The following is a 115343-nucleotide window of genomic DNA, read 5'->3' as shown; positions in this document are numbered from 1 at the left end:
CAAGTATTTGAATAATCATTGTTAAAATCCAGCATAATCCTGATATATTACGAGCACGATTCACAACAAAGTACGTCATTTTTTCAGCTAGACCGGTAATTTGAAGTGCTCTTCCTAAAATAAACGAACCGATCATAAGCCAAATGACATCCGAAGCTAGCGAATCAAATAAAAGATCTTGCTTTGCTGTTCCTGAAATAATTAGAAATAATACAGAACCGAGTGCAATATAGGCCGAATTTATCGTTGTTGTTGTCCATAATATAATTGCAGAGCAAAACCCAAACAAACTCCATTTTGCTTCCATCGTTAATGATGATGGAAGCAAAAGAACTATTTCTACAATTAATATAAGTGCTACGGGCAGAACCCAGGATGACTTAACTTTCGGAGTATCATTATTATCCACATGTAATTCCACTACATTTTTTTCAATCATGATACGTACCCACTTTTATTTAAACGAGAAGCGATTTGATAGCCAACTAAAACTGTACGCATCGTACTCTCTGTACAATCACGAAGCCATTTCTCCGCATTAGAAAATGCATTTTCTAATGAAGATGGCATTGGTAATATGCTTGTATATGCATCAATTCCGTAATCGTAATTAATACGTGCCCCTTTACCAACTGTCCCTACTAACGCTATTACTGGTAATCCATATCTTTTTGCACATTTAGCCACCTCAGCTGGAATTTTCCCACGTGGTGTTTGAAAATCTATACTTCCTTCCGCGGTAAATACAAGATCACACTTTAACAATAATTTATTTAGATCCATATACTTCATAATAATGTCGTATCTCGGGTGAAGCGTTGCCCCAATTAAAGCTTGCAGTCCAGCACCAAGACCGCCAGATGCACCACCTCCTGGTGTATGATGTACATCTATCCCTATATCTTTTTTTATAATAGAAGCATAGCGTTCCAATGCTTTTTCTAGTTCTATTACTTGTGCTTCGTTAGCACCCTTTTGCGGACCAAACACTCTAGCTACTCCATGCTCACCGCATAATTGATTAAACCAATTACAAGCAACATCGATTTGGACATGTCTTAATCTAGGATCTACTTGTGACGTATCTATTTTTGAAACTTGTAATAAAGAGGTGCCACCTTGAATTTGTATTTCCTTTTCATCTTCATTTAAAAACTTTACACCTAACGCTTCAGCCATACCAGCACCTCCATCAGACGTACCTGAATCACCACATCCTATTAATATACGATCTACTCCTTTGTTTAAAGCTAATTCTATTAACTGTCCAACACCGTGAGTAGTCGTTTTCCTTGGATCACGTAAATCTCTCGGTACAAGGCGTAACCCAGCTGCCGCAGCCATTTCAATAACAGCTGTACGCTCACCGTTTCTCGTTTCAAAAACACCAAAATAAGATTGTATCTCATCTCCAACAGGTCCCGTTACTTGTACTTCATACATTTTCCCACCAGTAATATTTATAATTGCCTCTGTAAACCCTTCCCCGCCATCAACCATCGGTAAAGTCTCTACAGTAGCAAGTGGCATAACTTTTAAAATCCCCTCTTTCATTACATCGGCAGCTTCCTTCGCCCCTAAACTTTCTTTAAACCCTGATGGTACAACTAAAATACGCATGTATTATGTCTCCCTTCACCTTATATATCTTTCGTATCTACGGCTTATATTAAAGGTGAAAAAAGAGAGCACAATTAAGCTTACATTAAAATTTGATGAGAAAGTGCTGAATTTTGCGCACTAAAAAACCCGCTACACTATAAAATAGCGCAACGGATGCATTCCTTTACTCTTTATTTAATTTTATTTCTCTATTACGGGACAATACTTGTACGATTTCGCGTTTGCTATACTCAACAAGCAATTGCTTTAAATTTATATTTTGTAAGTTTTGTAGTAATAGTAAGAAAATTTTCTGTTGAAACTCGTACATAACCAACTACTTTTTCTTCCATATTGAGTCCCTTCTCGTTACAGCAATTAAAGTTCCTGTAACGTTTACCCGTTTTTTGCGGATAACGTGTGCATAACGTCCATCCGTTAAAACGTACTTTACGATGACTTCAAAACATAACACAACCCTTTATTTTTTCCTCTACTATCGTCGTATACTGTACATAGCCATTACAGTCTATAAAACAACAATAAAAATTTAACACTTAATGCACTTATAAAATTATAATGCTCTTTTAAATTTCTACGCTAAAACGCAAAAAAGCACTTGTTGCCTTTAATTGACAATCAAGTGCTTTAAGTTCATATGTTTTTAAGTAGCATAAATTTGTAAGTTTTATAGTAACAGTATGACACCTTTTATATGTCGTGACAACTACTATGTTAAAACTTACGAGTTTGTACGAGTTCGTTAATTTAATGTCCATTCCATGTCTTTATATTCGTCGCACAGTAAAATGTCTTCTCGCCTAAGCTCGTACTTCATTTTCTATTCTATCATTGCACACAGTACTCCATGATGGTACAACCATCATGGAGTATATGTTTTCAAACACCCTATTATTTTTTCTGTCTTTTAATTAGTTAAATAGGATTATTCGGAAATTCACTATGATACTTATCAATTAATGTTTTATAATTTTCATCATTTGGTACTTCACCTAAATATTTATTTTTCCATATAATCATTTGGTCACTAAAACTATATTCTGTATCGAACCAATTTGTATAATCGTAATGCATCTTAAATTTCCCACTACTTTCAAGAGACATTGTAAAAGAATACCAAAGTTCCTGCTCATTATCTTTAAAAACATTTCTTAATTCATCGCTCAATTCAAACAGCTTTCTTTTATTTTTTTTAAATTCTTCTTTATCAATAGCATAGTTAAATGGGATTTTCACACTGTAATTAAAGCATTGTCTATTTTCAGGTGTATTATAAAAAAAGTAAGTTCCCCCTCCAGTTTCCGATATCTGAGCATAAAAATAAAATTTCTCCCATTCTTCTGGAATCATTTCATTAACTGTTTCGGCTATTTCTCTATACAACTTATTCATTTCTTTTTCCACTTTAATCAACCCCCTGCGCGATTTCTAATCGTTTTCTCAAATATTCCTTTTCCTTCTATTTCATAAACTATCTCAAAATAATTTGGTCTTAGTGAAGTCCCTTGATAAACTGGTTCAATCTTTACAGATACTTTTTTCGGCGGAATTTCACTTAAAGCATTAGCCCATTCTTTCTCCATGTTATACCATTCTCCACCTGACCGATTAATCTGTTTATTTTGAGCGACTAAATTATCAATGTCACCGGATCCATGGAATTGTGTCCCTATCAAGTGACCACCATCATCATCATCAGGCAACCTATTTTCTCGTCCTGCTGCTACCTGCATTCCTGTATTTCTTTTTCCTTTTTGAAGTATTAATTCTTCTGCCTCAACATCTACTATTCTACCAAGCTCATCTGTTGTATATTTATAACCATCCTCAGTAATATAACGTACGTTTGGCGCAAGTTCTTTCCTTCCATTTTTCCCTTTAATAATTTGTTTCCCAAGATCCCCCTCTTTTATTTCAGTTATCTTAGGAGTATTACCCGTACCCTTAACAACCTTACTCTCCATATACTGATAAGCCTCTTTCAGAGAATACTGTCCTCCTCCTGAGACCTTTCCTACTCCAGCTATGGTGAAGCCTTTTCCCTCGCCTGGGATCCATTTGTATTCCAGTAATGTTTTTACTGCGTGCTGGATCTTTTCATTCCCCTGCAAGAAAGTTGTTTTTACGGTTGTGGCACCTTTGTTCCATAGATTTCCGATTTTGTCGGCAAATCCTTTTGCTGTCGAGGCTACAAAGTTTACACCCTCTTTTACTTTGTGGCTGGCTGTTTTTATGGCATCGACAGCTGCTTTTTAGTACCTATTTTTCACTTTTTATAATCTCAATCTAATATTAACTTTATCTTTATTATATATCATTTTTATACTGATACGAAAAAAGCACTTGTTGCCTTTAATTGACAAACAAGCGCTTTAAGTTCATATGTTTTTAAGTAGCATAAATTTGTAAATCCTGCAGTAAAAGTATGAAACCTTTTGTATGTCATAAAAACTACTACGTTAAAACTTACGAGTTTGTACGAGTTCATTAGTTTCATATACATTCCATGTGTTTATATTTATCGCCCGGTAAAATGTCATCTCGCCTAAGCTCATACTTTATTTTCTATTCTATCATTGCACATAACACTCTATGATGGTACAACCATCATGAGGTCTTTACTTTTTAACAGCCTATTCTTTTTCGTTCTCATGCCTTACCTGACTGTGTATACAATTTTAGTACCACATGCTTTATCACTCTAGTATATAACCTATAAGTCCTGTAATAAATACTTAGGCAGTTACTATAGCTAATTGTATTGGTTTCCTTCACTAAATCACAAACTATTCATCCCATTCCTCATATACAACTGACCCCATATAAATTAAATTTCCACTTTTAAATTTAACTTCATCTATATCTCCATCGTACTCAAAATCATATAATCTAATAACAGAATCATAGGTTTCTGGCAATTCTTCCCCATAATGTTCCACAAATTGTGATAAAATTTCCGCTTCGTAAGAGGAACCACTTAAAAGGGTAGTCAACGATGTAGTGGAGCCCTCTATCAAGATACTCTCTAATAAATCTTGGTTATAATCAATAAAATCAATATTAAAGTCTCTCATGAATTTAGATTGAATTCTGTCCCCAACTTCATCAAACTTAATTTCAACATATTCTTTTAGACTTTGCTTAGTTCTAAAATTACCTATCCATAAAGACATTACGCCCAGTTTTTCCATAATGAATCCCCCTATATATAAATTATAGTAACATCACTTATCTTAAGCCTTCAGGTAATGAATTTATTCCACCTTTCAATCTATAATGTGCCCAATTTTTTAATCTTCTTTTAAATGTACTATAATCTAAAGAACTATCAATAATTTTTAACAACTCATTATGTGTTGTAGTAGAACCTATATCACCATGTTTACCTATTGGATTAACAAATTGTCCCACTCAAATATTAGCTTATTTAATTTAAACTAAAGTAAAAAAACCTTGAAAGGCAATCAGCCACTCAAGGTTTTTAATACGCTTAATTTAACTCATATACTTTCATAAAGTTAAAAAATTACCATCTATCATCTACAGTAATTGTATATTGTGCCACACCGATAAACTTCAAATCACTATTTTTAAATTTACCTTTTGTTTTTTGAGCATCATATTCCAAATTGTAAATTAGAATAGCAGCATTAAATTCTTCACTATATCTTATAGTATCAAACTGTTCTAAAAATTGATCGGAGTAAGAAAATCCATCTAATAAATCCTTCACACTGTTTGTCGATTTACTAATCCATTTCTTTTCAATTAAATCGCGATCATAATAATCTAAGTTAAAGTCTTTTTCGAAAGTTGAAGAAATACTGTCTCCATCTTCTGTATACTCAATATTTGTATAATTCATTAACTCTTCCTCATTCTCAAAATTCCCAATCCATATTGATACATGGTCATTCATAATTTTACTACCTCCTTAATTCAATTGGTAATCCCATCTTTCCGCTTTCCAATCTATCTTCTGCCCAATTATTTAATCTTTTTACAAAGGTTTCATAATCTTTTGATGTATCTATAATTCTTAGAATTTGATTATGAGCTACTGTAGAACCTTCGCCACCATGAACACCAGGTGGATTAACAAATTTTACATCTTTTGTTAAAGTTCTCATTTCTTTTATATCATTCATTGATATTCCCCACTCTTTAAACTTTGGAGTTCTTGCCACCAAATGCCACTCATGATATCCTCCCGGTCTTCGAATTCTATCTTCAATCCTTTTTCTTAACTTAGGGTTCTCCCACATTTTATTAAACTCTTTTGAAGATAACTCGTCAAACCATTTATTGAACTCTCCATTCCTAATAGAAGGAATATTTATTTTCCCTATAGCTTCACCCGTACCCTTAACAACCTTACTCTCCATATACTGATAAGCCTCTTTCAGAGAATACTGTCCTCCTCCTGAGACATTTCCTACTCCAGCCATGGCGAAGCCTTTTCCCTCGCCTGGGATCCATTTGTACTCCATTAATGTTTTTACTGCGTGCTGGATCTTTTCATTCCCTTGCAAGAAGGTTGTTTTTACGGTTGTGGCACCTTTGTTCCATAGGCTTCCGATTTTGTCGGCAAATCCTTTTGCTGTGGAGGCTACAAAGTTTACACCCTCTTTTACTTTGTGGCTGGTTGTTTTTATACCATCGACAGCTGCTTTTCCAGCTTTTCCAGCTACCATTGTTACGCCTTCGCCTAGTTTTTTTCCTGCTTTTACAATCGTCTTCCCAAAGCTAGAAGCGACATACTTTATTCCTTTTCCAGCAAGACTTGCCACTTTTCCAACAGGAACAAAGTTTAGGAGCGTCCATCCTGCGGCGATGAGTCTTTCTTTTGATGATAATTCTTTTCCTGTAATAGGGTCTTTACCGGTAACTGCACGAATTGCATCATTTACTCCGATGAATTCAGCTGCTCCTTCTATTCCCTTTTCCCACCATGATTTTTCATGTTTCTTTTCTTTTTTATGGGCTTCTTTCAATTTTTCATTTTGTTTCTTTTGATATTCTTCATCAGCTTGACGAAACTTTTGAGCGATACGCCGTAATTCTTTTTCTGTAACTTGTAAGTTACGTATGTAAGATTCCATGAGTCTCATTGATCTCATATATTCCCCATAAAAATGTTGACTCGTTGCTCCTTGCCATTGCATTTGAATACTAAACATAGATTGATTGAGATTTTGTTGTATGGTCTGGCTGTGTGTTTGCATCTCTGATATGTTTTTGGCAATTTGTTCGAGTTGTTCAGGTTTGACCTTAATCTCCAAACCTTCTCCCACCTTCCTCTATTTTATACCAAAAATGAATAGAATTGCATCAAATTTTACTTATCCCCTTTAGAAAAAACATCAAAAATACTATTATCACAAATCGCTTCAATTTCTTCCTTTACAAATAATTTTTGAAATTTTGTTCCTGGGTTTAATATTACATTTGCCTCTAAATCTATCGTCTTTAATAATTCAACTGCATTCATAGAGACATACGGACATTCTTCTGGAATAACCATTTCTAAATGTTTCAAATCAGAATACAGTGGTAACATTAATCCTTCTTCCATTTCAAAATAATGAATTTGCAATTGTGTATTTTCAGTTGAAATCAAATTTCCTTCTTCATCTACAGTTGTATCGCCCTCTACCGAAGCAACAACGTACAAATTTGATTTCTGTAATATCTCATAAAAACGAACTCTTTTTTCTTCATTCTGTAAAGCCTCCACTAACGCCTCATCTAATGGACAAATTTCTAGTAAACTCATTGAACTTCACTCCTTATGCGAAATAATTTCGCCATCTTACTCAAAGTAAGATGGCGAATATTAAATCTAATTATTTTTTAACGTTCATAGATTTAATTGTTTCTACATTCTTTTTTGCTTGTTTCGTTATTTCTCCATTAATAGCATTTGCATATTTATCACGAGTTAAAAATTCAAAACATTTATATGCATTATTCGTATCAGTTGCGGACATATAACCTGCACCTTTATTCAACATTTTTAGAGCTACCGTATTCATCCATTCTTTAGCATCTGCTTCTGGATATCCTAATTCCATAGAACGATAAGTTAATTCAATTGCTGAAGCTAAATCTTCAATTGTATCTTTATTTCCACTTACCTTTGCAGCTTCAAATGTACTCAAATACTCAATTGTCACTTTTACTTCATCTTTAATTCCTAGCTCTTCAATTCCTGGTGTTTTATATAAAATTTGATAGTTGTTTAAAGCATCCTTATTCTCTAACTGTTTTGCTTCTTTAATTACAAGACCAGCTACATTAGAAAATCCTGTTTTGTCAACAACACCTCGGGAAGCTGCTTGACCATAATAATGTAAAGCATTATAAAGGCTCGTTTGACCTTTTTTATTTGCTTCATCACCTGCTAACTGAATAAGTTGAATTCCCTCCATTTTTTTGGATGCATTATCAATCATATTCATACCACTAATTTGGCCAATCGTTTTATCAATATCTTTTAACTGTGCAAGTAATGTGTATGATGGTAATAAGTTTTTACTTACTTCACTTTGCCATCCTGTCGTTCCATTTATTTTATTCCATTCATTTTCTGTATCTATCCATAATTTATTCGCATAATTAACCATTTCTTCTCTTGAGCGTTCCAATGGGTGCTTTGTACGAATTGCATTTGCAATATTTAATACCGCTGTATAATATTCTCCCTTATTTGCAGCATCGTTTGCTTTTCTTTCAAACATTAGCGGCATTAATAATTTATGAGATTCATCTTGAACAGATTTTTCTACTCTTGCCGTATTTGCTAATAAATTCGCTTTATTTATAGCATCTTCGACTTTGAAATTAGAATCTTTAATTTGTCCACGAAGTCCCTCTACAGCCGCACTAAATTGCTGTTCTAATTTTTCTTTTTGTTCTCCTGTTGCACCGTCAATATACTGATTTGCTAATAGTAAAGCATTTTCATATTGTGGATTCGCTGGATTTAAATATACATCAATTTGAGCAATTGCTTCTTCAGCCGGATCAGATTTCACTTTTTCTTTTTGATTACTTGAATCTACATTATTTGTTTTATTGTTATTTGTGGCACCTTCAGTTATTGATTCTTTTAGATTTTTCTCACTTGATGTAGCTGTTTCCTCATTTTCACTTACATTTTCTTCTTTAACTACTTTTCCTTCATTACTGCTAGGAACTTCTTTCACTGCTTTTCCTTCATTACTGCTAGTCTTTTCTTTTACAGGGCTTGCTTTTTCTTTTGTCTCAGTTGCAGACATCACTACTGATGTTTGGATATTAAGGTTCTGTAATTCTTCTTGTAATAGCTTGTTGAAAATATCTTCTACATCTTGATTCGCTTTTTCTACTAATGTAGGATCTACGCTTTCAAATACTGATGTAACTAAATAAAACTTACTTAATGCTTGTTCTAAAGATGCTACATCCCCTGTATTTGACCACTCTCTTTTTTCTTTTGTTGCTGTTTGATAAACTTTTTCTGCTACAGATTTAATATAATCCTTCTTATTTTCACTTAAATATCTTTGTAGCTCTTCTTGAGTGGTAACCGATTCATTTAGTACATTCATTTGATTACGTAAATAGAATAGTGCTCTCTCATTTGAATATTCACCACTTGTAAGAATTTGTTCTACATTATCTAATGCTAGCTTATGTTCAGCTATTGATTTTGATTTTGATGGTGTATTCAATTGGCTAACGAGCGTCCAGTCTTCTTTTTTGCTATAGTAGTTCGTTAAATTATTTAATGCATTTTCATCCAGTTCTTTTTGACTCGTATAAAAATCATTAAAGAAAACAGATGAGTAGTATTTTCCATTGCCAGCGTACCACTCAACTAAAATATCTCCCGTTTTTGGTGATACTGTAATTGTTGGGTGTGTTGGTTCTGGATCTGGTTTTGGTTCTGGTTCTGGATCTGGTTTTGGTTTTGGATCTGGTTTTGGTTCTGGATCTGGTTTTGGTTTTGGATCTGGTTTTGGTTCTGGATCTGGTTTTGGTTCTGGATCTGGTTTTGGTTCTGGTTTTGGTTTTGGTTCTGGATCTGGTTTTGGTTCTGGATTTGGTTTTGGTTCTGGTTCCGGTTTTGGTTCTGGGTCTAGTTTTGGTTTTTCTGTTTCAGTTCCTCCTGTTCCAGTATTAGTTTTTGGCGGTTCTACAGTGGATGTAGGTAATTGAGCATTATCATTATTTTTATTTGGCTCCGCCACAGGTCCCCCCATATTAGATGGCAAATCTAACTTTTGTGGAGTTGGTGCATCCGATAATTTGATTTGTGGATCTTTCTTTTCCACCGATACTTCATCTGGTTTATACGTCACTGGTGTAATTGGTGATTTATTATTCCCAATTAAGTCTGCTAAATTAATAGTTGGTTTTTCGCCGGGTTTTTCATCTTTTTTTGCAGGATCAGCGACTAAATTCGGGAACATAGACTGTAAATCGCCCCCTGTAATACGATCATCTTTTTTCTCTTCTGTATTACTTGCTAGTTTTACTTGTTCTTTTCCTGCTGTCTTAAAGCCTTTGTCATACACAAGATATCCTGATGTTCCTAGTAATGCTACCGACATTACTGATATAGCGACTTTTTTCCCTAAGTTATTATTGTTTTCCTCCATGTCCTTTTCCCCTTTTCCTATCTTTATTGAATCCAACCGTTTGTTTTCATTTCTGTTAGTTTTTCTTGCGCAGCTCTTACTTCAGATTCATTTTCATTTGCTTGCACTGTTTTTCTTAAGAAGCGACTTGCTTCCTCATATTTTTTCTGTTTAATTTTAAACATCCCGAATGCAAAATTCACATGCGGATTTTCATCGTTTTGTGAGTATGCTTCTGTGAAAAGCTTCTCTGCTTCATTTCCTTGTCCCACTTTATCGTATAAAATCCCTATATTTACAAGCGTATTTATATCGCGTGTTCCACTGCCGACAACTCTATTGTAAGCTTCTAACGCTTGTTGGTATGCAGCCGTACTCTTTGCGCCATCTCGCGTTTCATAAAATTGGCCCGCTTCGTAATACACAATTCCTAGTTGATTTAACAACTCAATATTTTTCATATCTTTTTGAATTGCAACTTGTAAGATGTGAGATGCTTGTTGATAATTCATTTCTTTCTTCGCACTATCAATTAGGTTTGTTTTATTCCAAAGCACATATAAATTTGAAAGTTCAATTGTATATATGGCATTCTTTGAATCTTGCATAATAGCTTCTTTAAAGAAAGATTCTGCTTTGTCTAACTGTACAGTTGCGGTTGATAGTTGACCTTTTAAATACGAAACAATTGCTTTATCTTCATTTGTTTTCGTACTCATTTTGACAATAACATCTTCTGCCTTTTCAAATTCCTTCATTTTCATATGACTTACAGCTAAATCTCGCATTGCATCTTTTTTGTATGGTTCAATTCCTTTTGCATTATTCGCTAGCGCTTGTTCAAAATTTTGCACTGCTTCTTGATATTTCCCAATGCGGAAATTCGCTGAAGCTAATAAATAAGCAGCTTCATTATTTTCTTTATCTATTTCTCTATCTTTTATTAGTTTTGTAATATAATCGATTGCAATTTTATTTTTTCCTTCAGCAACGTAAATCGTTGCTAATTGGAGATAAGCCTCGTCTTTACCCTTCACAGCAATTGCCTGTCCAACAGCTTCTTCAGCTTTTGTATATTTTTTATCATCATAAGCTTGTCGTGCTTGTTCCATAAACTTTTGATATTTAGCATTTGTTGTGTAGAAATAAAACAACGTCGAACCACCTATTACAACAACTGCAGTTGAACCAATAATCAAAATCCGTTTTTTATTCTTTTTCCACCATTTAGAAAAAGGTGACGGTTCACTTTGTTCATGCGCTACTGTAAGTGGTTGATTGGATGCTTTTGCATTTAAAATCTCATCATCTATATCATATTCCACTTGTTTTTTTGTTTGTTTTCGGCTCTGTAGAATGCTATTTGGCACTGTAATTGTAGCTGCTACTTCTTGCTGCGACTCTGTTCCTTGCTCTTCTTCTATCTCTTTAATAATGCTTTCAATTTCCTGTTTTAACGCCTGATCAATGTTTGGAAATTGTACGATTCGTGAATAGACGAAACAAGCAAATGCTGCATTGTTTTCTCGTTCCAATTCAGTAGCTAATTCCAAATAATGTTGTAGGACCATTTTATTATTTATTTCAGGCTCTTGACTCTCCATAGTTTGAATGATATATGCGAGTTCTTTTTGCAGAGCTGTTGATGAATTGAGTGAATTGAAAATTATTTTATATTCATATAATGCCGCTTGTTTAAATCCTCTCTCTTCTAATAATCTTGCAATTTCCAAACATTTTGATACAAAAAGAGAGTGTTCTTCTGCTGACTGCCTTTCCGCATCAATTTTTATTATTTCTCTCGCGCTATTAAATACATCGTACCACTGTGCAAAGCTTGGGCATTCTGCGAAAGAATTACTACTCCATGCCTGCTTAAATAATTTTGCAATTTCCCTGTTCCATTGATTATGTAATACTTGCTGAAGTAACGTATATCTTTCACATTCTGTCTGCATTTCTTCCGTTTTAAAGTAACTTGCATCCGTCCATTTTTTATTTCGAACTTCTTCACTACACCAACTTAATATTTCTCCTAATAAAATAGCACCAGCAAATCGATCGGCTTCTTTTTGCCATACTCCACTTGTCAAATACTTTGGTGCATAACCCGCTGAACCTGCTGGCAATAATGAAGGTCTTTTCGTTTTTGGGCCATACATTTGCTCAACATCAACAAGTTCGATATTGTGTTGGTCTTCAATTGCATTTTCACTTAAAAAAGGTACAAGTACGTTGCTAGACGATAAATCATTATGAGCAACTTCATTTTCTTCCATCATTTTAAGTGTTGTAAGAAATGCTTCTGCAATAAAGAAACATTGTTCTTTTGATAACATTCGTTGTTCTTGTAAAATATCAGCCCAAGTTGGACCTTCAATCCAAGGCATTACAATACTATTAGCAAGATCTTCTGATTTTTTGATAGCAGATGTATGTTCTTCTTTAGTAACGATATAGCGTGAACATACTTTCAGACCTGCTAAGGAAGAAAGTGGTTTCAGAAATGCTAGTTGATGTTTTTCCTCACGATAGCGTTCCTTAAAAACTTTTAATGCAATTCGTTCTACACCATTTTCCTGTTGTAATTGATAAACGGTTCCTTGCCTTCCCTCTTGGCCATAGGGCATTTCAATACCAATTACAGCTGGGTGTTTCTCAAAACGATAAACATCTTTATTAAGATTAATTTTTTCTCCTACTTCTGGTCGGAATCCCATTTTATCCCCTTACTCTCGTATAACAATTTTTCAAAAAAAGACCAGGAACAATAGCTCCTGGTCTTTTGCAATTGTTCTATTCTTAGTATGCGTTATCTGTGTTACGGAATTTATCAGCGATACGTTTTAAATCTGTTGAAATACCTTCTAAAATTGGAATGTATTGTTGCATTGCTTGTTTAGATTGGATAAATTCTCCACGGAACTTCGCTTGTGTTGCCCCAGCCCATTGTCCTTCTAAACTATTAATATCGCCTTCAAGTCTATTAATTTGACTTTGTGCTTCTCCTGCTGCGTTTTTAAAGTTTCCTGCGATTCTTTCAAGTTCTTCTGGTGTGATTTTAATTTCTGCCATTGTAATAATTTCCCCTTTCAAATCATAAATGATACAACAATTAGATTATAAACTATATTCATACAATTTTTAAAGAGCTAAATTACAAAAAAATTCTATTTTCTAGTAATTTAACCCTATTTTAATATTATTTCACTTTTAATTCAGCCCATTTCACACTAATTTTATCTATCATCGTGCGAAGTAAATGTAATGGTGTATATGCACATTTTATTTTTATTGGCTTTCTACGTATACAATATCCATCCCCACTTAATAATTCTTGATCCATTTCAGTATGTGGAAGTTTCATATTAAAGAAATACACATCGTTATTTTGTGTCGTTCCCAATAAATAACCAATACTTCTCTTTCTAATTTCCGCAAACCATTTTTCATGAGAATAGCTATTTAAACTAGACGTTGTAGCCGCTGTCATAAAGTGAATCCCTTTATTTTTACAGTTTTGGACTATTAGTTCCATTTTATTTTTCGCCTCATAATCAGTAGATAATACAGTTAACATTTGATCAATATCATCAATTGCAATGATTATTCTCTTATATGGAAACTCTACTGTTACGTTTGGATCTATAGAAGGCATTATTGGTTCTCTATTATTTATTAGCTCTAACAATTCATCTAACATTTCTTTTAATTGCATACCCTCTGTAACTTTCTTCTTCACATGAGGTAAATCTCCAAGAGCTAATAAGCCTGTAGGTCTTTCACCAAGGTCTACTAAGTATAGCTCAACCTTTTCAGGAGAGTATTGGTATGTAGTAGTGAATAGAAGTGTTTGTAATAACGATGTTTTTCCACCTTCTATTCTTCCCCCAATAAATATATGACTCATTTCATCTAAAGAAAAGCTTTGTAAGCGAATATCCTCTGTTTCTATACCTGCTGAAATTTGGGCTGTTTCTAATTTTTCAACCATATGCTCTACAAATATTTCTTTAGGTACCATTGGAATAGCTTTTGCTTTTTCACCATCCCATTCTCCATTCATTTTTTGAATAATTGTTTTTAATTGTTGAGAGTACTCAAGTTCACTTTCCCCAATAAACGGCAATGCTGCTTGGAATAGTTCCGGCGGTTGCCCTTTCATTAATCCACGGCCAACAGGAACTTCAATTAATGGGAATTTAGGTCTGCCTACTAAGTTATGGTATTCTGTTCCATCTTGCAATTCAAATGTAAGTGCCATCGGTATATTATTACGAACACGATCGAACATATCAATTGTTTGATTCAGAGAGAAATAGAAATAAACTCCGTATGTACTTGATTCACGCAATAATAATTCTAATACTTCATTTTCTTTCTCGAATTCATTTTTGAATCTTATATAACCATCTACCATTACTACTATAGCTGGTATTTTCTTTTCCACCATTCGGTTATACATAGAGAATGACTTTGCACCGATATTAGAAAAACTCTCTTTTCTATGCGTGATTTCCTTCTTTAAAAATCCAAATAGACGTTTCATTTTCTCATTTTCGCCTTCTTGTATAATCCCGCCTATATGAGGTAAGTCTCTAAAATCTAAGAACATTCGACCAAAATCAATAACATAGAAATTCACTTCTTCTGGTGTGTGCGATACAGCTAAGGACATAATAATTGTTTGCAACATCGTCGTTTTCCCTGTACCTGGCATACCATAAATATTTAAATGCCCTTCTTGTAAATCTAACTTCAGAGGAAATTGTGCTTGATTTGCAACATCATCAATTAATCCTACTGTTACTTGTAAATATTCTTTCGGTTTATTCCACTCAGCAATTGTCCAATTTTCCATAGCATAAAATTCTTTTAACAATAATTTTTCCGGTAATGGATCCAGCCAAGGTCCTGGTAGTGCTTTAATATTTTCTTTTTCTGATACGCTCTGTACATATTGAATAAAAGCTTGTAATTGCTTTGGACTATTTGTCATTGGTTTTGGACGCTTTTTCACTTTTATTCTTTCACCGGAAAGCTTCACTTCTGTAAAGTCAACAATATCAAGAACTTTCTCTTCATCTGGATTATAAGGTGCTCCGCTCCATGCAGATTGGAATAATTCCAATACTTCATTGCTACCAACTTGAAGATATCCTCGCCCTGGTACATTGATTTTAGATGCATCTGGAATCTTTAACATTTCACGACTATCCGCGTCATCTTGTACACGTAAACAAATTCGAAAACGTGAGTTACTCCAAATCTTGTCATTTACAACCCCTGAAGGTTTTTGAGTTGCTAATAATAAGTGAACTCCTAATGTCCTTCCTATTGCAGCGACACTAATTAGCTCGTCCATAAATTCTGGTTGTTCCTTTTTCATTTGAGCAAACTCATCAATAACAATAAATAAATGTGGTAAAGGTTCTTTTTCACGCCAGCTTGTTTCATAATATTCATCTAGATGCTGAACATTTCCAGCTTGAATGAATAATTTTTGTCTCCGTTCTAGTTCTGCCTTTAATGAAATTCTGGCACGCTCAATTAAGTTCGGGTCCTCTAAGTTCGTAATAGATGCAATAATATGCGGTAATCCCGCAAATGTGTTTGACATCCCACCACCTTTATAATCGATAAGCATAAATGCCATCTCATGAGGGTGATAGGTTGCTGCTAACGCTGCTATTATAGACTGAATTACTTCACTTTTTCCTGATCCTGTTGTGCCAGCCATTAGGCCGTGTGGACCATGCCCTTTTTTCTCTATTTTATCGTGAATATTTAGAAAAACAGGTTTACTTCCTTCTCTTACACCAATTGGAACCGGTAATGAAGTCGGATATCGATTTTCTTTCCATCTCTCTAGCACTTGTAGCTCTTCCATATTTTTAACTTGAAACAAGTCTAAAAATGTTAATACTTTCGGAATGTTGGCTGCTGTAGAACTTTTCATTCGAATTGGAGCAATGCTTCGCGCTCCTAGTTCACATCGCTCGAATGAAAGTCGATCTACTTTAAAACTAGCACGCGTTGTTCCACTATTTTCAGCTGAACTTGAAAACGTTTCTACTAACTCACCATTTTCTCCATTTAAGCTTATTACAAGATCACATTCCATCGGTAAGCGTTCCTTTTGTTCCGCAAAAATAAATGTAGAAGCTCCTACACTTTCACCTTCTCTAAGTAACATTGGAGTTAAAGGATCATCTTCTAAAAACTCTCTCGCTGATAAGAAAAATACATACATCGGAATTAAAGGAACTTTTGCATCTGCTTGCGCAGAGGAATTATAGATTCTACGCATATTAAGTGGGGTAAATAGTACTTCAGCTAATTTCTGTGCATCTTGTTGATTTTCAGATAAAAAGCGCATACTTCTCTGTTCATCCCATACATGAGGAAGCCACCTCATCCAATCCCACTGCATTTTCTCCTTCTCATGATAAAATGCTGCTATTTTCACTTCATTTGGTGCATGATGCGTCATAATTTGTGTCGTTACAATTCGAATAAAGTTTAGTCTATCTTCTTTATTTCCGACTACACCAATTACATCATTTTTTTTCAAAGAAATTGAAATATGTCCATTCGGTATCGTATTGAAATCTCTTTTCACATTTTGTGCTTCTGTAACTAATGGATTTTCTTCGTAACCTTTCTGTTCAGGCACCTTCAATTCTACAAGGAATGGTCTTTCTCCTGTACCAATACGAATATCTAAAAAGTCTGGACTTTCAGGTGTTCTCTCCCACAAATTACTTTCCCTGTTTTCAATTCTTTGTACACTTTTTAATGGGCTTGGATTTTGTGTAATTAAATATTTTGCTTGTTCAACCTTTAACGTATCTAATTCCACTCGATGCTTTTGAATTTGCTCTAAATATCTTGTTTGTAATTGTTCAACCATTTGACGATGTTCTTTCTTTTTACGGAAATGCCCCATCGTTGTAATTATATATGATCCCAACATCGGAATACTTGAAACCATCATTAATGGCATATAACTTGAATTCATCTTCATAAATTTCATCATTACAAAATATAATACCAATGTTAAAACTGTCATCATTGCAGGCAGTAACATTGTTTCAATTGAAAACTTCGGCTCCTCCGGTATATTCGGTGGATCATGAATAATAACATCCCCTGTTGGTATCTCTACTTTCACACGCGGAGAGCGTTGAAAATACGGTGATTTTTGCACAAAACATTTCTCCTTCCCCATCCAAAAACTATTACTCAATGATTTTCCATACATAATCTTCTTCACTAGAAGACATATCTTGTTTAACAGGTTCATTATAAACTTCTTCTGCTGGCATCATTTCAAAAGAAGGGATAATTGCTCCTTTTTTATGTAGCATTACATATTGTCCATCCCACACATCATTATCGCGCAACGTTTCATCATTTCGAATAGAATGCCACTCTTCTTTATCTTTTGCCACTCTAATTTCATAGATCCCGCTCAATGCTTCATCTATTTTTTCATGATGTAAAATCGCTTCAATAATTTGTACCACTTTTACGTCATTTGGAATTGCAATATCAATTTCTTCATTTGACTGTTTTATGTATGTCACAATAATCTCTTCCACGTTAATTCACCTTTTTTCCATCGTGTTTATTACCAAGAAACATCTAAAAATGAAATATCATCGCTTGTCGGAGAGTTCTGTGCCCTCTCAATTTCTTTTAACACTTCCTCAAAGTTATACTGCTTAAGCGGCACAAGTCCGTCTGAGTGAATAACTATCCGATTCGCTTCTTGCCTAGATAGTGCCTTTGAAAAAACCGCCAATTCCCCACCAATAATACCTCGCTGTGTAGACCATCTTTTCTCTATATTTCTCTTAAACTTCATTACATTCGAACAATTCTCCTTATCTTGAAACAATTGCACAAATGAATCGCCATGTGTAACTATCGTTATTTGTACTTTATCTTCATTTGGAATGAGTTCTATTTTCCCACCAATAAACATCGTTTCACTACCTTGTTTTCGCTTTTCCTCCAAGACATCGCGAAGTAACCACGGTGTTTTTTCTGGCAACCGAAATGCACTCACTTCCTCTGAAGCTTCTTCTATCCAATTATTTAACTGTTCATTTAATAATGTAGCAATATCCAGTTCACTTTCTTGACATGTTTCAAACAAGTTTACTAACTTCATACCAAGAAATTCCGCAGCAATTTCACCATGAAAAGACAGCCCTACACCGTCACATAACGCAAATATGAAACTAGTTCCATTATCTTGAAATGCTAGGAAGTCCTGTCCACACTCATTTAAATCCTGCGTTTCCTTTGCTCTTACATAGCTATATCGATAAGAAAAATGATTGGTTTTCTTATCTTGCAATACCGTTTCTTTCTTTTGCGATAGGATATATTTCACCATACTTCCCCCTCCTATCGAACCGGCGTTGCAGCCGACATTTGAAATCCAAGTGATACTAAATCCGCATTTGTCCCAGGAAACATCATCACCGCACCATCTGCAATATGAAATCCATGTTCTGTCATCATCTCACGATAGCTTTGAGGGATAGGCGATGAAAGTCTTTGCAACTTTGCACCATATTCATCTGTAATCTCTGTATTTGGCATAATGCCTTCCCACTTCTTTATATTAGTAATGTGTTCTTGCATGATTTCATCTGAAATAAAAATATTTTCAATTAGTACATTTCCATCAGGTACAGACATATTCATAATTCTTCGCACAATTAATTCTGGATCTTCACCAGTAGAAGCACCATCTGTCATATGACAAACAACAGGAGCTGGCCCGTCTTGTAAATTTGGTAATTCCTTTTGCAATAACTTCTCTACTACAGAGAAAGCTTTTGCTGTATCAGTTAAACGATGCGTTTGTATTTTTTCTAGAGGGCGAAGTCTTGCTACCTCGTCTATTGTTTTCACCCCACCCAATAAATCAAAAACATGATCGCTATAGGCTAAAATAGATAACTTATATCTCGGGAGCAAGCGACTACCTTTTGTTGAACGAAATACCATTTGGCGAATCGCTAAAGAAAGAGCATCCGTTACAATATCAATTCTTCTTTTTTCTTCTCCGCCTGCATCCATCATTTGGTTCATTGATGCGCTTACATCAAGAAGATAAATTATATAAGCTGGTGTTTGTTGTGTTGCTTGAGTTTGATATAACATGTTTCATACCCTTCCATACATTATTATATGAACTTTTTTTATATTCATATTTCATTATAACTTATGAATTTTCTTTTTCTCAATTCATTATAAAATGTTCTTAATATAATTTACATATTTTCACACAAAAAAACTATTATTCCTTTTAACATATGTTGAAATACATAAACCCCTTCTGTAATATAGAAGGGGTTTAAAATTATGGTATAAGACGAGTACAATCTCTCGGAAAAGCACTCGCTTCTCGTACATTTGTTAATTCTAATAGTTTATATACAACTCTCTCTAACCCAATTCCAAAACCACCGTGCGGAGGACAACCGTATCGAAATGTATTTAAATACGATTGAAATTTATCGGGATGTAATCCTTTTTCGTTAAACGAAGCGAGTAACATTTCATAATTATGAATTCGTTGTGCTCCTGATGTTATTTCTAATCCTTTATATAGTAAGTCGAACGAATCAGTTATAGCTGGATTCTCTTTATTCGGCATCGTATACATCGGTCTCGCTTCTTTCGGATAATGTGTAATGAAAACAAACTCACTCTTATATGTTTCCCTCACATATTTCCCTAGTAACTTCTCACCTTCTGTATCTAAATCCCCAATTGGCGATTCTTTCCGATACTTACTTTTCAAAATTTCTTGCGCTTCTAACAATGTGATTTTCGGTATTTCTGTAATGACAGGTACTTCTATTTGTAATAGTTGTAGTTCTTTCTCACAGTTTTTTGCTACTTGTTGAAACATATATCGTAATACATCCGTTTCTAATTGCATCACTTCATGAAAATCATTTATAAAGCCAATCTCTACGTCTAACGATATATATTCATTTAAATGACGGGAAGAATTGTGATGTTCCGCTCTATATACAGGTGCAATTTCAAAAACACGTTCTAATCCTCCCGCTACCATCATTTGCTTGTAAAACTGTGGTGATTGAGCTAAATACGCTTCTTTTTGGAAGTATGGAAGCTTAAAAACATTTGCTCCTCCTTCTGCCCCTTGCGAAACAATTTTTGGAGTAAATATACGTGTGAAATCGTTCTCTATAAGGAATTCACTAAAGCTCTGGACGAGCGTAGATTTCACTTTAAATATAGCAGCGGTTCGCTCATGTCTTAATGATAATACCCGTTCATTCAGTAGTTGATCTAAGCCAACTTGTAACTTCTTTTTATTTATTTCAAATGGAAGTGGTTCTGCACCGTTTATTACTTTCACTTCATGCGCAAGTAATTCAACACCCAATTCTGTTTTCGTTGTTTCGACTATCTCGCCGATTACATGGACGACACTTTCTACATCAACTTTATATCCAGCTAATTCATTTTCTAATACACATTGAATTACCCCTGTTCTGTCCCGTAATAATAAAAAACTAACATTTCCAAGATGACGAATCTTTTTTACCCACCCTTGAAGTAATACAACTTTTCCGCCTTGCTTTGTACATTCTTTTGTGAGTGAACGCTTCATTATTGACTCCATTATTTTTCCCTCCGGTAATTTTATAGTTATTTACGATATTGTTGTTGTCATCGTCATCATCCACGGTCACTCACCTCCCTTAAAAGAATACAAAAATCCGCCCCTATAAATAGGGACGGATTTTTCCGCGGTACCACCCAAATTGTCATAATGACCATCTTAGTCCTGATAACGGTAGGTACCGTTTGCTTTTACTAATTATCACGTTCAAAGCAACACTCACAGGTGTCTTTCCATCATGCGGTATCGCAATCTTCTCAGCAACCGATTGCTCTCTGTAGACCTTTGCATCATGTACTTTTCCTAATCATCACTTTTTATATTTACAGAGTATTCTATCTCTTCACACTATAAAATGCAAGCACTTTTAAATATATTTTAATTTTTCACATCCAGTTTTGTACAATTTCCTCTAAAGCCATTCCACGTGAACCTTTCAGTAAAACAACATCCTTTTTCGTTATTACTTTTAATACTTCCTCTGCTATCTCGGCTTTATTATCAAATGATTGTACTTTTCCTGCATGATAGTTCTTTCTTGCTTCTTCCGCTACAATTTCGGCTAACTCTCCATACGTAAATACATATTGAATACTCTCTTCATTTAACATTTTACCAATTTCTCTATGATATGTTTCACCGTTCTTCCCTAACTCCAACATATCCCCAATCACTATCATTTTTTTCTTATAGGCATTTAACTTCTGTAACGTTTCAATTGCAGCCTTCATGGAGGAAGGACTGGCGTTCCATGCATCGTTAATAATTGTAAAACCTGTTTTAGCGGTTAAAAACTGAAAGCGCATTTGTGTAATATTTATTTGTTGCAATGCTTCTTGTATTTTTTCTATAGGGACTTTGTAAAATTGACCTACAGCGATTCCGACAATCGTATTAAAAATATTATGTTTTCCATGTAAGGGAACATCGTACTGTATTTTTGTATGATTTAATTTAAAATGAACACCATATTCATCTAATTGTACGTTCGTTGGAAACAAATCATTTGTATACTTTCCACCAAATGACTTACTTTCTATACCTAGCGTATTAATATGTTGAGAAAGTAATGGCTCATCACCATTATATAAGAACAGTCCACCGTCATGTAATCCGTCTACAATTTCAAATTTAGCCTTCGCAATCTCTTCTCTTGATCCAAGCGTCTCTAGATGTGACTGTCCAATCATTGTAATAATCGCTACATCTGGCTGTGCGATTCGTGATAAATTTCGAATTTGTCCTTTTTCACTCATTCCCATTTCAAGTATTAAGAACTCAGTATTTCGTTCCATTTCTAAAATTGTTAACGGCAAACCGATTTGACTATTAAAATTACCTTTTGTTTTATGCACTCTATAAGTTGAACTTAAAATGCTTCCTATTATATCTTTTACCGTAGTCTTGCCATTACTACCTGTAATTCCTATTACTTTTACATTTATCTCTCTTCGATAAAATTGTGCCAATTGTTGCAAAGCAAACAAAGTGTCATCCACAAATATAATTGGAATCCCTTTTGGCGGAGTACCGTAAGACTTTTTCCATAAGGAAGCGACAGCTCCATTATCCATTGCTTCTTTCACATACTCATGCCCATCTTTCACCCTAATGATTGGAACAAATAAATTTCCTTCTTTCATGTTTTTGGAATCTATACAGACACCATGTATTTCTAAATGATGAAATGATTCGTATAACCCTTCTCCATCTATTACTTCTTCAAGTTTTTTCAAATTCATTTGAATCAAAGTATCACCTTTTTCCATTAAATTACATATTTACTGTTTTATTTACACATATTAATAAAAATTTTATAGCGAGGTGTGTATATGCAAAAAGTGATTAGTTTCTTTCTCCTATTGTTTTGCCTAATTGTAGTAAACGAAACGTACGCCTATTCACCAAAATCTTTACCTATCTCTCAAAACTCTGATCAATGGCAAGTGAATATTGCTGAACCGAAAAAAGTAAACAAAAAAAAGCTTCAAGCTAAAAAAGATGAATTCCAAACTTATCAATTTTCAGTAAAAAATGTTGGAAACAGTGAAGTATATAACGTACAAGTCGAAGTATTCCGCAACGAACCAAAAACAAAAACGAAATATGAACTCTTTTCTCTAAAGGAAAGTCGTTTAGCAAGTGGAAAAACTGGATTTGAACATGCTAATTTTCCAGTTGCTACAAAAGCGGATGAAGTTGATGTAATGATTACTTGGCAAGAACACCCTTTCCGATCGATGCGAAATGGTCAAAAAGTTGAATCTAGAAAATTTAAAGAGCATTTTGTTTTTAAAGATGAAAAAAAATAAATGGAATGCGAATAAATTCACATTATCATCTATATAGCTTACTTTACTAGTACCAGTTCTAAAGCAAATTAAAAAGTCGTGGCTTATACATGCCACGACTTTTTATATTAATTCGTACTAATTCCTCTCGCTGCCCAAATACGATCGATATCCGCAGCATGTTGTCCGCCATATAAAAGAGCATCCGCTTGCTTAATCGCTTTCGCTCCATCACTGAATTTAGAGTTTGGTGTTAACGACCAGTGCGATTGTAAAATAATTTTCGTTGCAACATCACGACCAAATGCTTGCGCCATCTCATATTGTCCTTGAGCCCAAATTTCTCCATCATCATGTACTTCATTCGTAATATCTTTCGGATACACTTTATTATTATCTAATCGGCGTAAGCACGTCGGATCTGAACTAGAATAAGCAGTCGCATCCCATTCTCCAACACATGCTTTTCCGTAGCCTGTTGTCGATACTGCATCTTCATACGTAGCACCTAAGAAATCACCAAACCCTTCTCCCATCGCTCCACCTTCTGCAGAACTACCGAAGCCAGGAACTTGGTTATCTTGAATTGAATGTCCATATTCATGTGCGATAATACCTGCATCTTCTGCATCATCTACTCCACCAGTACCAAAGGTTAAAGCTTTCGTTGTCGGAGAATAAAACGAGTTGTCCGCCGTCGTTCCATTTACATTCACTTTAATAGAGCGATTATTAATATTTTTAAAACCTAGACTTTGAATGTAACGTTGTAAAGTATCGATATGATAATACGACATCACATCTTCAAAGCTATCATTTGCACGTGTATAGTTAAATTGTAAGTTTGTAGATTTCGTTTTTGCTTTTGAGGAAATCGTTACATACTCTCCAATTAAAAATCCTGTCCCATCTAAACCTTTTAACGTAACAGTCTTTAATTGGTTCGTTAATGCTGTTGAATCTGCATCATTGTTATCTTTTAAACCTACTTTACTACCGCTAGATACGACTGGGTTAGGTAAAAATACTTTTCCTGATCCTTCTGCTTTACGGTTTATATCAACCTTTTTAATTAACTTTCCATTTTCTGCATCAACAAATGTTTCCCATGCACCAAATGGATTATTAGAATGGACTACAACTTTATATACTGGACGAGCAATTCCTTCTTCAACAATATATCCAAATTCTTTCTCTGTAGGAGCCCATAAGTTTTGTTCACTTACTTCTCCAACATACGCCATTGATTTTTGTATTGCATCTTTTTCACTAATTTTTGTAGTAGCTTCCTTCACACCTTTAACAGATTGATAATCAGAAACAGCAAGTACTCCCTTTCCCTCTCCGTTAAGAGTAACTGTAATTTGTTTTGAAAATACAGGCGCACCATTCACAATTTGTTGGAACCTAACATATGAAGCTACTGACGTTTCTGTTGTAGAAATATATTGTAAGTCTGAAAGGTCTGCTTTTAATCCATACTGCGCAGCATTTTCTTTTAAATATTCTGTTGCTTTTTTCTGCGGCGAATAAGCTTCTAGCTTTACTTGCTGTTGTTTTTCCAATGCCGAAACTGTAGAAATTGTCCCCATTACTAACGGCACAGTCATTGCCATTGCCACCATTTTTTTATTAAACATAGAACCACTCCCCCTAATAAAGTAGCTCAACCTTATCCCATTACCACTAGGCAATCATTCCCCATAAAATGGGGGGAATAAAAATTGAATCTACGAGTAATTCTCTATGAACAATTCTATTACCTTTCCATTTAGGGGGAGTGAAATTTTCTCAATATTTATGTGTAAAGCGAAAACAATACTGTAGAAATAAATTTTAACAGCATTTTAATTAGCGTGTTATGGAGAAAGAATTTTTCTAGAGGTCCTATCGAATGTATTATGCAGAAAATAGCCGGATAAATTTCCATCATACAAAAAGGAAGTTGGAATCATTCCAACTTCCTTTTCTTTAATTAACTGAGCTTAATTTAATGCGGACTTTTGTCTCACCTAAAGAAATTTCATCGTCTTTATTCGTTAAGTGACCAAATGTAAATTGTTTAACGAGTAAGTTTTCTTCCAACAACTCTTTATGATTCGTTAACGTTTGCTGTAGTTCTTCCTCTGTATCAAGAATTACATCTACTCGTAAATTAACAGGTAAATTCAACTGCTTACGATATTCTTGAACGGCGCGAATGAATTCACGTGCTACCCCTTCTTGTAGCAATTCTTCCGTTACATTCGTATCTAACATTACTGTATATTGTCCGTTAGTTGTATTAGAGAATCCAGATTTCGCAACTTTCTCTACTAATACATCTTCAGTCGTTACAACTATTTCTTCTCCTGATGCTACTTCGTAAACTGCTCTTTCTGTAGAGACAAAGTTTTGTACCTCGTCTTGTGATAATTGTTTTAGCCAGCCATTTACTGCATTCACATTTTTACCGAACTTCGGCCCAGCCGTTTTAAAATTCAGCTTTAATTGATAAGATGTGTATTTCGTTTCATCGAGTTCAACATGGAACGCCTTCACATTTAACTCATCCATAACGATATCACGGTAAGATTCCCAATCCATATCATTTTCATTATGCTCAAGTAATACAAGTTCCGCTAACGGCTGTTTTACTTTTAAAGAATGTTGATTACGATTACTTCTTCCAAGTTCAACAACTTGTAAAACTGCATCCATTTCCGCTTCTAATTTCGGCTGAAGTAGTGATTCATTTACAACTGGATAATCCTCTAAATGAACGCTACTTCCAGTTAAATTCAAATGAATATCTTCAGCGACAAACGGTGTAAATGGTGCAATTAGTTTACTAATTGTTACAAGCACTTCATGAAGTGTCTCATACGCAGCTGCTTTTTCAGCATTCATACCAGATTCCCAGAAACGATTACGTGATCGTCTTACGTACCAGTTACTTACTTCATCTACAAGCGTCGCGATTTCACGAGCTGCATTCGTAAATTGATAATCATCAAGTGCAGTTCTCACTTTTTTCGTTGTGCTATGCAATCTTGATAATACCCATTCATCCAATTTCGTCCGCTTTACGTCATACGTTTCGTTCGGATTATACTCATCTAAATTTGCATATAAAACGTAGAAGCTATACACATTGACTAATGTATCTACAAATTTAGATTTTGCTTCTAATACTGTTCTTTCAGAAAAACGCTTCGCATTCCACGGAGCACTGTCAACGAGTAAAGCCCATCTTAAAGCATCAGCACCAAACTTCTCTACTAAATCAACTGGATCTAGTGCATTCCCTTTACTTTTAGACATTTTCTGTCCTTCCTCGTCTAGAACATGCCCTAGTGATAGCACTCGTTTATACGGTACTTTTCCAGTATATAGTGCTGATACAGCTAATAAACTATAAAACCAGCCGCGTGTTTGATCAATTCCTTCTGCAATTACATCTGCTGGAAACTGTTCTTCAAATAACTCTTTATTTTCAAACGGATAATGATATTGCGCAAATGGCATCGAACCACTATCAAACCAAACATCAATTACTTCTGGTGTGCGATTCATTGTACTTCCGCATTTTTCGCAGCAAACTTGCACTTCATCTACATACGGCTTATGCAATTCTAAGTCTTCAGGTGTCTCTTTCATACTATGCTTTCTTAAATCAGCAATGCTTTTCGGTGCGAATTGATGATCGCAACTTTCACATTCCCATACGTTTAATGGTGTTCCCCAATATCTATTTCGGCTAATATTCCAGTCCACCATGTTTTCTAAAAACTTACCAAATCGTCCATGTTTCATATGATCTGGATACCAAGTAACAGTATCGTTGTTTTGTAAAAATGTATCTTTAATTGCAGTCGTTCGGATTAACCAACTTTCACCTGCATAATAAAGAAGTGGTGAATCACAGCGCCAACAATGTGGGTAACTATGCTCATACTTTTCTTTATGATAAAGTAAATCTTCCTTCGCTAAATAACGAACGATATCTACGTCACAATCTTTTACAAATTTACCTTTCAAAAATGGTACTGCTTCTGTATATTCACCTTTCTCATCTACAACATGTAAGAATGACAACCCTTCACTTTGAACGACTCTATAATCGTCCTCTCCATATGCTGGAGCAATATGAACGAGTCCTGTACCACTATCTGCCGTTACAAAATCTGCTCCGATAACGCGGTACCCATTTGTAACTTCTTTCATCGGAAACGGTGCTGTATAAGAAGTATTTAATAATTCTTCTCCTTTATGAACAGATAATACTTCATAGTTTTCTTTTAATACATCTCGTACACGTTCTTTCGCAACAATGTATACATGACCTTCTTGTTTCGCTTTCACGTATTCCATATTTGGATGTACAGCGAGTGCAACATTTGCTGGAAGTGTCCAAGGTGTTGTCGTCCAACCTAGGAAGTATTCATTGTCACTATCTTTCACTTTAAACTTAACTGTTGCACTTAAATCTTTTACTGTTTTATACCCTTGGGCAACCTCATGTGAACTTAGTGAAGTTTGACAACTTGGGCAATATGGTGAAACTCTATGCCCTTTATACAATAATCCTTTTTCATGAATCGTCCCTAAAATATGCCATACACTTTCGATATATGGATTCTCTAACGTAACGTATGGATCATCCATATCTACCCAATAACCGATACTTTCAGTGAATTCACGCCACTGCTTCTCATATGTGAATACACTCTCTTTACACTTCTTAATAAATGGTTCAATTCCATACTCTTCGATTTCATGTTTACCAGAAATACCAAGTTGTTTCTCAACACCTAATTCTACAGGTAAACCGTGTGTATCCCATCCCGCTTTTCTTAATACTTTATAACCAGACATCGTTTTATATCTTGCTACTACATCTTTAATTGTTCGTCCAAGTGCATGACCTACATGTGGTAGTCCGTTCGCCGTTGGTGGTCCTTCATAAAACACAAAAGATTGTGCGCCTTCTCGATTCTGAATTGATTGTTCGAAAATGCTCTGCTCGTTCCACTGTTTACGAATACGTGTTTCTCTCCCTACAGCTGACTCTTTTACATCTACTTTCTTCATCTACAATCACTCCTTTTGAATGTTTTAAAGCACACAAAAAACCCGTCCCTATAAAATAGGGACGGGTTTACCCGCGATACCACCCTAATTCTATTAGCTCTTCACTAATAGCACTTAGCAACGTACTATCATACGTGTTCTTTGTAACGGTAGACATCCGTCCGAGCTTACTCATTTTCAGCCTCGGCTCCTCGGAGATGATTTTCAAATAACGTCTGCACACCGGCTTTCAGCAACATACCGGCTCTCTGGGGAACAGTACACTATTTTACTCTTTCTCGTCTTCAGATTTGTATACTTTGTTAAAAGCTATTTTATGCCATTTGGTAATCAATTGTCAACTAATTCGAAATATATATTTAATTATGCCCTTTTTTCACTATTCTTATACAATTACTTTTCAAATTCTCGCAGTGCTGCTAAATTTTCATCATCCTCGATAAGTTCAGCGAAAAATCCCGACTCATCCTCACGAAGTACAATTTCAAGCTCTTCCTTCGCCTCTTCATTCCTGTTTAACTGTGCTAAATAACAAGCACGATCATATCTTGCTAACAAATCACTCGCATCCATTGTTACTACTTCATTTGTTATTTTTTCTGCCTTTATCGTTTGGCCAGCACCATGATATGAAGATGCTAAAGAAAGAAGAATTGCTGTTTCATTCGGATGATGGATAGAAGCATTTTCTAATACGTGAATTGCCTCTTCAAACCTCTCTTGACTTTGATATATTTCTCCTAAAGCAAGAAATGCTCTACTTACAAATGGTGTTTGCTCCGTTAATTGTAAAGTAATCTTTTCTGCTTTTCTTTCTTCTCCTGCTTTAAAGAATACTTGTGCCTGAAGAAGAAGAGTATCGTAATCATCTGGTAACTCTCGAACCATTTGCTTCGTTAATTCCATAGCATCTCTTAACATACCTTCTTCCTCGCACTCAACGAAAAGATTTACAAGTTGCTTCGCTACTTCATAATCCCATTTATTTTCTAGTGACGTGTGCAGAATCTCTATTGCTTCTCTATTCATCTCTACATTCTCATAAAATAGCGCAAATCGCTGCGCTGCCATACTATTTTTCGGATTTAACTGTAACGAAATTTCATATAAATCAATGATTGTAGTAATAATCGAAATTTCTTTCGCACGGTTTTTCATACGATAAAGAGCTCTCGTAAATATGGATTTCTTCGGCTGTTCATTTTGTTGACGTTCAATCCATCTTTCTGTAACTGCAGATGCAGCGTACATAAACGCCATACTTCTTTCTGCCTTTTTGACTTTTAATATGTGAAGAAAATCTCGTATGTTAGACCATTTCTTATGTTGTTCTATCGCTTTTACATATACATCAAATATACGTTCATTATTTACATCTTTTTGTATAACCTTCATTGCAATTTCAATTGCTTTTGCATTTCTATTTTTCACTAATACTTTTGCATAATGATATAAAACTTCTGTATGCTCACTATCTAATCGTAGTGCCTCTTCAATCTGTGCTTGTTCTTTATCTATTTCATCCATCGCTCCATACACATATGCAATCGCATCTAATCGCCATATTTCAGGCACTTCGTCCACTAATTGTTCTAGTTCAGTCAGCAACTCTTTCTGAAGATTCATTTCTACTGAAAGCTGCGCCAAATATTCCATATTAATATGCAGCGGCTCTTCTTTCATCGCCTGAACCATATGACTTTGTTCTTTAGAACGATTTTCTTCTTTTTCATATATTTCCGCAAGCTGTAAATGTACACCGACGAAATTCCCATCAAGCTCTAAACATGTTTCATATGCCTGTTTTGCTTCCGTCAATTGTCCTAATGCCATAAGTGTTTCACCAATTCGGTAATACGGTAATGCCGTTTCCTTTTGTTCTATCGCCCTTTTATATCTTTTCATCGCTTGGCCATACTGTCCGATAGATTCATATAAAATACCTGTATAACAACCATATTCACTTACTTCATTTCTTTCTTTTTGTAACGTTCTTAAGAATGCTATACCTCGCTGCACAAATACCGTTCCTTTAATTCGATTCACATATTCATCTAACGCGCTTGCTACATTATATTCGCTCTGCTTTATACCACTCTCTAACTTAGACAATGCTACTTTAAACCCTTCTTCACTTCCACCAAGTTCAACTTCAGCATCCCATAAAACCATTCCCGCATTCATAAGAAAATCTTGGCTCTTTTCAATTTGTTTTTCAATACCGAGAATATATTCTTTTGCTTCCTTATATTGTTCTCTTGCCATATAAACTTGCGTAAGTCCGAAGTGAGAATAAACATCATCATGATTTTCTTCTAAAGCACGAGTATACAACGATTCTGCTTCTTCCAGGCTATCATTTTGAAAATGATAGTCACCCAGTTTTACATATAGAGGTGCCTTATCATCACAATTCTCAATACCTTTTAATAAAATTTCTTTCGTACTTTCTTCATCCTTCAGACCAGATTCGTATATTTCTGCAAGTTTCGTATAAATGTAAGGTGCATTACTATCCAAATGAATCGCTACTTTAAGCCCTTTTATCGCTAAATGTAATTTCCCTAAATGATGCGCACATCTCGCTCGCTCATACCATACATGTGCCTCATTTTTATACTCTCTTAACAGGTCGTTAAAGATTTCATACGCTTCTTCATATCTTTCTAAATCTATTAATATTAACCCGTGATTCGTTAAAGTAAATCTTTCTGGACTACGTTCTAAAGCAACTTGAGAAAACTGCAATGCCTTATCAGATTGATCGATATACATATAGGATAACGCAAGGAAACTCCAAGCAATCGGCTGATCTGCGTCTAATTGTAATGAGGAACGAAAACTTGAAATCGCTTCTAAATAACTTTCCTGCTCAAAAGCATACCTTCCGTTTATGAAATGATATAAGGCACGACTATTTTTCTTCTCAACACTCGCAAGCATGTGCCCAGATTTTTCTAACTCTTCCAGGCGAATAAAGCACTGTGCACCATGTAATTTAACAAAATCTGAGTTAGGAAATTTCTCCATTAACTTTTCTATACAATATAAAATAAATTCTTTATCTACTTCAACATCTAAATGCTTAACCGTATATAACCACGTATTCGGATTATCACTCGTCCCTTTTAAAAACTGTACTAAGTCATGAATCTCCTCTTTATCTTGTTCATCCAAATGATCTGTTAAAGAAAAAATAGATTTAAAATAATGATGTTCTTCTTCATTTAAAAATGATAGTAGTTCCTTCTTTTCTTGCGGAACAAACGTAATTGCTAAACAACCTGTATAACGATATTTTTCTTGTAACTTACTATATTCCACCATAACTGGCTCTATAAAGTTCGGATCTTGAACATAAAAGGCCTGCAATGTATCATCATATCCAGCTAGTACTTGTACATGTGAAGCATGCTCAATATCTATACTTAATAAAACAGGAATTCCTTCATCAATCAGTCTCTTATAATTCTCTTCATTACCTTTAAAATAACGATATTCATAACCTAATTCTTCTAAATAAGAAACAGTATCTGAAAACTTCGATCCTGTCATATCAAAAATAAACTCTGCTATTTCATCTTGTGTACGTTTTTCTCCCCATAATTGCAACATCATTTCTAAACTTGTCGGCACACAATAATTATCCTTTTGTACAATGGGAACGATCGGCAGGTGAACCTTTTTTCCATCTGGATTTTTTTCTAAATTATGATATAAAGACCCTTTTAAACTTTTTTCTTCTTTTAATAACTGTTGTAAATCTACAAGTTTATTCATTTTGTACAGTGCTTCTGCTCGTAAATGTACGAAATAAGCTTTATACGCATGATAAGGAAGCTGTTTATTTATGTTATCTATTACTGATAACATATCTTCGTACTTCCCTAAATCTAATACATATTTTATCTTTTCAAAATGAAAATATGGTACTTGTGGGAACTTTACAATTGCATCATCAATTAGCTGCAATGCACGTTTTTGTTCTCCTTTATTCGCATATAACTGTGATAATAAATAGGTAGATAACTCTTCACAATCTTTATGCTGCATACCAGCTATCAATTGTTCTTCTGCTTTCTCCCATTCACCTGTATGCATATAGACGTATCCCCATTTATCAAACACGGCACGTTCACTGTACTCCTCTGCTTTTTGCATATAGATTAGCGCTTCTTCATTTCGTTTCATTTCCAACAAACATCGTACTAAAGTAAAATATGTTTTCGCTAAAAGATCAACTTCAATTTCTTCTTTATTTACCTCTTCTAATGAGTCTTTTAACAACTGTTCTGCTTCAAGGATTTTCCGCTCATCAATTAACTCATCACAATATAAAGAGAGCGTTCTCATATTTGGGAATTTTTTATAGGCGTAGCGAATGAGGAATGAACTGTATTGGTGCATAAGCCCTTCATCAGTAAGACGTATTAATATATCAAACTCCTTATGTGAAGGAATATTAGCAAGCCAATTCTTTACATAAGATAAAGTATTCTTTTCTTTTATATATGAAATTTCATTATTTATTTCCTGTAATCCATCTATAAATCTCTTGTCTTTCAAACAAGCATCTAACTGCTTAAAATCTAGCATGTATTCACCTCGAATATTTATTTATACTGCTACTTGCTTAGATTTTACACATCATATTGTATGTATTCAACTAAAATCTCCTATAATGGATAGTATTATTTAATATTATTCGAATTTATAACAAAATATAGTAAAAATGATTGTTTTTCTCTGTATTTTGTTTGATTATATGGAATAACGTAACATGTGGATCTTATTTTTATATAGCTGAAATCAGTACATGAAATTATATCGGCGATAATTCAAATATATCAGCGATTATATGTCGAATATCGACTTATCGACATTCAGCGACATGTTTCATCGTATTACTACCTATTAACATACTATTTCACCAAATGTAATTTTCATATTCGGAGCGTACACTAATGAAGAATGTATATGAAATGCTTTAAAAAATCGTAGTTCAGCTTCATATTGAGCTAGCGCATCATCATATGTTAATCCTCTGTCTATTAAACGTCCTATAAATTGCTGTTTATCACCTGGATTCCCCGCAATCCCCTCTTCCTTTAATGAATGATACAACTTCGCTTTACCATGATGGTGCATATTAGAATCTAAAAAGTTCACTTTATCACTTACTCTACATTCAATATTTTCCACGCCTAATTCACTTAAATATATCGGTATTTTCATACCAATATTTCCATCTTTTCCGCTTCTCTGTGTGTCATTTTCAAATAACTTCTGCAAAGTGCCTAACCTAATAAATTCCGATTGATTCTCCCCATCTAAAAAGTATGAAGACATATTTGATATCCAATGTGGTTCAAAACAGATTATTTTTCCGCCCTTTTTAACTGAATGTATCATTTTTTGTAGCATTGTTTCTGGAGTAGTCATATGTAATAAGAAAGCATGACAGATTGCTATATCGTATTTATCGTTCAGTTCAATTTCTGTAGCATCTCCTTCAAGAAATTCTGAATCATACGGAAGTAAACGAAACAACTCTCTCGCTTCCGCTATTAATGTTCCCCCGCTATCAATGCCTGTATACTTTGATCCTTTTGGAAGTAATGGCATTAATATTAAGCCTAAATAACCATATCCACAACCGTAATCAACGATATGTACTGGCTTAGTGATTCTCCAAACTGTATTTACTAAAAAGCTTACATAATCGTCATTGTAATATAAATCTCTTGTATTTTTTAAATAAGTTAGTTTACTGTTCCAATCATACGTTTCCAACGTCTAACGCCTCCTTTTATATACAAAACTAAAGTTCTCTATATAATAGTCGTATTCCTACACTTTTCTTAAAATTTCAAAGCAAAAAGCTAGTGTATTATTAAAAATACACTAGCTTTTTATTTGGAAGAAAAATTTAACAAGTACAATCACAATCAAAACAATCCGTACAATCTAAATCGCCACAATCTGCTTTTCTCTTTCTTTTGTTTCTCTTAAGATAATAATACAGTAGCCCAAACAATAGTATACAAATAGTAAAAGCTATTATTGCTTCTGTATACTTATTTTGAATCATAAAACCAATTCCACTTCCACCTGAAATAAAAATTAGAATTAAGTAAAACCAGAACATCTATGTAAATACCTCCGTTACTATATACCTTAAGATAATATCCAAATAACACTTGATGAAATAAATAACCCCATACCATTACCGCTTAATACACCAGTAGTTACTCTTAGTAAATTTGTGCTACTTCTCCATTTCCACTTTTGGGTAAATCCATCAATAAGTAACGGAATTTGAGCAGAAAATGATAGTATAATTGCAAAAAGAAATGAAAGTGTTATATAAAAATAAATTGGAAACATTAATATACCGATAAGCATGCCTGTACAACGCGCACATAAAGGTATGTATTTTTGTAGTTTAAGAAAACTTCTATCTGATCTTCTATGACAAGGAATTTGTAAAATCATATTTCGAATCAATATAAATCCTCCTCTCTAAAAAGATTTTAATTGATTTTGAAAATTAATTATATATCCAAATAAAAAACAAACCAGGTTTATATACTAAACCCAGTTTGTCAGTTTATTACTATGCTACATCTCCTCAGGTGCCTCCACCCCAAGTAAACGTAATCCCTCTTTTAATACAACCGTCACAGCATACACTAATGCCAGTCTACTGTCTTTCTCTTCACTCTCTTCTAATATACGCACATTCCCGTAATATTTATTAAACGATTGCGCTACATCTAATACGTATTTCGAAATAACTGATGGTTCATTTTTGTTGAAGGCTATTTCAATTACTTGTGGGAATTTATTAAGTAATTTTACAACGCTCCAGCTATGATCATCTTTTAATGCAAACGTACACGTTTCAAATTCTACGCTTTCTTTTCTTAAAATAGAGCAAGCACGTGCATGTGTGTATTGTACGTACGGGCCTGTTTCCCCTTCGAATTTCAGCATATTTTCTAATGAGAATTCAATATTGTGCATACGCTCATTTTTTAAATCGTGGAAGATAACTGCGCCTACACCGACTTGCTTTGCTACTTCTTCTTTTTGTTTTAAGTTTGGATTTTTCTCTTCAATATTTTGTTTTGCAAGTTCGATTGCTTCCTCAAGTACTTCTTCGAGTAAAATAACTCTTCCTTTACGTGTGGACATTTTCTTACCATCTTTTAAAATGAACCCAAACGGTACATGTTCCATTCCATCAACCCAAGTGTAGCCCAACTTTTTTAATACAGTGAAAAATTGATTGAAGTGTAAACTTTGTTCCGGGCCAACTACATATAACGCTTTATCAAAACCAAATGTGTTTTGACGATATAGTGCTGCTGTTAAGTCACGCGTTGCATAAATCGTCGCACCATCTGATTTTCTAATTAAGCAAGGCGGCATTCCCTCTTCTTCTAAATTAACGACTAATGCGCCTTCTGACTCTTCAAGCAAATCATGCTCCTCTAAAATCCCAATAAAGTCTTCCATTAAATTATTATAAAAAGCTTCTCCTTGAAAATTAGTAAATTCCACACCGAGAAGTTCATAAATACGAGAAAATTCTTTTAAGGATTCGTGGCGGAACCAATTCCAAAGCTCAACAGCTTCTTCATCACCTTCTTCTAATTTCTTAAACCAAGCGCGTCCTTCTTCTTCTAATTCTTCGTCGTCTTTTACCTCTTCATGAAATTGAACATATAACTTAAATAATTCACGTATTGGATCCTCTTTCACTACTGCTTCATTTCCCCATTTTTTATAAGCTGTAATTAACTTTCCAAACTGTGTTCCCCAGTCTCCAATATAATTAATTCCTACAACTTCATAGCCACATTTTTCAGCGATATGTTTCAATGAATTTCCTATCATTGTAGAGCGTAAATGCCCCATTGAAAATGGCTTTGCGATATTAGGAGAGGAATAATCGATAACGACCGTTTTTTCATATCCAAAATGATTGTGACCGTACTCTTCTTTCTCCGCTAAAATCGTTTTTAATACTGTATCACTTACCGTTTCACGATTAAAAAAGACATTTACGTAAGGACCAACAGCCTCTACTTTCGCAAAAAACGGATCACTTAATTTCTGTGCAACTTCCTTTGCAATAATAGCCGGTGCTTTTTTATATTGCTTCGCTAATGAAAAGCATGGGAACGCTGCATCTCCGAATTCATCTTGTTTCGGTGTTTCAATTAAATCTAAAATTTGCTGTTGCGTTAATTCATTCGTAAAAATATTAGATAAACTTTCTGCAAACTGCTTTTTATAATCCATGCTACAACCTCCTTCATTTTTAAAATACAAAAAACTCGTCTCTAAAAAAGAGACGAGTTTGAACCCGTGGTACCACCCTTGTTGTTCATTACGAACCACTTTCCCGTTTATAACGAGGACAGGGGGCCTCGGCTTACTCTACTATTCGTTCAAGAAGCATCTCCGAAGTGCGCTTCATCTTTTTCTTCCGCACTAGGCTCACACCATCCCTAGCTCGCTTTCCTTCTAAAAAAGACTACTCTCTTCATCACAGACAGTATATTTAATTAATTATTGCTTATTATACATCTTTTCAAACAATTAGCAAGGGTCAATTACACCAAAGTGAAACTTAGCACTTTTTCTTTTGTATACGTGAAAATTGTGTTTTTCAAATCTAGAACTACGGAAATGATCTTTTAATACAACACGCTTTCTCGCCACTCGCTTCGCCTCCGCAATTGTTTCATCAGTAATATCATGATACAAAGCGAAATGTTTTAATCCTTTAATTCCGTCAGATTCTATGACAGTTTCTTCAAACATCGGATCGAGATAAACGATGTCATAGCTATTATCTTCACATTGTTTTAAAAATGCGAAGTGCTCCGTTTGCTTTACATCAATTCGTTGCATTGCTTCATCAATTTCAGAAACAGATGAAGACCATGTTTTCAAACCATTTTCCATAATATAAGCCATATACTCATTGCCTTCAAGTCCTGTTACTTTTCCGCTTTCACCAACAATATAACTAGCTACAATACTATCTGATGCCATCCCGAGCGTACAATCTAACACTGTCATTCCTCTCTCTAATTGCGTGGCTTGTACAAACGGATCATGTTCTCCGCGCATTAACCTTTTCACACGAAACATCGCTGAGTTCGGATGAAAGAAAAACGATTCTTCCGTACCTTTTGGATAAATAGCTAATCGGTTCTTCCCTACGACAAGTACATCTTGTTCATACTGTTCATGCAGCTTATGTACTGGTATGTCATTACGTTTAACGAAAGAAGCATTTAATTCTGCTGCTACCCTGTTTGCATAAGCTGTCATTTCTTTGTTCGTTCTTCCTGCTGTTGTTACTATCATTTTTTCACCTCTATATAAAGAAAAGAGGGAGATTTACTCTCCCCCTTCTTTAGCAATTCTTTTCGAAAGCTTGTTCTAAATTCGTAATAATTTCGTCCATAGTTGCACCTTCAATTTCATGACGGTGAATGAAGTGAACAACTTCTTTTCCTTTTAACAATGCCATAGATGGTGAAGACGGAGGAATTTCTCCGAAGTATTCACGCATTTTTGCAGTAGCATCTTTATCTTGACCTGCGAATACAGTTACAAGATGATCAGGTTGTTTTTCAGCACGAACAACCGCTTGACCTGCTGATGGACGTGCTAAACCAGCTGCACAACCACAAACAGAGTTTACAACTACTAAAGTTGTACCTGTTACGTTTTCCATAAATTCTGTTACAGCTTCTTCTGTAGTTAACTCTTCAAACCCAGAACGCACTAACTCTTGGCGCATTGGGATTACCATTTGGCGCATGTATTCTTCATAAGCATTTGACATCTTGTAATCTCTCCTTCAACTTTCATTCCAAATTCATCATATCACGCTCTATTAATAGGTGCAAAAGAAAGATAACGATGATTTCATTTTTTTGTAGGGATTTCACAAATCCCTTCGCGGCAATGTCCAACTGGGACAAGTTTTCTATTGTTAGCGATATAATCGTATACTTTACTTCCAAAACCAAGTACGATAGATAGCTTTATAAAAGGTACGGCAAACCAATAAGATGGAACGACCTTTGCTAATACATATATGCTATGAATGCCGTCATACCACTTATTATTTTTTAAAATATACAATCTTTGTTCCATCTTACTTTGTAGTTCTTGAGAAAGTTCATACTTCTCAACTACATCTTCATCTCGAAATGAAAAAAATTTCACCTTACCCTTTTTATCTAATTTTTTCGTACGTTCTGCAACCGCCGTACACATCGGACACCAACTATCATAGAAAACAATCATACATTATTCCCCTTTACGAGACTCCGTCATTTGTTTCCATACAGAACCTTTTGCTTCTTCTCCGCCTTCAATACGCTCTAACGCTAGACGTGCTTGCATTGCTACTTCAAACTCTGGATCATCTTGCGCTGCTTTTAATGCTGGAATCGCACTTTCGTCTCCTAGTTCAAATAAGAACATCGCTGCACGCCATCGTACTAATTTACTTGGATCTTTCAGAGATTTAATCATAACGAACATCGCTGCTGGGTCACCTACGTCTGATAAGCAATCACCTGCTGTACGACGAACACTTACAGAGCGATCTAATAAGGCTTTATATAATAACGGTAATACTTCATCACCTTTTACCATACCTAAATATGCTGTTGCTAAACGGCGAATCGAAACTTTTTCATCATCTAACGCCATCTTCAACACTGGAATATCTTCTTCAGTAGGATCCATTTGTTCTAAAGCTGCAAAACGTTTTTTCCAGTCAGCATCTTTCATCATCTCTTCTGTTACTTTATATGGCTCACGCTTTTGAATCGTTACTTCAACAGCACCTGCCTGATTTAATAATTCTTTAACCGTTTCATTTACACGTTCTTCCGGATAAGCAGCAACAATCTCTTCTACTACTTCTTTCCCGATTTCTTCAAAATTACCGTAACGTGTACTTTGTTCCACCCATTTACGTTCTTTTACAACGTTTGGTGCAGACATTTGCACTTTCATAATTGATTCTTTAAAACGGTCAGGTAAACCAACACGTTCTTCCGTCGTTCCATCTGTTAACTTTACTTGCATTGGAATTGTAAAGAACATTTGAACAAACACTTTCACTTCCCCAAAATGAGCAAGTTGTTGTTCTTCACTTTCTTCCACTACTTCTTCGCCAAAAACAGCACGAACTTGTTGTAATAACACTTTCCAGTCATACTTTGCATTTCGCTCCACTGCTAAAAAGTCAGCTACATGATATACACCTTTAATGCCTTCAATTTTCAAAATTTCTTGCACTTGCATTGGCGCTTGTTCTTTATTTTCATTTGTATAATTATTACGTGCTCCTGATGGTAATACTTCATTCAAAATAACTTTCATTGTATTTGGACTTGGCGTCGGTTCAATTGCTTTAATCTTCACGTAAATAACTCTCCTTTATTGCATGTTCTTAGCTGTATTGTAACATGTTATCACGCTATACTCCTACTCGGATGCTTAATTTTACTATTTACCTTTCTACATCGCCGGAAAGTTTCATTCATTCTATTTTCACCTAATCATTCCATAACTATAGTTAAAAGTATAATTGACAATTACATAAAAAGGGATTAACCTTAACTCATAAAATGACCGTGGTCATTTTATGAACAAAGTCATTCAAAGGTGGAGTGATAACAAATGAACAATGTCATAATTATTGGTGGCGGTATTGCTGGACTTTGCGCAGCAATTTCCTTACAAAAAATAGGAATAGAAGTAAAAGTATATGATAAAAACAATGAGCCTACTGTTGCTGGTGCAGGTATTATCATTGCCCCAAACGCAATGCAAGCACTTGAACTATACGGCATTTCTAAGAAAATCAAAAAATTCGGCAACGAAAGTGACGGTTTTAACCTTGTATCCGAAAAAGGTACTACTTTCAATAAGTTAATTATTCCAACTTGCTATCCAAAAATGTACTCCATTCATAGAAAAGATTTACACCAATTACTACTTTCTGAACTAAAAGAAGATACTGTCAAGTGGGGAAAAGAATGCGTAAAAATAGAACAGAATGAAGCAAGCGCCTTAAAGATAGTATTTCAAGATGGTAGTGAAGCACTCGGTAATATACTCATTGCGGCTGATGGTATTCATTCTGTCATTCGAAAGCAAGTAACACAAGGCGATAATTATCGTTATGCAGGATATACGTGTTGGCGCGGCGTAACTCCTGCTAATAATCTTTCTTTAACAAATGATTTTATTGAAACTTGGGGAACAAACGGTAGATTTGGTATCGTCCCTCTTCCTAACAACGAAGTATACTGGTATGCGCTCATAAACGCGAAAGCTAGAGATCAAAAATACAAAGCTTACACAACAACAGATTTATATAATCATTTCAAAACTTACCATAATCCAATCCCATCTATTTTAAAGAACGCATCGGACATTGATATGATTCATCGTGATATTATAGACATCACTCCAATGAAACAGTTTTTTGACAAACGCATCGTATTCATTGGGGATGCTGCCCATGCACTTACTCCGAATTTAGGCCAAGGTGCTTGCCAAGCAATTGAAGATGCGATTATTCTGGCTGAATGCATTAAAAATAATGCTCATTATCGTCAAGCATTTTTAGAATACGAACAAAAACGACGAGATAGAATTGAAAAAATCTCAAATACTGCATGGAAAGTTGGAAAAATGGCACAAATAGAAAGTAAACCTTTAACTATAGTAAGAAACGAAGTAATGAAACGTATGCCAAAATGGGTTTCTGAAAAGCAAACACATGAACTATATAGTTTTCATTTATAACATGTAACTATAATGAAAACTATAAACAGAATTATGACGTAAGATTCTATTTGAGATTATCTCTTAAACAGATATAATTGTTTTTGTTAGGAGTAGATAAAATGCTTAGAGAAACGAGAAAAAAAGAGTTAAAGGAACTTATATTCCTAAAAGCAGTACAGCTCTTTCAAGAACGCGGGTACGAAAATGTAACGGTTCAAGATATTACTACTGCATGTGGGATAGCGAAGGGCACTTTCTTCAACTACTTTCCGAAAAAGGAAAACATATTATTATTTTTAGGTGATTCTCAAATTGAGCTATGGAATGAAAGTTTAAAAACTTACGAAAATGTGGAACATCCAAAAGAAAGAATCAAACTTGTTTTAGGCGATTTACTGGATCGATTTACTGGACATGGTGATTTAATGAAGCATGCCGTCTTTGAGATTATAAAGTCAAACTACTTAGTAGAAAATGAATTAAAAAGTATACAACAGCTACAAGAAGGTTTGTCTTCAATTATTACAGAAGCGAAAGAGGCAGGAAAATTAAACAGTCAATGGGATATAAATATTATCACTTCTACTGTTATGAGCACTTATTTTTATACACTAATGTCGCATTCGCTACTACATGGAAATGAAATCATTGCGAAAAATATTCTCAATCAACAATTAGATGTTGTTTGGGAAGGTATTAATCAAAAGTGATAGAGGGCTATGTTACTAGACCCTCTTATTACGATGCCCCCTCCCGCCTTCTCTCCAAAAAGGTTATACTCTCAATCACAACTTCAGTTCTATATATTCTCTTGCCTTGTTCATCATCGTAATTACTCGTCTGAATACGCCCTGTAATCCCAACAAGTGAGCCCTTCTTACAATATTCAGTTACATTCTCAGCCGATTTTCGCCATACGACACAATTAATAAAATCTACTTGTTGTTCACCTAAACTATTTCGAAATCCTCTATTCACCGCAACACATGCTCGTGCATATGCGACGCCTTGCTTTGTGTAGTATAATTCTGGCTCCTTTGTCAATCTACCGATTAATACAACTCGATTGAATCTCCGTACTAAATTATATATGTAATAATTAAGCAGTACCGATATAAAAACATTCTCTTAATTTCTACACATTGTTCTTGTGTAGAAATTAACCTATACCTTCTCTTCCTATTTTGATTAGTTTAGATTACTTTAATTTCCCTTCATAATTTTCTAGTATTTTATACCCCGAAGACAGTAAATCTTTTAAATATTCATCTTCCAAAAGAGTATGTAGTATTTCTAATTTCCCTAAGTTTTTATAAGCATATTTTAAATCTATTTTGGCTTCTCCATGGTATATTTGGTTAATTGAATCGATATAACCTTTAGTAACCGTCTTGAATTGTTCATCAATTAAGTTCTTTGATATTACAATACCACTATTATTTTGTTCCACATTACCCTTAGACATTGTTTCTAATTCCCTATCCAATACTTTCTTTAGATAAAAGTAAAATCCCGTTCTATCTCTACACCTATCAATAGATTTAATCACATTTAAACTAAAATCCGATTCATCAAATTCATAAAGTGATTTATAAAGAATGTAAATTTCCTCAATATCCAATAAAATTTCTTCACATAATAATGATTCCATTCTATTACTTGTTAATAAATACTCTTTTAATGTTGCAGGTAACCTTATGCTATTCTTGATGCCGTCCATACTTAAATTATCATCCTTCTTTAATTTTAATATCACACTATAACATTATAGACTAGAAGTTTCGTTGTGACTATAGTCTGCATGATTAGGAGTTAAAAAATATACTTGTAACACTACCTTAATTTGTATATTTACTCTGATTCATTATTAAAGGGACTCTATTCTTTTCCATACTAACTAATTTAACACTAACCTCTATACTATTTTTCTTTAACTCTACAGACAATAGTCCTCTTACTTGCAGACTATAGTCTGTAGAGTTAAAGAAATCACTCTCCCACAATTATTGTATAAAGATTGGGAGAGTGGTTTCTTGAGTATTGAACAAACTTTTGGTACTGTCTTGCAGGAATATCGTCTTAACTCAAAAATGAGCCAAGAAGAATTAGCGTTTAACTCTGAATTAGACCGGACCTATATTAGCCTTTTAGAAAGAGGAAAAAGAAAACCGACAATAAACACAGTATTTGCACTATCTAAAGCCTTAAAAATTAATCCCTCACAACTTATTAAAGAGTTAGAAGAAAAATTATCCAACCAAAAAATATAACAAGAAACAAAAGAAAACATTTCAATTACTTTCTTTTGTTTCTCTTTTTTATGTACTATTATTCTTAAAAAAACGAAAATTTCTAAATCTAACTTGTGTTGTAAATTAATTATGTTCACTTTATTCTTATTTATATCTGTGGATATAAATAAGAATCTTTTCAAGGTTTCAAACGCTTTTCGAAAAATATATATCATCTCTTTTTTCTTTACGAGTTCCAGAACTCATTACATAAAAATGTGTATCTGCATCAAGTTCACTTATCCTGGTACAAGCACTATATAATCTTTGCATTTATAAAGGATTAATAAAGTTACTTAATTTGAATCTATAAAATACAAAAGCCTTACATAATTAAACTAATGTAAGGCTTTTAATAACGCTTTTGTTCTTCTGCTGTAAGAAGTTCTCGTACCCTCACATACATAAGAATTCCTCCCCATTTTAATAGTTATAAAGCTATGATATACGATTTTAAATTTACAGAATTTCTATTTAATTGTCCCATATTTTCAAATCCATAAGAATGATGAGGGCTTCATTTCAAAATAATATCCATAAAATAATAAAGTCTCAAAAACCTTAATGTTTTTGAGACTTAGATGAATTATACATATAAACGTTTCAATACTTGTTTCATTTCTGATTTGATATTAATACTTGAACGGATTTCTTTTGCTTTTTGTTCCGCTTCTTCTACGTTAGATGCATGCCCTAATTCTACTAATAATCCAGTTGCAACTGTACCTGTACGATTACGTCCACCGGAACAATGGAAAAATACTTTCTTATCTTGTTCAACAGCTTCTTTGACAGCTGCAATTGCATTTCTTACTGATTCATCTTGCCCTTCTACACCTTCTACGATTGGATAAACATGACGTTTAGTTCCAGCCGGAAACCCTTCTGGTTCTTCTCCACCATCACGTAAATCAAACACCTCTGTGATCCCGTGCTTGTTTACTGCGTCTTGTATAGCGTCTACTCCACCAATATATACTTTTCCTTTTACGAGTTCGTGATAATTATTCATGTTTGGTAGTCTCCCTCAATTATTAATTAGCAGCAATTAGATCCGCCACTGATAACAAGTCCTGCGCCTTGTTGGTCTTCTACATAGTCTAATGTTAAAGTATTAACGATTTCTGCTACCTTTGGATCCATTGCGACTTGAACACCGTTTACTGTTTCTGTGATATCACTTTCTTCTGCTTCGCCTAAATTAATACCGTAGCTAGGACCACAGCATCCAGCACCCTCAAATGTAAAACGTAATGTTGAAACACCGTTTTCTTTCATGGCATTTTCAATAAACTCTTTTGCTTTATCTGTAATATTCATTATTATTTCTCCCCTTCACAGTAACTAATTAAAATGTTTTATTTTACTAACTCTTTAAGTTTCTCATATCCTACAATATCTTCCGATTGCCAAGGGATAATAACACAGTTATTTTGTGATTCCTTTTGCACTTCTTGAATCCACTGTATTTCGGACTGTGCTCTTCCTCTTAACACAAAGTCACTTGTATGTGTTGCGTAAAAACTTTGATTGATAACCCACCATTTCGGAGTAATATCCGCACGTTTTAAGTCTTCTTGTAGACGGCTTGCTTCATGAACTGGTGTTGCTTCTGCAAGTGTTACAATTACAACGCTTGTTTCTTCTGGATTACGCAAACGTGGTAATAAGTTTTTCACAGACTGTGGTACTTCACCCGTAGAACGTGCAATTTCCTTATGATACGTTTGTGCTGCATCTAGTAACAATAATGTATGACCTGTTGGTGCTGTATCAATTACTACAATTTCATCATTAGCTCTTTCAACAATATCGGCCAAAGCACGAAAGACTGCAATTTCTTCCGTACAAGGAGAACGTAAGTCCTCTTCGAGATACGCTAAACCTTCTTCATCAACTGTATCTTTTGCTTGCTCTATGACTTCCTTACGATAGTTTTCAACTTCTACTTTTGGATCAATTCGACTTATCGTAATGTTTCCTTGTTCTCCATGCATGACATAATCAATATGCGCTGCGGGATCAGTTGTAGTTAGGTGTACATGGTGTCCTTTTTCCGCCAGACCTACTGCAATTGCTGAAGCTACCGTAGTCTTTCCGACACCACCTTTTCCCATTGTAAAAATTACTCGTTTTCCCGATTCTGAAAGATTAGTAATCAATGTCTGAAGTGAAGGAATAGAGACAGTATTTGTTTCTTCATCCGAAATCGAGAGATTTTCCATTGGTTGAACTAGTTTTCTCATATTCTCTATCCCAGTAACATTAAACGGTACTAATGGAATTTCATAAGTAGGAAGATTTTTTAATTCTTCTGCCATGTTTTCTAACGCGCGTGATTGTCTCTTAAACAATGCATTTGAGATATTATCATTTTGCATATAGTCTTTCAAAATCCCATTTACAAGTAGAAACTGATTACTTACACCAATTTCTTTTAATTCATGAGCTGCTCGTTCTGCTTCTTGTAATGGAGAACTATCTGGTCGTGTAACAAGCAATAACATCGTTTGGTTCGGATTAGATAGTGCCTGGACCGTTTGATTATATAACTCTTTTTTATCACCAAGTCCTGCTAATGGTCCTAAACAAGAAGCCCCATGAGTACTTTCTTCCAGGAAACCACTCCAAGCCGTAGGAAGTTGAAGAAGACGTAACGTATGACCTGTTGGTGCTGTATCAAATATAATGTGATCGAATTTTGATGTTAATTCTTTATTTGTAAGTAACGTAGAGAATTCATCAAATGCAGCCATTTCTACTGTGCAAGCACCAGATAATTGCTCTTCCATCGTTGCAATAACAGCATCAGGGAGCTTTCCACGATATGGACCAACAACACGTTCTTTATATTCATGAGCTGCTGTTTCAGGATCTAAGTTTGCTACTTGTAGATTTAGAACACTTGGAATTTCTTTCGGTTTATTCGTAAGTTCTATTTCGAACACATCTTGTAAATTAGAAGCTGGGTCAGTGCTTATTAATAAAACTTGTTTCCCCATATCAGCTAACGTAATAGCTGTTGCACATGCAGTAGATGTTTTTCCTACTCCGCCTTTACCAGTAAAGAACAAAAATGGTGTGAATACTATTGTGTTTGGGTTATATAAGTTTGTCATTGCCTTTCACTTCTTTCTCTATTTTTTCACGTTTAACTTTAAACGTACGACTGGCTTTTGACTCAACTCTTCTACTGTTATATCTGTTAATTGTGTAAGTTCTTCATTTGTCAGGTGACTTTTTTCTTTTACTACTTTTCCATCTACCAAAGTTACAGGCAACACGTCTGGTCCTTTATCTGTTAATAGTTGACTGATAACAACATTATTGGCAAATGCATCTGGTTCACTTGCCAAATTATAACGAGTCACATCAATTCCTTTATTCTTCAAGTTGTTAACAGCAGCTGAAATACGAATTAACTCTGGATCAACACTTGGACCGCAAACTCCAGTAGAACAACACATTGCAGGATCAAAAATTTCAATCTTTTTCATCTCTGATTTCTCCCCTTCTTTATAAAAAAGCCGAGAAAAAATTCTCGGCCTATTTTGTTTTCAATTATTCTCCTGTTTCAGCATACTTTTTAATGCGTGCGCCAATTTCATCACGAACTCTTTGGAATACAGACCATTCTTGGCCCGCTGGATCATCAAATCCCCAGTGAACTCGTTTTACATGAGGTGGTGTTGTCGGACATACATCATTTGCGTGACCACAAAGTGTTACAACTAAATCTGCTTTGTCTAAAATGTCACGGTCAATGATATCAGATGTTTGGTCCGTAATATCAATGTCTACTTCTTTCATTGCTTTAATTGCATTCGGATTTACTCCGTGTGCCTCAATACCAGCAGAAAGTACATTCCATTTATCACCTAAGTATTTTTTACCCCAAGCTTCTGCCATTTGGCTACGACATGAGTTTCCTGTGCATAAGAAGTAAATTGTTTTTTTGTTTTCCATGATAATTCCACCTTTATTATGATTGTTTATTTTTATTGTGTTTGAAAGTATTTACGCTGGAACCAAAGTGCTACATTTACAAGAGCTATCATAACTGGAACTTCAACTAAAGGTCCGATAACTGCCGCAAAGGCTGCACCTGACTGAATTCCAAATACACCTACAGCTACTGCAATCGCTAATTCAAAGTTATTACTTCCAGCTGTAAACGCTAATGTTGTTGACACCCCGTAACTTGCACCAATTTTTTTGCCCATAAAGAAAGAGACAAAGAACATGATTACAAAGTAAATAAGCAATGGAATTGCAATACGTACAACATCAAATGGTACGCTAACAATCACTTCTCCTTTTAGAGAGAACATCACAATGATTGTAAATAATAATGCGATTAAAGTAATTGGACTAATCTTTGGAATGAATACTTTTTCATACCATTCTCGTCCTTTCGTTTTTACAAAAATCAAGCGTGTTAGCATACCTGCGATAAATGGAATTCCTAGATATATAAACACTGATTTTGCAACCTCTGCCATTGTTATATCTACAACAGCACCTTCAATTCCTAACCATTCTGGAATGACTGTTACAAACACATAAGCATATACTGAGAAAAATAACATTTGGAATACAGAATTAAAAGCAACTAATCCTGCCGCATACTCCGTATCACCTTTTGCTAAGTCATTCCAAACGATTACCATCGCTATACAACGAGCCAAACCTATCATAATTAAGCCCACCATATATTCTGGCTTATCCGGTAAGAATATAACAGCCAAAGCAAACATCAGAACAGGACCAATAATCCAGTTTTGTACCAACGATAATACTAATACTTTTACATCTTTAAAAACTCGCCCCATCTCTTCATAGCGAACTTTCGCGAGTGGAGGATACATCATTAAAATTAATCCAATGGCAAGTGGAATAGAAGTTGTTCCTACCTGTAAGCTATTCATTCCCTCAACAAAACCAGGGGATAGATATCCAACTCCAATTCCAATAGCCATTGCAAGGAAAATCCAAAGAGTTAAATACCTATCTAGAAATGACAGTCGCTTTTTCCCCGTGTTGCTCATTCTTCTCACTTCCCTTTCCTATTGTCACACTAACATTTACATCGAAGGGTTGGATTACACTTTTCAATTTGTTGAATGTTTTCTTTCTGATCAGGTACATGTTGCAAAATATCTTTAATAATTGGATAAAAACTACTTTCCTCATTTAAAGAATAGTAAATCCATTGTCCCTGCCGTTCTTCCTTTAATAATCCAATATCTTTTAATTTTCGAAGATGTTGGCTTATAGATGGTTGGCTCATATCAAATACTACTTGAAGTTCACATACACAACATTTACGCTCATTTAAAATTGCAATGGTTGTTAGTCTTGTTTTATCTCCAAGTAGCTTCAAAACACCTGATACTTGAGCTAACTCTACAACTGTTTGTTGCATCGCAATCCCTCCTTTCAAATAATTATATAAGCATACACTTATATATTAGGTAAAAAAATAAATCCTTATGCAGTTATTCAAAATAAATATTAAATCATGACTGAATTCGATATAAGTATATAACTAATTACTTATATGTTTCAAGTAATATAACTGATTTCTAGAAAAAATTATTGCTTCTAGGGATTTAATGCAAATGTTTTATTTAAACAACACCTATAAAGAAAAATATGAGGTTTCTCTTATTTTGTAATCAATTCATCAATCTCACTTATTTCTTTATATGCATGCTCGAAGTTTTGAAATGTATAATTCCCATATGCAGTATGATTTCCTCTAAAAATCCTATTAAAAATAATCTCCTTGGCCTCAATAACAGTACACTGCTGCGAATTCATAACTAATCTAAAATAGGATTTAAAGTATTCGACACTAAGCTGGCTTCCATTATTAATAATCATATAATCACCTTATTTCATTTATTTAACGACCTATCTTAACACTTCTTCTCTCCATCAAAATGTTATCTTTCCAAATTCCATTCACCTGCCCTATTTTCTCTCTTATCCCTACAATTCTAAATCCATTCTTTTCATGGATTTTAATGCTTGAAATATTTTCCGCAAAAATATTTGCCTGCAATGTCCAATAATTATTTTCCTCTGATAAATCTACAAGCTCTTTGAGTAATCTGAATCCAACATTATTCCCTATATAGTTTGGATGAACATATACACTCGTTTCTCCTACACCCACATATGCACATCTTGATGATATTTTACTAACAGAAGCCCATCCAATAATAATTTGATCTACTTTAGCTACAATACATGTCTTAAGATCACGGTTCATTTTCCATTTATACCAATCCGGACATTCTGTCTCAAAAGTAGCTGTTTTAGTTGAAATACCCTTTAAGTAAATATCACTAACCTGAGGCCAATCCTTTTCTGTTAGCTGAACAATACTATACTCCATAACTTTCATCCCTTCTACTATTTTGCTTTGAAATATTATAACTACGTTTTAAGGCCCTTAGTCAATATGCTAAGGACCTTAAAATGATTATTTATTCAAAACTTTCAAAACAGATTCCATTTGAGGCTTTGTAGCAAAACTCACTAATGTTCCATTCACCACTACCGCCGGTGTAACGTAACGCAATACAGAATCTTCACTAATGTTCCCAAAGCCACGCTCTTGGATTAACTGACTTAATTTCTTTTGAGCTAATACGCGATCCATTGACAATTCGTAGTTATACAAATGAACATTAACCAGTTTATCGAAGTGTTCTTTTAATTGTTCCTTTAATTCTAAGCTTTCTTCAAAAAATTGATTACTCTCTTCGCAGCAACCCTCTTCTGAATTATTATCACTGTCACAACAGTCAGTTTGGTTAGTAACAACGCTAGGAAAAATCTCTATTAAATCATTTTTATTCATAGTCATATCCCCCTTAAACTGTCTCATATAAACGATGTACTGGCTTAGGTGGTAATGGACTAAAACATTCATTGTATGTTTCACTCCAATTACTACCTAACTCTTTATTAATAGCACCGATAGAATCTGCTACAACTAAGTTAAGGATAGCAGGAGTTGCCTCAATACGAATATTTAATACGATTCTAAATTCTTTTCCTTCTTTTACATTTTCAACTGTAAATGTAGGTGCATCACCTGTTTGAACCATACTAGCTTTTACATAACCACCTTCAAATCCTACATGTACTTTTAAATGAGCGATAGCCATTTTTTCACGGATAAAGTGCTTATTAAGATTATCCAACAATTTTTCAGCCCATTCACGAGGGTTTATATCTTGCTCTGCTTTGATATCTCCTAAAATATTCATCCAAGCTAACTGCGCTTCACCCTCAGCATAAAGTTCATAGTCAATATCTAAAACCTTATCTCCGCCTAAATCAGTCGTCAGCCATGTATGAGTTAAAGCTTCTAAGTTATCTCCTCTTTCAGCAGAAAAAGTTTGAATGATAGTTTGCGGGTACCTCTGTTGTAAATATGCTTTCAGTTTAGCAATCTCCTCTTCAGAATAGCGGTCTACTTTATTTAAAGCAATAATATCAGCTTCAGCTAATTGCTTTTCAAAAATATAACTAACTGATTGAGAGAAAAACGGTTTCGTATTTTCATCAAGATTAAGCTCATGTAGCAACCTTGCTGGCTCTACTACAATAGTTAATGGAGCTGTCTTAAACTTATCTGCATAATACTGTTTTAATGGTTGAATAACAGTGGCAGCAAGATCCGTACAGCTTCCAACAGCCTCTGCAATAATTACATCTGGTTGTTTTTCTTTCATTAAAGTATTTAAGTTATTGTATAAGTCATCGAATTGACAGCAAAAACAGCCTCCTGTCACCTCTTTAGACTCTAATCCATTTGCACGAGCTAATTCAGTATCGATTAACTCTTTCCCTTGGTCATTTGTTACAATTGCAACTCTATAACCTTCCTTTTCTAACTTTAACGCTGATTTAATCATAGTCGTAGTCTTACCCGCTCCTAAAAATCCTCCTAATAAAACAAGTCTTGCTGTAGACATTTATCGTTCCCCCTATTTTCTATTGTTCATGTATAAATTTATAGACTATTGCTGCTAATAACGCTCCTAACGTTGTTGCAACTAGGTATATCCATAAGTACTCAAACGTACCAGAGATTAAAGCTGGTCCAAAAGATCTTGCTGGATTCATTGATGCACCGCTAATTGGTCCACCAAACATTGCTTCAAGTGCTACAGTTGAACCTATGGCAACCCCAGCAAAGGATTTTGTTGCCTTTCCATGTGTAGCTGAAGCAAAAATAACCATCATTAATATAAATGTTAATACAAATTCAAGAATGAAACTTTGTGTCCAGGATTGACTTGGCAATGTTGCACCCAAATTCGCAATGTCCCCAAATATGGAAAGTAAAAATAAACTAGCGAATGAAGCACCAATCATTTGAATTAAAATATATAAGATAGCTTCTCTTCTAGAAATTTCTTTAGCCGATAATAACGCAATTGTCACAGCTGGGTTAAAATGAGCACCTGATATATGACCAAACGAATAGATTAATGCAAGAACTACTAACCCGAAAGTGATTGCTACACCTATGTGCGTTAAACTTTGAGTTATGGAATTAACAATAATTGCACCCGTTCCCGCGAAAACTAGTGTGAATGTTCCGATAAATTCAGCTAATAATTTCCTTTTTAATTCCTTTGAATACGCAATTTCACGAAAAGAGTCTAATTTGACAGTGGTAACATAAGAACTCGCGACTGATTTATCTCTCATACAAGTTCACATCTCACTAACATTTTAAACAACATCTCTTAAAGATTCCTTCCTCCGGTGGAGTCAACATTTCAAAATATAACTCGTCAATCTTTGAATCTGGATGTTTCCAGTCGTAATGGAACTCATATTCTGTTAACTCTAAGTCTTGAATAGATTGTTTATGTAATAACGGAGACCCTTTATATAGATAAAGTCTTGTTTCATATTGAATTGGATCAATAATATTTCCTAACTCATTGTCTTCTACAAATGATCTAAATGTTGTTAAATCCTCAAAAGTTGTCCAAGGATTGAACATAATAAAAGTAGGATTTAATTTAATATCTATTTCTCTTAAATATGCAATTCCTTGTTCGATATCAGCGACAGAAGTATCTTTTGCTACCGCATCTAAAACCTCTTCTGAAGGGAATTCTAGAGCTGAAGTAATAAATTTAACTCCTAGTTCTTTCATTTCAGCAAGTGTCTTCTTGTTCTCAAGAATGTGATCTACACGAGTTGTAAAATCGTAAGTTAATTCTGGAAATTCTTCGTGTAGCTTTCTCAAAATCTTAATGCCATGATATTTAGCATTAAAGAAATCGGCATCAATAAAAGTTAAATGCGTCATGCCGCCCTCTACTAAGTTTCGAACATCTTGCAAAACAATTTCTTCTGGAACTAAAATAACTTTTCCATCATAAGCGGCAAATACTGAGCAGTATAAACATTTATGATGACACCCTCTTGCAATTTCAGTAGATCCAACCACTTGATCAGATCCAAGTAAACGATTGATTTGTTTTTGTGGATATTTATGTAATGCTGGAAGTAAATGTCTGGAAGGAATATCTAGATGATTGCGTGCCATATATGGATGAACTGATTCTCCTTTAATCGCTTGTTCTGCACTTAAAACTCCAGGTAGGCTCTCTTGCGTTTCTCCTGATAAATGTTTAGCTAACAAAGTTAGAGGATGTTCCCATTCCCCACTTATACAAGAATCACTGTAACGACCCGCAAGTCGATTTGCATTTATAGTTGCATGTTGCCCAAAGAATGTAATATGAGCATCAGGATTTATCTCAGCTACTTTTTTTGCCACTTCAATCCCTGCTGTAACAGCATCAAATAATGGAACAGAAATAGCAACCAATTGTTTGTCTTTAAATTTCTCTTCAACTAAACCTTCTACATATGTATCTAGGATTTCTACATCAAAGCCCGCTTTAACTAGTGGTGTAGCAGCTGTTGCAATTGTGTTGGGCTGAAATCCTCCTTCAAAATTAGAAACCAATAAGATATTCAACTTCTTTCCCCCTATTTCATACTTCAACAATTTCAATATCATTTGTTATACATAATCAACCAATAACACATTCTTGTAACGTTAACTTACGGCCATACTGGATCAATTAAAAACACTACAGTTGCTGCAAAAAGAACTACTTTCATCCCAAATAATTGAACTTTTGTTTTCATAAATTATTTCCCCCCGCTATTAACCTTTTTAACATTTTTATAAAATTAGTTTTTTGTTACTAACTTTAACTAAATCATAATTCAACAGGTAATCATTGTCAATACATTATTAACATTTATTTTACATTTACTTTTTGTTCAAAATTGTTAATAATAGTGAGTAAGTAGTAAAACACAATATGATTGGAGTTATAATATGTTAGGTCAACGTATCAAAGAGCTAAGAAAACAAAAAAAACTAACTCAAGAGAAGTTAGCCGATGGTATTATTACACGTAGTTATTTAAGTCAAATAGAAAAGGGATTAATTCAACCTTCTTATGAAGTATTAGAGGCTTTAAGCAATAAATTAAACTGTTCTGTAGAGGATTTCTTCGATGTTGTGGAAAACAAAGAATTAACACTCTCTCAAATAAAAAAAGATATTAAGGCAGCAGAAAACCACACTACAGCAAATCTATGGGATAAAGTTAAGAACTTTATTGAGCAAAAGAACTATTTTAACCACCCAGATGTGAATAAGTATGATGAAGGAATTTTGAATTGGATACATGGTAAATATTACGAGCATATTCATGATTTCAATCACGCAATTCCATACTTTACAAAAAGCATTTCCTTATTAAAAGAAGGTAACTATGTAAATGAACTTGTTAGATCGTTAGATTCTCTAGGATACTTATATAGTAGAATTAACAATCACGAAACAGCTCTCTCTACACTGAATAGAGCTTATAAAATAATAATTCATGAACAAATTAGTGGAATTCTACGTGTTTCTTTACTTGCTAATTTAGGTATTGTCCATGGCCGGTTAAGCGAATATTATTCAGCAATTAACTTCTTAGAAGAAGCAATTGAACAAAACGAACAAACACGAACTCATTATAAAGCAGGCGAAATCTATATGGCACTTGGTATTTGTAATATGGAACTCCAACGCTTCGATCAAGCTAAAAAGGCAAATGAAAAAGCTCTTAAATTTTTCAAACTAAATGAAAACAAACTTTATGAAGCAGGAACATACACGAATCTTGGTATTCTTTCTTCTTATAAAAAAGAGTTTCATCAAGCTCAGTTATCATTTAAAACAGCTCTTAATCTTTATACTCAAATCAATGCAAAACCTAATGAAATTATGAACGTACAGGTCGAATTAGCTAAAAGTTATTTCGCTCAAAAAGATTATGAATCAGCAAAATCAATTTGCTTCGACACTATTGAAACTAAATCGAAGAATAAACATAAAGCACAAGCTTATGAATTGCTGGGCGACATTTATCTTGAAGAATCTAATAAAGAATTAGCACTAAAGTATTATATGGAGGCAAAAGAAATTGCCGAGTTTATATCGCCAAACAATAAACAAGTTTGTAGACAAATTTGCAAAAAAATTGGAGATTGTTATGTTGTATTGAAAGACTTCGAGAAAGCTTCTTACTACTATCAAGAGTGTTTCTAATTTAAAAAGGACAGTGAATTCCTATTGAATTCACTGTCCTTTTTATACAAAATTAAAAGAACCATTCAAATTTCTTTTTTATTCTTCACACTTTATTTCTTCCAATCCGTCATTTTCACACGAATACTCTGTTCCATCTTCTTTAATAAATAACAGACAATGTTGAGGCATCCCATTTTTTTCATTTCGAGTTAAATATGAAATATATATATTTTTACCAATACTTTTATCCTGTTGCTTTTTTATTATTTCATGACATAAATCTACTATATAAATATATCCACCTTTTCTATGAATAATTTCCTGTGGCACATTCTCTAAAGCAAGACGCACTTCCTTTTTAACTTTACATTGTACTTCAGAACTGCTGCCTATGACTTCTACATCTTTAACATTACTTAAAACATTAAATTCTGTAAAGCCTTCTAAGCCACATCTGCGAAGAAGATTAAAAGTAGATGTAGCCTGATCTAATTCAGCTACAAGTAATTCTCCTATTGGATAACCATTTGGATGATTAGTTTGATATAAATTATTAACTCCATTATATAATTTTAATATCTCATTTCTAACTTCAAATTTAGAATACCTAGCAGGATTTAAAAAGACAGTATTATATAAACAATCTCTTAAAATTTTTGAAGCATGCCAATTACTTTCTGCACCTGAACCTGCTATATCAACATACGGAGTAACCGAAAGAATCTTCTTCCTAAAATCCGAATCAACTTCCCCAGTGATTGAGCTTGTCCCCCTAGTATCACTAACTAACAAAACACCATTCGGTAATATAACACCTATAATTAATGTCATGCTTTTTCCCCCTTCATTTCAAATCTACAACTAATTTCTTTTTAAATCAATCCTCTCACAATATAGTTCTTCGTTGAGAGAATTTCAAAATATGTGTATCAAATATTAGTTTATATTTTGTATCAATAACTATCTTTCCTAATGGCTCAGCTTCTCTACTAACTTCTATCGAAAAAGATATACATTTGCAATCATCTATATATTTTTGCATCATTTCTTCTTGTATGGAATGTATATGTTCCTCAGTTTTTTAGTATTGAATCGTGATTTATTTGGATAACTATCTAGTAATATTTATTTTAATTTAGAATATTACTGTTCTACTCCTAGAAAACTTCCGGAATATATTATCTGATAATTAGAACTAGCGTCACAATGTTTGTAAAAAAGGCGCAGAGGTTTGATTAAAGTAACGAGGTTTATAAAAAGATATGATACTTTATCTCTTCAAGTTAAGACTTCTAAATAATTTTTAATCTAACATTATTTCAAAGCTACAAATTGAATGTGCTACTATAGTTATACATACAAACTCTTAAAACAATTAAAGGATAGGTGAACGAGAACAACCATGAAAAAATTTTCTTTAGAAAAAAATGCTCAATGTCTTTGTGGATCAGGAAAAAAATACAGAAATTGTTGCTGGGATATTTTATCGAACATTACTAAAGATATGAATTTCCAAAAGGAAATTCATAATAAAAATTTTGATAAAGCTCTTAAACTTTCTCTAGCAGACTTAACTAGGTATATGATTTATGTTAAAAGAGATACCGAACCACTGCTTTTAAACAGCCCAATTTTAGGGGATCATATGTTAGAAATAGATTTAAAGGCATTAGATGAAATTATTAATAAGAACTTATTCGTTATTAAAACTGGAAATCTAGATGTAAATTTCATCTCTATGCTTCATAATTTGAGTAAAGTTTTTTATAACCAAAAATGGCATCAACTTTTAACATATTATAAAACAGTTTGGTACTATTTGTATCAGAAAGATATAAATAAAGCGGTAGTAATACTTTCTGGAATTTCATATAAGGAAATCTACAACGTACAATTTCTTCAATTATATCTCGATGTGATGAATAAAAAGCTTTCGTTTTCAGATAAAATCGAAATAAAAGATATATTAATAAAAAAATCGGATAATTTAACAGACAAAATAAAATATATGGCAGCTAAAGGGATTGAATTCTTTTTAATTGAAGATTTAGAGAAAGCAAAAGATCTATTTAATGAGGCATTACTATTAGCTGAACAAAATATAAATCACTTTAAAGAAACATATGACTATTTTAATTTAGCGAATCTCTATAATTATGCTGGTAAAATTTTTGATAACATGGAATACATAGAAAAGGCTGTTGATTATTATACCAAAATACTTGAAGACAAGAATGTCACTCAAAAAGGTATTTCAGATGCATATTCACGATTAGGTGAAGCATATTTTAGTTTGAAAAATCTAGAAAAAGCGCTTGAATGCTATGAAAAAAGTATAGAGATTGATGGCAATGTATTATCAAAAATTTTTATTGCACATGTTTTCACTGTCAATGAGGATTTTGACAAAGCTTCAGAAATATTAGATAGTATAGATATTAATAAATTAGAGGATAAGGAAAAAATTGATTTTGTTTTTAATTATGCAGAGTTAATACTGTATACAAAAAAGAAAGATGGTATAGAAAATATATTAATTAAATTAAAAGAATTAGATGTTTCTTCTAAATATTTTAATGATAAGAAAAACGAATTAATAATTAATCTCCAGGAAGTTCTACATTTGTCTAAAGATGATGATAAAGATTCAGGAATAAAAAAAGTATTACGAAAAATAAATGATTACTTTATACTTGAACCTAATATAGCAGGATTCGGTATAAACATTAATGAAATATTAAAAGATATATTGAAAAAAAAATCCAAATAAAATAGTTGTTTTGTTTAGATTTCTTAGGTGTAGCTCTAAAATATGGTTATGACGTTTATACAAGTAAATAAAGTCACGATGTATGGTTACTTCCAATTAAAGAATTATAAGCGAATTTTAATCAAAAATTTTTTAAACAAAGGAAAGTTCCTCCCAAAAGAAAAGAAACCATTTTAATTATTCCTTTTTGAAAATGGTTTCTTTTCTCACTAAAAAAGATTTATAAAGCACTTTTAATCAAGCTCTATTCCAAATCAATCACCTTCATTTTGAGCCAATTGAAGGTGATGTAGTGCTACCCCTACTATCAAGATAAATATTGAATTTATATATTATTAATAACAAATTATATAATAATACTTAAAATATAATATACAACCACCGCTATAATACCAGCCCCAGGCAAAGTCACTATCCACGACAAAATAATATCTCTAATTACAGACCAATTAATCGTTTTTGCCCCTTGCTTCATACCTGCTCCAATGATAGCAGAAGTACTTACATGCGTTGTTGATACTGGTAACCCTAATTGACTAGAAGACATTACTAAGCAAGTTGTCGTTATTACAGAAGATAAAGAACTATTTTCATCAAGCTTTGTTACTTTACGTGCTAATAAATTTGTTACAGCTAATCCCTTCACAAGACTAGGGGTAGTACCAGCGAAGCTGTCACCGCCCGCAATAAGGAAATGTCAATTTTAAATTAAGTTTTTATTTTAATATTTTTTAAACGCGTATACCCCATCCTGTTTAAGATGGGGGGAAAATAAAGTAGTTAATACATGCTTCAATAATCTAAGTTTTATCCCACAATTGCGCCTTTTAGTTGAAAAACATTGGGTAAGGAAAATTAAAATGTATCAAAAATCAAAACCTGCATATTACTAGATGAGATGAACATTTTAATAGTCAGTCTAAAAAGCAAGCATTTCGCTATCCAATTAAATATTTCCTATTGGACTCCTGCAAATCCCCATTGGAATACCCTTATGATTAATGACCTTTTTCAGGTTCACAATAGCATTTCCTCGATAAACTTGTTCCATAATATTTTTTATTTTTTCGCCTTCTTGTTTACTAACTTTTTGCTTCATAAGCATTTTTTGAAACCATTGACTAATTTCCGTCGGGGAAACATTCCCCGCAATGGAAGAAAGACGATTATATCCATGTAATACTTTTTCATCTAAATCCACTTCTCCACCAGCATAAAAATATAAATTGTTTCTAAGCATACCGTTTTTTATTCGCTCAATTTTTTCTTTATTGCCAGCATCTTTTATTCCAACCACTAAGTCTATCTCACTTAATTGAATAATACTTTTTTCTGATAAATCAAATCCAGTTCTTTTTGGATTGTTATATAAAATTGTAGGTTTATTACTAAGGTGTATTATTCTCTTTGTATAAACCACTGCTTCTTCTTGTGTCGGTATAACATACGGTGGATACCCAAGCATAATACCTGATATTTTTGTGTGACGAATCTTTTCAGCTAATTCCTCTGCCTCTTTCTGTCTAATTGAAGCCACACCAAATATTATTTCCATATTACCAATGAGTTCTTCCTCCAGTTCTAAACCATTTATGATTTCAATTTTCTCTTGGAGGTTTAGACTATGCTGTTCCCCAGTAGTTCCAGAGACGAGAACAGATTTTATTCCTTGTTTATATAGATCTCTTATATGACTTATTGTCCCTTTAATATTTAAAGATTCATCTTCAAAAAAAGCTGTTGGCACGGCAATATGAACTTTTTCTGTTAGCATTATGTTATCCCCTTTTTCTACTAATCTTCTATTCTTTAAGCAGATAATTTCATAATGTTTACAGCACCTCTTCGTACACTTTTAAATTTTGATAAATAGTCTTCAGGAACGGGGCTTCTATATGGAATTGTTTAGCTAATCCCAATAAATATCCTTGTAAATGCTCTCCTTCAATAAATAACCCTTTTTCCATATCCCGTTGCATAGAAGTTTTAAAATCATAAGAAAGGCTATCTACTGACTTCATATACTTTTCCACAATATTATCTGCAATGGGGGCTTTACAAGCTCTCATTATTTCTGTTACTTCTTCAAACAAATTTCTAATAAAGTCTCTGCCGCCATCGCTTTCACGGATTGGTCCTATTGGTGCACGCATAAGTGTTGTAAGACCTGACATAACGGTAATAAGTAAATATTTATGCCACATGTCTTGCATAATTTGGTTACTTAGAACAAAGTTCGCTTTTGTACCACTGAATGTATCAGCAATTTGTTGTATTCGATCTGTTTCTTGATGTTCAAGTTCACCAAATACAAGTCGATCAAAAGCACTCGAATGCAAGACTTCTCCTGTTTTATTTAATGTTGTTTCTATAATACATAAGCCTCCAATCACTTTATTATCACCAAATGCTTCTTTTAATGGAGATAGATGGGCTACGCCATTTAATAATGGAATAATTACCGTTTTATCACCGACAAATGGTTTCAAATTGTTTATTGCTTCTTCTAAATGATAGGCTTTTGTTGAAAGTAACACGATATCAAATGGATCGGTATTATCAGCTTTTGTTATTAATTTTGGTGCAAAAGAGAAATCACCGTTTACACTGTGAATAACTAAACCATTTTTCTCAAGCTGTTGTTTTCGTTTAGTACGAACGAGAAAAACAGCGTCTTCTCCTTTTTCTACTAAACGACCACCAAAATAGCCTCCGATTCCTCCAGCTCCTAAAACTAAAATACGCATATACAACTCTCCTTAACCAAATTTATATTCAACCTAAAGTATTTATAGGAACTAACGAGGTTGGTTTAAGTATAATACTTCACAAGTTTGCTTTTGATTTAAGCAGCAATGAAATTATTAAAATTCTCCTTTTCTTTACTGCAATAAAAGTGCAACTGAACATTGCAAAAGTAATAACGCCAATACAATATTTATTACTCGAAAATGTTTGAAATACGTTTTTTGGAATAATCCACCGAAAAATATCCAAGTCAAGGTAGCAAGCGAACCTATTGCAGCAATGATCATTTCAAAAAATAAAAGCAAACCCAGCGATGAATAATAAGGCATAACATATCCTGTTAGAGAGGTGATCCCAAATAAAAATATCTTTACATTAACAATTTGTAGAACAAAACCAATCCAAAAAGAGGGCTGTTTCTCGGATGTTTTATTGTCAGGCTTGCTAATGGCAATCTGATATGCAAGCCACAATATATATATTACTCCTGCATATGTAAGGACAGTCATTATTGGATTTATTAAGTTTTCTAATCCAAAAATAAATAGGGCACATAATGCTTGCACAAAAAAATAACCAGTAAAGATTCCCAAGAATAAAGGTTTTCCTCTTTTCCATCCATAATTCGTCATTGTATTTAATGCTAAAATATTACCTGGTCCCGGTGTAAAGGCATTTATTATTACGTATATAACAAATGAAAATAATACTTGAACGCCCATATCAAAATTCACTCCACTCTCATATCAATGATTATAATCATTCATAATTATAGTGGTTCTTTTTGATATAGCATAATACCAAAACAATATATCCTGATATAGTCAACAACTATATCAGACACATTATTTGTCCATTTTTAGTTATAATTCTTGTGCAAATCTTTTTAATGCATCTAAATATATTTCACCAAGTTTCGTTAATGTGACATCACTATGCTTAATTGTTCCAACACGTATGACTTCATCTAAATTAAGAGGAACTGCAATAATTTCATCTCCATGAAGATATTTAGGGAAAACCCCTGAAGAAATGGTATAACCATTGAGACCAATCATGAAATTGACAATGGCTGCTCTATCGCTTACTTTGATACTTTTCTTTACACTTCTTGTACTTAAAATTTCTTCTGAAAAGTAAAAAGAATTGTACTCTCCTTGTTCAAAAGAAAGGCATGGATAGTCTTCTAATTCATCCAAATTAATAGATTCTTTGTCGGATAATGGATGTCTTTTATTAATAAATACATGCGGTTTCGCTGTAAATAGTTCTGAAAAGGTTATGTTTCTTTCTCTTAACAGTTTTAATATTACGGATTCATTATAATTACTTAGATAGATAATTCCCAGCTCACTTCGTAAATTCTTTACATCTTCAATGATTTCATAAGTTTTTGTTTCACGAAGGGTAAACTCATATTCAGACATTCCAAATTCTTTTACAAGTTCCACAAAGGCATTAGCTGCAAAAGTATAATGCTGGGTTGAAATACAAAAATGTTGCTTAGCTGTTTTTTCACTTATGTATTTTTCTTCAAGCATGGTAAGCTGCTGTAATACCTGTCTGGCATAACCTAGAAACTCAGCCCCTTCATTAGTAATAGTAACCCCTCTATTCGTTCTAATGAATAGAGGAATTTTAATTTCCTTCTCTAATTCCTTAATCGCATTCGACAAACTTGGCTGGGAGATGAACAAACTTTTTGCTGCTTCATTCATAGATCCCTTACTTGCTACTTCTAATGCATACTTTAATTGTTGTAAATTCAAACTGAACGCCGCCTTTTCAAAGCCCCTAATAATTACTCTATCAATAGAAAAAATCGAATCTTTAACTACATATTTTTAGCGTTTTACCACTTTTTCCTTTCCAACAGAATCTCATCTATCGTTTAGGTTCGCAACAATAAAACTTTGTTTCAAATCTACAGGAGCTTCAGGAAATCTTATTCCGTTAAATGGTCCTATTCAGAAGGACGCCTTGTTCCACAAGCGCGCCCGTTCGGCATAGTCAAATCAAGGTTCTTAAGTTAACGCAATTAAAGAACAACTTCTGTTGCTGATTAATCCCTATGATAAAAAACCATCTAAGAATTGTGACCATTCCTCGATTAATGAAAAGGTAATAGTTAATATTAACTTCAATAATTTTTTTATTTCACCATCTTATTTGTATACATCCGACACTATTTTCAAAAAAGCTTTCAAGGCACGTGTTTTATAACGATTTTCCTTTAAAACGATGCCAATTTTCCAAGGGATATATTGACTACTGATTTCTTTGACACAAAGATTCTGTGAGCACATTTCAGTTAAAGGACTTGGAATAATAGCTACTCCTAGTTCATCACGAACTAATGCCATTAACAAATCCCACTGCGTTGTACTATATGCAATATTCGGCACAAAATTCTCCTTACGACAACTTTCTAAAACCACTTGGCTCAAGGCAAATGTAGTATCAAACAATATCCAATCATCCTGTTGCAGTTGTGCAAGTGTAATCTGCTGTTCCTCTTTTAAAACGTGACTTTTAGGTAAACAGGCAACAAACGGTGCTTCAAAAATAAGCTGTTCTTCTAGTTCCTTGCTTTGGGTTGGTATCACGACAAAAGCTACATCGACTTCACCCTTTTCAACAAGCTTTTCTACATTTAAACCTCCTTCTTCGACAATTTCAAGTGTAACCTCTGTATACTTCTTTGAGAAAGCTTTCGCCACTTGTGGAAAGAAAAAGGTACCAATAATTTGCGGCAGCCCGACTTTTAAATGCCCTTTTATATTTTCATTTATATGTTCATTTATATCTTCAAGCTCTTTTTTTAACTCCTTCATTTGCTGTAGCATTGTAATCGCTTTTTCATAAACAAGCTGACCTTCATCGGTTAAACGAATAATCCGATTAGAACGCTCAAAGAGTGTTACGCTAAGTTTTTTCTCTAGCTTTTGAATTGTTTTAGATAGGGATGGTTGTGCGATAAATAGCTGCTCACTTGCCTTTGAAAAGCTTCCACATTCCACAATTGTTTTAAATACCTCGAAGTCTCGTAAATTCATCGTATTCCCCCATTATTCCCTTTTGGCATATTCAATATGATTATTATATATTTTACATTATAAACGATTCCTCTTACACTTTTAGGAAACAGGAGGGATTCAGATGTCAACATGTAAAGTTGCTGTCGTTCAAGCAGGTTCAATCGTAATGAATAAAGAGAAATGTATCAACAAGGCAATAAAATTAATCAAAGAGGCTGGGGAACAGGGAGCCAATATTATTGTTTTTCCAGAAGCATATATTCCAGCGTATCCACGTGGGATGAGCTTTGGGGCAGTGGTTGGAAGTCGTTCGGAGAGTGGACGCAATGACTTTTTACGTTATGCAAAAAATGCCATAACAGTACCTGGTCCCGAAACAAATCAATTAGGTGCTGCGGTGAAAAAAGCAGGTGCTTATACTGTTATTGGCATCATTGAACGTGACCAACAAACAAGTGGTGGCACACTCTATTGCACAGCGATTTTCTTTGGTCCAGACGGAAGATTGCTGGGAAAACATCGAAAACTAAAACCAACGGGCAGTGAACGTCTTATTTGGGGTGAAGGGGATGGCAGTACGCTCCCTGTATTTGATACACCATATGGCAAAATTGGTTCCCTTATTTGTTGGGAAAACTATATGCCTCTAGCGCGTGCCGCTATGTATGAAAAAGGTATTCAGATTTATATTGCACCAACTGCTGATTCACGTGATACTTGGTTTGCTTCCATGCGGCATATTGCGATTGAGGGACGTTGCTTTGTTTTATCTTGCAATCAATATAGTACAAAGGATATGTATGAAGAAGATTTAATAGCAACGGAGGAAATGCAAAATATGCCTTATGAAATTACTCGTGGTGGCAGTTGCATCGTAAATCCACTTGGAGAATTTTTAGTAGAGCCGGTATTTGGAAAAGAAGAAATACTATATGCTACTCTGAATTTAGACGACATCACACGTGGTCATTTTGATTTTGATGTAGTTGGACATTACGATCGAAAAGATGTGTTCCAATTAGTCGTAAATGAAGAAAAGCAATAGATTCCCTTTTGGCTGTTAATATATATCTATGTTTATTGATTCGGGTGCCTGCCCAAGTATTGTATAATCAATACTTAAAGGTTCAGGCACTTTCCGTTTTAAACCTTTACAAAAAATTAAAAGTTTTCTTATTGAACTCCCCTTTAAGTACATTTCTTCACAATCTCACACCAACATCAACATAAATATCCAGTTTTGTTTGGAAGTCTTATTCAATTAACTGGCCCGTTTGCGGAATAGAGTAAATGGAGCTTTTACTACTTTTTTATAAAGTAGTATTTGCTATGCAATTACTGTAACAAAAACGACCATTTCTGTTACATGGTGTGAAAAATATATTTTGTCTGCCAATCTAGCATAAACAACGTAACAAAAATATGTAACAAAATAATTTGTAACAATATTAATTATTTCATAGTTTTGGTACAATTATGCTGAAAGGTGAGGATATGAATGAAATTTGGTTACATGCGTGTTTCGACTATTGATCAAAATTTGGATCGTCAAAAAAGACAGCTTGAAAAATTTGGATGTGAACGCATCTTTTTTGAGAAAGTAACGGGAACGAAACGGGAACGTCCGGAACTAAACCGTATGCTGGAGTTTCTTCGTCCAGAAGACACCGTTGTTGTATCGGATTTAACTCGCTTATCCCGTTCCACGAAAGATCTGATTGAGATTACGGAACTCATCGCCCAAAAAGGAGCGCATTTAAAAAGTTTAAAGGAGTCTTGGCTGGATACAACAACGGCACATGGGAAAATGTTGTTTACTATTTTTGCAGGCATTGCCCAATTTGAGCGAGATCTCACTTCTGAACGGACAAAGGAAGGCATTTTAGCTGCAAAAAAACGGGGAAAATATCCTGGAAGACCAAAAGCTGATGAAGAAAAGATCAACTATGCCCTATATCTTATAGACCAAGGGATGAGCCGGACAGATGCTGCCGAAAAGGCCGGTATTTCCCGTATGACCCTATATCGTAAGCTACAAAGGGGTGAAAAACATTGAAAAGGAATTGGGAATTAGATGAGCTAATTGATCACTTTATCCTTATGCCTGATGAACAAGAGCAGATTCAACTAAAAAGGGGAAATACGAAACTTGGGTTTGCTGTCATGTTTAAGTTTTTTCAATACGAAGCTAGGTTCCCTCATACCAAGAGTGAGATACCAAAGACAGTTATAGAGTACATCGCTAAGCAGCTAGAGATGAATCCCGATGTTTTTTCTGAATATGATTGGACCGGACGTACCATTACTTATCATCGTTCGGAAATCCGTACCTATTTTGGATTTCGCGAAACTACTCTGCAGGATGTAGACTTATTGACAGACTGGTTATGTAAGCACGTGTTATTTCATAGCCATGAATTTAACTATGTTGAGGATAAGTTATACCAACAATACAGAGAATTAAAAATTGTGCCTCCCACCCCAGATCGTGTAGAGCGTCTTATTCGCTCTGCTACCTACTCCTATGAAGATCAATTTTTCGCCTCTATTTATCAAAGACTTTCTAGCCAGACATGTGAAGGGTTGGATAAATTAATTAATCTTTTAGAAAAATTTGAAGACGCCTCAGAAGCAAAAGAATTATTAACATTTCATGAATTAAAGTCCGATCCTGGACGCATTGGATTAGAAACAATCTTCAAAGAACTTCAGAAACTTCAAACCATAAAAGAGCTGCAATTACCCTATGATTTGTTTAACGATATTTCACCAAAAATTTTAAAGAAATACAGAAAGCGTACAGCAACAGAGGATATCCGTGAATTGCGCCGGCATCCACCCCAGATTCGCTACACACTTTTATCTTCCTTCTTTTGGCTTCGAAGAGCAGAAATTACAGACGGTCTGATTGAACTGCTTATACAAATTATTCATCGTATTAATGTTAGGGCCGAACGTAAAGTGGATAAAGAATTAATACATAATTTAAGGAAGGTAAATGGGAAAAACAATCTATTGTTCCAAATGGCTGAACAAGCGTTAGATAATCCAGATGGAATTATTCGGGATGTCCTTTATCCTGTTATCAGCGAGGAAACACTTAAAGATTTAGTAAAGGAATTTAAACATACAGGGCCTGCCTACAAACAGAAGGTATATACGATTATTCGTTCATCGTACAGTTCCCATTACCGCAGGATGGTTCCCCGTATTTTGGATATGTTAGAGTTTTGTTCAAATAATGAGGCTCATCATCCAGTAATCGAAGCGTTAGAACTTATAAAAAAATATATAAATTCAAATGCTCACTTTTTCCCAGAGTCTGACCAGGTTCCATTAGATGGTGTGATCCGTCCCAGCTGGAGATACCTAGTCGTGGAACAGGAGACTTCAGGCGAAGAGAGAATCAATCGTATTAATTATGAGATTAGCACCTTGCAAGTCTTACGTGATAAGCTGCGATGCAAAGAAATATGGGTACCTGGTTCGGAACGATATCGTAATCCAGATGAAGATCTGCCACAGGACTTTGAACTGCACCGTGAAGAGAACTATAAAGCATTGAAAAAACCTATTAATCCCGATGATTTTATCACAAATTTAAAGGAAGAAATGACAAAGGCGTTAAATAAATTAGATCAAGGAATCCCTAAAAATAATAAGGTTCGCATTTTAGCAAAAGGAAAGGGAAATGGCCGAATATCTATTTCTCCTTTTGATCCGGTGCCGGAGCCAGTTAACCTATCACGCCTAAAAGCTGAAATTATGAAACGATGGCCAATGACGAGTTTACTAGATATCCTCAAGGAAGCTGATTTGCGTGTAAACTTTACGGACCTTTTTAAAACATCTGCATCAAGAGAGGTCATTAGTAAAGATTTGCTACAGAAGAGGCTTATCTTATGTTTATACGGTTTGGGGACAAATGCAGGGCTAAAGCGAGTTTCAAATGGGGAACATGGCGAAAAGTATAAAGATTTATTATATATACGGCGAAAATACATTGATAAAGACAATCTACGTATCGCTATTGCTGAGATTGTTAATGCCATTTTGCGAAATAAAATGACCGATATATGGGGAGAAGGAACAACTTCCTGTGCTTCCGATTCCAAGAAATTTGGTGCGTGGGACCAAAATCTAATGACTGAATGGCATATTCGGTATAGGGGCAGAGGTGTAATGATTTACTGGCATGTGGCTAAACATTCAACCTGTATCTATTCTCAATTAAAATCATGCTCTTCTTCTGAGGTAGCGTCTATGATTGAGGGAGTTTTAAAGCATTGTACAAGCATGGAGGTTGAAAAAAATTATGTAGACAGTCACGGTCAAAGCGAAGTAGCTTTTGCCTTTTGCCATCTCTTGGGTTTTCAGCTTATGCCAAGATTAAAAGCTATCAATTCACAAAAACTTTATAGGCCAGATAGTGGCATGAGTGATGCTTTCCCTAATTTACAACCGATTCTTACAAGACCTATCAACTGGGAATTGATTCGTCAGCAATATGATCAGATGATTAAATATGCTACAGCCCTGCGTCTTGGAACAGCCGAAACAGAGGCTATCTTAAAACGATTTACAAGAAGCAACTTAAAACACCCGACTTATCAAGCCCTGTCGGAGTTGGGAAAAGTTATTAAAACCATTTTCTTGTGTGATTATTTGGATTCTGAAGATATTCGGAGAGAAATTAATGAAGGTCTTAATGTTGTAGAGAATTGGAATTCCGCAAATGGCTTTATTTTTTACGGAAAAGGTGGAGAAATTTCTACAAATAGATTGGAAGACCAAGAGGTTGCTGTTCTTTCTCTGCATTTATTACAAAATTGTCTCGTGTATATTAATACACTCATGATTCAATCTGTATTATCAGAAAAGCAGTGGCAGGATATGATGACACCTGAAGACTTGAGAGCGTTAAGTCCACTTATATATAGCCATGTAAATCCTTATGGTATCTTTAAATTGGATATGATGGAGAGAATTCCAATCGAAGAAAGGCAATCAGAAATAGAAAACACTTTGCATATTTAACTTTATTCCTTATTGCGGGTAGTGACAGCTTCGCTGGTACTACCCCGACTACCAATACTCATTGCAACAGTAACCAGAAGGAATAAGGATAAGTGTGATTCATCCCCACCATTTTCAAATCCATTTAATGTTGCTACGAGTAACGCGATTGCTACTATTTTAGGAGTATCATTAACAGATCGTACAAAACAAATAAGTCCACTAGATAACCAAGCAATCCCCTTTCCTGCTTGAGGATTAATATGAATTTTATTAACAAATAGATTAAGAATCCAGGCTACTCCAAGACCTAATACAGGACTCAAAAGTAAAGGCAATACAATCTTGCTCACTAAATTTCCCCATAAAACACTGGATACACCATGAGATATACAAGCTACCAAAATTACTGCTCCTATAATTGCGTGGGTTGTTGATACTGGTAATGAAAATTTAGTAGCTAGTGCCACCCATAAAGTTGCCCCAATTGCCATAGCCAATGCCATAGTAGCTGAAAGTTGATAAGAAGAGTTCATTAATCCCTCTGTAAATAGCTTTAATATTTTTGAAGCGAAGAAAACCGAAAGCCCTCCTCCTATTGCAGTCATTATAGAACCATATAATAGTGCTGTCTTTTCCGTAGCAATTTCAGCAGCCACAAGAGGTGCAACGCCTTTCGAAACATCATTACCACCGTTCTCTACGGCTAACCACGCTACAATACTTAAACCAATAAAAGTCATAAATGAATAACTTGGAAAAATACCCAAAGCATAAAATGTCATTGTAATTACACACGCCAGTACCAATCCTGTCAAGGGATTGGATGTAAAATTAAACTTCTTATTTATTACTGTTTCCTGTCCAGAACTAACTTCAATAGGTTGTTGATACACACTTTCTTTCATAAACCCCATCATCCTTAATATATATTTAGTTTAAATATCCCTTTTATCCATCACCCAAGTTCCAATATGCTATATATTTTCATGTTGTCTCCCCTTACAAACATAAAACTTTCTCTTGATCAACATATTGGAGAAAAAGAACAATGAAATTCATTTTGATTCCACTGCTCTTTTAATTAACATTTCATAAACCGCTGGAGAAACTATCTTCTTGATTTCTTCATGATTTACTTCATAAAAAGACCATTGCGCTTGATTATGTTTTATTATGATTTTGCTACTCAACAACAGCTTTAAATGATAAGACATCTTAGATTGAGGCATCTTAAAAATTTCTTGTAAATCGGAAACACACAATCGATTATTTTGTGAAATTTCATAAAGAATCTTGAGTCTTGTTTCATCCGCCAGTGCCTTGAATTTTATTACATTGTCATTAAGCATCCTAAACTACATCTCCACTAATTCACTAATAGCCAATTCAAAGCAACCATTCAACGAATCAGCTATCTTTTTTGAACTTTCTTTTGTATTACCATCAACAATATAATAGCCAATACGATCAAAGTTACTAGTTGTTTTATTTACTCTTTCCCCTTTATTTACATACCAGTGTATTTCTTTAATAGATTCTGCTCTAAAGTTTTCATTGAAAGATATGTAACCTTCTTTATCAGCAATTAAAAAGCGAATTGAAGAAGAAGAAACTAATTCTTTGTTGCAACAACTATTTTTAATAGGCAAACCTAGGTTAATTCTTAATGCTATTCTACGTAAATCTATTCCTGTCACATACTCTACAAGATCAGTTATTCTATCTCCTCCAGGTCTAGCGTTAACCTCAATAACCTTAGGTCCGTCACTTGTCACTTTAACTTCAGTATGAGTTACCCCAAAGTCAACACCTATAACATCTAAAGCATTTATTACAGTCTCGTGAATAGATGTTTCTATATCTTCCTCAAGAACTGCTGGGAAGTTATGTCCCACCTCCACAGACAGAGGAAAAGGAGTTACTACCTTTTCAGTAACACCTACTATAGTAGTTTTACCATCTATAGTATAAGATTCAATGCTATATTCTGGTCCATCTAAATATTCTTCTACAATTGCTTCAGGATCTAGGGTTTGTCCCACTAGATTTAATTTTGAGTGACTAATTACATCTACAGCTTGTTTGACTTCATTGTAATCTTTACAAAGATATACGTTCTTACTTCCCGAATCATTAGAAGGTTTGACAATTACCGGGAAAGAAAAGTCTTCTAATTTCTCATTCAAGTTATCAAGTTCCCTAATAAGAACAAATTTCACAGAACTTACATTTGAATCATTTAACTTTTTACGAGCTAATTTCTTATTCCGACAAATAATGGCCGTTTCATAGGATAAGAATGAATTAATCTCTAAAATTTCACCAACTTTTGCGGCAAGTGGAATACGATATTCGTTTAATGTGTAAACGCCTACTATATTATATTTCTCACTTAACTCCTTACATTTTCCAACAACAGTTTCTTCATCATTTAGATCAATTTCTACTGGTACTTCAACACTGAACATTTCATCAAAGGAAATATTCTTTCTTATCAAAATAACGCCATAACCTAATTCTTTTACTAAATCAACTTCATTATCTCGAGGACTAATAACAAGCACATACTGGTTATTCATATTGCTCCTCCTTATTCACAGCAAGTCGATGTTGTTTTTGTTTCTACTTTGATATCAAGTAGGCTTCTTGTTTTTTCTGCACTTACTGCAATAGCAATCGCATTTACATGACCAAGTTCTTCTTTTGTAAATCCAATTTGTCTCGCTTGTAACACAGCACTTTTCAGTAACTTTTCATTACCTGTTACAGTAGCTGCTGTAAGAATAGCTACAACTTTTTCTTTATCAGTTAGAACTCCCCCCTCAATAACCTCATTGAAAAAACCTTCAAATTTCTCATTTAAATTTTCGTTTAATGCTAACATTATATTTCTCCCCTTTATTAACATTTTTAACTTTTTTAAAAATGTATTATTTTGTTAACTAAATAATACCTATATTATTAACATCAGTCAACAAAAATTCAGAAAAATAAAAATGATAAAAAAGTAAATACGTATTGACAATGTAATTAGTTGTATTTTACAATCAATTTAGAAACAGTTGCAGAATACAACTAATAATAACTTTAGAAAAGTGGTGGGAATATGACTGATATCTTAGGTTATAAAAAAGAGGCTTATCAACTTCGTCAAATGCTTCAAATTTTAATTAGAAGGTTTGGTTTATTAGAAAAAGAAGGCGCACAATGTTGTGGTGTTTCCCTTATACAAAGTCATATCTTATTTGAGGTACAACGTCAGAAAAATCCTTCTTTAAATGAATTAGCTTCTTCATTAGGATTAGATAATAGTACATTAAGTCGTCACATTCAGGGTCTTGTAAATAAGAATCTTGTAGAAAGAACACAATCTCCTACAGATCGACGATATTTATCTATTACCTTAACCCCTGAAGGTGAGAAATACGAAAATGAAATTGGAAAGCAAATGAACACATATATCGAAGAAATACTATCAAATGTTCCAAAAGAAAAACGTATGCAGGTATTAGAAAGTATTGATTTAATATTGGAGGCTATGCAAAGAAGTAGTTGCTGCTAAAGCCTCCTTCTTCTAAAATCTATAGTTGCAAAATACAACTATTGAAAATAACAATTATATATTAAGGAGGGATTTATATGTCAGAAACATTGACAAGAATATTTTTTGAATTTTTATCATTAAGTAAGAACTTATTAGTTTTATTTATCGGTATTACACTTTTTATTAACTTCATTCAAGCTTATGTACCTTTTGACAAACTTGAAAAATTAATGGGCAGCAAAAATCCATTTATCGGGAATCTATCCGGAGCCATCCTTGGCTTTGTTACCCCTTTTTGCTCTTGCTCTACAGTCCCATTACTTGTCACAATGATAAATCGAAACATTCCGTTTCAAACAGTAATGACATTCTTATTTACTTCTCCATTACTTGATCCTTGGATTTTAGCATTGATGGCTTACATATATGGAGTGAAAATCACAGTAATCTACACCGTGGCTACCTTCTTCTTCTCAATGATTATTGGTTGGATCTTAGATAAACGTGATTATAAGCAATATGTAAAAAAAGTTATGGTTAAAGGAAATATCGCTGAACAGGATTTAGCAAGAAGAAAGAGTTTAGTCTTAAACATAAAAGAATCTGTTAGAGAAACAGTTGAATTAATGCGTTCTGTAATCCTTTATGTTCTAATCGGAGCATTAATTGGAGCAATTATTAAAGAAGCTGTCCCAATGAATTTCCTAATGTTCATTTCAGATCAAAATCAATGGTGGGTTGTTCCTGTCGCAGCTATCGTTGGGGTTCCATTATACATTCGTCTATCAACTATGCTACCTATCGCACAAGCATTACTTATTAAAGGATTTCCGATTGCACCAACTATGGCTTTATTAATTGGAGGAGCTGGGGCAAGTCTTCCAGAAATTATTATGTTAAAGAGTATTTTCCACAAGAAATTACTTGGTGCATTTATTGTTTCTGTGTTTACAATGGCCACTTTCTCTGGCTATTTATTCTTAATACTAAATTTATAATGGAGGATGATAACTATGGGTTTACTATCAATTTTTAAAAGGGACAAAAAAGAAAAGGATTGCTGTAACATTGAAATTATTGAAATAAAAGATGAGCAAAGTGAAAAAGAAAGTTGCTGCTCTAAGAATACTGAAAAAGAAGATAAAAATTCATAATAGCTATTATTACCCTAAATCAGCTAAATCTTCATACGAAGGGATGGGATCAAATTGATCAATGAATATGAGTTTTTAATGTTCACTAAACAGAAGCAAGAAAAAGAAAGAACTCAGTCAAAAACTTTGGAGTTTAGTTCAACTAGTTCTAATAAAAATAAGGTTATTAATCTATTTGAGAGACGAAGAAATAGCCAACAATTAAAACCTTGTTGTGTAGAATGTTGCTAAGCAGTGAGTATTAGCTATTCACATGTAGTACTAACAAAATAGGTAAAACAAAACACCTTGACTTTAATTTTGAAGTGAACCCGAATAGTGGCACATGAAAAAAACACCTCCTGAATTCGCATACTAAGTATGCAAATTCAATGGAGGTGTTTTTGGTTTGAAAACAAGAGTTCATTACCCAGAAGAAATAAAGTGGAAAGTGATTGAAATGAAAAAGGATGGATATTCCAATCAGACAATTATGGAGAAGCTTGGAATTAAAAATGTTTCTCAAATTAAGACATGGATGAAATGGTATCGTACCGGTCAAACGTACCGTTTTCAACAACCTGTAGGAAAACAATATTCTTATGGAAAAGGGCCAAAAGAGTTAAATGAATTGGAACAGTTACGCTTAGAAAATAAACATCTAAAAACAAAATTACTTGTATGGGGAAAGTATCTAGAAATCGAAAGGGGCTGAAACCAGAAACTGTAGTTACTTTATGGAACGATTTAAAAACAAAGCTAACGGTAAAAGAATTGTGTAACGTATTAGAATTACCCCGGTCCACATTTTATCGTTGGTTACAACGAACGGAAGATCTAAAAGAGGATATAGAAGAGAAAGTAAAGGATATTTGTCTTAGGCATAGATTCCGGTATGGATATCGAAGAGTGACCGCTACTCTTCGAAAAATGGGACTGTGTGTCAATCATAAAAAAGTATTACGAATCATGAGACAAAATCATATTCTTTCAAAAGTACGTCGAAAGAAAAAGAAATATATCAATGGTGCGGAACCAATGGTAGCCCCTCATCGATTGGAGTGCCAATTCGATGCATCCAGACCAAATGAAAAGTGGTTTACGGATGTAACTTATTTATTATTTGGAGAGCGTACCTTGTATTTATCAACGATTATGGATGCCTTTAATCGTGAAATTATTAGTTGTGTCATCAGCGAGTCGCAAACACTGACATTGGCGATGAAGACATTAAAACAAGCAATGAGAGGGCGAAAAGTAAAAGGTGTCCTTCTTCACTCGGATCAAGGAAGTATTTATACAGCAAAAGAATTTCAAGCGTACGCCAAAGAAAACGGCATTATCACCAGCATGTCCCGGAAAGGAAATTGCCATGATAATGCCGTCATGGAAAGCTTCTTTGGTCATTTGAAAAGTGAAGCTTTCTATTCACAAAAGATAACAAAAGTATCCAACACAACTGTGCGAAAGATTGTGCTAGAATACATTCATTACTACAATTGTGTGCGAATTCAAGAAAAATTAAACCACCTATCCCCTAAAGAATTTAGGGAACAAGTGGTTTAGGTGTTTTGATTGGTGTCCCGTTTTCAGGGTTCACTTCAATTTAAGTTAGGGTGTTTTGTTTTAAGTATTAACTTGCTTAAATAAGGTACTTTACCATGCATCGCTAGCAAATTATCAAATTGTTTATAAAGTTATAGTTAATTAATGTTGAATGTAAATATATTTTTCTGTAAGAATGCACCATTCTTTTTTATTTACATATATCTTTAATTTGACTAATTTATTATGAAATAAATATTAATTTAAGATGTTTTATACAAAACAAAAAATATGATTTCCTACACCCATATCTCTATAAGAGTAAATCACGTCTACCTTAGCGTCAAACCTTACTTTAATACATACATCAATAGATTATTAAGAATCCCCTTGATATAATTGTGCTAACAAACAAAGATAGAGGTGTACTAATGGCAAAGTTGTCTAAAGCGAAATTAGAAAGAATTGCTGTTGATGCTGTAATATCACATGCGAATAAGCCAGATGCCCTTCTTAGAGCTAATATTCCTGTAGGAGATAAAGGGATTTCATTTGACGGTGATATTGAAGTTTTTAAAGATGATTCAGAATCAGTAAGTTCTTTAATTGGGAAAGTTCCAGTACAGGTAAAAGGTACGGAAGTACAAGAGTTTACGAGTGGTATTCGAACGTTTCCTATGGGGTTGGATCATTTTAAAAATTACTATAGTAGTCAAGGCGTAGTGTTATTTGTTGTTGAAATAAAAAGAAATGGAGAATCAGTGATTTTCTACAAACAACTACTTCCAACTGAAATCCATCAAGTTATCAAGAAATACGGAGAAGAAAAAGGGCAAAAACAAAGAAAGATAGAATTGAGACCACTTAGTGAAACCAATTTAACAAGTATATGTACCAAATTCTTAACTGAATCAAAGAAACAAGCAACTATTCTCATTGAACATAACCCCTTTAATCGTGAAGATTATCATAAATTTGAATTAACAAGTTTAACATACAACCCTACTAAAGCCCCGACAGGGAATATATTTGAACATGATTTTACTATATATGGTGTAAAAGGGGAGCTATCCGTTCCATTGGAACAGGGGCGAGTATATTCTGTTACTTTTGAGCAACAAGAAACAGTGATTATAGATGAAAATTCTTATAATTTTAACATGAAAGTAACTGAAGAACAAAATAAAGTAAAACTTTTAATTGAGAATTCTTTTGAACTCACGTATGAAAAAGGTGCTAAAAACTTTAATTTCAAAATGATTAAGCTATATTCGCTATCTACTCAGCTCAAAGTTTTACCGATGATTTTAAATATGCTATCAGGAAATTCTATAACCTTTCAAGAGATGAAGTTGACTTTCGAAATTGGAAATAAGAAAAAACTAGAGAAAATCCATAAAAATTTTATCGAATTACACGCTACATTTTTGAAATTACAGAATGTATTTACGCAATTAGAAATTGATGAATCTATTATCTTTGGAGATCAAGAACATGATATTAATAAATTTATTCATCAAATTAATTCTTTTAATAGAATGATGCTAGAAGATGATTTTAGCAATCATAAATTTGCTTCTCCAGAGGAAACAAAATTTTTGCTGTTTAATTTAGGTACAATGAAATTATTGCTATTTTACAATCCACAATTAAAACCTAAATTAACAAGCGCTTTTTCAAATGATGTATTAACAGGTGAAACACGCGTTAGTATTAATGATGTCATATCACTATATACGCCCTATGCCTTACTAAATGCTTCAGGATTAGCATATGCCTCTAATGTAAATATAGAAGTGATAAAAAACTCATTTAATCGAATTGAACCTTACGTTAGCTCAGGTATAGCAAACTTTACAAATGAATTTTGCTTAATGTGTATGAACGCATTTGACCTTGTACCCAATACAGAATTACTAGATTTAGCAGACCATATTTATAACATGTATGCAGGCGAGAATTTTACTGCTGATATTATTACTATCAATCAGTTTCAAATCAAAAAACGAAGGAAAGAGTCCTTATCGCAATCTGATATTCAGGAACTTTTCACTATTAAAGTGAAAAATAGAGATAACCTTGAAATGCAATTTTGTACAAGTGTATTATTAGAAAGTTCACAAGAAGCCAAATTATTTTTCGAACAATTGGAAATGGGTACCCAAGAAAGGTATAAGGAATTTCCAATATACAAACTCTATAATCAGCTTTGCTCGACAAAAATCACTGTCTAAAAACGCTCCTGTTATCCCTTATATTTTATTATATAGATATATATAAAATATCAAAACCTTAAAGAGCAGTGCCCGCGATTGTTAGACAAATCCTAACAATCGCGGGCACTTTATAAAAGAAATGGCTTTTCTGTTTTTTCTATACAATTTAGTTAGTTTTATTAAAATAATTCTTTCCTATCTGTCTCCAGATGCTCTTCTAAAATTTGATGTTCTATATTTTTATTATTATTAATCCAACAGATGAACCATTCTTCTTTTCGACTCCGTTCAGATTTTTTTTCCATATAAAAATCCCATACAATTGTTAGATGATTGCTTTCTAAATATTCTTCTAAATAATCAGCCCTAAATAACAAGTTCCTTTCATATCCAAGATACTGCGTATCAAAAGCAACCAAATTATTATGTTCATCTTTCCAAACACCCTCAGAAGTTTGATTTAACTCAAAAAACTTCACTAAATTGGCACTTGGTAAAAGATAACTACATGAATTTAATTCTCCTGAAATAGTATCTATATTTGTTTCCCATAAATATTCTAATACTGATTCTTCATACTTTATATTCTCGAATTCTTGTTCATAGCAATTTTCTAAAAAAGCTGGATGCCAACAATATTCAAATGCAAATACAGTATATAGGTTTGTCCAAGAAACACTTAAATCGCCCTTCTTTACAGACTTTAAGCCAATATAGTTTTCTTTATCCTTAAGCGGCAAAAATACTGCTCTTGTTTTTACGCAAAATTCATCTACATCTACATAACTCTTACCATTATCTCTTTTTTGAATAAGTAATTGCGCTAAAGAAATATATTTCTCTCCTTCATACTCAATAAATATAAAGTCTTCGAGATTTTCAAACTCCTTTTTACTTTGAGACCAATATTTACTTGGTCTATGGGGTAAATAAGATTTAATCAAATTATGCATAGATTTTTCTGGCGGATAATTTAATAAACTAGGATCAATATTTCTTACAAAAGGATCCCATGGTCCATCGTATTTCTTATAATATTCTTTTTCGATTTGAACAATATGTTCTTCTTCCTTTAGAGGTATCTCCAATTCTTGTTCTATGACCAGTACGTCTTCTTCTGGCTCAAAATCAAAAAGGGTTCTCATATATCTATGCATTTTTTTATTTTCTAACTTTTTGTATTGTTCATATTCAGGTGTATACCTCTTTACTTCTTTATATACAGGGTAATTATCTGTCAATTTCGCGAGTAACTCATACAATGCAATCCATTGAAGTTTTTTTCCGATTCTTTCCACTGAATTTTGATGTCTACTATGATGATTTAAGTTTCTATCATAATAACCATGTACTTTTTCATCATATCCGTACTCAACAATTCTCATCGTAGCAATATTACTCAGATCTTGATCCTCAAATTGATTTCTCCAATCAGACACCGCGCTCCCGAAAACATATCTTCCAAAGTCTCCATAAGCTCCAGTCCCTCTACCATATTCAGTAGTCATAGATCTGACTATTGAACGAAAGCCACCATACACTTCTTCTGATTTTTGTTCTATTTCTTTAACTTTATTATCTATCTCTTGTAATGAATATATTTTTTCATACCATAAACTTGAATAAGGAGGATTAATTTTTTCATATCCTTTTAAACTAATAATTTCTTTGTTAACAGCAAATAAAACAATACTTCTGGCATAATCTCTAATTAAAATATTAGGATACACCTCATCGCTTTCAAATATATTGGTGTAGATAAAATTAACTATTTCATTTAATTGAGACAAATCATTTGCTCTTAAAATTGCACCATATGCACTTGCAAATAGTCTTTCAAGAACATATGGATCATTTACATTAATGAATCGTTTCATATCCTTTATAATAATTGAAGGTTTATTCATATATAGTTTCACTAGAGCAGTGGTAGCAGTATCCCGTAACTTTATATTTGAGCTCGTAAGTAACCAAATATAAGTCGTTGACAGCAATTCAAAATTTTGATGATTAAAATGTTCAAAACTTAAATTTTGTTTAAGTATGATTTCTGCAAGTCGCATAGGTACTTCAGGGTTATTATTTATAGATATTGTCCAACTTCCATCTCTTATGGACATAGACATATTGTTAAGGTTATCGTGTAAGAAATCTGCATTTAGTTGAGATTCTATAACATATGACTGTTTTAGCAATCTTTCGTATACTAAATTTTGTAAATGTATATTGTTTTGGCTTAAACATTTATTGATCCAATAAAAAGTTCTTTTATTTAGATTCTGAACATTTCTCCAAGAAATTCCTCGTACAAACTCCTCTGCTATGTCAAATGTTATAAACTTGTTTTCAATTAAATCTAGCCATTCTACCTCTTGTTTTTCCGGGATAACAATGGATAGACTTTCATAAATTCCATAATAAAACTCGGAATCACTTAACAATATATTCTTAAATAAATTTTCATCTTGCTGATACCTTTCTAATAAAATTATAGACATATATATATCTGCAAATCTTTCATAAGTAAAGTAGACTAACCCTTCATTATTCCCTGTGTTGATTGTTAAAATATTTTCTTCTTCTAAACCAAATATTAACAATCGATAGTTAGCTATATATTTACTAGCCACGTTTTCTACTACTTCATACAGTTCATTTGAAGTAATATCCCGTTTTTCATTTTCAATGAATTTCACAGCAATTTCTTTCAAAATTTTATCCACTAAATTTAATGAACTTGAGTATTGAAACCTTTCATCAAGTGACAGTTTAGTATTAATCTTTTCGATATACTTTTCTAATACCTCGACTATACTCCAACCCCTAAAGCCTTTATAACTATCCTGAAAAACTTCACAATAAATTTGTAAAAATAATGGATTATAACATTCATTTTCTAAGGAAGGAAATATGACCGGATTTATTTTATAGAAGTTGAAAAATGGCTCTAATGCCTCCAAACTCAAATCATTAAACCCTTTGTGCTCTAATTTATGCAACGGAAATTCATATTCAATATTTTCAGGTAATACGCTTCTTATATAGTTACTTCTAACTGGGGTAGCGTCAGGAAAATGCGGATTTACAACGTTAAGGAATTCAATATAAAAAAGCCTAATTTCTCGGTGTTGCAAGAGCTTAGGCCTTTTTAAAAAACTATAAATACCGTTTGAATTAATATTAGGATCCATCTTGGTACTTCAACTTTCCGGAGTTAACTAAATTAACTTTAACTTTTAAATTCTTTATACTGTGTTCATTTAAGTAAAACGAGTCTGTTTTTACTTCTTCTTTCCATTTTCTTGGATTCTGACGGTATAATGATTCACCTAATTTGTAGATATCTGCATTTATTTCTATTCCTTTTTCAAAGGATTTTAGAATTTCTAATTTGATAATATCTTCAGTTTTTGTAATCAACTCGTTATCACTAATTTCCTTGATCTTCTCATTTATTCCAGCTTGAACTTCAACTCGAATATTAAAAAGTATGGGCTTACTACTCATAATAGGGGAAATTGTAATCTTAGGTTTCTCTATCACTACGGAAACAACAGCGCTATCATTCTCAATAATCCACACAGGAGATCGAACGTTTTTTTCATCCATCCATCTTAGACCGTTTAAATCAGTCTCAGAAAGCCATCCTTCTAAGCGATTATTCCTTACAAAGAACGCTCCATCATTTCTTAATAATGGTGCTTTTTTGGATTCTTCTTTCCAATTTTCTGTTGAAATTTTAAGTGATGGGATATAAGCAGTTTGCCCCATCGGATCACTATCTCTAATAAATTGATAAAATTGTTTAGGTTGTATGTAAGACCGTTGTTTATACCTTTCCTTTGGTTCATGGAGAATGGTAGACAACCCCGATAATGTAAAAAAGGCTTTTGTTTTAAGTATATCATCAATGGGTTCCTTTGTAGCGTATAAGAGAATATTATAGCGTATTTCTCGGTACCGATTAATAAAATCAATAGAGTCTTTAATATCTTGTCTGAGCAGTCTTTCGCTTAATATTATTGTAGATACATGTCCCCAAAAAAGGCTTTGTTGAGCATCCTTATATAATTGATTTAATGCTTCCGTAATGGTAAAACCTTCACCTCTTCCTATCCACACTGGTGGTTGTTTATCAGGTCTAGCCCCCTCTAACTTAGCAACGTTAGAAAAGTCAAGTAACTGAGCATAAGCTATATATTTTCCTTCTTTAAAATCTATACCAAGAGCTGCAACATAATAAATATCTTGAACTTCTTTAATATTCCAACATCCAGATAACATTGCACTAGTGATAAGCATCATAATTATTAGTTTTATTTTGTGCAGCTTCACTGTTTTCCTTCTCCTTCGTCCGTTTTAGAACTATCATTGGTTCGGAGATAATCAACTCTATGTCTATAACTTCTCCACGGTAAACGAAACAATCCCTTGAAAAAATCTGAACTAGATTTTGGGAAAACTAAAGCTAAGTAAGGGATTCCAAAGGAACGTAATCTTGAGATATAAAGAACGATTACGAATCCGGCAAGCATAAATCCATATAACCCCATCAAAATTGAACATAATAGTACAAACCCTCTGAGTATGGATACTGCTCCTGCTAATATTTGGTTTACTAAGGTATATCCCGCAATAGCAGATAAAGCAGTAATAACAATGACAGAAGGGGAGATAAAACCCGAACGGATTGCAGCATCCCCAATGATTAGTCCGCCTACCACTGAAAGGGTTTGACCAAGGGGGGAGGGTAATCTTTGACCGGCTTCACGGAACATCTCAAAAAGGAACAAAACAATTATAAGCTCAAGTGGTGCTGGAAATGGTAGACCTGATCTTGCAACAGTCACAGTCGCAAGAAGAGGGAAAGGAATTTGATCTTGGTGATAAGCAAGTAATGCCATCCAAAATCCGGGTAGGAAGACAGCTAAAAGAAATCCTATCCACCGATAAAAGCGTGCAAATGATACAGTTAGAAAATTAAAGTGGGAATCTTCTGCAGCTTTTATTAAAAAAGTTATAGTAACAGGAGCGATAATAACAATTGGGGAGCCATCAATTATAATCACTACTCTACCTTGCAATAAGCATTCCACTGCAAAATCTGGTCTAGCTGTATCACCACAAAGAGGAAAAATAGATAAAGATTGTTTCGATACCATCTCTTGAATTTGAGTTGAACTAATTACGCCATCGATATCAATTAAAGTTAGACATTCTCGAATGTTATCTAAAATCTCTAAATTAACTACATCTTTTAAATATAATATCCCTATTTGAGTTTGGGTCCGTTTACCTAACGTCAACGTTTGATAAGACAAGGTGGGATGTCTTAATCTTTTACGAATAAGTGCCACGTTTGTTGAAATATCTTCAATAAAATTGTCTCTTGGCCCACGTACGGATATTTCGTAATTAGACTGTTCAGTAGAACGGTTTGGTTTATTTGAAGCATTGACAGAAAAAAAGGTAAGCGACTTAGGAAAATACAGAACTAAATTTCCGTTAAATATTTCCAAAGAGATAGACTCTAACCCTTCTCCCACTTTTAAAGGTGTCCACTCTAGCTCTTGTTGATACTTATGGATTTCTTCCTTTAAGAAAAGATATTGATGTTTTTGAGCTATTTTTTCTAATTGAGGAATAACAATCTGATTTATTTGTTTTTTGTCCACTAAACTTTCGCAATAAATGAAAAAGGTCTCAACAGCTTTTTCTTCACTCCCAATTTTATGGAGAACAACTTTGACATCCTCACTATTTTGATATGTTGAACGTATTTTTTCCTCATTTAATATTGGATTTGGTTTATAGATAGAAAATTTTCCATTACCCTCTTTTTTTGTATTCTGATTCCATCTTCGCAAGGATTATCTCTCCTTTCCTCTTTTTAGAAAAACTAAAAGTCCTAATACTATTGAAAAGGAAAGTAAAAATAAAAAAGTTAAATGAAAATAAACATTTTGTAAAAAACGAACAAATTCGATATCACTTATAGGAAGAAGAACAGCCACAAATGTAATTAGTGAACTGATTCCTATTAATACATTCCTTTTTTTCTCGTTTTTAAATGAAAATAATTGTCCAATAATATATAAACCAAAACTAATCCTAATAAATCCACCTGATAACCATTGGTAAATTGAAAAGAAATCTACATGTTCGATATACTTTCCTATCTTCAATAATCTCCATTCTTCGTAAGCAGGATACCTCTGATTAGAAGCCTCTTCAGGTCCAAAAATAGCAATAGAACCCAATAAAGGTCCAAGCGTTAAGCCTATCAATACTAAGCCGAGCATAATAAAACTCCGTGACTTGATATTCATTTTTAATTTATGTTGAATAAAAAATATTAAAGTCACTTCTAGCAGAGAACCTAAACTATAGACGGTTCCTTTGATAACGGGTGTCAATCCATTCTCAAGGATAGGGAATAATTGAGAATAATCCTTATGAGGAAAATTAAGACTCATAACGAAAAAGCCTAATGCAACAACAAATACTAATAAAAAACCTGAGAGAATAGATAAGGTTGTAAAGGTAGAAGTTGCAGCAAAAAAGCAGATAACTAAAAATAGCATTGCTAATATAGGCGCAGGACTTTGTGGGAAATAGGATGTAACGGTCCATACAATCATATCCTTTAAGGTAACTCCAATAAATAAGAGGATAAATATATATATTAAAAAACATAATCCCCGTGCAATAATTTTGCCAAAATGGTTATTTAACCATGAATACAGATGTGTATGGTCTAATTTTTTCATAATAAATTGAATAAAAAGTAACCAACCGAGAATGAATCCTCCAGATAAGAGGACAGAAATCCACGAATCCCTCTTTGAGATCGCTAATAACATAGGAATTACCATTACGTGATTCATTAAGCCAATACTCATCATAAACAAAACAAATACTTGTGAAAAATTTGCTTTATGTGATTGCATTGTTAAACCTACTATCTGATTAGGATTTAATAATTAATGAGCAAATAAAATAAAATTTATTTCTAGGTTACTCAAAGGTATTCTTTCCATTTATTAATTAATTATCCATAAAACACCTCATATTATACTCATTAGCATCAAACCATCCCCACACGGTTTGGAATATTTTTGCGATAATCTCCTAAAGGAAGCGCTTCAGGTAAATGGTGATTACAACAATAAGGAAATTTCAATATAAAAAGCCTTATTTCTCGCCAACTTAATCGAGAAATAAGGCTTTTTTGTTCACTATAAACAGAGTTCTATTATTGAATATGTAAATTACTTAGGGATGACAGGAACCCAGAGTTCATGTCTTGGTTTATGATTCGGCCCGTAATAACATTCTATACATGGTAAATTTGCAAGTTCGTACTCAGAGGTAGGGACCCACTCGGAATATAATCGTTTCCATGCATCTACTATGTTCGGAAAAACTGCCCATGTACTTGCGGGAAGAATAAGCGTCTCCATATTTGAGGGGGGGTCACCATCGTATCTTACGCCCATGAAATAGGAAAACTTTTCATCTGTGATGGCTGCTTCTTTTCCGCAAACCCCCAGAAGGCTTTCAAGCGTGCATTTTGGGTTTTCCCATGACATATCTACTAGTTCTTGCATAAATCCATCTTTTTTCGCAGTGTTCCAAAGCGTAGGGATTGTTTTAAATGCTCTGCTTGTTTTTACTGGCTTGCTTTTTCCGACAATTCTTAATTCAAAATCAAGGTTTTCAATTCTGTAGTCCATCTCGGTATCTCCTTTAATAGAAATTTGAAAGGAAATTTTGGGAAAGGCTTTTAACTGTACCCCTCTATTACGAGCATTGGAAGGGGTTACCCCATGCATTTTTTGAAAAGCACGTGAGAAAGTATCAGAAGAAATATAACCATATTTAATTGCCACATCGATGATCCGAATATCACTTTTTTGAATTTCAAATGCTGCAAGTGTTAACCGTCTTCGTCTAATATATTCTGATAGCGATACACCTGAGATTGAAGAGAACATTCTTGAAAAATGAAACTCAGAACAGTTAGCTGCTTTTGCAATCTCTTTGTAGTCTATTTCTTCATCCAGGCTATTTTCAATGTAGTTTAACGCATTGTTCATTCTTTCTAGCCAATCCATAAGTTTACTCCCTTTCAATATTTACTTTAAAACAAAATAGATAATAATTACCGACATTTCATGCCTAAAAATGTTGGTGAAAAAATACACCTTTTGATAGAATCAGGACAAACTATTTGTTTCTTTCCGATAGATTTCTATATAATGAAGCCCTAGATACATTAGTAATTTCACAAATTTGATTTACAGTCATGCCGCCTTCTTTATATAGTTTTACTGCATAATTCATCCCTGCGTGATTTTTATGATACTTCTTTAAACGCCCCTTAAACTTTCCTTCTTTCTTTGCTAACTCAATCCCTTCACGTTGACGCATACGGATAAGGTCGCGCTCTAATTGGTTCACACCAGCCATTACTGTAATTAAGAATTGGCTGTATGGATTATCCTCTGATAAATTTAGCCATGTATCCTTGAGTGATTTTAAGCTTGCCTTTTTCCTTCGTATTAAATCAATCAATTCAAATAAATCCTGCGTACTCCGAGTGATCCGAGTTAAGTCTGTAACATAAATAATGTCGCCTTCCTGTAAATCCTGCAACATTTTTTGAAGTTGCTCGCGATTCTTTGTTGCACCAGAAACTTTTTCTTCAAAAATAATATCCATCCCGATTTCGTTTAATTGCTGAAATTGCCTTGAAGGATTTTGGTTAGTCGAACTGACACGTATATAACCAATTTTCCGCAAAATATCACCTCATTTTTGAGATAAGTCTTATGAGACACTCTTAACTATGATTTTATCAGTCTACTATAATTGTATCAATAGAGTACACTCTATTGATTTATAATTGAACTAATTAACTGAACAATTACAGAAATGAGATGATACTGTATGAAAGTTGCGAGAGGTAGAGAATTGCTTACATCGGAACAGCGACAGGTCCTTATGCAAATTCCTGAAGACGAGTGGGTGCTAGGAACCTACTACACTTTTTCCAAACGGGATTTAGAAATTATCAATAAGCGAAGGAGAGAAGAAAACCGTTTAGGGTTCGCCGTTCAATTAGCTGTTCTTCGATATCCCGGTTGGCCATACACTCATATCAAAAACATCCCGGATTCAGTCATACATTATATATCAAAACAAATCGGTGCTAGTCCATCCTCGCTAAAGCTTTATCCTCAAAGAGACAATACACTTTGGGATCATTTGAAAGAAATTCGAATTGAATATAAACTAGTAACTTTTACTCTGAAAGAATATAGAATGACATTTAAGCACCTACATCAATTGGCTTTGGAAAATGGTGATGCCATTCATCTACTACATGAATGCATAGATTTTCTAAGAAAAAACAAAATCATACTGCCTGCTATCACTACACTTGAAAGAATAGTGTGGGAAGCAAGGGCAATGGCTGAAAAGAAGCTATTTAACACGGTTAGTCAATCCCTAACAAATGAACAAAAAGAAAAACTTGAAGATATTATTACCTTGCAGCATTCGTCAGAATCCAATAAAACGATATTGGGTTGGTTAAAAGAACCACCGGGACATCCTTCATCCGAAACCTTTTTAAAAGTAATAGAACGACTCGAATACATACGAGGAATGGAATTAGAAACGGTGCAAATTAATCATTTGCACCGCAATCGCCTGTTACAGCTGTCTCGCTTGGGTTCAAGATATGAACCTTATGCATTCCGTGATTTTCAGGAAAATAAACGATATTCAATACTAACCGTCTATTTATTACATCTTAATCAAGATTTGACGGATAAAGCTTTTGAAATTCATGACAGACAAATACTTAGTCTCTTATCAAAAGGTCGTAAGGCTCAAGAGGAAATTCAGAAACTGAACGGTAAAAAGCTGAATGAGAAAGTTATACACTTTACGAACATCGGACAAGCTTTGATCAAAGCAAAACAGGAAAAATTAGACGTTTTTGAGGTTTTAGAATCCGTTATTGAATGGAATTCTTTTGTCTCTTCGGTCGAAGAAGCCCAGGAGCTTGCACGTCCTGCTGACTATGATTATTTAGACTTACTGCAAAAACGATTTTATTCACTAAGAAAATATACGCCAACGCTATTAAGGGTGTTGGAATTTCATTCTACAAAGGCAAATGAGCCACTTTTACAAGCTGTAGAGATTATCCGAGGAATGAACGAATCCGGAAAACGAAAAGTACCTGATGACTCACCTGTGGATTTTATTTCAAAACGTTGGAAAAAGCATTTATACGAGAATGATGGTACAACAATCAATCGTCATTACTATGAAATGGCTGTTTTAACAGAACTTCGGGAGCATGTTCGGGCAGGAGATGTTTCCATTGTTGGCAGCAGACAATATAGAGATTTTGAGGAATATTTGTTTTCCGAATTTACATGGAATCAAACGAAAGAGAATACGAGATTATCAGTTAGTTTATCATTCGAAGATTATATAACGGAGAGAACCAGCAGCCTTAATGAAAGGTTAAAGTGGTTAACTGCCAATTCCAACAAGTTAGATGGAGTTTCTCTTGATAAAGGAAAGCTGTCACTTGCACGCTTAGAAAAAGATGTACCAGAAGAAGCAAAAAAGTTTAGTGCAAGCCTTTATCAGATGCTACCAAGAATAAAATTAACCGATTTACTGATGGATATTGCTTATATAACAGGATTTCATGAGCAATTTACTCATGCTTCCAATAATCGAAAACCGGATAAAGAAGAAACGATTATTATTATGGCTGCCCTTTTAGGAATGGGAATGAATATAGGTGTAAGCAAGATGGCTGAAGCAACACCCGGACTTACATATAAGCAATTAGCCAATGTATCTCAATGGCGCATGTATGAAGATGCAATGAATAAAGCCCAAGCCGTATTAGTAAATTTTCATCACAAATTACAATTGTCTTCCTATTGGGGAGACGGTACAACATCCTCATCAGACGGTATGAGAATGCAGTTAGGTGTTTCATCACTACATGCAGATGCAAACCCACATTATGGAACTGGAAAAGGAGCCACCATCTACCGTTTTACTAGTGATCAATTCTCTTCTTACTACACAAAGATTATTCATACTAATTCAAGGGATGCGATTCATGTTTTAGATGGTTTGTTGCACCATGAAACGGATTTAAACATAGAAGAGCATTATACAGACACAGCTGGTTACACAGATCAAATATTCGGACTGACTCATTTATTAGGATTTAAATTTGCCCCAAGAATAAGAGATTTAGCAGACTCAAAATTATTTACAATAGATAAAGCAAGTGAGTATCCAAAATTAGAAGCCATTTTACGTGGACAAATAAATACAAAGGTCATTAAAGAAAATTATGAGGATGTTTTGCGATTAGCTCACTCAATAAGAGAAGGAACAGTTTCAGCATCCCTTATTATGGGGAAACTAGGATCTTATTCAAGACAAAACAGCTTGGCTATAGCCTTACGTGAGATGGGTCGAATAGAAAAAACAATTTTTATTTTGAATTATATATCGGATGAATCATTAAGAAGAAAAATACAAAGGGGATTAAATAAAGGAGAAGCCATGAACGGATTAGCAAGAGCTATTTTCTTCGGAAAACAAGGTGAGCTTAGGGAACGGACTATACAACATCAATTGCAAAGAGCCAGTGCTTTAAACATAATCATCAATGCTATTAGTATTTGGAATACCTTACATCTAACTAAAGCAGTTGAATATCAAAAACAGTCTGGTAGTTTTAATGAAGAATTATTACACCATATGTCGCCTCTAGGTTGGGAACATATTAATCTACTAGGAGAATATCATTTTAATTCGGAGAAAGTGGTCTCGTTAGATTCTTTAAGACCATTAAAACTTTCTTAACGTTGTAAAAATGGGGGAATCGTCAGGAAAATAGGCTTAGCGTTGTAAATCCGCATTTTCCTGACGGGACCCCTAACTGATAAAACCACTGCAATATTTTCAAATTTTTTAATGAAATTTAAAAAACTCAGCAAATAATTTTCCCAAAAAAGTTTACCTTCTCCCTCATTTAAAGCGTCTATTATAATTACAGTTTTCTTATTTTTTCTTTGTGCTCTTTCATTAAATTCTTTACAAAAGTACTCTTTATTACCTTCATAATCAATTAGATTGAATAATTGATTAAAAGGATGGTCATGTTTATTTAAATATTGACCTAAAAATAAAAATACACTATGCCCAGCTTCTTGTAATCTTTTGGCATTATCAGCTAGTAAATGTGATTTTCCAATCCCAGCTTCTCCGTATATTAACAAATATGGATTACTGATTAAACTTGGGTGGATCAAGCTAATATAATCAGTTATTGCCCTTTCATGTTGAGATATTTGATAAATTAGTGTAATGCTTTCACTTCTGATTTTTTGTTTGTTTTTTTCATAAAGCCAATATCTGAAACTTTCAACTTCACCCATAAAATTATTAATCTCTTCTAGAAAAGTATCCAAATTACTTTCTAAATAAAATTCACTATCATTACAGTCTATATCCTTTAAGAAATCTAAAATCTTTACAACAAAAGTAATATCTTTAAGCTTGATTTCATCCTTATATGCAACTAACACAATACTGAATTTATTAATACTATCTCGAAACTTATGTATTAAAACATCGAGATTTTCAAAAATCTTCTTATCACCTATCAAAGAATCAAATACAACATTAAAATCCGTTCCTACATTTGCTTCTGAATTATACCTTTTACCTAAATCTAGTATATTTTGATTAAGTAGTTCTTCTAAATGTTCATCTGTATATTTTTTTATGTAAGCCCTTTGTTGAATCTCAACTAAATTTTTTTCAAAGTATTCACTCAAATTTTTATTACTTGCTACTATGCTATTTTGAATATTAGCCAACATACCCATTTCATTTGCGCTAAAATTTTCATCTCTATATTTCTCAAGATACATAATTAAATCTCTAAGGTATTTTTCTACAACTGGATGATCTTCTATTTCTTTTAAATCCGCAGACCTTCTAAATTTATTTATATCACTCATTGCATTTTTAGATAATTGCTGTACAAAATCATCTCTATTGCTAGGATTAAATTTAGATCCAAATACATAATCAAATATTAAATGTGCATTTTCTTCTCGATTTAAAAACTGTTGAAATGTATTTGAGTCCACAAATGTATCTTCATATTGTTTTTGAAATGATTTTATTTTATTTATTTTATATTTTATTACTAATTTTTTTAAAATATTAGCACCCGATAATCCTATTATTTTATTCATTATAGGTTTTAACAGAAAGGTAAATTCAACCAATTACTTCACACCTTTTCAAATTATACTTTTTCTTTCATCTAACTATACTAGCATTTTCATTATACAAGTTAAATAGAAAGAAAATATGTGAATTCAATTTTATACCATATGCCTATACAATTTTTCATACTTAAAATAAATACTGAGGCGCAATTCATTATTCCCAAAAGGTACACCTTTAGATACATTTTTAACTTTCATGTACTTGGTGTTAAGTGCACCCCTTGAACCATCTATAAAAGTATACCTTTACAGATACATAGAAAACTATAAAAAACCACGTCTATAAATGTCTATTTTAAACTTTACAGACATCTGTTTATTTTATATACTTTTACAGACATAATTGGTAAAATCACCAGTGAGGTGTAGTATATGAAACATAAAAAATTTGGTTATGTTCGAGTTTCAAGTAAAGATCAAAACGAAGAACGACAAATTCAGAATATGAAGGATTTAGGGATAGAAGATCGGGATATTTTCATTGATAAAGAATCTGGGAAAAATATGGAGCGAGAGAACTATCAAATGCTAAAACGACTTGTTCGTGCAGAAGATACCATTGTATTTGATTCCTTAACAAGACTTGGGAGAAATATGAATGATACGTTAGAAGAATTTAGGTACTATGAAAAGCATAGAATAAATTTACAATTTATAAAGGAACCATATATTAACGTCAATTACACTGGAGAAAGTACAAATGATGTCATCCAGAGTGCAATTCAAAAAGCAACTCTTACAATATTATCAGCCTTTGCAGAAAAAGAGCGAATTGATATTAAACAACGTCAAGCTGAAGGAATTGCTCTTGCCAGGAAGCAAGGTAAACGTTTTGGACGTCCGCCTGTCGAAATAACAGAAGAATTTATGGATGCTTACAAGGAATGGAAATCTGGTTCAATTACAGCCGTAGGAGCTATGAAAAAGTATGGCATCAAACGTTCCTCATTTTATAAACTTGCCAAACAGTATGAGGAAAATTAAATTGTATATGTTTTGACAAATTCATTTTAAAGTGTGGGTAGGACCCCATGCCCATCAACTTAAGAATTCAGAATTACCCCAAAACGAAAAAATGAGCTTTTTTGTTACAAGTTAGCACAAAATTTAGTCCTGGGGGTACTATAAAATTTTAGCTTGATGGCGATGGGGTGACCCCTTAATTAAACTTTATTTCAAAGCTACAAGAGTTATCAATCTTACTTAATTTGTTTATTTAACCCTCTTATAAATATTTATAGGTTTTTAAAATCATCTAATAGTGAACGTTTAGGTTGTTGCCCATCTATATTCACAACATTACGATTACTATCGAAATCCATAGACAAAAATTGATCTGCTTTTAAATTAAATATATTTTGAAAAGCATCTTTAACTATAGCATCCATTTCTTCTCCCATTTCCATTAAGTTTCTAATTTTAGGATTACTAACAGCACCATGATTGAACAACTTAAAAATTGTTTCTTGCTGTAATTTAATTTTTCTTTCTAAAGCTGCTATACATATGTTTCGTTCATTCAACCTTTCCTTCAACTGATTTATTTCATCTTGCAACGCATTGTTTTTGTCCTGGCTTAAAGTTAATTCTTTTTCATACGGAAAAAGATTTTTTTGTAATTGCTTTAGATCCTTACAATGCTCCTTTATAATTTCCTCTATTTTAGGTAATTGCACTGTATTGCAACTATTTTGAGATAATGTCTTAGGAACAATAGCATTATACTCTTCAATTAACTGGAATCCTCTTCTTTCAGTTCGAACCCAATAGTTATCCGATATTTCTTCATCTAACCAGGGAATACTCCCCTCTCTAAATAGCTTTTTCGCATACTCGCTTAAAGTTCTTTTAGGAATTTCTGACCTAATCCCTTTATCCTCTACAAAGCTCAAGATAATTCCCTTAATTTTATCTTCTGGGTATTCCTTCTTTCTTCTGCCAACCTTACTCATCTTCTAACCAACTTCCATATTTCTCTGTAAATCCATCAATATTTTCAAGTAATCCCTTAAGTCTTTTTGAATGTATAGCTAAGTCATTCGTTAATTTTAAATTGACCTTACTATATACCTTACTAACTAACTTTAAATGTAAATTAAACACGGTTTTATATAAGGCAAGTGCTTCCTCCCGACTCTCTAGCATCCATTGTTCAATTGTTTCCCTCTTTTCTATAAACTCATCATACTCGATTCTCCAGTATCCACATCGAAAACATTGTGTTTGACAATCTTTAATTATTGCTGTGCAATTCCCTATCTCAAGTTTATCCCATTCATGTTTAGATGTTTTAGCCGGTGAGAAAATAAATTTTTCCCTAAACATTTTCCCTATATTTGAGATATTATTCGAAGGGGTAACATTGGAATTGTGTCCCTTTAAAAATTGACCTGTAAAACTAAACATTTTAATTAACTTGGATATACCTGAATCTGTTAAAAAAAATTCATGTTGTTGATAATGTCGCTGTCCGTAAACTGTATCATGTCCACCCAATCTCGCTATTTCCACTGGATGAAAACCTTGAATCATTAATGATAGAAAAGCTATATGCCTTGTGTCATTGGGTCTTAAACGACGTTCAAAATCAAAAACTATACTATTATTTCTACTCTGTCTAATCTCTTGCTCTGAATCTTCTCCTACTGATCTAACAGTGAAATTGTATGGAGAAGTCGCAATTACGTCATCATAAAAATCGTTTAATATGGTATGAAATATCCATGTTGTTAAAACATTAGGATTCCTTTTTATTTTTGATGAATTCAATTTATTAGCTAAAGATATCCCTTTGTATGCTCGATAAGAAAGTAATGTTTTGGAGTAACCGTATTCCTCGGTCAATTCTATATATTCTTTCACCATATTATAAAGCTTACAAGATATCTCTATCCTTTCAACCTCTGTTTTTTTGGCTCTACTTTTTTTATTTTTAATTCTAGATAAATAAAGATAATATCGATTCCCTTCATTATCTACACAGTCTCTTCTCAAAAGAAGAAATTCCCCAATTCTTATTGGAATAACTGTCGTTAAATGCCACCAAATACGTACCGGATAAAAATAAGTATACTTCCAATCCGTATTATTAGATTGTGTGTAGAAGTCATTTAAAACCCAAGCAAATTTAAGACAATCCTTTACGGTTGGAATAGTTCGAGTCTTTGGTTTTGAATATGGAATAGTTGACAAGAAGTTTAAATATTCCTTGGCTCCTTCAAAGTTATCATAGTAATTAAAAAAATTTAGTAAAGCTGAAGCTATTGAAGATTTTGTTCTATCTCCTTTTAACATAATTTTCCCAATAAAATCTTCTAATAGACGCATTCTAAAACACTCTGTTGTTATAAGCTCATCAAGTACGTATCTAAAGCTTGTGTGGACAGTTTTAAAATGATATTGAACTAGTAAACTCGCTACCCAACATTTCATTACCAATGTCAATGTTTCTAACTGATTTAATTGCTTTCCTTGCAACTCTTCTTCCAATCTATTAAACCGAAAATAAAATATAATATCTTTTTCTTCATCGTAAAGCTTCCATAAATTTTTATGAAAATCCACCTCTGAAAGTCGATTTATTTCCATGCTTTTCAAGTTTTCAATAGCAAGTTCTATACTATATTCTAATTCAAAAGCTTCATCACTTAGCTCTGCAATCTCGATACTTTTTTTTACACTAGCTGTCTCTCGCACCTTTACATCTCCCTTCCTTTCGGAAGATACTGGCTAAGGGAAGGCAATTGAAGTAAAATACTCTCAAATTGCTCCTGACTCATATTAAAGAACTCATAAATACAGGATCCAAACTTAGCTTCAGCTTCTTTGAAAAGTTTTAAATCCTTTACAAAAAGAAGTGCATCTCTTTCATTATCCCCTTTATATCTAGGGGTTTCTTTATTCTCAACTAGACTTACAATATGTTTGAGAATCCTTTCAGTAATTGCTGAAAGTGCATAAAAATTGTAAATAGCGAATGGGCACCCTATACAAGTTTCTCTGTTTGGATACATACAATCTTCTGCTGATAATATACATTGAACATGACTTGTTTTGGAATACAACATATCTAAATTTAATATGTTGTACATATTGTGGATTACCTCTTCATCTAACCCATGAATAATATTTTTTACAATATGCTCTTGCTTAGACAGATAAAGTAAAACATCTGCAATGCCTTCTAACCTCAAATCCTTCCCAATCTTTTCATATATAACATTAATTTGCTGAGTTCTTTCAGCGATATCCTGTGTTGTTCCAAACAAGATATCCGCAAATCCATCTGCTATAAAACCAAAATAATCTCTAGTAAAAATTTGACCACTCAGGAAATCAATATCTCGTTGACTTATGTAAATATACATGTTAGTTGTTTCAATTGATTTATGATTTCGAATAAATTTTAATACTTCAATCTCATGTGCTGAATCTTTATATTTATTAATTATACTAAAGGCAAAAGTTATAAAAGTCCTATTCATTTTTAATGATGAAAATTTAAGGTTAGGCTTTGAAAAATCACAAAAAAATCTCTTATATGGATAACTAGTCAATACTCGATTTTTCGTACGAAAATCTATTAATGAGTCACTTAAAGGATTAAGCTCCCGAGCTCTGATTTCACATAATACTGCTGCATAGGCAACTGGCAATGTTAATTGTTCAGAACAATAAAAATAACGCTCCGCTCCAGTTTTTGAATGTTTCAAATTCTTCATTTGTAATTTTCTTATAATCCTTTTAGCATCTTCCATCGATATATTATTATTCTGAAGCCATTCTATGTTACCCTCTATACTGGTTCCCTCAAAATTTATTCTTGGAATTTCCGTGCAATCCCAATGTCTCCAAGCATTGTTTAAATGGACTAACATATACAACCAAACCGAATCATATCGGTCATAATACTTATTCTTGGAATTACCGTTTACAAATTTATCAATTGCTCCTTTTACGCTATAAATTGCCCTATCCTTATGAACAGCAAGATCAGAAATATAATCAAAAAATTCCTTATACTCTTCCGGTGTATAAACATTAACTTGACTCTTTTTCTTACTTTCCACTTTATAAGGACTATTTATTTCGTTTAACTTAAAACTTTTCTTGCAAGAAGAATAGCCATTCCCCTTACCAAATTCTTTTAAAAATATATAAATTGGTTTTTTTATATGAATTCCTGTATTTTGATTAAAAAACATCAAATTAAGCTCTTTAGAGGAGTACATAAAAATCTCTTTTCCCACAAGTCTTTGAGCTAATATTTTAGTAGCTACAAAATACTCTAAAACCCTCGAAGCTTTTGAAGCACTATTTTGTCCACCATATAATGTGGATTTGGAACGTATAAATTTAAGCCACAATAACTCTGTCTCTTTACAATAAACAGAAAATTCAACCCCTTCAGCCTCTAATCTATATAAGACATTATCATATATAGATCCTCTATCCAGATAAAGGTTCAACCTTTCATTTCTACGCTCATATTCTTTAATAATATCCTTCTTTAAATACAAGTACTTATTAAAAAGATATCTTGAAATACCCCTTACTAATAAAGGTACTTCAATTGTCTTGATATCCTCTTTTATGGTATCTACATTTATTCCATACTCTTTAAATATTTCATTTCGAGTATAATATTTTGATCTAAGGCTATTATCCATTTTTTCTATTCTTTTTTTTAAAGACAATACTTCTTCCTTTACAAAAAAAATATTTCTTCCAGCTTTTTTATGAATTTTGAGGAGCTCTTCCTCCAAAAATTTCTTATAATTATAACTATTCAAATTGAGTATTTTGCAAGTATCTTGCTTAATTATTAAACTTCCATCAGCTACATTTAGTCGAATCTTCTCTCCAACTGTCTTTTCCCTATATTTTAAAAAGGCTTTTATATCTTCCTTTTTATAAAATGTAAATTCTTTCTTTTTTATAAATTGTATTTTCTTTATATTAAATTTATTAACTATCTCAATTGCATGACTGTAACCTATAGATGCCATCCTCAGAAATTCATTTGTAGATACATACTTATCCAAAATGTTAATTATCTCACTTTTTTTAACATATTGACTTGCTTTTTGATATTCCTTATTATCCAAAGTTAATAATGGATATTTTAACGTTTTAATATGAATCAGTCCTTCTTCTGCAAGTAAAGTAAGATTTTTATAGTATACATAAGTTAATCTTTTATTTTCTAAATTTTTGATCCCCAGATACTTCCACAACTGCTTTACAGTAAAGTATTCTCTACTAAGCTTCATTTCCCACGCTTCATGTTTTTTTAAATCATTTTTACAAAGCAAAATCTTCTTTCCCTCATGTTTAGCTCTAATAATATTATTATCTATAAGAAAATTTAGACCTCTATTAGTAATTTTATAATCTAACTGATTTACATTTACATATTCTTGGTTCATTGCTTTAATCCGCTCCAATTATGTTTATATCGATCAAAAATATTTCTTGTATAAGATGAACTTTCCAAAGAATCTACATTATCTTTGTTCTCTCCATAGACGCTAGTAAGAATATTAACATGCTCTTGTACCCTGCTATAGGATGTTCTCTTTTCAACATACTCAAAAGTTGCTGTCAGCGTCTTATCTCCTCGCAAATTAGCAATTTCTTCAATACTTAGCCCTAAATCAATAAGAAAATTTGTAAAAACTCCTCTACCTATATGTGTAGACCAAGGTAGACTTGTTAAGAATTCTAAATCTTCATAACGACGATTAATTCTTAACTTCTCTAAAAAACGCTGTTTCACTCTATAAAACCGCTTAGTATATCCCGTTCCACTTAACGGTAAACCGGTACTCTTGGAAATAAAGAGGGCATTGTTATTTTTATACCCCCATTGTTTTTCAAACTTTTTCAAGCGTTCCATGTGAATATAATAAATATCCCAAAGCTTTTGGTCACTTAAAACAAAAACTTCTCTTGGTCTCTTAACTTGTACATCGTACTTAGAAGATAAATGTGCAAATAATTTTTCTTGATTATCTTTAATCACTAACCACATTCCATCATTCCCTCTAAAGCCTTTTTCATAAATTGATTCCCTTGTTAAATTTACAACTTCCCCCACTCTCAGACCTGCAAGAATTTGAAAACAAACTCCTAATGCTATATCACTGGATTCTGCTTCTTCAATAAACTCATAAGCTAATCTATATCGATTAGGGCCAAAATCTTTTAGTTTTAACTTCTCGTTTACTTGATTTCTATTTGGACGCTCAATGTCAAAGATAGATTGACTAAATATAGAAAGAGGTTGTCCTACTTTTTTACTATCTTGTCGATAGAAGACTTGAAAATTTTGATCTATTAATTCATGCTCTTTTAAGTATATAAAAAATTTTGTAAGTATCCTTTCGCAATAATCCGAATGCTTAAAACTAACCCCTTCATAAGTCAAATGTGTAATAAAATCTCCACCATGCTTAAGTTGTAATCCTCTTAATCCCTTAATACTTAATTCATTGTATCCCGCAATATCATCTTCAATATTACTGTAAATAAAATTAAGGAATTTACATACTACCCTTGCTGCTTTAAGTTGAGTATGATAGCCTACTCCCCTATTCCTATATACCTTTCTTATAAAATCTGTAATAGGATGTGGAATAATTAATTCATTAACCTTATTTTTTATACAAATCATTACTACTTCATCTGATTTAATCTCTTTTCCTATCCACCTCTGTAAAGTCACACTTTTTGGCATCCAATACAATTTCCCATCCAAATCCTGCATTTTTTCCTTCCCCCTAGTATCCTAAAAAACACTTGTATTAATATTCGCTGATAACACTTCACAATAAATCTTTTTCAAGATTACCACAAACCATATATCCGTTCTATTATTAAAATAACATTACATTTACCTTTTTTAAATTTATGTACAAATAAAAACTACACACCATCACATATATAGTGTGTAGTTTTTATTCCCTTTTCATCCCTGAATATCAGCTTAATTAAATTCTACTTCCCCCATACATTTTAATTTCTACACAATAATGTACGGAGAAGATTCATCATAAGTTATACCACCTCACATATTTTTCTTCATTGTAAATAAAAATGTCTGAAGGGTAAAAAGCGTAAAATAATATATTTTAAAGTAAAAAAGATTATTTTTTATGCTATAAAAGAAAAAAAGAAACCTTACATATTTTAAACATGTAAGGTTTCAAAAATTATACTTCACTGCATGAAATGTAATATCCTCCACGAGCCATCTTTATTTCCGCACGATACAATACTTCTTCTAAGTAAAAAGTTATCGGTTTTACTTTACTCTCAAATTTAAGTTGTTCATTACATTCAGCTGCATAACTTTCAATAGCTGAAGTAATAACTTCTCCCGATGGATACGTTAAAGCATCATCTAGTTCTATGAAAAAACTTTTAGAAAATAATTTTTTCATAATCCCTTTCTTCTCTTTCATCATATTCCATCCACTTCAATTTAAAGTTACCAACATCCATATTATACCACATCATCAATTTATCTTTGAAAATAAAAAAATCCTGCATTTTTCATGCAGGATTTTTTATTAGTCATTTTTCGTAAAGTAAGAAACGAAACGAAGAATTTCTAAGTATAACCAAACTAATGTAAGCATTAGTCCCATTGCAGTGTACCACTCCATATATTTCGGAGCTTGACTACGTACACCATTTTCGATTAAATCGAAATCTAGTAATAAGTTTAGTGCAGCAACTACGATAACAACTGCACTAATAATAATACCGATTGTACCGCCTTGGTGAATGTACGGAACCGTTACACCAAACATGTTTAGTAGAAATACGACTAAGTACATAACCATAATTCCAAGTGTTGCTGCCATCACGCCTGTACGGAATTTATCCGTTACTTTTACTACACGTGTTGCATATAACACTAACATTGCAAATAGAATTGAGATTGTTAGTAAAACAGCATTTAAAACGATAGAATCGCCAAATTTCATTGTATAAACCGCTGAAATACTACCTAACACAACCCCTTCTACTGCTGCATAGATTGGTGCACCAAAAGGTGAAATACGTGGGAAGAACATAGATGCAAATGCGATGATTGCCGCAACGATTAAAGCGCCAATTAATACTGGCATCTTCATCGTACCCTCTATCATCTGTATGTATGAATAGACAGACGTTGCAAGTAGCAAGATAAGCATAATAAACGTTTTGCCTACTGTTCCGCCAATAGTCATCGCAGAAGCACTTGCTCCCTCTTTACGGAATGCCTCTTTTTTCAACATTGGATTAGATGTTCTCATTTTTTCCCTCCTAAAATAGGTTCTACCAATAGTGTAAAGTTTTTCTCTTTACTTTTCAATATATGCAGCTTGTTTTTATTTTAATCCTTCAACAATGTCCGATAGTTCACTCCATCTTTCCATCGTTTTTTCTAGCTCTTCTTCTGTTTTCTGCTGTGCTTCAGACAATTCTTGCGCTTTCGTAAAATCAGAACCAACATTCGCAAGCTCTTCTCCAATTGATTCTAGCTTTTCTTCAAGTTCCGCAATTGTATCTTCAATAGTTTCCCATTCGCGCTGCTCGTTATATGAAAGTTTACGCTTACGTTGTTGTTTCGGTGCTTCTTCCACTACTTTTTTCTCTTTCTGTACTTCCGCTTTCTCAATAAGTTCTCTCGTTTTTTCCATTTCTAAATAATCAGTATAACTACCTAGAAATTCACGCACTTCTCCTTCTCCCGTAAAGATGAATAATTCATCTACTACTTTATCTAAGAAGTAACGGTCATGTGATACAGTTAAAACGACACCTGGGAAATCTTCTAAATAATCTTCTAATACAGTTAATGTTTGTGTATCTAGATCATTCGTAGGCTCATCGAGTAATAGTACGTTCGGTTCTCCCATTAATATACGTAATAAATATAAACGTCTTCTTTCACCGCCAGATAATTTGCCAAGCGGTGTACCATGTGAATGCGGCGGGAATAAGAAACGTTCTAACATTTGAGACGCACCAATTACTTTTCCGTCTGTCGTATGAATGACTTCAGCGATTTCTTTAATGTATTCAATCATACGTTGATTTAAATTCATCTCTTCATTTTCTTGCGTATAGTAAGCGATTTTTACTGTTTGCCCAACTTCAATTTCACCACTATCAGGAGATATTTTACCTGCAAGCATATTTAATAGCGAAGATTTCCCGCTTCCATTCGCTCCAATAATTCCGATACGATCGCCTGGTTTCACGATATGATTGAAGTTGTTTAATACTGTTTTATCGCCAAATTTTTTCGTTACATCTTTTAACTCAAGTACTTTTTTCCCAAGGCGACTACCGCTAAGCGCAATATCAACTGACTGTTTTGCAGCTGGCCCTTCTTGACCTTTTAACTCTTCAAATCGTTGAATACGTGCCTTTTGCTTAGTCGAACGAGCTTTTGCACCACGGCGAATCCATGCTAATTCGCGGCGATATAAGTTTTGACGTTTTGATTCCTGCGCAAGTTCTTGTTCTTCACGAAGTGCTTTCGCTTCTAAAAACGTACTGTAATTCCCTTCATAACTATACAGTTTTCCATTGTCTAATTCGAAAATACGATTCGTCACACGATCTAAGAAATAACGATCATGAGTTACAAGTAATACTGCACCTGTGTACCTTGCTAAATATTCCTCTAACCACTCAACTGTCTCATGGTCAAGATGGTTCGTAGGCTCATCTAAAATTAATAGATCCGGTGTTTCAATAAAACACTGCGCCATCGCAATACGTTTTTTCTGCCCACCAGATAAATTTCCAACAGTTGCTGTGAAATCCGTAATTCCTAGTTTCGTTAATAACGATTTTGCATTCGCATTTGCTTCCCACGCACTCATTGCGTCCATACGTTGTTGCACTGCAAATAATTGTTCCTGTACCTTTTCATTACTTGGATCTTTTTCGATATGTAATAGCGCCTTTTCATAATCACGAAGAAGACGAATTAAAGGTGTATCACCATGGAAGACTTGTTCTAATACTGTTAATTGTTCATCAAACTCTGGTTGCTGTGATAAATAACTAATTGTATACCCACGTGAATGAGTCATATCACCTGTGTCAGGAATTTCTGCCCCTGCAATAATTTTTAACAACGTTGATTTACCAGTACCATTTACACCAATAATTCCGGCACGTTGTCCTTCTGCAATACTAAATGATAATCCATCAAATAACGGTTTCTCTCCATATGATTTTGATAAGTTTTCCACAGTTAACATTTTCATATTTGTGCATTCCACTCTTTCATAAATTGTTCAATAAACTGTTCCATATAACGATGACGAACTTCAGCCTCTTGTTTTGCTGCATTCGTATTCATTAAGTCTTTTAGTTTTAAAAGTTTTTCATAAAAATGATTTAAAGATGGGTCATTATTTTTTCTATATTCTTCTTTCGTCATCACTTCACGAGGAGGAATAGTTGGATCATACATTAGTCTCCCTTTCGCTCCGCCATACGCAAATGTGCGAGCTATTCCAATTGCACCAAGAGCGTCTAAGCGATCTGCATCTTGAACAATCTTCCCTTCAATTGACTCCACTTTACCGCCATGACCACCTTTATAAGACATATTGGCGATAATATGAAGAACATGCTTACTTTCCTCTTCTTCAACATGTAACTCTTCTAACCAATCAGAAACTTTTTTCATTCCTGCTTCTTCACTTTCATTTAACTTCTCATCTGCCACATCGTGAAGTAATGCTGCCATTTCAATTATAAAACGATTTCCTCCTTCTTGCTCGGATAAAGAAATCGCCAGTTTATGTACACGCTCAATATGATACCAATCATGCCCACTCGCATCTTTTTCTAAAATATGTTTTACAAAAGTAATTGTTTTTTCTATCTTTTCTTGTTTTGTCATTTTATCTTCACCCAGTTACTTATTGTAACACGCCCGCATTTTTTCATCACATATTTTCTTGTCCGCCCATACACTAGGTGGTAGGCATCATCATGAAGGAGGAATAAATATGTTCTATAATAATCAACCGCCTTACCCAAGGCAACCATTTTACCCTCAGCAACAAGAACAAAGATATACAGAACAATATGAAGAACAAGAGCAACAATATGAACAAAATCCATATGCAGCGCCACAAACTCAAGAACAACAATTTCAACAAAATCCATATGACACACGTCCAAGTTACGAATATCCTCAAAATCCATATGCAGTACCACAAACTCAAGAGCAACAATTTCAACAAAATCCATATGTAGCACCGCAAACTCAAGAACAACAATTTCAACAAAATCCATATGTAACACCACAAACTCAAGAACAACAATTTCAACCAAACCCATACCCAACTCAGCCACAACAAACTCAAGTACAACAACAAATGTATCAACCAAACTACGACGCACGTGTCTCACCACCTAAACCGCCAACATTAGATATTACACAACCACAAATTTTACCGCCTGGACCAACACTGGATATTACACAGCCTCAAATCTTACCACCTGGACCAATTACAGAACCAACGCAACAACAGATTCAACAAGTTGTCGGTACACAGTTCTTACCTTTAAAGAAACCTGTACTTGATTTCGTAAAACCTTGGGTAGATTACGGTTTAAATGAAGCAAAACATACATCACAGAAACACGCTTTAACAGAAGTTGCTGCCATTATGTTTTTAGTTGGGAAAGGCTTTAATCCAACGATTGCACATTATATTGTGGAATCTTGGGAGAAGAATGAGCAGTTTTAGTTTCATTCATTTTATGCTATATAAAAAGATAAAAGTGCCACAAATGTCTGCTGTACAAACATTTGTGGCACTTTTTATTTTTCACGTTATATCTTTTCTAAAATAGTATTAAATTAATCTTGTCTTCCGCTCTTCTATCCAAATTACTTTTCCACTTTGATATACAAATGATTGTTCACCAAATCCACTTTTGGGTGGTTCTATTAGCTGAACCTGACCATTTTCAACAATATATATTCCGTTTATTTCTAAATCAATTTCAGCTGTCATTTCAACAAGATTTTCTTTTCTAATTCCCACCAAGATTACTCCCATATGTTATTATTACTTTGTCGAAGTAAGTGGTTTTATTCATCCACTACGTGAGTAAAGGTGTGAAAATTTTTGAGTAATATGAATAAAAGCCGAATTGAAATTCTAAAAATGAAAGCAAAAAGAACTGGTAGTAGAAAAGAACTCGTAGACGAACTTTCTAATATTGTTACAGTTTCTATGGACTCATTTATGGATCCAAAATCTAATGATTTATTTTGTAAAGACTTATTTAACACGCTAACACAAACTTCAAACATAAAAAACTTTGGTAGCACTAATTATGAAGAAAACAGAAGACTATCAATAGTACTGTTAAAAGAAACAGCTAAAACCATTAAATTTCCAGTTGATCAAGGGAGGCTCTTTTTCTCTAAGGGTGGTAAAATTGAAGCAGTTAAACTGAACATTGGTGAAGTATTTGAGAATTTAGAAGAGTTATCAACCATATCAAAATTTCTAACTGGATATGCAGATTTTGTATTAGTTGGGGATGATTTAGAATTCGGGATCGTTATTGAGCGCACTGAATATCACTACGAATTCAGTATGTGGGGCGTATCCACAATATGAAATACGAAAATACAAAAGACCACTTCAAAATGAGAGTGGTCTTTTTATTACTTTATCTATCAACCTTTTCAAATGATTCATATCAACACTTTCTTTTAAGACCTTTTCTTCCTAGGACCTATAATCAATTTAATCGCCGTTCTTTCTTGATCATTAATAGTAACCTCTTGAAATGCTGGAACAAAGGCTAAGTCAATACCACCTGGAGCAACAAATCCTCTTGCGATTGCAATTGCTTTAATCGCTTGGTTTAATGAACCCGCTCCAATCGCTTGAATTTCTACATTTCCACTTGTTCTTAGTACACCTGCAATTGCGCCTGCGACTGAATTGGGGCTTGATTTTGAAGATACTTTTAATATATTTTCCATGTAAGTTGCTCCCTCTATTATTTAATTACTCTTTTGTTACCGTATAAAATATTTCAACGTATCTTTAACTACTATTCACACCAAAAGCAAACAATACTACATATGTACATTCATTCGATACTTTTTCTCTTCTTCCTGCCGTGCTACGTAAATAAAGGTCAACGACTCCAAACCTTATATATACAAATATTTAAAAGATATAAATTCACTTAAACAATCACATCATTGTAACTGAAGATACTCGTTTTACTTTTGCAGGTGCAATTACAATTTAAAAAGCATCCCTGCTACATTTCAAGAATTCTCTACCAAATACTTAACCTTTGTGCCTTCAAAAATTCCCATTATACCTTTCTGTTAATCTAATAAACATGAAAAAAGTACCGAGCTCTTCTATTACAAAAATTCGGTACTTTTTTCTCATTCTTTCTTATTTCTCCACATAAACCGACTTAACGATTGTACGATTATATGGTTGTCCTTCTTTATTCATCCCTTTTATATCCATCGTAACGTTATATACTCCTGGTTGCTTTATGTCCTTCAAAGCACCAGTAAATGTATTGTTATTCACATTTTGTAATTCATTATATTCAGAGACTAGTTTCCCTTCTTTATTCACGACTCTTACTGTTATGGAAAGATTTCCTTTCATTTCAGGTGCCATAGGTGATTTTTTCAGTTTATACTCAGATTTATTTGCTTTTACTTTTGTAGGCATTTGAAGAACAAATGGTGCGCTATTCTTGTAATCGTTTACAACTAAATATGCATCTTCCGACTGCTTCGCCATCATTTTAACTTTCCATTCTCCTACATCCATTTTATCAAATTTAAATGTTTTAATTGTCGCGCCACCAAAGAAAGATTCATCTTCACCAGTAGTTATAACACTATCCTTATTTGTATACACTTTTCCTTTTGGTGATATCATTTGTACTTCTACATCCGACGAAGCAGTTAATATAGAAACAATTCCTTCTGCCTTTTTATCAACCGCAACAGTTTGCTCTATCCACTGATTTTGTGGCAATTCCCCTCCTAAAATGCTTTGATTTGAAGTTGTATTTAATTGTTCTATATTTTCATTTGAACTAGTGCTGGATGCTACTAAAGCTGGAACCGGTACATTTGCTGTACGTAAATACGGTTCAATTCGTGAGAACACAGCAGATCCTTTTCGTATATTATCATGATCAAATCTAGAATCTGTAAATAAATGCGTTCCATACGGCAGCTTAGCACTCCACTCATTTACTAGTCCATCATTTGAACCGTATGATGACAAATATAATCCACCCATTGATAACGCCGAAAATACAGGGCCCCAGCTAGTCCCAGTAACTGTATAATAACGGTTTAATTTAGCTGCTGGATTATTATCAATCGTTGAACGAAATTTTGCCATTTCGCCCATTTGTAATGAATACGTACCATCATCTTTTTGACCTAATATAGAAGCAAGCCATCCTGCCCACCAACTATATGATAAATCCGCTAAGTTTGATCCATGATGTGGCGTCGCAAGTGTAATAACATTTCCGACAAATCGATTTGCCCCATATTCTACTAATGCAGCTTGTGTATCGATACCACCTTTACTATGTGCTACAATATTAACTTTTTTACCGAAATGATTATATATTTCTTCTAATTTTTGTGCTAACAATTTTCCGTTATCCCACTGACTAGCTGACCCTTTCCCAGCAGCATCATATAATTGTATAAATACTGTTTGATAGCCTGCTTTCAAAGCATAGTCATACATATCATTCATATCGTGATATACTGTCTTTCCATACCAACTATCAGCATTCCCATTCCTTCCTTGCACAAAGAGAATTGGAGGCTTACTTTCATCATAATTAGCAGGTTTTTGACCTAAAAACCATTCTCCAGGTGTAAAGACTTCTTGATCTGGAAAGCCTGTTTTAAGCTCTTTTACAACTTCTGCTCGCACATTTGTGCTAATCATTGGAACCATGATAAAAAATACAATTAGTAAGGCAACACATCTTCTCATCAATCGCATGTTACTCCCCCCACATTTTTTGAAAGAAGGCGCTCGTTGTAATATTTTTTATCTTCTCTCTTAATACTAGATAATCTTTGTACTTAAACAAGACCCTGTCCCTATTCTTAAGAGATTACTAGTCCCCCTTCTTCCTTAACACACGTTATTCTCTTTGTTTCTATCTCTTCCTTTTGAGTGAATGCTACAAAAAAGTTTCTCAACAATTGTTAACTTTACTGAATCTAATATCCCCCAATTATTATTGTTTATATAAAGCATACAAATCTTGAAAAAACTTTAGTAAAAAAACACTTTATTACCAGCTAGTTATAAAAAAAGTTAATGAATATATGTGCTTTTATTTAATTAAATACAAACTAAACAAAATAGAGGCTAATATTGTAAGACTTTCCTATCATTAAATATTAAACTGAATTTTATGAATAGATGCTAATATTTCCAGAAACATATATTATGATAATTTTCGCAGACTTGAATTAAACTTTTAGAAGTACTAACCTATTGGTGAGCAGAAGAAAATTCTGTAAAAAGAAAGGAGAATGCTTTATGATGACCGATTTACAAAAGGAGTTTTTTAAACGATTAAAAATTCCTGCAAAAGAAATAACATTTGATGATTTAGATGCAATTCTCTTAAAAATGGGATTGATTCTCCCCTATGAAAATCTCGATATTATGGCTGGTACTATTAAAAACATCTCAAAAAATAACTTAATAGAAAAGTTACTTATTCAAAAACGAGGCGGTCTTTGTTATGAATTAAACTCCTTATTGTATTACTTTTTAATGGATTGTGGATTTCAAGTATATAAAGTAGCTGGTACTGTTTATGACCTTTATGATAATAAATGGAAACCCGATGATGGTCATGTCATTATCATATTACATCATAATAATAAAGATTATGTTATAGACGCCGGTTTTGCCTCTCATCTACCTTTACATCCAGTCCCTTTTAACGGAAAAGTCATCTCTTCTCAAACGGGTGAATATCGAATTCGCAAACGAATTACCCGAAAAGGTACACACATTTTAGAAATGAGAAAAGGAGCTAACGGGGAATCTACAAATTTCTTGCAATCTGAACCTTCAGATGAATGGAAAATAGGCTATGCCTTCACTTTAAATCCAATAGATGAGAAAAAGGTTAATAATATCCAGAAAATCATTGTAGAACATAAAGAATCTCCTTTTAATAAAGGAGCTATCACTTGTAAATTAACTAATTATGGTCACATATCATTAACAAATAAAAATTATACAGAAACCTTTAAAGGCACCAAAAATAAACGTCCAATAGAATTAAAAGATTATGCTCGCATTCTTCGTGAATCTTTTGGAATAACGCAAGTGAAATATGTAGGAAAAACACTAGAAAGAGGTTAGTTGACTAAAAGTATTTCATAATAAAGCAGATTCCATATTTAGAATCTGCTTTATTTTATATTTTGTTATAAAGAAATTTGTTTTGCTCTTATCCTTTAATTTTCAATGATATACTCATCATCATATTTATCGTATTGGAGCCCTGACCCTATTTTTGATTCCGTAACTTGATCTCTTAAAAACGGTGCAGCTTCCATCTTGCTAGTTGCAATTTCAATTCCATATTTCTTCGTTAAATGGGCTAATTCTATTAAAAACCACTCTCTTCGCAATGTAACTGGAATATCAAATGTCCTTCTTTTCATATATAATAGCACCTCTTTAATTTTCATAACTTAAAAAACATTATAGTATATGCATGTCCATTTTAAATGTGCTATTAATAAAATATAATTTTAGTTTACATAAAATTATTATGTAATAGTAGAAAGAGGCTTGTCCTCCTCTTTCTACTGCAGAGATTTAAATTAAGAACATCTTGGTACACCGAAAGCTAAGAATAAACCTGCTACTCCCGCTGTAATCGGTACTTTCAAAGTAATTACATCGTCTACCTTCGTTACTAGAAAGTAAGCATTACCTTCTTGTAACACACAATTCACTAACAATTGAAATTCCATTCAAATCTCCTCCTTTCAATCGATATACTATACTTTATGAATTCTCTTTAAAAACGTAATAGGAAATATATCTATTTTTCCTTATATACAAAATAAATGTTTATAAGTCTATTAAAAATATTAATTTTCTAAATTTATATAAATTGTGTAATATCCAGTAAGTTCCTATATAATCAATAATGAAAATCTTACAAATGGAGGTATAAAAATGGCAATTTTGAGTAATATTGGTGCAGCTTTATTTTTTATTGCTTTTATTCTTTTAATCTTATGTATTATTTCATTTTTCAAGAAAAATGGAAAAGCAACACAGTATGGTCGTCCTACTGTTATTCTTTTTATGATTTCGATTATATTGATGGTAACTGGCTCAACAAATTCAGAACATCCAGTCATCGAATTTTTTACTATTTTAAGTTTCATTTTATTTATTTTCTTCCTTGTACTAGCAATCTTATCTGTAATTAAAAAGACAGGTGTAGCAAAAAAACAATTTATTATCACTGCTATTTTATTTGTTATTTTTGGTGCGTTATCAAGTATTTCAAATCCTACTTCTGAAAAAACGACAGCAACTAGTAAAAAAGTTGCTTCTAACACTACAGAACAAAAAGATAGCGACAAAAAAGAACTAGAAAAAAAAGAAGCAGACGAAAAAGCTCAAAAGCAAGAAGATGAGAAGCGTCAAGCCGAGGAACAAGCTCGTAAGCAAGAGGATGAAAAACGCCAGGCTGATGAACAAGCTCGTAAACAACAAGAAGAACAAAAACGTCTTGCTGATGAACAAACTCGTAAACAACAAGAGGAACAAAAACGCCAGGCTGATGAACAGGCTCGTAAACAACAAGAAGAACAAAAACGCCAGGCTGATGAACAAGCTCGTAAACAACAAGAAGAACAAAAACGCCAGGCTGATGAACAAGCTCGTAAACAACAAGAAGAGCAAAAACGCCAGGCTGATGAACAAGCTCGTAAACAACAAGAAGAGCAAAAACGCCAGGCTGATGAACAAGCTCGTAAACAACAAGAAGAGCAAAAAACACAGCAAACTCAAACACAACCTGCTTCAGGAAATACTAGTAGTGCATATTACAAAAATTGTGCCGCAGTTAGAGCTGCTGGGAAAGCTCCCCTATATAAAGGACAACCAGGTTATGCCTCACATCTTGATCGTGATGGCGATGGAGTCGCATGTGAAAAATAGCAATAAAAAAGAAGCTTCTAGTAAGCTTCTTTTTTATTATTACGTATAAGATCTAATTACTCTTCCATTCTTTTAAGCCCTATATCAATTCAAAATGGCATCTTATTTTTTAAATACTTGTACTATTAACCATTAACTGGAGCAATACTCCAATTAATGATTTCAATATTTTTCACCTCCACTTTCCCTTTGACAAGAACATGTGGAATTAAGTGAAACATCCCAAATCTTCTACCATTTTTGTATTCATCTCTATAATATTCTTTGGTGCAGGTATTTAATTGCTTTAATTCTTTATATTCATTAAAATTGATGAATTCTATTTCACATTCTTTTAATTCGCTATTTGCTCCACCCCAATTGTGCTTTGAGTACTTGTATATTGCCATACACTGACCCTTCAGTGCGCTAATAGGAATTTTATAAAACAATTTATTTGTATGAATGTTTACTCCTATTTCCAACAATACTTTATAAATCTCATAAGGATGCAGTGGTAAAAAATGCACGACATCATTCCATAAACATTCTAGTTTTGGTATTTTACGTGTTAATAAGTTCTCTCTTTGAGTATGATCTTTATATTTTTGGATATACTCACGATATAAATTTGGATATACCCTTTTCAATTCATTTAATGGGATTAAATATTCTCCTTTTAGTTCTTCTGGTACCATATGATAAACATATTCCATAAAAACCTCCTATAAAAGATATACTTCCTATCCCAAAATTCTTCGCCATCTTTTCTATAATGTCCTCTGTTGAAGAATAATCCTATTATTCTCAAATCAGACACATAATAAGTGATTTCAATCACCACGTTGTTTTTCATTTATCGCTATTCTTAATTTAGATATTACATTTAAACTTTATGGAGGCATTCATATGGAACATACATTTACTGAAACTTCTATTGTCGGTGAGATTGTTACACAGTTTCCGAAAGCTAGTGATCTTTTTAAATCCTATAGAATAGATTTTTGTTGTGGCGGTAATAAGCCACTTATTGATGCAATTCATGAAAGAAATTTATCAGCTACTGAAGTAATTACAGAGTTAAATACGCTTTATCATAATACGAAACGATTAAATGAATCTGAAATTGATTGGAAAAATGCTTCTTATCGTGAATTGATTGATTATGTAATTCATAAGCATCATCGTTATTTAAATGAAGAGTTACCACAGTTAAGTCCTTATGTGACGAAAGTATTACGTGTTCATGGAGCAAATCAGCCGCATTTAGCTAAAATTCATAAGCTATTTCATGAACTTAAAATGGAATTAGAACAGCATTTAATTAAAGAAGAAACAGAAGATTTCCCATTAATTTTAGAATTTGAAAAAAATCCAACTGATGAAAACTATGCAAAGTTACGTAAAGTAGTAGATGAACTAGAAAATGAACATAACCACGCTGGCAACATTATTAAAGAGCTTCGTAAAGTTACACATGACTTTACTCCTCCAGAAGGAGCTTGCGGCACTTATCGACTTGTTTACAATCGCCTTGAAGCGTTAGAGTCTGATTTATTTGAGCACATTCATGTAGAAAATAATATTTTATTTCCACGTGCCATTACGAGAGCGTAAATAAAGTGCAGGACATGAGTATACATACTGATGTCCTGCTTTTTCATTTTGCGAAACCTATCCACATCACCCTCACATAAATCAGAATTTTAACAATTTGTGAATCATTATAAAAATGTGATAAATATCACATCTCCCCCTTTCTTGATTTTCTATAATAAAAATATAATCCTTTGTTCAACATTTCACATAAAAAGGGGAAACGAAAATGAAAAAACGTTTAGTTATGATCGGAAATGGTATGGCTGGCATACGTTGTATGGAAGAAATATTAAAACATGATTGTGATTCATATGAGATTACTATTTTTGGAGATGAACCACACCCAAACTATAATCGCATTATGCTCTCTCATGTTTTACAAGGTAAAACAAATATACAAGATATCATTATGAATGAATACAGTTGGTATGAAGAAAACGAAATAACTTTGTATACAAATGAAAGAGTTCAAAGTATTGACCGAGAAGAAAAAGTTATTATTACAGAAAAGAATCGTACTCTTACATATGACAAGCTTATTATTGCAACAGGTTCTAGTGCTTTTATTTTACCGGTTGAAGGTTCCACTCTTCCTGGTGTAACAGGTTTTCGAACTATTGAAGATACACAGTTTATGATGGATACTGCTAAAGAAAAGAAAAAGGCCGTTGTCATTGGTGGTGGATTACTTGGTTTAGAAGCAGCAAGAGGTCTTATTGACTTAGGAATGGACGTACATGTTGTTCATTTAATGCCTAGCTTAATGGAGCAACAACTAGATACGAAAGCAGCTTCTCTACTGCGTGAAGATTTAGAAGCACAAGGCATGAAGTTTTTAATGGAAAAGAAAACTGTAAAAATTCTTGGTACAAACCATGTTGAGGGCATTCAATTTGAAGATGGTGAAGTTGTAGATTGTGATTTAATCGTAATGGCTGTCGGAATCCGACCAAATACGCAAATAGCAAGAGATGCTGGTTTAATTGTCAATCGCGGCATTGTAGTCAATGACTATATGCTAACAAATGATGAGTCCATTTATGCAGTTGGCGAATGTGCAGAACATGACGGTATCGCATATGGACTTGTTGCCCCTCTTTATGAACAAGGTGCAATATTAGCAAAACATATAACAAATTTACAAACTGATGGATATTCGGGCAGTATCGTCGGTACGCAATTAAAAGTTGCTGGTTGTGATTTATTCTCTGCAGGCCAAATTTATGAAGATGATCAAACGAAAGCAATATCCATCTTTAATGAATGCAAACGTTCCTATAAAAAAGTATTAATTCGTGACAATAAAGTCGTCGGTATCGTTTTATATGGTGACACAGCTGATGGTACACGCCTCTTTAGCATGTTAAAGAAAGAAGAAGATATACAAGAATATACACCAGCGTCCATTCTTCACAAAGCTGGTGAAGAAAGTGAATTTGATGTTGCTACAATGAGTGCAGATGACACGATTTGTGGATGTAATGGTGTTACGAAAGGAACAATCGTTCATGCCATTTTAGAACAAGAGTTAACGACTTTTGAAGAAGTTAAAGGCTGTACGAAAGCCGCAGGGTCTTGTGGTAAATGTCGTCCGCTTGTAGAACAAGTTTTATCTCATACACTCGGAGACGCTTTTGATGCCTCAGCCCAGTCTGCTGGTATGTGCGGATGTACACCTTTATCACGTGATGAAGTCGTAGCGGCAATTCATGAAAAAGGCTTAAAATCACCAAAAGAAGTACGAAATGTTCTTGGTTTTGTACATGAAGATGGCTGTTCAAAATGTCGTCCTGCTTTGAACTACTATTTACGTATGGCGATTCCAGAAGAATATGAAGATGATAAAGCCTCCCGTTTCGTTAATGAAAGAATGAATGGTAACATCCAGCACGATGGTACATTCTCTGTTATTCCACGTATGTACGGAGGCGTTACAACAGCAGATGATTTAATGAAAATTGCTGAAGTTGCGAAAAAGTATGATGTTCCACTTGTGAAAATTACCGGTGCAAGTCGAATTGGCTTATACGGTGTTAAGAAACAAGATTTACCTAACGTATGGGCTGACTTAAATATGACTTCTGGATATGCGTATTCAAAATCTCTTCGTAATGTAAAATCATGTGTTGGCTCTCGTTTCTGCCGTTTCGGTACGAAAGATTCATTAGGACTTGGTATGCTCCTTGAACAATCATTAGAAATGGTAGATACACCTCATAAAATGAAGATGGGTGTAACGGGCTGTCCGCGTAACTGTGCGGAAGTACTTACGAAAGATTTTGGCGTTGTTTGTGTCGAAAATGGATACCAACTTTATATTGGTGGAAATGGTGGTACAGAAGTACGTGAAGCTGATTTTGTAATGATTGTCCCTACTGAAGATGATGTTCTTCACATCGCTACAGCTTACATGCAATATTATCGTGAAACTGGTATTTACGGAGAGCGTACTGCCTACTGGACAGAACGATTAGGCTTCGATCACATAAAAGAAATACTGCAAGATGCAAATATGGTCACTAAGTTAAATGAACGTTTCCAAACGGCCCGTGGCACATATAAAGAAGCTTGGGGACAAGCACTAGAAACGAAATCATTAAAAGCGATGTATGAAGTAGAAACTGTGAAATAAGGAGCTGTGATCTATATGATACAAACGAAAGATAAATTAAAAGTTATGCGTGCAGAAGATCTTCCTATTCAAATCGGTAAAGAGGTCCAAATGAAAGGTATGTCTATCGCCCTATTCCGCCTTTCAAATGGCGATATTCGAGCTGTAGAAAATCGTTGTCCTCATAAAAACGGACCATTAGCCGAAGGAATTGTATCTGGTGAATTCGTCTTTTGTCCGCTACATGATTGGAAGATTTCATTACTTACAGGTGAAGTTCAAAAACCTGATGACGGTTGTATTCAAACGTACGAAGTAGAAGTCATTGATGGTGACATTTATATATATATGTAATTTACAAAAGGAAGCCTCCCCCCCTGGCTTCCTTTTAAATAAAACTAGATGAGGTGCAATTATATGAACGGATATGTATATTTAGTTGGTGCAGGACCAGGTGATGAAGGGCTTATTACAAAGAAAGCGATAGAGTGTTTAAAGCGTGCAGATATTGTTTTATATGACCGTTTACTAAACCCTTTCTTTCTTAGCTATACAAAACAAACATGTGAACTTATGTATTGCGGAAAAATGCCAAAGAATCATATTATGCGACAAGAAATGATTAACGCACACCTTCTTCAATTTGCAAAAGAGGGAAAAATTGTTGTCCGATTAAAAGGCGGAGATCCATCTATTTTTGGCCGTGTTGGTGAAGAAGCAGAAACTTTAGCAGCAGCAAATATTCCATATGAAATTGTACCAGGCATTACATCTAGCATCGCCGCTAGTAGCTATGCAGGTATCCCCCTTACCCACCGTAACTACAGTAATAGCGTTACTTTACTAACCGGACATGCAAAAGGTCCTTTAACCGATCATGGAAAATATAATTCATCTCACAATAGCGATACGATTGCCTACTACATGGGTATAAAAAACTTACCTACAATTTGCGAAAACTTACGACAAGCAGGAAAGAAAGAAGATACGCCAGTAGCAGTCATTGAATGGGGTACAACTGGTAAACAGCGCGTTGTCACAGGGACACTATCTACCATTGTTTCTATCGTCAAAAATGAAAATATTTCTAACCCTTCTATGACAATTGTTGGTGATGTCGTTTCCTTACGTAATCAAATCGCTTGGAAAGAACGTAAACCATTACATGGTAAAAAAGTTTTATTTACATCCGCAACAAATAAAACAAGTGTAATAAAGCAAAGGTTACAAGAAGCTGGTGCAGAAATATATCAAATTCCAACTTTCAAAAAGGAAGAATATACATTAACCCTTGAACAAATCAATGAAATTTTTAACGTTGATCGTCTTGTTTTTTGTTCAGCTGAAAGTGTAGAAATTTTGATGCAATCATGTAGTAAATACCAGAAAGATATTCGTTCCTTACAGGCAGAGCTGCAACACATGAACGTTGCCAC

General features: G+C 33.6%; 97 protein-coding genes, 1 pseudogene and 3 other annotated features (2 of these 101 only partly in view). Of the genes and pseudogenes, 24 read left to right on the top strand and 74 right to left on the bottom strand.

Annotation, left to right across the window (positions count from 1 at the left end):
- From ACTFR9_RS03770 to ACTFR9_RS03690, 17 genes are all read right to left on the bottom strand, one after another.
- A protein-coding gene (locus ACTFR9_RS03770; RefSeq protein ID WP_229136359.1) for an SLC13 family permease crosses the window boundary here: on the bottom strand, positions 1-439 show its start. It extends 992 nt beyond the left edge of the window; only the first 439 of its 1431 coding nucleotides appear in the window; its start codon is at positions 437-439; its stop codon lies beyond the left edge, outside the window.
- Positions 436-1620, bottom strand: a complete 1185-nt coding sequence (locus tag ACTFR9_RS03765) for a glycerate kinase family protein (protein ID WP_001221973.1) — start codon at positions 1618-1620, stop codon at positions 436-438. The genes ACTFR9_RS03770 and ACTFR9_RS03765 overlap by 4 nt, the downstream gene beginning before the upstream one ends.
- A 918-nt stretch (positions 1621-2538) precedes the next feature.
- Positions 2539-3027: an antitoxin YezG family protein gene (locus ACTFR9_RS03760; RefSeq protein ID WP_000410096.1), complete on the bottom strand. Its 489-nt coding sequence runs from the start codon at positions 3025-3027 to the stop codon at positions 2539-2541.
- Positions 3028-3032: 5 nt separating this feature from the next.
- Complete coding sequence (locus tag ACTFR9_RS03755; RefSeq protein WP_001161862.1) at positions 3033-3734, bottom strand: DNA/RNA non-specific endonuclease; 702 nt, start codon at positions 3732-3734, stop codon at positions 3033-3035.
- Positions 3735-4409: 675 nt separating this feature from the next.
- Complete coding sequence (locus ACTFR9_RS03750; protein ID WP_103141593.1) at positions 4410-4814, bottom strand: immunity 22 family protein; 405 nt, start codon at positions 4812-4814, stop codon at positions 4410-4412.
- Between the two features lie 335 nt (positions 4815-5149).
- Positions 5150-5542, bottom strand: coding sequence for an immunity 22 family protein (locus ACTFR9_RS03745; protein WP_000997785.1), 393 nt, complete (start codon positions 5540-5542; stop codon positions 5150-5152).
- Positions 5543-5549: 7 nt separating this feature from the next.
- Positions 5550-6905, bottom strand: coding sequence for a WXG100 family type VII secretion target (locus ACTFR9_RS03740; protein ID WP_229136360.1), 1356 nt, complete (start codon positions 6903-6905; stop codon positions 5550-5552).
- 56 nt (positions 6906-6961) lie between these two features.
- The gene (locus tag ACTFR9_RS03735) at positions 6962-7399 is read right to left on the bottom strand and encodes an SseB family protein (protein WP_000054422.1); all 438 of its coding nucleotides are present in this window, start codon (positions 7397-7399) and stop codon (positions 6962-6964) included.
- 70 nt (positions 7400-7469) lie between these two features.
- Positions 7470-10268: a hypothetical protein gene (locus tag ACTFR9_RS03730; protein ID WP_440048955.1), complete on the bottom strand. Its 2799-nt coding sequence runs from the start codon at positions 10266-10268 to the stop codon at positions 7470-7472.
- A gap of 23 nt (positions 10269-10291) precedes the next feature.
- Positions 10292-12967, bottom strand: a complete 2676-nt coding sequence (locus tag ACTFR9_RS03725; RefSeq protein WP_000506914.1) for a tetratricopeptide repeat protein — start codon at positions 12965-12967, stop codon at positions 10292-10294.
- Positions 12968-13049: 82 nt separating this feature from the next.
- A complete protein-coding gene (locus tag ACTFR9_RS03720; RefSeq protein ID WP_000807831.1) occupies positions 13050-13322 on the bottom strand; it encodes a WXG100 family type VII secretion target in 273 nt (90 codons plus the stop codon).
- 127 nt (positions 13323-13449) lie between these two features.
- Positions 13450-17457 carry a type VII secretion protein EssC gene (essC, locus tag ACTFR9_RS03715; RefSeq protein WP_001172773.1) on the bottom strand — a complete coding sequence of 1336 codons (4008 nt, stop codon included), beginning with the start codon at positions 17455-17457 and terminating at the stop codon, positions 13450-13452.
- A gap of 31 nt (positions 17458-17488) precedes the next feature.
- The gene (locus ACTFR9_RS03710) at positions 17489-17851 is read right to left on the bottom strand and encodes an EsaB/YukD family protein (protein ID WP_000391141.1); all 363 of its coding nucleotides are present in this window, start codon (positions 17849-17851) and stop codon (positions 17489-17491) included.
- A gap of 29 nt (positions 17852-17880) precedes the next feature.
- A complete protein-coding gene (locus ACTFR9_RS03705; protein WP_000241758.1) occupies positions 17881-18654 on the bottom strand; it encodes a protein phosphatase 2C domain-containing protein in 774 nt (257 codons plus the stop codon).
- A gap of 11 nt (positions 18655-18665) precedes the next feature.
- On the bottom strand, positions 18666-19430 hold the full coding sequence (locus tag ACTFR9_RS03700) for a vWA domain-containing protein (protein ID WP_000966842.1): 765 nt from the start codon (positions 19428-19430) through the stop codon (positions 18666-18668).
- Positions 19431-19629: 199 nt separating this feature from the next.
- Entirely contained in the window at positions 19630-20928 is a 1299-nt protein-coding gene (aspS, locus tag ACTFR9_RS03695) for an aspartate--tRNA(Asn) ligase (RefSeq protein WP_000443907.1), read from the bottom strand.
- Between the two features lie 108 nt (positions 20929-21036).
- Positions 21037-21248: a binding site (T-box leader), on the bottom strand.
- Between the two features lie 66 nt (positions 21249-21314).
- Complete coding sequence (locus ACTFR9_RS03690; protein ID WP_002170266.1) at positions 21315-22697, bottom strand: UDP-N-acetylmuramoyl-tripeptide--D-alanyl-D-alanine ligase; 1383 nt, start codon at positions 22695-22697, stop codon at positions 21315-21317.
- A gap of 63 nt (positions 22698-22760) precedes the next feature.
- Between ACTFR9_RS03690 and ACTFR9_RS03685 the strand changes: the two genes are divergently transcribed.
- Positions 22761-23240, top strand: a complete 480-nt coding sequence (locus ACTFR9_RS03685; RefSeq protein WP_001174424.1) for a hypothetical protein — start codon at positions 22761-22763, stop codon at positions 23238-23240.
- 107 nt (positions 23241-23347) lie between these two features.
- On the opposite strand, the gene ACTFR9_RS03680 is transcribed toward ACTFR9_RS03685, so the two are convergent.
- The 11 genes from ACTFR9_RS03680 to ACTFR9_RS03630 form a co-directional block, all read right to left on the bottom strand.
- Positions 23348-24859 carry a M36 family metallopeptidase gene (locus ACTFR9_RS03680; RefSeq protein WP_229136362.1) on the bottom strand — a complete coding sequence of 504 codons (1512 nt, stop codon included), beginning with the start codon at positions 24857-24859 and terminating at the stop codon, positions 23348-23350.
- A gap of 331 nt (positions 24860-25190) precedes the next feature.
- Positions 25191-28292, bottom strand: coding sequence for an isoleucine--tRNA ligase (gene ileS / locus ACTFR9_RS03675; RefSeq protein WP_000754927.1), 3102 nt, complete (start codon positions 28290-28292; stop codon positions 25191-25193).
- A gap of 54 nt (positions 28293-28346) precedes the next feature.
- Positions 28347-28586, bottom strand: a binding site (T-box leader).
- 99 nt (positions 28587-28685) lie between these two features.
- A complete protein-coding gene (locus ACTFR9_RS03670; RefSeq protein ID WP_440048954.1) occupies positions 28686-32888 on the bottom strand; it encodes a tetratricopeptide repeat protein in 4203 nt (1400 codons plus the stop codon).
- A gap of 318 nt (positions 32889-33206) precedes the next feature.
- Positions 33207-34085, bottom strand: a complete 879-nt coding sequence (locus ACTFR9_RS03665) for a class I SAM-dependent methyltransferase (RefSeq protein WP_000451288.1) — start codon at positions 34083-34085, stop codon at positions 33207-33209.
- 136 nt (positions 34086-34221) lie between these two features.
- Positions 34222-34440, bottom strand: coding sequence for a hypothetical protein (locus ACTFR9_RS03660; protein WP_000498526.1), 219 nt, complete (start codon positions 34438-34440; stop codon positions 34222-34224).
- 29 nt (positions 34441-34469) lie between these two features.
- Positions 34470-34799 carry a DUF2085 domain-containing protein gene (locus ACTFR9_RS03655; protein WP_000620803.1) on the bottom strand — a complete coding sequence of 110 codons (330 nt, stop codon included), beginning with the start codon at positions 34797-34799 and terminating at the stop codon, positions 34470-34472.
- 114 nt (positions 34800-34913) lie between these two features.
- Positions 34914-36602 (bottom strand): arginine--tRNA ligase, encoded by a 1689-nt coding sequence (gene argS / locus ACTFR9_RS03650; protein WP_000384853.1) that lies wholly within the window; start codon positions 36600-36602, stop codon positions 34914-34916.
- A gap of 45 nt (positions 36603-36647) precedes the next feature.
- Positions 36648-36862, bottom strand: a binding site (T-box leader).
- Between the two features lie 40 nt (positions 36863-36902).
- On the bottom strand, positions 36903-37679 hold the full coding sequence (locus ACTFR9_RS03645; RefSeq protein WP_000637441.1) for a class I SAM-dependent methyltransferase: 777 nt from the start codon (positions 37677-37679) through the stop codon (positions 36903-36905).
- Positions 37680-37728: 49 nt separating this feature from the next.
- Entirely contained in the window at positions 37729-38163 is a 435-nt protein-coding gene (locus ACTFR9_RS03640; protein WP_000063713.1) for a BrxA/BrxB family bacilliredoxin, read from the bottom strand.
- A gap of 83 nt (positions 38164-38246) precedes the next feature.
- Complete coding sequence (locus ACTFR9_RS03635) at positions 38247-38630, bottom strand: thiol-disulfide oxidoreductase DCC family protein (protein WP_000634897.1); 384 nt, start codon at positions 38628-38630, stop codon at positions 38247-38249.
- Positions 38631-38633: 3 nt separating this feature from the next.
- The gene (locus tag ACTFR9_RS03630) at positions 38634-39761 is read right to left on the bottom strand and encodes a conserved virulence factor C family protein (protein ID WP_000692572.1); all 1128 of its coding nucleotides are present in this window, start codon (positions 39759-39761) and stop codon (positions 38634-38636) included.
- A gap of 258 nt (positions 39762-40019) precedes the next feature.
- Between ACTFR9_RS03630 and ACTFR9_RS03625 the strand changes: the two genes are divergently transcribed.
- Together ACTFR9_RS03625 and ACTFR9_RS03620 are read left to right on the top strand one after the other, a co-directional pair.
- Complete coding sequence (locus ACTFR9_RS03625; protein WP_001066845.1) at positions 40020-41153, top strand: FAD-dependent monooxygenase; 1134 nt, start codon at positions 40020-40022, stop codon at positions 41151-41153.
- A 101-nt stretch (positions 41154-41254) separates the two neighbouring features.
- Entirely contained in the window at positions 41255-41845 is a 591-nt protein-coding gene (locus ACTFR9_RS03620; RefSeq protein ID WP_000943173.1) for a TetR/AcrR family transcriptional regulator, read from the top strand.
- Positions 41846-41873: 28 nt separating this feature from the next.
- On the opposite strand, the gene ACTFR9_RS03615 is transcribed toward ACTFR9_RS03620, so the two are convergent.
- Together ACTFR9_RS03615 and ACTFR9_RS03610 are read right to left on the bottom strand one after the other, a co-directional pair.
- Entirely contained in the window at positions 41874-42227 is a 354-nt protein-coding gene (locus ACTFR9_RS03615; RefSeq protein WP_229136430.1) for a single-stranded DNA-binding protein, read from the bottom strand.
- Between the two features lie 106 nt (positions 42228-42333).
- On the bottom strand, positions 42334-42855 hold the full coding sequence (locus tag ACTFR9_RS03610; RefSeq protein ID WP_000348701.1) for a hypothetical protein: 522 nt from the start codon (positions 42853-42855) through the stop codon (positions 42334-42336).
- A 313-nt stretch (positions 42856-43168) separates the two neighbouring features.
- On the opposite strand from ACTFR9_RS03610, the gene ACTFR9_RS03605 reads away from it, so the two are divergent.
- Positions 43169-43405, top strand: a complete 237-nt coding sequence (locus ACTFR9_RS03605; RefSeq protein ID WP_000021281.1) for a helix-turn-helix domain-containing protein — start codon at positions 43169-43171, stop codon at positions 43403-43405.
- Positions 43406-44012: 607 nt separating this feature from the next.
- On the opposite strand, the gene ACTFR9_RS03600 is transcribed toward ACTFR9_RS03605, so the two are convergent.
- The 12 genes from ACTFR9_RS03600 to arsL all read right to left on the bottom strand — a co-directional run bounded on the left by ACTFR9_RS03600 (position 44013) and on the right by arsL (position 53453).
- Positions 44013-44438 (bottom strand): protein-tyrosine phosphatase family protein, encoded by a 426-nt coding sequence (locus ACTFR9_RS03600; RefSeq protein WP_001067266.1) that lies wholly within the window; start codon positions 44436-44438, stop codon positions 44013-44015.
- Positions 44439-44464: 26 nt separating this feature from the next.
- Positions 44465-44746, bottom strand: a complete 282-nt coding sequence (locus ACTFR9_RS03595) for a HesB/IscA family protein (protein ID WP_001027741.1) — start codon at positions 44744-44746, stop codon at positions 44465-44467.
- 38 nt (positions 44747-44784) lie between these two features.
- Positions 44785-46545, bottom strand: coding sequence for an arsenical pump-driving ATPase (arsA, locus tag ACTFR9_RS03590; protein ID WP_000183546.1), 1761 nt, complete (start codon positions 46543-46545; stop codon positions 44785-44787).
- A gap of 18 nt (positions 46546-46563) precedes the next feature.
- Complete coding sequence (gene arsD, locus ACTFR9_RS03585; protein WP_000717833.1) at positions 46564-46923, bottom strand: arsenite efflux transporter metallochaperone ArsD; 360 nt, start codon at positions 46921-46923, stop codon at positions 46564-46566.
- A 64-nt stretch (positions 46924-46987) separates the two neighbouring features.
- Positions 46988-47392, bottom strand: a complete 405-nt coding sequence (gene arsC, locus ACTFR9_RS03580; protein ID WP_000428327.1) for an arsenate reductase (thioredoxin) — start codon at positions 47390-47392, stop codon at positions 46988-46990.
- A 32-nt stretch (positions 47393-47424) separates the two neighbouring features.
- Positions 47425-48474 carry an ACR3 family arsenite efflux transporter gene (gene arsB, locus ACTFR9_RS03575; protein WP_000072353.1) on the bottom strand — a complete coding sequence of 350 codons (1050 nt, stop codon included), beginning with the start codon at positions 48472-48474 and terminating at the stop codon, positions 47425-47427.
- A gap of 29 nt (positions 48475-48503) precedes the next feature.
- The gene (locus ACTFR9_RS03570) at positions 48504-48851 is read right to left on the bottom strand and encodes an ArsR/SmtB family transcription factor (protein ID WP_001188007.1); all 348 of its coding nucleotides are present in this window, start codon (positions 48849-48851) and stop codon (positions 48504-48506) included.
- Between the two features lie 483 nt (positions 48852-49334).
- A complete protein-coding gene (locus ACTFR9_RS03565) occupies positions 49335-49829 on the bottom strand; it encodes a GNAT family N-acetyltransferase (RefSeq protein WP_000456786.1) in 495 nt (164 codons plus the stop codon).
- An 87-nt stretch (positions 49830-49916) separates the two neighbouring features.
- The gene (gene vcpD, locus ACTFR9_RS03560; protein ID WP_001038621.1) at positions 49917-50297 is read right to left on the bottom strand and encodes an ArsD-related vicinal cysteine protein VcpD; all 381 of its coding nucleotides are present in this window, start codon (positions 50295-50297) and stop codon (positions 49917-49919) included.
- A 13-nt stretch (positions 50298-50310) separates the two neighbouring features.
- Positions 50311-51420 carry a GTP-binding protein gene (locus ACTFR9_RS03555; protein WP_000100984.1) on the bottom strand — a complete coding sequence of 370 codons (1110 nt, stop codon included), beginning with the start codon at positions 51418-51420 and terminating at the stop codon, positions 50311-50313.
- Between the two features lie 19 nt (positions 51421-51439).
- Positions 51440-52162, bottom strand: a complete 723-nt coding sequence (locus tag ACTFR9_RS03550; RefSeq protein WP_001205149.1) for an MIP/aquaporin family protein — start codon at positions 52160-52162, stop codon at positions 51440-51442.
- Between the two features lie 16 nt (positions 52163-52178).
- The gene (gene arsL / locus ACTFR9_RS03545) at positions 52179-53453 is read right to left on the bottom strand and encodes an arsinothricin biosynthesis radical SAM protein ArsL (RefSeq protein WP_001023735.1); all 1275 of its coding nucleotides are present in this window, start codon (positions 53451-53453) and stop codon (positions 52179-52181) included.
- Positions 53454-53822: 369 nt separating this feature from the next.
- Between arsL and ACTFR9_RS03540 the strand changes: the two genes are divergently transcribed.
- A complete protein-coding gene (locus ACTFR9_RS03540; RefSeq protein WP_000901451.1) occupies positions 53823-55088 on the top strand; it encodes a tetratricopeptide repeat protein in 1266 nt (421 codons plus the stop codon).
- Positions 55089-55166: 78 nt separating this feature from the next.
- Here ACTFR9_RS03540 and ACTFR9_RS03535 read toward each other — a convergent pair whose 3' ends face one another.
- Positions 55167-55901 (bottom strand): hypothetical protein, encoded by a 735-nt coding sequence (locus ACTFR9_RS03535; protein WP_000172604.1) that lies wholly within the window; start codon positions 55899-55901, stop codon positions 55167-55169.
- Between the two features lie 571 nt (positions 55902-56472).
- Here ACTFR9_RS03535 and ACTFR9_RS03530 point away from each other — a divergent pair.
- Positions 56473-57840 (top strand): tetratricopeptide repeat protein, encoded by a 1368-nt coding sequence (locus ACTFR9_RS03530; protein ID WP_000714589.1) that lies wholly within the window; start codon positions 56473-56475, stop codon positions 57838-57840.
- A 346-nt stretch (positions 57841-58186) separates the two neighbouring features.
- On the opposite strand, the gene ACTFR9_RS03525 is transcribed toward ACTFR9_RS03530, so the two are convergent.
- The 6 genes from ACTFR9_RS03525 to ACTFR9_RS03500 all read right to left on the bottom strand — a co-directional run bounded on the left by ACTFR9_RS03525 (position 58187) and on the right by ACTFR9_RS03500 (position 63644).
- Entirely contained in the window at positions 58187-58486 is a 300-nt protein-coding gene (locus tag ACTFR9_RS03525) for an inorganic phosphate transporter (RefSeq protein ID WP_440048953.1), read from the bottom strand.
- Positions 58487-58786: 300 nt separating this feature from the next.
- Positions 58787-59614, bottom strand: coding sequence for a dihydrodipicolinate synthase family protein (locus ACTFR9_RS03520; RefSeq protein WP_440048952.1), 828 nt, complete (start codon positions 59612-59614; stop codon positions 58787-58789).
- 58 nt (positions 59615-59672) lie between these two features.
- Positions 59673-60587 (bottom strand): 2-dehydropantoate 2-reductase, encoded by a 915-nt coding sequence (gene panE, locus ACTFR9_RS03515; protein WP_440048951.1) that lies wholly within the window; start codon positions 60585-60587, stop codon positions 59673-59675.
- Positions 60588-60722: 135 nt separating this feature from the next.
- Positions 60723-61310, bottom strand: coding sequence for a LysE family transporter (locus ACTFR9_RS03510; RefSeq protein WP_440048950.1), 588 nt, complete (start codon positions 61308-61310; stop codon positions 60723-60725).
- A 141-nt stretch (positions 61311-61451) separates the two neighbouring features.
- Complete coding sequence (locus ACTFR9_RS03505; RefSeq protein WP_440048949.1) at positions 61452-62357, bottom strand: LysR family transcriptional regulator; 906 nt, start codon at positions 62355-62357, stop codon at positions 61452-61454.
- Positions 62358-62753: 396 nt separating this feature from the next.
- Positions 62754-63644 (bottom strand): LysR family transcriptional regulator, encoded by an 891-nt coding sequence (locus ACTFR9_RS03500; RefSeq protein WP_440048948.1) that lies wholly within the window; start codon positions 63642-63644, stop codon positions 62754-62756.
- 103 nt (positions 63645-63747) lie between these two features.
- Between ACTFR9_RS03500 and ACTFR9_RS03495 the strand changes: the two genes are divergently transcribed.
- From ACTFR9_RS03495 to ACTFR9_RS03485, 3 genes are all read left to right on the top strand, one after another.
- Positions 63748-64671 (top strand): carbon-nitrogen hydrolase family protein, encoded by a 924-nt coding sequence (locus ACTFR9_RS03495; protein WP_440048947.1) that lies wholly within the window; start codon positions 63748-63750, stop codon positions 64669-64671.
- Between the two features lie 453 nt (positions 64672-65124).
- Positions 65125-65682 (top strand): recombinase family protein, encoded by a 558-nt coding sequence (locus ACTFR9_RS03490; protein ID WP_061793457.1) that lies wholly within the window; start codon positions 65125-65127, stop codon positions 65680-65682.
- Positions 65679-68663, top strand: a complete 2985-nt coding sequence (locus tag ACTFR9_RS03485) for a Tn3 family transposase (protein ID WP_440048946.1) — start codon at positions 65679-65681, stop codon at positions 68661-68663. The genes ACTFR9_RS03490 and ACTFR9_RS03485 overlap by 4 nt, the downstream gene beginning before the upstream one ends.
- Before the next feature lie 2 nt (positions 68664-68665).
- Here the strand turns inward: ACTFR9_RS03485 and ACTFR9_RS03480 are convergent, their stop codons facing one another.
- The 4 genes from ACTFR9_RS03480 to ACTFR9_RS03465 all read right to left on the bottom strand — a co-directional run bounded on the left by ACTFR9_RS03480 (position 68666) and on the right by ACTFR9_RS03465 (position 71529).
- Positions 68666-69550, bottom strand: coding sequence for an inorganic phosphate transporter (locus tag ACTFR9_RS03480; protein WP_440048945.1), 885 nt, complete (start codon positions 69548-69550; stop codon positions 68666-68668).
- 150 nt (positions 69551-69700) lie between these two features.
- Positions 69701-69994, bottom strand: a complete 294-nt coding sequence (locus tag ACTFR9_RS03475) for an ArsR/SmtB family transcription factor (protein ID WP_000930884.1) — start codon at positions 69992-69994, stop codon at positions 69701-69703.
- A gap of 6 nt (positions 69995-70000) precedes the next feature.
- The gene (locus ACTFR9_RS03470) at positions 70001-71224 is read right to left on the bottom strand and encodes an ATP-grasp domain-containing protein (protein WP_001064923.1); all 1224 of its coding nucleotides are present in this window, start codon (positions 71222-71224) and stop codon (positions 70001-70003) included.
- An 11-nt stretch (positions 71225-71235) separates the two neighbouring features.
- Positions 71236-71529, bottom strand: coding sequence for a carboxymuconolactone decarboxylase family protein (locus ACTFR9_RS03465; RefSeq protein WP_000880521.1), 294 nt, complete (start codon positions 71527-71529; stop codon positions 71236-71238).
- A 222-nt stretch (positions 71530-71751) separates the two neighbouring features.
- Here ACTFR9_RS03465 and ACTFR9_RS03460 point away from each other — a divergent pair, with 222 nt between their 5' ends.
- The 5 genes from ACTFR9_RS03460 to ACTFR9_RS03440 all read left to right on the top strand — a co-directional run bounded on the left by ACTFR9_RS03460 (position 71752) and on the right by ACTFR9_RS03440 (position 77101).
- Entirely contained in the window at positions 71752-72207 is a 456-nt protein-coding gene (locus ACTFR9_RS03460; protein ID WP_001992779.1) for a MarR family winged helix-turn-helix transcriptional regulator, read from the top strand.
- A gap of 77 nt (positions 72208-72284) precedes the next feature.
- Positions 72285-73187, top strand: coding sequence for a permease (locus ACTFR9_RS03455; protein ID WP_000005251.1), 903 nt, complete (start codon positions 72285-72287; stop codon positions 73185-73187).
- Positions 73188-73202: 15 nt separating this feature from the next.
- Positions 73203-73343: a hypothetical protein gene (locus tag ACTFR9_RS03450; protein WP_000523765.1), complete on the top strand. Its 141-nt coding sequence runs from the start codon at positions 73203-73205 to the stop codon at positions 73341-73343.
- Positions 73344-73731: 388 nt separating this feature from the next.
- A protein-coding gene (locus tag ACTFR9_RS03445) for an IS3 family transposase (RefSeq protein WP_440048944.1) occupies positions 73732-74888 on the top strand; the annotation gives its coding sequence in 2 pieces (ribosomal slippage) (positions 73732-73984 and positions 73984-74888; 1158 coding nt in all).
- A 410-nt stretch (positions 74889-75298) separates the two neighbouring features.
- Complete coding sequence (locus tag ACTFR9_RS03440) at positions 75299-77101, top strand: DUF4365 domain-containing protein (protein WP_001096606.1); 1803 nt, start codon at positions 75299-75301, stop codon at positions 77099-77101.
- 161 nt (positions 77102-77262) lie between these two features.
- Here the strand turns inward: ACTFR9_RS03440 and ACTFR9_RS03435 are convergent.
- From ACTFR9_RS03435 to ACTFR9_RS03410, 6 genes and pseudogenes are all read right to left on the bottom strand, one after another.
- A pseudogene (locus ACTFR9_RS03435) lies at positions 77263-80193 on the bottom strand (ATP-binding protein); the annotation flags it as partial.
- 70 nt (positions 80194-80263) lie between these two features.
- The gene (locus tag ACTFR9_RS03430; RefSeq protein ID WP_000766213.1) at positions 80264-81418 is read right to left on the bottom strand and encodes a Ger(x)C family spore germination protein; all 1155 of its coding nucleotides are present in this window, start codon (positions 81416-81418) and stop codon (positions 80264-80266) included.
- Positions 81415-82950, bottom strand: coding sequence for a spore germination protein (locus tag ACTFR9_RS03425; RefSeq protein WP_001255449.1), 1536 nt, complete (start codon positions 82948-82950; stop codon positions 81415-81417). The genes ACTFR9_RS03430 and ACTFR9_RS03425 overlap by 4 nt, the downstream gene beginning before the upstream one ends.
- 3 nt (positions 82951-82953) lie before the next feature.
- A complete protein-coding gene (locus tag ACTFR9_RS03420) occupies positions 82954-84033 on the bottom strand; it encodes a GerAB/ArcD/ProY family transporter (RefSeq protein ID WP_001190587.1) in 1080 nt (359 codons plus the stop codon).
- A gap of 321 nt (positions 84034-84354) precedes the next feature.
- On the bottom strand, positions 84355-85200 hold the full coding sequence (locus ACTFR9_RS03415) for an AraC family transcriptional regulator (protein WP_000383879.1): 846 nt from the start codon (positions 85198-85200) through the stop codon (positions 84355-84357).
- 112 nt (positions 85201-85312) lie between these two features.
- Positions 85313-85888: a recombinase family protein gene (locus tag ACTFR9_RS03410; protein WP_001226074.1), complete on the bottom strand. Its 576-nt coding sequence runs from the start codon at positions 85886-85888 to the stop codon at positions 85313-85315.
- A gap of 147 nt (positions 85889-86035) precedes the next feature.
- Here ACTFR9_RS03410 and ACTFR9_RS03405 point away from each other — a divergent pair, with 147 nt between their 5' ends.
- Entirely contained in the window at positions 86036-89002 is a 2967-nt protein-coding gene (locus ACTFR9_RS03405; protein ID WP_440048943.1) for a Tn3 family transposase, read from the top strand.
- Here the strand turns inward: ACTFR9_RS03405 and ACTFR9_RS03400 are convergent.
- Positions 88999-90438, bottom strand: coding sequence for an ATP-binding protein (locus ACTFR9_RS03400; protein ID WP_229136368.1), 1440 nt, complete (start codon positions 90436-90438; stop codon positions 88999-89001). The two genes, ACTFR9_RS03405 and ACTFR9_RS03400, sit on opposite strands and share 4 nt — an antisense overlap.
- A 375-nt stretch (positions 90439-90813) precedes the next feature.
- Here ACTFR9_RS03400 and ACTFR9_RS03395 point away from each other — a divergent pair, with 375 nt between their 5' ends.
- Positions 90814-91425, top strand: a complete 612-nt coding sequence (locus ACTFR9_RS03395) for a recombinase family protein (RefSeq protein ID WP_000680914.1) — start codon at positions 90814-90816, stop codon at positions 91423-91425.
- A 251-nt stretch (positions 91426-91676) separates the two neighbouring features.
- Here the strand turns inward: ACTFR9_RS03395 and ACTFR9_RS03390 are convergent, their stop codons facing one another.
- From ACTFR9_RS03390 to ACTFR9_RS03355, 8 genes are all read right to left on the bottom strand, one after another.
- Positions 91677-92393, bottom strand: coding sequence for a hypothetical protein (locus ACTFR9_RS03390; protein WP_000048697.1), 717 nt, complete (start codon positions 92391-92393; stop codon positions 91677-91679).
- Positions 92386-94137, bottom strand: coding sequence for a hypothetical protein (locus tag ACTFR9_RS03385; RefSeq protein WP_001209314.1), 1752 nt, complete (start codon positions 94135-94137; stop codon positions 92386-92388). The genes ACTFR9_RS03390 and ACTFR9_RS03385 overlap by 8 nt, the downstream gene beginning before the upstream one ends.
- A 2-nt stretch (positions 94138-94139) precedes the next feature.
- The gene (locus ACTFR9_RS03380) at positions 94140-96869 is read right to left on the bottom strand and encodes a hypothetical protein (RefSeq protein WP_229136369.1); all 2730 of its coding nucleotides are present in this window, start codon (positions 96867-96869) and stop codon (positions 94140-94142) included.
- The gene (locus ACTFR9_RS03375; protein WP_001992857.1) at positions 96866-98209 is read right to left on the bottom strand and encodes a site-specific integrase; all 1344 of its coding nucleotides are present in this window, start codon (positions 98207-98209) and stop codon (positions 96866-96868) included. Before ACTFR9_RS03375 ends, ACTFR9_RS03380 begins: the two co-directional genes overlap by 4 nt.
- Before the next feature lie 445 nt (positions 98210-98654).
- Positions 98655-98909, bottom strand: a complete 255-nt coding sequence (locus ACTFR9_RS03370) for a DUF4318 domain-containing protein (protein WP_000975123.1) — start codon at positions 98907-98909, stop codon at positions 98655-98657.
- A gap of 105 nt (positions 98910-99014) precedes the next feature.
- Positions 99015-99746, bottom strand: a complete 732-nt coding sequence (locus ACTFR9_RS03365) for a Bax inhibitor-1/YccA family protein (RefSeq protein ID WP_001260642.1) — start codon at positions 99744-99746, stop codon at positions 99015-99017.
- Positions 99747-99821: 75 nt separating this feature from the next.
- On the bottom strand, positions 99822-101717 hold the full coding sequence (locus ACTFR9_RS03360) for an ABC-F family ATP-binding cassette domain-containing protein (RefSeq protein WP_000783207.1): 1896 nt from the start codon (positions 101715-101717) through the stop codon (positions 99822-99824).
- Entirely contained in the window at positions 101714-102361 is a 648-nt protein-coding gene (locus ACTFR9_RS03355) for an HD domain-containing protein (RefSeq protein WP_000165943.1), read from the bottom strand. The genes ACTFR9_RS03360 and ACTFR9_RS03355 overlap by 4 nt, the downstream gene beginning before the upstream one ends.
- A 109-nt stretch (positions 102362-102470) precedes the next feature.
- On the opposite strand from ACTFR9_RS03355, the gene ACTFR9_RS03350 reads away from it, so the two are divergent.
- Positions 102471-103217, top strand: coding sequence for a hypothetical protein (locus ACTFR9_RS03350; protein WP_000499708.1), 747 nt, complete (start codon positions 102471-102473; stop codon positions 103215-103217).
- A gap of 108 nt (positions 103218-103325) precedes the next feature.
- Here the strand turns inward: ACTFR9_RS03350 and ACTFR9_RS03345 are convergent, their stop codons facing one another.
- The gene (locus ACTFR9_RS03345; RefSeq protein WP_229136370.1) at positions 103326-103517 is read right to left on the bottom strand and encodes a DUF3954 domain-containing protein; all 192 of its coding nucleotides are present in this window, start codon (positions 103515-103517) and stop codon (positions 103326-103328) included.
- Between the two features lie 84 nt (positions 103518-103601).
- Here ACTFR9_RS03345 and ACTFR9_RS03340 point away from each other — a divergent pair, with 84 nt between their 5' ends.
- Positions 103602-104102, top strand: coding sequence for a YxiF family protein (locus ACTFR9_RS03340; protein WP_000069081.1), 501 nt, complete (start codon positions 103602-103604; stop codon positions 104100-104102).
- Between the two features lie 95 nt (positions 104103-104197).
- Here ACTFR9_RS03340 and spoVS read toward each other — a convergent pair whose 3' ends face one another.
- Together spoVS and ACTFR9_RS03330 are read right to left on the bottom strand one after the other, a co-directional pair.
- The gene (spoVS, locus tag ACTFR9_RS03335; RefSeq protein WP_000427804.1) at positions 104198-104473 is read right to left on the bottom strand and encodes a stage V sporulation protein SpoVS; all 276 of its coding nucleotides are present in this window, start codon (positions 104471-104473) and stop codon (positions 104198-104200) included.
- A 430-nt stretch (positions 104474-104903) separates the two neighbouring features.
- Positions 104904-106505: a lipase family alpha/beta hydrolase gene (locus tag ACTFR9_RS03330; protein ID WP_229136371.1), complete on the bottom strand. Its 1602-nt coding sequence runs from the start codon at positions 106503-106505 to the stop codon at positions 104904-104906.
- Positions 106506-107054: 549 nt separating this feature from the next.
- Between ACTFR9_RS03330 and ACTFR9_RS03325 the strand changes: the two genes are divergently transcribed.
- The gene (locus ACTFR9_RS03325; RefSeq protein WP_000988051.1) at positions 107055-107894 is read left to right on the top strand and encodes an arylamine N-acetyltransferase family protein; all 840 of its coding nucleotides are present in this window, start codon (positions 107055-107057) and stop codon (positions 107892-107894) included.
- Positions 107895-107989: 95 nt separating this feature from the next.
- Here ACTFR9_RS03325 and ACTFR9_RS03320 read toward each other — a convergent pair whose 3' ends face one another.
- Complete coding sequence (locus ACTFR9_RS03320; protein ID WP_000830253.1) at positions 107990-108199, bottom strand: hypothetical protein; 210 nt, start codon at positions 108197-108199, stop codon at positions 107990-107992.
- A 162-nt stretch (positions 108200-108361) separates the two neighbouring features.
- Positions 108362-108514, bottom strand: a complete 153-nt coding sequence (gene exsG / locus ACTFR9_RS03315) for an exosporium protein ExsG (RefSeq protein WP_000395675.1) — start codon at positions 108512-108514, stop codon at positions 108362-108364.
- A gap of 208 nt (positions 108515-108722) precedes the next feature.
- Here exsG and ACTFR9_RS03310 point away from each other — a divergent pair, with 208 nt between their 5' ends.
- Positions 108723-109718: an excalibur calcium-binding domain-containing protein gene (locus ACTFR9_RS03310; RefSeq protein WP_000996473.1), complete on the top strand. Its 996-nt coding sequence runs from the start codon at positions 108723-108725 to the stop codon at positions 109716-109718.
- A 125-nt stretch (positions 109719-109843) separates the two neighbouring features.
- Here ACTFR9_RS03310 and ACTFR9_RS03305 read toward each other — a convergent pair whose 3' ends face one another.
- The gene (locus tag ACTFR9_RS03305) at positions 109844-110413 is read right to left on the bottom strand and encodes a hypothetical protein (protein WP_000456963.1); all 570 of its coding nucleotides are present in this window, start codon (positions 110411-110413) and stop codon (positions 109844-109846) included.
- 193 nt (positions 110414-110606) lie between these two features.
- On the opposite strand from ACTFR9_RS03305, the gene ric reads away from it, so the two are divergent.
- From ric to ACTFR9_RS03285, 4 genes are all read left to right on the top strand, one after another.
- Positions 110607-111314 (top strand): iron-sulfur cluster repair di-iron protein, encoded by a 708-nt coding sequence (ric, locus tag ACTFR9_RS03300; RefSeq protein WP_000401354.1) that lies wholly within the window; start codon positions 110607-110609, stop codon positions 111312-111314.
- 208 nt (positions 111315-111522) lie between these two features.
- A complete protein-coding gene (gene nirB / locus ACTFR9_RS03295) occupies positions 111523-113928 on the top strand; it encodes an NADPH-nitrite reductase large subunit (protein WP_095842983.1) in 2406 nt (801 codons plus the stop codon).
- 15 nt (positions 113929-113943) lie between these two features.
- Positions 113944-114261, top strand: coding sequence for a nitrite reductase small subunit NirD (gene nirD, locus ACTFR9_RS03290; protein ID WP_000616674.1), 318 nt, complete (start codon positions 113944-113946; stop codon positions 114259-114261).
- 63 nt (positions 114262-114324) lie between these two features.
- Positions 114325-115343, top strand: partial view of a uroporphyrin-III C-methyltransferase gene (locus ACTFR9_RS03285; protein ID WP_440048942.1) — the 5' portion only. The gene runs 406 nt beyond the window's last position; 1019 of the gene's 1425 nt are visible here — the first part of the coding sequence; it begins with the start codon at positions 114325-114327; its stop codon lies beyond the right edge, outside the window.

Source organism: Bacillus cereus group sp. MYBK222-1 (assembly GCF_051916425.1).
GTDB classification, from domain to species: domain Bacteria; phylum Bacillota; class Bacilli; order Bacillales; family Bacillaceae_G; genus Bacillus_A; species Bacillus_A paranthracis.
The sequence above is the reverse complement of the archived record's forward strand: the minus strand, read 5'-3'. Positions and strand labels throughout refer to the sequence as shown.

Coding starts and splice junctions, on each gene's coding strand:
- ACTFR9_RS03735 (WP_000054422.1), bottom strand. CDS start 7,399: ATGAGTTTACTAGAAATTTGTCCATTAGATGAGGCGTTAGTGGAGGCT.
- spoVS (WP_000427804.1), bottom strand. CDS start 104,473: ATGGAAAATATATTAAAAGTATCTTCAAAATCAAGCCCCAATTCAGTC.
- ACTFR9_RS03535 (WP_000172604.1), bottom strand. CDS start 55,901: ATGACATTAATTATAGGTGTTATATTACCGAATGGTGTTTTGTTAGTT.
- ACTFR9_RS03360 (WP_000783207.1), bottom strand. CDS start 101,717: ATGAAAATGTTAACTGTGGAAAACTTATCAAAATCATATGGAGAGAAA.
- argS (WP_000384853.1), bottom strand. CDS start 36,602: ATGGATTATAAAAAGCAGTTTGCAGAAAGTTTATCTAATATTTTTACG.
- ACTFR9_RS03685 (WP_001174424.1), top strand. CDS start 22,761: ATGCAAAAAGTGATTAGTTTCTTTCTCCTATTGTTTTGCCTAATTGTA.
- ACTFR9_RS03705 (WP_000241758.1), bottom strand. CDS start 18,654: ATGGTGAAATATATCCTATCGCAAAAGAAAGAAACGGTATTGCAAGAT.
- ACTFR9_RS03530 (WP_000714589.1), top strand. CDS start 56,473: ATGAAAAAATTTTCTTTAGAAAAAAATGCTCAATGTCTTTGTGGATCA.
- ACTFR9_RS03365 (WP_001260642.1), bottom strand. CDS start 99,746: ATGAGAACATCTAATCCAATGTTGAAAAAAGAGGCATTCCGTAAAGAG.
- ACTFR9_RS03440 (WP_001096606.1), top strand. CDS start 75,299: ATGGCAAAGTTGTCTAAAGCGAAATTAGAAAGAATTGCTGTTGATGCT.
- nirD (WP_000616674.1), top strand. CDS start 113,944: ATGATACAAACGAAAGATAAATTAAAAGTTATGCGTGCAGAAGATCTT.
- ACTFR9_RS03610 (WP_000348701.1), bottom strand. CDS start 42,855: ATGGACGGCATCAAGAATAGCATAAGGTTACCTGCAACATTAAAAGAG.
- ACTFR9_RS03680 (WP_229136362.1), bottom strand. CDS start 24,859: ATGTTTAATAAAAAAATGGTGGCAATGGCAATGACTGTGCCGTTAGTA.
- ACTFR9_RS03460 (WP_001992779.1), top strand. CDS start 71,752: ATGACTGATATCTTAGGTTATAAAAAAGAGGCTTATCAACTTCGTCAA.
- ACTFR9_RS03550 (WP_001205149.1), bottom strand. CDS start 52,162: ATGAGAGATAAATCAGTCGCGAGTTCTTATGTTACCACTGTCAAATTA.
- ACTFR9_RS03480 (WP_440048945.1), bottom strand. CDS start 69,550: ATGAAAGAAAGTGTGTATCAACAACCTATTGAAGTTAGTTCTGGACAG.
- ACTFR9_RS03725 (WP_000506914.1), bottom strand. CDS start 12,967: ATGGGATTCCGACCAGAAGTAGGAGAAAAAATTAATCTTAATAAAGAT.
- ACTFR9_RS03645 (WP_000637441.1), bottom strand. CDS start 37,679: ATGATAGTAACAACAGCAGGAAGAACGAACAAAGAAATGACAGCTTAT.
- ACTFR9_RS03420 (WP_001190587.1), bottom strand. CDS start 84,033: ATGCAATCACATAAAGCAAATTTTTCACAAGTATTTGTTTTGTTTATG.
- ACTFR9_RS03670 (WP_440048954.1), bottom strand. CDS start 32,888: ATGCTAGATTTTAAGCAGTTAGATGCTTGTTTGAAAGACAAGAGATTT.
- ACTFR9_RS03495 (WP_440048947.1), top strand. CDS start 63,748: ATGTCAACATGTAAAGTTGCTGTCGTTCAAGCAGGTTCAATCGTAATG.
- ACTFR9_RS03500 (WP_440048948.1), bottom strand. CDS start 63,644: ATGAATTTACGAGACTTCGAGGTATTTAAAACAATTGTGGAATGTGGA.
- ACTFR9_RS03600 (WP_001067266.1), bottom strand. CDS start 44,438: ATGAATAATTATCACGAACTCGTAAAAGGAAAAGTATATATTGGTGGA.
- ACTFR9_RS03730 (WP_440048955.1), bottom strand. CDS start 10,268: ATGGAGGAAAACAATAATAACTTAGGGAAAAAAGTCGCTATATCAGTA.
- ileS (WP_000754927.1), bottom strand. CDS start 28,292: ATGAAGAAAGTAGATGTAAAAGAGTCAGCTGTAGGGAGAGAAACACGT.
- ACTFR9_RS03635 (WP_000634897.1), bottom strand. CDS start 38,630: ATGATTGTTTTCTATGATAGTTGGTGTCCGATGTGTACGGCGGTTGCA.
- ACTFR9_RS03310 (WP_000996473.1), top strand. CDS start 108,723: ATGGCAATTTTGAGTAATATTGGTGCAGCTTTATTTTTTATTGCTTTT.
- ACTFR9_RS03640 (WP_000063713.1), bottom strand. CDS start 38,163: ATGTCAAATGCTTATGAAGAATACATGCGCCAAATGGTAATCCCAATG.
- ACTFR9_RS03490 (WP_061793457.1), top strand. CDS start 65,125: ATGAAATTTGGTTACATGCGTGTTTCGACTATTGATCAAAATTTGGAT.
- ACTFR9_RS03765 (WP_001221973.1), bottom strand. CDS start 1,620: ATGCGTATTTTAGTTGTACCATCAGGGTTTAAAGAAAGTTTAGGGGCG.
- ACTFR9_RS03305 (WP_000456963.1), bottom strand. CDS start 110,413: ATGGAATATGTTTATCATATGGTACCAGAAGAACTAAAAGGAGAATAT.
- nirB (WP_095842983.1), top strand. CDS start 111,523: ATGAAAAAACGTTTAGTTATGATCGGAAATGGTATGGCTGGCATACGT.
- ACTFR9_RS03595 (WP_001027741.1), bottom strand. CDS start 44,746: ATGAATATTACAGATAAAGCAAAAGAGTTTATTGAAAATGCCATGAAA.
- exsG (WP_000395675.1), bottom strand. CDS start 108,514: ATGGAATTTCAATTGTTAGTGAATTGTGTGTTACAAGAAGGTAATGCT.
- ACTFR9_RS03720 (WP_000807831.1), bottom strand. CDS start 13,322: ATGGCAGAAATTAAAATCACACCAGAAGAACTTGAAAGAATCGCAGGA.
- ACTFR9_RS03565 (WP_000456786.1), bottom strand. CDS start 49,829: ATGGAGTATAGTATTGTTCAGCTAACAGAAAAGGATTGGCCTCAGGTT.
- ACTFR9_RS03405 (WP_440048943.1), top strand. CDS start 86,036: ATGAAAGTTGCGAGAGGTAGAGAATTGCTTACATCGGAACAGCGACAG.
- ACTFR9_RS03415 (WP_000383879.1), bottom strand. CDS start 85,200: ATGGATTGGCTAGAAAGAATGAACAATGCGTTAAACTACATTGAAAAT.
- ACTFR9_RS03690 (WP_002170266.1), bottom strand. CDS start 22,697: ATGGAAAAAGGTGATACTTTGATTCAAATGAATTTGAAAAAACTTGAA.
- ric (WP_000401354.1), top strand. CDS start 110,607: ATGGAACATACATTTACTGAAACTTCTATTGTCGGTGAGATTGTTACA.
- ACTFR9_RS03750 (WP_103141593.1), bottom strand. CDS start 4,814: ATGGAAAAACTGGGCGTAATGTCTTTATGGATAGGTAATTTTAGAACT.
- aspS (WP_000443907.1), bottom strand. CDS start 20,928: ATGGAGTCAATAATGAAGCGTTCACTCACAAAAGAATGTACAAAGCAA.
- ACTFR9_RS03510 (WP_440048950.1), bottom strand. CDS start 61,310: ATGGGCGTTCAAGTATTATTTTCATTTGTTATATACGTAATAATAAAT.
- ACTFR9_RS03745 (WP_000997785.1), bottom strand. CDS start 5,542: ATGAATGACCATGTATCAATATGGATTGGGAATTTTGAGAATGAGGAA.
- ACTFR9_RS03455 (WP_000005251.1), top strand. CDS start 72,285: ATGTCAGAAACATTGACAAGAATATTTTTTGAATTTTTATCATTAAGT.
- ACTFR9_RS03350 (WP_000499708.1), top strand. CDS start 102,471: ATGTTCTATAATAATCAACCGCCTTACCCAAGGCAACCATTTTACCCT.
- ACTFR9_RS03555 (WP_000100984.1), bottom strand. CDS start 51,420: ATGTCTACAGCAAGACTTGTTTTATTAGGAGGATTTTTAGGAGCGGGT.
- arsC (WP_000428327.1), bottom strand. CDS start 47,392: ATGGAAAACAAAAAAACAATTTACTTCTTATGCACAGGAAACTCATGT.
- ACTFR9_RS03330 (WP_229136371.1), bottom strand. CDS start 106,505: ATGCGATTGATGAGAAGATGTGTTGCCTTACTAATTGTATTTTTTATC.
- ACTFR9_RS03325 (WP_000988051.1), top strand. CDS start 107,055: ATGATGACCGATTTACAAAAGGAGTTTTTTAAACGATTAAAAATTCCT.
- arsA (WP_000183546.1), bottom strand. CDS start 46,545: ATGACAAACTTATATAACCCAAACACAATAGTATTCACACCATTTTTG.
- ACTFR9_RS03700 (WP_000966842.1), bottom strand. CDS start 19,430: ATGTTATATCAAACTCAAGCAACACAACAAACACCAGCTTATATAATT.
- arsB (WP_000072353.1), bottom strand. CDS start 48,474: ATGAGCAACACGGGGAAAAAGCGACTGTCATTTCTAGATAGGTATTTA.
- ACTFR9_RS03450 (WP_000523765.1), top strand. CDS start 73,203: ATGGGTTTACTATCAATTTTTAAAAGGGACAAAAAAGAAAAGGATTGC.
- arsD (WP_000717833.1), bottom strand. CDS start 46,923: ATGAAAAAGATTGAAATTTTTGATCCTGCAATGTGTTGTTCTACTGGA.
- ACTFR9_RS03465 (WP_000880521.1), bottom strand. CDS start 71,529: ATGTTAGCATTAAACGAAAATTTAAATGAGAAATTTGAAGGTTTTTTC.
- ACTFR9_RS03620 (WP_000943173.1), top strand. CDS start 41,255: ATGCTTAGAGAAACGAGAAAAAAAGAGTTAAAGGAACTTATATTCCTA.
- ACTFR9_RS03520 (WP_440048952.1), bottom strand. CDS start 59,614: ATGCTAACAGAAAAAGTTCATATTGCCGTGCCAACAGCTTTTTTTGAA.
- vcpD (WP_001038621.1), bottom strand. CDS start 50,297: ATGAATAAAAATGATTTAATAGAGATTTTTCCTAGCGTTGTTACTAAC.
- ACTFR9_RS03355 (WP_000165943.1), bottom strand. CDS start 102,361: ATGACAAAACAAGAAAAGATAGAAAAAACAATTACTTTTGTAAAACAT.
- ACTFR9_RS03470 (WP_001064923.1), bottom strand. CDS start 71,224: ATGAATAACCAGTATGTGCTTGTTATTAGTCCTCGAGATAATGAAGTT.
- ACTFR9_RS03375 (WP_001992857.1), bottom strand. CDS start 98,209: ATGCAGGATTTGGATGGGAAATTGTATTGGATGCCAAAAAGTGTGACT.
- panE (WP_440048951.1), bottom strand. CDS start 60,587: ATGCGTATTTTAGTTTTAGGAGCTGGAGGAATCGGAGGCTATTTTGGT.
- ACTFR9_RS03475 (WP_000930884.1), bottom strand. CDS start 69,994: ATGCTTAATGACAATGTAATAAAATTCAAGGCACTGGCGGATGAAACA.
- ACTFR9_RS03570 (WP_001188007.1), bottom strand. CDS start 48,851: ATGCAACAAACAGTTGTAGAGTTAGCTCAAGTATCAGGTGTTTTGAAG.
- ACTFR9_RS03540 (WP_000901451.1), top strand. CDS start 53,823: ATGTTAGGTCAACGTATCAAAGAGCTAAGAAAACAAAAAAAACTAACT.
- ACTFR9_RS03390 (WP_000048697.1), bottom strand. CDS start 92,393: ATGAGTAAGGTTGGCAGAAGAAAGAAGGAATACCCAGAAGATAAAATT.
- ACTFR9_RS03380 (WP_229136369.1), bottom strand. CDS start 96,869: ATGAACCAAGAATATGTAAATGTAAATCAGTTAGATTATAAAATTACT.
- ACTFR9_RS03320 (WP_000830253.1), bottom strand. CDS start 108,199: ATGAAAAGAAGGACATTTGATATTCCAGTTACATTGCGAAGAGAGTGG.
- ACTFR9_RS03625 (WP_001066845.1), top strand. CDS start 40,020: ATGAACAATGTCATAATTATTGGTGGCGGTATTGCTGGACTTTGCGCA.
- ACTFR9_RS03395 (WP_000680914.1), top strand. CDS start 90,814: ATGAAACATAAAAAATTTGGTTATGTTCGAGTTTCAAGTAAAGATCAA.
- ACTFR9_RS03370 (WP_000975123.1), bottom strand. CDS start 98,909: ATGATGAAAGAGAAGAAAGGGATTATGAAAAAATTATTTTCTAAAAGT.
- ACTFR9_RS03660 (WP_000498526.1), bottom strand. CDS start 34,440: ATGTTCTGGTTTTACTTAATTCTAATTTTTATTTCAGGTGGAAGTGGA.